This is a genomic window from Faecalibacterium sp. Marseille-Q4896 (assembly GCF_017377615.1).
GTDB lineage: Bacteria > Bacillota > Clostridia > Oscillospirales > Ruminococcaceae > Faecalibacterium > Faecalibacterium taiwanense.
Map to the genome: position 1 here is coordinate 1 of NZ_JAFREG010000001.1, position 115,343 is coordinate 115,343.

Annotated in this window: 92 protein-coding genes, 2 tRNA genes, 1 rRNA gene and 3 pseudogenes; 53 read left to right on the forward strand and 45 right to left on the reverse strand. The window is 56.3% G+C overall.

The features are described from left to right. Positions 1-9: 9 nt before the first annotated feature. The 6 genes from rrf (at position 10) to J3348_RS00030 (ending at position 5,824) form a co-directional block, all read left to right on the forward strand. A 5S ribosomal RNA gene (gene rrf, locus J3348_RS00005) occupies positions 10-126 on the forward strand. A 423-nt stretch (positions 127-549) separates the two neighbouring features. Then, entirely contained in the window at positions 550-1,866 is a 1,317-nt protein-coding gene (locus J3348_RS00010) for an MATE family efflux transporter (RefSeq protein ID WP_347565358.1), read from the forward strand. 170 nt (positions 1,867-2,036) lie between these two features. Beyond that, positions 2,037-2,762 carry a YkgJ family cysteine cluster protein gene (locus J3348_RS00015; protein ID WP_207698004.1) on the forward strand — a complete coding sequence of 242 codons (726 nt, stop codon included), beginning with the start codon at positions 2,037-2,039 and terminating at the stop codon, positions 2,760-2,762. Between the two features lie 189 nt (positions 2,763-2,951). Then, entirely contained in the window at positions 2,952-3,983 is a 1,032-nt protein-coding gene (locus J3348_RS00020) for an ABC transporter substrate-binding protein (RefSeq protein ID WP_207698005.1), read from the forward strand. Between the two features lie 112 nt (positions 3,984-4,095). Beyond that, positions 4,096-5,037: an ABC transporter permease gene (locus J3348_RS00025; RefSeq protein WP_005939016.1), complete on the forward strand. Its 942-nt coding sequence runs from the start codon at positions 4,096-4,098 to the stop codon at positions 5,035-5,037. Continuing rightward, positions 5,030-5,824, forward strand: coding sequence for an ATP-binding cassette domain-containing protein (locus J3348_RS00030; RefSeq protein WP_005939014.1), 795 nt, complete (start codon positions 5,030-5,032; stop codon positions 5,822-5,824). Before J3348_RS00025 ends, J3348_RS00030 begins: the two co-directional genes overlap by 8 nt. Before the next feature lie 70 nt (positions 5,825-5,894). Here J3348_RS00030 and J3348_RS00035 read toward each other — a convergent pair whose 3' ends face one another. The 3 genes from J3348_RS00035 to J3348_RS00045 are packed head-to-tail and all read right to left on the reverse strand — an operon-like array spanning position 5,895 to position 8,287. Then, complete coding sequence (locus J3348_RS00035; RefSeq protein WP_154261047.1) at positions 5,895-6,032, reverse strand: hypothetical protein; 138 nt, start codon at positions 6,030-6,032, stop codon at positions 5,895-5,897. 11 nt (positions 6,033-6,043) lie between these two features. Then, entirely contained in the window at positions 6,044-7,414 is a 1,371-nt protein-coding gene (rlmD, locus tag J3348_RS00040; RefSeq protein WP_207698006.1) for a 23S rRNA (uracil(1939)-C(5))-methyltransferase RlmD, read from the reverse strand. Positions 7,415-7,426: 12 nt separating this feature from the next. Then, a complete protein-coding gene (locus J3348_RS00045; RefSeq protein ID WP_005939008.1) occupies positions 7,427-8,287 on the reverse strand; it encodes an AraC family transcriptional regulator in 861 nt (286 codons plus the stop codon). Between the two features lie 230 nt (positions 8,288-8,517). Between J3348_RS00045 and J3348_RS00050 the strand changes: the two genes are divergently transcribed. After that, entirely contained in the window at positions 8,518-9,810 is a 1,293-nt protein-coding gene (locus J3348_RS00050; RefSeq protein WP_207698007.1) for a galactokinase family protein, read from the forward strand. A gap of 67 nt (positions 9,811-9,877) precedes the next feature. Here the strand turns inward: J3348_RS00050 and J3348_RS00055 are convergent, their stop codons facing one another. The 12 genes from J3348_RS00055 to rpsF form a co-directional block, all read right to left on the reverse strand. Then, the gene (locus J3348_RS00055) at positions 9,878-10,237 is read right to left on the reverse strand and encodes a hypothetical protein (RefSeq protein ID WP_005939003.1); all 360 of its coding nucleotides are present in this window, start codon (positions 10,235-10,237) and stop codon (positions 9,878-9,880) included. Between the two features lie 47 nt (positions 10,238-10,284). Then, on the reverse strand, positions 10,285-10,743 hold the full coding sequence (locus J3348_RS00060; protein ID WP_097777666.1) for a hypothetical protein: 459 nt from the start codon (positions 10,741-10,743) through the stop codon (positions 10,285-10,287). A gap of 281 nt (positions 10,744-11,024) precedes the next feature. Continuing rightward, complete coding sequence (malQ, locus tag J3348_RS00065; protein WP_207698008.1) at positions 11,025-12,488, reverse strand: 4-alpha-glucanotransferase; 1,464 nt, start codon at positions 12,486-12,488, stop codon at positions 11,025-11,027. A gap of 15 nt (positions 12,489-12,503) precedes the next feature. Continuing rightward, complete coding sequence (locus tag J3348_RS00070; protein WP_207698009.1) at positions 12,504-13,346, reverse strand: carbohydrate ABC transporter permease; 843 nt, start codon at positions 13,344-13,346, stop codon at positions 12,504-12,506. After that, entirely contained in the window at positions 13,346-14,197 is an 852-nt protein-coding gene (locus tag J3348_RS00075) for a sugar ABC transporter permease (protein WP_005938991.1), read from the reverse strand. The genes J3348_RS00070 and J3348_RS00075 overlap by 1 nt, the downstream gene beginning before the upstream one ends. Before the next feature lie 103 nt (positions 14,198-14,300). Continuing rightward, a complete protein-coding gene (locus J3348_RS00080) occupies positions 14,301-15,641 on the reverse strand; it encodes an ABC transporter substrate-binding protein (protein WP_207698010.1) in 1,341 nt (446 codons plus the stop codon). Positions 15,642-15,712: 71 nt separating this feature from the next. Beyond that, a complete protein-coding gene (locus tag J3348_RS00085) occupies positions 15,713-16,720 on the reverse strand; it encodes a LacI family DNA-binding transcriptional regulator (RefSeq protein WP_005938985.1) in 1,008 nt (335 codons plus the stop codon). A gap of 63 nt (positions 16,721-16,783) precedes the next feature. Further along, positions 16,784-17,134: a hypothetical protein gene (locus tag J3348_RS00090; RefSeq protein WP_207698011.1), complete on the reverse strand. Its 351-nt coding sequence runs from the start codon at positions 17,132-17,134 to the stop codon at positions 16,784-16,786. Then, the gene (locus J3348_RS00095) at positions 17,076-17,792 is read right to left on the reverse strand and encodes a hypothetical protein (protein ID WP_145945650.1); all 717 of its coding nucleotides are present in this window, start codon (positions 17,790-17,792) and stop codon (positions 17,076-17,078) included. The genes J3348_RS00090 and J3348_RS00095 overlap by 59 nt, the downstream gene beginning before the upstream one ends. Positions 17,793-17,947: 155 nt before the next feature. Continuing rightward, the gene (rpsR, locus tag J3348_RS00100; protein WP_015538096.1) at positions 17,948-18,205 is read right to left on the reverse strand and encodes a 30S ribosomal protein S18; all 258 of its coding nucleotides are present in this window, start codon (positions 18,203-18,205) and stop codon (positions 17,948-17,950) included. Between the two features lie 46 nt (positions 18,206-18,251). Next, a complete protein-coding gene (ssb, locus tag J3348_RS00105; protein WP_005938982.1) occupies positions 18,252-18,734 on the reverse strand; it encodes a single-stranded DNA-binding protein in 483 nt (160 codons plus the stop codon). A gap of 30 nt (positions 18,735-18,764) precedes the next feature. Next, positions 18,765-19,049 carry a 30S ribosomal protein S6 gene (rpsF, locus tag J3348_RS00110; protein WP_005938979.1) on the reverse strand — a complete coding sequence of 95 codons (285 nt, stop codon included), beginning with the start codon at positions 19,047-19,049 and terminating at the stop codon, positions 18,765-18,767. 329 nt (positions 19,050-19,378) lie between these two features. On the opposite strand from rpsF, the gene J3348_RS00115 reads away from it, so the two are divergent. Beyond that, positions 19,379-20,575, forward strand: a complete 1,197-nt coding sequence (locus J3348_RS00115) for a cation:proton antiporter (RefSeq protein WP_005938977.1) — start codon at positions 19,379-19,381, stop codon at positions 20,573-20,575. A gap of 57 nt (positions 20,576-20,632) precedes the next feature. Here J3348_RS00115 and J3348_RS00120 read toward each other — a convergent pair whose 3' ends face one another. Both J3348_RS00120 and J3348_RS00125 read right to left on the reverse strand, forming a co-directional pair. After that, positions 20,633-21,508, reverse strand: coding sequence for a UTP--glucose-1-phosphate uridylyltransferase (locus J3348_RS00120; RefSeq protein ID WP_154256155.1), 876 nt, complete (start codon positions 21,506-21,508; stop codon positions 20,633-20,635). Between the two features lie 68 nt (positions 21,509-21,576). Next, positions 21,577-22,551 (reverse strand): RING finger protein, encoded by a 975-nt coding sequence (locus J3348_RS00125; protein ID WP_082210830.1) that lies wholly within the window; start codon positions 22,549-22,551, stop codon positions 21,577-21,579. A gap of 216 nt (positions 22,552-22,767) precedes the next feature. On the opposite strand from J3348_RS00125, the gene prfB reads away from it, so the two are divergent. After that, on the forward strand, positions 22,768-23,889 hold the full coding sequence (prfB, locus tag J3348_RS00130; protein ID WP_097775423.1) for a peptide chain release factor 2: 1,122 nt from the start codon (positions 22,768-22,770) through the stop codon (positions 23,887-23,889). 64 nt (positions 23,890-23,953) lie between these two features. Here prfB and J3348_RS00135 read toward each other — a convergent pair whose 3' ends face one another. Next, the gene (locus J3348_RS00135) at positions 23,954-24,502 is read right to left on the reverse strand and encodes a DUF1836 domain-containing protein (protein ID WP_005938962.1); all 549 of its coding nucleotides are present in this window, start codon (positions 24,500-24,502) and stop codon (positions 23,954-23,956) included. Positions 24,503-24,769: 267 nt separating this feature from the next. Here J3348_RS00135 and J3348_RS00140 point away from each other — a divergent pair, with 267 nt between their 5' ends. The 18 genes from J3348_RS00140 to J3348_RS00225 all read left to right on the forward strand — a co-directional run bounded on the left by J3348_RS00140 (position 24,770) and on the right by J3348_RS00225 (position 48,247). Next, positions 24,770-25,612 carry a DegV family protein gene (locus J3348_RS00140; RefSeq protein ID WP_154261031.1) on the forward strand — a complete coding sequence of 281 codons (843 nt, stop codon included), beginning with the start codon at positions 24,770-24,772 and terminating at the stop codon, positions 25,610-25,612. Between the two features lie 134 nt (positions 25,613-25,746). Next, positions 25,747-27,288 (forward strand): cardiolipin synthase, encoded by a 1,542-nt coding sequence (gene cls, locus J3348_RS00145; protein ID WP_207698012.1) that lies wholly within the window; start codon positions 25,747-25,749, stop codon positions 27,286-27,288. A 274-nt stretch (positions 27,289-27,562) separates the two neighbouring features. Continuing rightward, positions 27,563-28,597: a hypothetical protein gene (locus J3348_RS00150; protein WP_207698013.1), complete on the forward strand. Its 1,035-nt coding sequence runs from the start codon at positions 27,563-27,565 to the stop codon at positions 28,595-28,597. A gap of 231 nt (positions 28,598-28,828) precedes the next feature. Beyond that, positions 28,829-29,668 (forward strand): transporter substrate-binding domain-containing protein, encoded by an 840-nt coding sequence (locus J3348_RS00155; protein ID WP_207698014.1) that lies wholly within the window; start codon positions 28,829-28,831, stop codon positions 29,666-29,668. A gap of 170 nt (positions 29,669-29,838) precedes the next feature. Then, a complete protein-coding gene (locus J3348_RS00160; protein ID WP_005938622.1) occupies positions 29,839-30,483 on the forward strand; it encodes an amino acid ABC transporter permease in 645 nt (214 codons plus the stop codon). A gap of 21 nt (positions 30,484-30,504) precedes the next feature. Continuing rightward, complete coding sequence (locus tag J3348_RS00165) at positions 30,505-31,287, forward strand: amino acid ABC transporter ATP-binding protein (RefSeq protein ID WP_207698015.1); 783 nt, start codon at positions 30,505-30,507, stop codon at positions 31,285-31,287. 192 nt (positions 31,288-31,479) lie between these two features. Then, on the forward strand, positions 31,480-32,853 hold the full coding sequence (locus tag J3348_RS00170; RefSeq protein WP_005938629.1) for an MATE family efflux transporter: 1,374 nt from the start codon (positions 31,480-31,482) through the stop codon (positions 32,851-32,853). A gap of 493 nt (positions 32,854-33,346) precedes the next feature. Further along, on the forward strand, positions 33,347-35,569 hold the full coding sequence (locus J3348_RS00175) for an ATP-dependent RecD-like DNA helicase (protein ID WP_005941454.1): 2,223 nt from the start codon (positions 33,347-33,349) through the stop codon (positions 35,567-35,569). Between the two features lie 402 nt (positions 35,570-35,971). Next, the gene (locus J3348_RS00180; RefSeq protein WP_005941460.1) at positions 35,972-36,997 is read left to right on the forward strand and encodes a rod shape-determining protein; all 1,026 of its coding nucleotides are present in this window, start codon (positions 35,972-35,974) and stop codon (positions 36,995-36,997) included. A 163-nt stretch (positions 36,998-37,160) separates the two neighbouring features. Further along, the gene (locus J3348_RS00185; protein WP_097782221.1) at positions 37,161-37,520 is read left to right on the forward strand and encodes an OadG family transporter subunit; all 360 of its coding nucleotides are present in this window, start codon (positions 37,161-37,163) and stop codon (positions 37,518-37,520) included. Between the two features lie 15 nt (positions 37,521-37,535). After that, entirely contained in the window at positions 37,536-38,744 is a 1,209-nt protein-coding gene (locus tag J3348_RS00190) for a sodium ion-translocating decarboxylase subunit beta (RefSeq protein ID WP_097775430.1), read from the forward strand. A gap of 403 nt (positions 38,745-39,147) precedes the next feature. Continuing rightward, positions 39,148-41,826, forward strand: coding sequence for a UvrD-helicase domain-containing protein (locus tag J3348_RS00195; protein WP_207698016.1), 2,679 nt, complete (start codon positions 39,148-39,150; stop codon positions 41,824-41,826). Positions 41,827-41,833: 7 nt separating this feature from the next. After that, a complete protein-coding gene (gene thyX / locus J3348_RS00200; protein ID WP_120081495.1) occupies positions 41,834-42,613 on the forward strand; it encodes an FAD-dependent thymidylate synthase in 780 nt (259 codons plus the stop codon). Next, on the forward strand, positions 42,610-43,281 hold the full coding sequence (locus J3348_RS00205; RefSeq protein WP_207698017.1) for a deoxynucleoside kinase: 672 nt from the start codon (positions 42,610-42,612) through the stop codon (positions 43,279-43,281). Before thyX ends, J3348_RS00205 begins: the two co-directional genes overlap by 4 nt. A 28-nt stretch (positions 43,282-43,309) precedes the next feature. Then, positions 43,310-44,125: a hypothetical protein gene (locus J3348_RS00210; protein WP_005941478.1), complete on the forward strand. Its 816-nt coding sequence runs from the start codon at positions 43,310-43,312 to the stop codon at positions 44,123-44,125. A gap of 18 nt (positions 44,126-44,143) precedes the next feature. After that, positions 44,144-45,283 (forward strand): endolytic transglycosylase MltG, encoded by a 1,140-nt coding sequence (gene mltG, locus J3348_RS00215; RefSeq protein ID WP_207698018.1) that lies wholly within the window; start codon positions 44,144-44,146, stop codon positions 45,281-45,283. A gap of 14 nt (positions 45,284-45,297) precedes the next feature. Then, positions 45,298-46,521, forward strand: coding sequence for a U32 family peptidase (locus J3348_RS00220; protein ID WP_005941481.1), 1,224 nt, complete (start codon positions 45,298-45,300; stop codon positions 46,519-46,521). 10 nt (positions 46,522-46,531) lie between these two features. Continuing rightward, positions 46,532-48,247 carry a PASTA domain-containing protein gene (locus J3348_RS00225; protein WP_207698019.1) on the forward strand — a complete coding sequence of 572 codons (1,716 nt, stop codon included), beginning with the start codon at positions 46,532-46,534 and terminating at the stop codon, positions 48,245-48,247. Between the two features lie 76 nt (positions 48,248-48,323). Here the strand turns inward: J3348_RS00225 and J3348_RS00230 are convergent, their stop codons facing one another. The 5 genes from J3348_RS00230 to J3348_RS00250 all read right to left on the reverse strand — a co-directional run bounded on the left by J3348_RS00230 (position 48,324) and on the right by J3348_RS00250 (position 58,910). After that, entirely contained in the window at positions 48,324-49,802 is a 1,479-nt protein-coding gene (locus tag J3348_RS00230) for a glutamate synthase subunit beta (protein WP_120081499.1), read from the reverse strand. 13 nt (positions 49,803-49,815) lie between these two features. After that, positions 49,816-54,351, reverse strand: coding sequence for a glutamate synthase large subunit (gene gltB, locus J3348_RS00235; protein ID WP_242702811.1), 4,536 nt, complete (start codon positions 54,349-54,351; stop codon positions 49,816-49,818). Between the two features lie 251 nt (positions 54,352-54,602). Next, on the reverse strand, positions 54,603-56,183 hold the full coding sequence (gene hcp, locus J3348_RS00240; RefSeq protein ID WP_207698021.1) for a hydroxylamine reductase: 1,581 nt from the start codon (positions 56,181-56,183) through the stop codon (positions 54,603-54,605). Positions 56,184-56,296: 113 nt separating this feature from the next. Beyond that, positions 56,297-57,649, reverse strand: a complete 1,353-nt coding sequence (gene gdhA, locus J3348_RS00245) for an NADP-specific glutamate dehydrogenase (protein WP_097775438.1) — start codon at positions 57,647-57,649, stop codon at positions 56,297-56,299. A 427-nt stretch (positions 57,650-58,076) separates the two neighbouring features. Continuing rightward, positions 58,077-58,910, reverse strand: a complete 834-nt coding sequence (locus J3348_RS00250) for an Mrp/NBP35 family ATP-binding protein (protein WP_179860493.1) — start codon at positions 58,908-58,910, stop codon at positions 58,077-58,079. 195 nt (positions 58,911-59,105) lie between these two features. Here J3348_RS00250 and J3348_RS00255 point away from each other — a divergent pair, with 195 nt between their 5' ends. From J3348_RS00255 to J3348_RS00270, 4 genes are all read left to right on the forward strand, one after another. Beyond that, a complete protein-coding gene (locus J3348_RS00255) occupies positions 59,106-60,677 on the forward strand; it encodes an oligosaccharide flippase family protein (protein WP_207698022.1) in 1,572 nt (523 codons plus the stop codon). Between the two features lie 162 nt (positions 60,678-60,839). Next, on the forward strand, positions 60,840-62,735 hold the full coding sequence (locus J3348_RS00260) for a nucleoside-diphosphate sugar epimerase/dehydratase (protein ID WP_049935271.1): 1,896 nt from the start codon (positions 60,840-60,842) through the stop codon (positions 62,733-62,735). Between the two features lie 272 nt (positions 62,736-63,007). Next, positions 63,008-64,294 (forward strand): diaminopimelate decarboxylase, encoded by a 1,287-nt coding sequence (locus J3348_RS00265; RefSeq protein WP_154256130.1) that lies wholly within the window; start codon positions 63,008-63,010, stop codon positions 64,292-64,294. A gap of 12 nt (positions 64,295-64,306) precedes the next feature. Further along, the gene (locus tag J3348_RS00270) at positions 64,307-64,711 is read left to right on the forward strand and encodes a hypothetical protein (protein ID WP_097782209.1); all 405 of its coding nucleotides are present in this window, start codon (positions 64,307-64,309) and stop codon (positions 64,709-64,711) included. 62 nt (positions 64,712-64,773) lie between these two features. Here J3348_RS00270 and J3348_RS00275 read toward each other — a convergent pair whose 3' ends face one another. Then, positions 64,774-65,781 (reverse strand): RluA family pseudouridine synthase, encoded by a 1,008-nt coding sequence (locus J3348_RS00275; protein ID WP_097777691.1) that lies wholly within the window; start codon positions 65,779-65,781, stop codon positions 64,774-64,776. 162 nt (positions 65,782-65,943) lie between these two features. On the opposite strand from J3348_RS00275, the gene radC reads away from it, so the two are divergent. The 4 genes from radC to J3348_RS00295 all read left to right on the forward strand — a co-directional run bounded on the left by radC (position 65,944) and on the right by J3348_RS00295 (position 71,896). Next, the gene (gene radC, locus J3348_RS00280) at positions 65,944-66,663 is read left to right on the forward strand and encodes a DNA repair protein RadC (RefSeq protein WP_207698023.1); all 720 of its coding nucleotides are present in this window, start codon (positions 65,944-65,946) and stop codon (positions 66,661-66,663) included. 111 nt (positions 66,664-66,774) lie between these two features. Next, a complete protein-coding gene (gene uvrB / locus J3348_RS00285; RefSeq protein ID WP_097782207.1) occupies positions 66,775-68,832 on the forward strand; it encodes an excinuclease ABC subunit UvrB in 2,058 nt (685 codons plus the stop codon). Further along, on the forward strand, positions 68,819-71,683 hold the full coding sequence (gene uvrA / locus J3348_RS00290) for an excinuclease ABC subunit UvrA (protein ID WP_207698024.1): 2,865 nt from the start codon (positions 68,819-68,821) through the stop codon (positions 71,681-71,683). Before uvrB ends, uvrA begins: the two co-directional genes overlap by 14 nt. A gap of 135 nt (positions 71,684-71,818) precedes the next feature. Next, positions 71,819-71,896: transfer RNA gene (locus J3348_RS00295), tRNA-Pro, on the forward strand. Between the two features lie 134 nt (positions 71,897-72,030). Here the strand turns inward: J3348_RS00295 and J3348_RS00300 are convergent. Then, positions 72,031-72,366, reverse strand: coding sequence for a tyrosine-type recombinase/integrase (locus J3348_RS00300; RefSeq protein WP_347565337.1), 336 nt, complete (start codon positions 72,364-72,366; stop codon positions 72,031-72,033). Between the two features lie 214 nt (positions 72,367-72,580). Beyond that, positions 72,581-72,835: pseudogene (locus J3348_RS14435) on the reverse strand (MerR family transcriptional regulator); the annotation flags it as partial. A 117-nt stretch (positions 72,836-72,952) separates the two neighbouring features. On the opposite strand from J3348_RS14435, the gene J3348_RS00310 reads away from it, so the two are divergent. Together J3348_RS00310 and J3348_RS00315 are read left to right on the forward strand one after the other, a co-directional pair. Then, positions 72,953-73,492, forward strand: a complete 540-nt coding sequence (locus J3348_RS00310; protein ID WP_207698025.1) for a flavodoxin family protein — start codon at positions 72,953-72,955, stop codon at positions 73,490-73,492. Next, positions 73,492-74,244 (forward strand): carboxymuconolactone decarboxylase family protein, encoded by a 753-nt coding sequence (locus J3348_RS00315; protein WP_207698026.1) that lies wholly within the window; start codon positions 73,492-73,494, stop codon positions 74,242-74,244. Before J3348_RS00310 ends, J3348_RS00315 begins: the two co-directional genes overlap by 1 nt. Before the next feature lie 180 nt (positions 74,245-74,424). On the opposite strand, the gene J3348_RS00320 is transcribed toward J3348_RS00315, so the two are convergent. The 7 genes from J3348_RS00320 to J3348_RS00345 all read right to left on the reverse strand — a co-directional run bounded on the left by J3348_RS00320 (position 74,425) and on the right by J3348_RS00345 (position 83,383). Continuing rightward, the gene (locus tag J3348_RS00320) at positions 74,425-76,062 is read right to left on the reverse strand and encodes a recombinase family protein (protein ID WP_242702812.1); all 1,638 of its coding nucleotides are present in this window, start codon (positions 76,060-76,062) and stop codon (positions 74,425-74,427) included. A gap of 83 nt (positions 76,063-76,145) precedes the next feature. Next, positions 76,146-76,610 (reverse strand): hypothetical protein, encoded by a 465-nt coding sequence (locus J3348_RS00325; RefSeq protein ID WP_207698028.1) that lies wholly within the window; start codon positions 76,608-76,610, stop codon positions 76,146-76,148. A gap of 181 nt (positions 76,611-76,791) precedes the next feature. Beyond that, the gene (locus J3348_RS00330) at positions 76,792-77,202 is read right to left on the reverse strand and encodes a hypothetical protein (RefSeq protein WP_149794255.1); all 411 of its coding nucleotides are present in this window, start codon (positions 77,200-77,202) and stop codon (positions 76,792-76,794) included. Positions 77,203-77,292: 90 nt separating this feature from the next. Further along, on the reverse strand, positions 77,293-77,679 hold the full coding sequence (locus J3348_RS00335) for a hypothetical protein (RefSeq protein ID WP_242702813.1): 387 nt from the start codon (positions 77,677-77,679) through the stop codon (positions 77,293-77,295). A 979-nt stretch (positions 77,680-78,658) separates the two neighbouring features. Then, complete coding sequence (locus J3348_RS14340; protein WP_275541411.1) at positions 78,659-78,787, reverse strand: hypothetical protein; 129 nt, start codon at positions 78,785-78,787, stop codon at positions 78,659-78,661. 27 nt (positions 78,788-78,814) lie between these two features. Beyond that, complete coding sequence (locus J3348_RS00340; protein WP_207698029.1) at positions 78,815-81,898, reverse strand: glycoside hydrolase family 2 TIM barrel-domain containing protein; 3,084 nt, start codon at positions 81,896-81,898, stop codon at positions 78,815-78,817. 114 nt (positions 81,899-82,012) lie between these two features. Next, positions 82,013-83,383, reverse strand: a complete 1,371-nt coding sequence (locus tag J3348_RS00345; protein ID WP_044953639.1) for a glycoside-pentoside-hexuronide (GPH):cation symporter — start codon at positions 83,381-83,383, stop codon at positions 82,013-82,015. A gap of 249 nt (positions 83,384-83,632) precedes the next feature. Between J3348_RS00345 and J3348_RS00350 the strand changes: the two genes are divergently transcribed. From J3348_RS00350 to J3348_RS00355, 3 genes and pseudogenes are all read left to right on the forward strand, one after another. Then, positions 83,633-84,496, forward strand: a complete 864-nt coding sequence (locus J3348_RS00350) for an AraC family transcriptional regulator (protein WP_207698030.1) — start codon at positions 83,633-83,635, stop codon at positions 84,494-84,496. 7 nt (positions 84,497-84,503) lie between these two features. After that, positions 84,504-84,626, forward strand: a pseudogene (locus J3348_RS14440) (Tat pathway signal sequence); the annotation flags it as partial. A 26-nt stretch (positions 84,627-84,652) separates the two neighbouring features. Further along, positions 84,653-84,901: a hypothetical protein gene (locus J3348_RS00355; protein WP_055192190.1), complete on the forward strand. Its 249-nt coding sequence runs from the start codon at positions 84,653-84,655 to the stop codon at positions 84,899-84,901. Positions 84,902-85,040: 139 nt separating this feature from the next. Here J3348_RS00355 and J3348_RS00360 read toward each other — a convergent pair whose 3' ends face one another. The 7 genes and pseudogenes from J3348_RS00360 to J3348_RS00390 form a co-directional block, all read right to left on the reverse strand. After that, on the reverse strand, positions 85,041-85,949 hold the full coding sequence (locus J3348_RS00360) for a DUF4300 family protein (RefSeq protein WP_242702814.1): 909 nt from the start codon (positions 85,947-85,949) through the stop codon (positions 85,041-85,043). A gap of 347 nt (positions 85,950-86,296) precedes the next feature. Beyond that, positions 86,297-86,572: pseudogene (locus J3348_RS00365) on the reverse strand (relaxase); the annotation flags it as partial. Positions 86,573-86,612: 40 nt separating this feature from the next. Further along, positions 86,613-87,548: a hypothetical protein gene (locus J3348_RS00370; protein ID WP_207698031.1), complete on the reverse strand. Its 936-nt coding sequence runs from the start codon at positions 87,546-87,548 to the stop codon at positions 86,613-86,615. A gap of 21 nt (positions 87,549-87,569) precedes the next feature. After that, entirely contained in the window at positions 87,570-88,292 is a 723-nt protein-coding gene (locus tag J3348_RS00375; protein WP_005921747.1) for an AAA family ATPase, read from the reverse strand. Positions 88,293-88,326: 34 nt separating this feature from the next. Continuing rightward, positions 88,327-88,713, reverse strand: a complete 387-nt coding sequence (locus J3348_RS00380) for a DUF2500 domain-containing protein (RefSeq protein ID WP_005921746.1) — start codon at positions 88,711-88,713, stop codon at positions 88,327-88,329. Between the two features lies 1 nt (position 88,714). Continuing rightward, positions 88,715-89,062 carry a DUF6054 family protein gene (locus J3348_RS00385; protein WP_005921745.1) on the reverse strand — a complete coding sequence of 116 codons (348 nt, stop codon included), beginning with the start codon at positions 89,060-89,062 and terminating at the stop codon, positions 88,715-88,717. Positions 89,063-89,235: 173 nt separating this feature from the next. Continuing rightward, on the reverse strand, positions 89,236-89,406 hold the full coding sequence (locus tag J3348_RS00390; protein WP_207698032.1) for a transposon-transfer assisting family protein: 171 nt from the start codon (positions 89,404-89,406) through the stop codon (positions 89,236-89,238). Between J3348_RS00390 and J3348_RS00395 the strand changes: the two genes are divergently transcribed. The 5 genes from J3348_RS00395 to J3348_RS00415 all read left to right on the forward strand — a co-directional run bounded on the left by J3348_RS00395 (position 89,405) and on the right by J3348_RS00415 (position 97,596). Continuing rightward, complete coding sequence (locus tag J3348_RS00395; RefSeq protein ID WP_173015221.1) at positions 89,405-89,620, forward strand: hypothetical protein; 216 nt, start codon at positions 89,405-89,407, stop codon at positions 89,618-89,620. The two genes, J3348_RS00390 and J3348_RS00395, sit on opposite strands and share 2 nt — an antisense overlap. Positions 89,621-89,872: 252 nt before the next feature. Then, positions 89,873-91,660 carry an extracellular solute-binding protein gene (locus J3348_RS00400; protein WP_207698033.1) on the forward strand — a complete coding sequence of 596 codons (1,788 nt, stop codon included), beginning with the start codon at positions 89,873-89,875 and terminating at the stop codon, positions 91,658-91,660. Positions 91,661-91,685: 25 nt separating this feature from the next. Beyond that, complete coding sequence (locus J3348_RS00405; RefSeq protein WP_207698034.1) at positions 91,686-93,992, forward strand: ATP-binding protein; 2,307 nt, start codon at positions 91,686-91,688, stop codon at positions 93,990-93,992. Between the two features lie 210 nt (positions 93,993-94,202). After that, positions 94,203-95,030: a transporter substrate-binding domain-containing protein gene (locus J3348_RS00410; RefSeq protein ID WP_154255723.1), complete on the forward strand. Its 828-nt coding sequence runs from the start codon at positions 94,203-94,205 to the stop codon at positions 95,028-95,030. Further along, complete coding sequence (locus J3348_RS00415; RefSeq protein ID WP_207698035.1) at positions 95,020-97,596, forward strand: response regulator; 2,577 nt, start codon at positions 95,020-95,022, stop codon at positions 97,594-97,596. Before J3348_RS00410 ends, J3348_RS00415 begins: the two co-directional genes overlap by 11 nt. Before the next feature lie 109 nt (positions 97,597-97,705). Here the strand turns inward: J3348_RS00415 and J3348_RS00420 are convergent, their stop codons facing one another. The 5 genes from J3348_RS00420 to nth all read right to left on the reverse strand — a co-directional run bounded on the left by J3348_RS00420 (position 97,706) and on the right by nth (position 104,283). Further along, the gene (locus tag J3348_RS00420; protein WP_005941596.1) at positions 97,706-100,654 is read right to left on the reverse strand and encodes a PAS domain-containing hybrid sensor histidine kinase/response regulator; all 2,949 of its coding nucleotides are present in this window, start codon (positions 100,652-100,654) and stop codon (positions 97,706-97,708) included. A gap of 5 nt (positions 100,655-100,659) precedes the next feature. After that, on the reverse strand, positions 100,660-102,522 hold the full coding sequence (locus J3348_RS00425) for an ABC transporter substrate-binding protein (RefSeq protein ID WP_207698036.1): 1,863 nt from the start codon (positions 102,520-102,522) through the stop codon (positions 100,660-100,662). A 568-nt stretch (positions 102,523-103,090) separates the two neighbouring features. Continuing rightward, positions 103,091-103,166: transfer RNA gene (locus J3348_RS00430), tRNA-Thr, on the reverse strand. A 167-nt stretch (positions 103,167-103,333) separates the two neighbouring features. Next, positions 103,334-103,573: a GlsB/YeaQ/YmgE family stress response membrane protein gene (locus J3348_RS00435; protein WP_005941717.1), complete on the reverse strand. Its 240-nt coding sequence runs from the start codon at positions 103,571-103,573 to the stop codon at positions 103,334-103,336. Positions 103,574-103,593: 20 nt separating this feature from the next. Then, the gene (gene nth / locus J3348_RS00440) at positions 103,594-104,283 is read right to left on the reverse strand and encodes an endonuclease III (RefSeq protein ID WP_044953658.1); all 690 of its coding nucleotides are present in this window, start codon (positions 104,281-104,283) and stop codon (positions 103,594-103,596) included. 183 nt (positions 104,284-104,466) lie between these two features. On the opposite strand from nth, the gene J3348_RS00445 reads away from it, so the two are divergent. The 8 genes from J3348_RS00445 to J3348_RS00480 all read left to right on the forward strand — a co-directional run bounded on the left by J3348_RS00445 (position 104,467) and on the right by J3348_RS00480 (position 115,316). Then, entirely contained in the window at positions 104,467-105,741 is a 1,275-nt protein-coding gene (locus J3348_RS00445; protein WP_207698037.1) for a replication-associated recombination protein A, read from the forward strand. Positions 105,742-105,789: 48 nt separating this feature from the next. Then, on the forward strand, positions 105,790-106,182 hold the full coding sequence (locus J3348_RS00450) for a transcriptional repressor (protein ID WP_097777727.1): 393 nt from the start codon (positions 105,790-105,792) through the stop codon (positions 106,180-106,182). Between the two features lie 134 nt (positions 106,183-106,316). Then, the gene (miaB, locus tag J3348_RS00455) at positions 106,317-107,696 is read left to right on the forward strand and encodes a tRNA (N6-isopentenyl adenosine(37)-C2)-methylthiotransferase MiaB (RefSeq protein ID WP_097782151.1); all 1,380 of its coding nucleotides are present in this window, start codon (positions 106,317-106,319) and stop codon (positions 107,694-107,696) included. A gap of 52 nt (positions 107,697-107,748) precedes the next feature. Then, complete coding sequence (locus J3348_RS00460) at positions 107,749-108,156, forward strand: YlbF family regulator (protein WP_097775655.1); 408 nt, start codon at positions 107,749-107,751, stop codon at positions 108,154-108,156. 112 nt (positions 108,157-108,268) lie between these two features. Further along, positions 108,269-110,884, forward strand: coding sequence for a DNA mismatch repair protein MutS (gene mutS, locus J3348_RS00465; RefSeq protein ID WP_207698038.1), 2,616 nt, complete (start codon positions 108,269-108,271; stop codon positions 110,882-110,884). A gap of 43 nt (positions 110,885-110,927) precedes the next feature. Continuing rightward, positions 110,928-113,069: a DNA mismatch repair endonuclease MutL gene (mutL, locus tag J3348_RS00470; protein ID WP_005941850.1), complete on the forward strand. Its 2,142-nt coding sequence runs from the start codon at positions 110,928-110,930 to the stop codon at positions 113,067-113,069. Next, on the forward strand, positions 113,053-113,997 hold the full coding sequence (miaA, locus tag J3348_RS00475) for a tRNA (adenosine(37)-N6)-dimethylallyltransferase MiaA (protein WP_242702815.1): 945 nt from the start codon (positions 113,053-113,055) through the stop codon (positions 113,995-113,997). The genes mutL and miaA overlap by 17 nt, the downstream gene beginning before the upstream one ends. Positions 113,998-114,002: 5 nt before the next feature. After that, a complete protein-coding gene (locus J3348_RS00480; RefSeq protein ID WP_242702816.1) occupies positions 114,003-115,316 on the forward strand; it encodes an HlyD family efflux transporter periplasmic adaptor subunit in 1,314 nt (437 codons plus the stop codon). Positions 115,317-115,343 lie beyond the last annotated feature (27 nt).

Here is a 115,343-nt window from a genome sequence, read left to right on the forward strand (position 1 = left end):
GTCAGATCGGTCGGTGTCGATGACGGTGAGGTTCCACCTGTTCCCATTCCGAACACAGAAGTTAAGCTCACTTGTGCCGAAGATAGTTCGCTGGAAACGGCGCGTGAAAATAGGTAGTCGCCGACTTGAACAAAAAAACGCTTCAGAAGAAATTCTGAGGCGTTTTTCTTTTGTCTTGAAACTGTTTTAGGAGAAAACAGAAAGGCAGGTATGCTTTGAAAATGATGTGAGCATTGAAGATGAAACAGACTGGAAGAGAAGGGCACAATTTCATGCAGAGTGAAGCGAAAAATTTTATGATGTGTTTGTGCCTTATCTATTGAACAAACAAAAACCTTAACTAAATTCATGGTGGCTCGGCTGTGCTGACCTTTTGGCACGACCGGGCCGCTTTATTGTAATAAAACCTTGACTCTTCAGTCGTTGTAGGGTTTACTATCTATAATGGAAAGGAGCTGCCCGGTCTGGCAGTGTAAGCTCTGTACATTCGGCAGAGAAGAGGGAAGCCGGGCAGAAAACATTATGGAAAAAAATCTGACCAGAGGCAGTGTGTTGAAAAGCATTTTGTTTTTTTCACTGCCCTATCTGTTTTCGTACTTTTTGCAGACGCTGTACGGCATGGCGGATCTGTTCATCATCGGGCAGTTTGAAGGTGTGGCCAGCACAACGGCGGTGTCCATTGGCAGTCAGGTGATGCATATGATCACTGTGATGATCGTGGGCCTTGCCATGGGAGCAACGGTCACTATTGGCCGGGCCGTGGGCGCAGAGAACAAACCTCGTGCGGCGCGGCTCATTGGCAACACAGTCACGCTGTTTATGGCAGGATCTGTGGTACTGGCAGCTGTGCTGGTAGGGCTTGTGGACCCGATCGTACGCATTGTCTCCACACCGGAGCAGGCCGTGGCGGGCACTCGTACCTACCTGATCATCTGCTTTATCGGCGTTCCATGCATCACGGCGTATAATATCATGGCATCAATCTTCCGCGGGCTGGGCGATTCCAGAAGCCCGATGTACTTTATTGCGGTGGCCTGTGCAAGCAACATTGCGCTGGATTATCTGTTCATGGGCGCGCTGCATCTTGGCCCTGCCGGTGCAGCGTTGGGTACCACTCTTTCTCAGCTGGTCAGCGTGATCATCTCGCTGGTCGTGATCCTGCGCCGTAAGAGCGGCATCCACCTTTCGGGTGCGGACTTCAAGCTGGAACGCAGTGCACTTGGCGAGATCCTTTCCATTGGCATACCGGTGATGATGCAGGACGGCTTTATTCAGGTATCTTTTATGATCATCACCATCATTGCCAACCACCGAGGCCTGACCGATGCCGCCGCCGTGGGCATCGTGGAAAAGATCATCAGCTTTTTGTTCCTGGTGCCCAGCTCCATGCTGTCCACTGTATCGGCACTGGGCGCGCAGAACATCGGCGCCGGCAAGCACGACCGTGTGGATGCCATTCTGCGCTACGCCATCGGCATTGGCCTGACCTTTGGACTGATCGTGGCAGTAGCAGTGCAGTTCATTGCACCGTCGGTGGTGCGGCCCTTCACCTCGGACGAGGCTGTGGTGCTGGCCGGTGCATCTTACATCCGGGGTTATATTTTTGACTGCCTGTTTGCAGGCGTGCAGTTCAGCTTCAGCGGCTATTTCTGCGCCTATGGCAAGTCCGGGCTGTCCTTCCTGCATAACACGCTGTCCATTCTGCTGGTGCGCGTGCCGGGTGCCTACCTCGCATCCAAGTTCTTCCCGCAGACGCTGCTGCCCATGGGTCTTGCTTCGGCCTGCGGTTCGCTGTTTTCCATTCTGGTGTGCGTGATTGCTTACCACTGGCTCAAGCGGCAGCAGAAAGCGGTGCTGTATGGCTGAGCGGGAACCGTTCCAAATCGGTGAGATGGCATAGATGTACCGCCTGAGTGCGGGTGCGTTGCGCCACTATGAGCTGCTGTCAAGCGTACAGCAGTTTTTTTGTTGCACAAAAACCGGCCCTGCGGTACAATAGACCTGTTATTTATTATGCAGGAAAGAAGAGAGAACAGATGCGAGACCACCATATCGACCTGTGCGGCCAGATCGATTTTACCCGTACCGAGGCAATGCCCCTGCTGGCGCGGGATGCACATTTCAGCTTTGCGTGCAATGGCTGCGGCGACTGCTGCCGTGGCAGAGAGGACATTGTACTTTCAGGCTTTGACCTGTGGCGCATTGCAGCCCGGCTGCGCCTGCCGCCGCAGATCGTGGCGCGGGGATATTGCCGGGCCAGCATTGGCACTGTGAGCCATTTGCCGGTGCTGCGTCTGGCCCCGGTGAAGGAGAACCGGAACAACTGCCCCTTCCTTACGGGAGACCGCTGCGCCATCCACGATGCCGAACCGCTGGTGTGTGCTCTGTACCCGCTGGCGCAGGAGATCAGCAGGAAAGGACGGGTGAGCTATTTTCTGCAGCCAACCGACTGCGGCGGGCAGGTGATCGAGGCAAGGGTGGAGGACTATCTTGCTCGTTACGATGTCCCGGCCCGGGAACAGACCGATGTGCGCTGGGCGCAGACCTGCATGACACTGGAAGACACGGTGGAACAGCTGGGTGCGCAGCTCAGCCCGGTGCTGGTGCGCCGGATGCAGGACAAGCTCTGGCAGGCGCTGTATTTTGGCTACGACTATGCCGCACCGTTCTTGCCGCAGCTGGAGAAAAACCTGCACTGGCTGGATGCTGAATTTGCAAAACTGACGGAATATCAGCAAAAACGGAATAATGCATCAAAATAATCGATCGATATATTTGATGCAATCGATAATAAAGACCGTTTTAGGGCAAAAGTGAGTTGTTTTACCGTGAAATGTGTGATATACTTCACGAGTGTAAAGCAAGACTGTACGAGCCTTGCATACAAAACATAGCTTTCCGGTGCGGTACCTGTAGGCCGCACACGCAAAGAGATAGAGGAGATAAACATTATGCGTAAAATCACTCGTCGTTCGTTTCTGGCTGCTGCCGCTACCTGCGGCGCAGCTGCTGCCCTGACTGCCTGCGGCGGTTCTTCTGCATCTTCTGCAGCTGCTTCTTCCGCTGCGGCTGCATCCTCCGCTGCTGCTTCTGCTGCAGCCGATGGCCAGAAGTTCACGATCGGCATCTGCCAGTTGGTGCAGCATGCCGCTCTGGATGCCGCTACGCAGGGCTTTGAGGATGCTCTGACTGCTTCCTTCGGCGAGAACGTCACCTTCGATTTCCAGAATGCACAGGGCGATTCCGCTACCTGCGCTACCATCACCAACGGCTTCGTTTCCTCTGGTGTGGATCTGATCATGGCCAATGCTACGCCCGCTCTGCAGGCTGCACAGTCTGCTACCGACAGCATTCCGGTGCTGGGCACCTCTGTTACTGAGTACGGTGTGGCTCTGGGCCTGACCGATTTCGACGGCACCGTGGGCGGCAACATTTCCGGCACCTCTGATTTGGCCCCGCTGGATCAGCAGGCTGAGATGATCGTGGAGTGGATGCCAGAGGCCAAGAAGGTTGGCCTGCTGTACTGCTCTGCTGAGGCAAACAGCCAGTATCAGGTGGATGAGGTCCAGAAGTATCTGGAGGAAAAGGGTGTCACCGCTACCCAGTACGCTTTCTCTGATTCCAACGACCTGTCCTCTGTCTGCCAGAAGGCTGCCGACGAGAACGACGCACTGTATGTGCCCACCGATAACACTGTTGCTGCAAACACCGGCATTGTGGACGGCATCTGCCGCCCGGCCAAGAAGCCTGTGTTCGCTGGCGAAGAGGGTATCTGCGCCGGCTGCGGCGTGGCTACCCTTTCCATCAGCTACTACGATCTGGGCTACACCACTGGTGAGATGGCAGTGAAGATCCTGAACGGCGAGGCTGATATCTCCACCATGCCCATCGAGTACACCGATGTGACCAAGAAGTACAACAAGACGATCTGCGACGATCTGGGCCTGACCGTTCCCGACGGCTACGAGGAAATCGAGGGCTAAAATACTCCGGGAAACCAAACAGAAAATCAGCGGAGAAGGGTAAAAAGTGCTCTTCTCCGCTTTCCCGTATCAAACGGGAAGAAAAAAAGTGTAACGTTTAGGAGGAATTGTTTTGGAAATCATTGCAAGACTGGCAAACCTGCCGGGCGCTTTGCCGGGTGCCTGTGCACAGGGCCTTATCTGGGGTATCATGGCCATTGGCGTGTACCTGACCTACCGTATTCTGGATGTGGCCGATCTGACCGTGGACGGCTCCTTTGGCACCGGCGGTGCAGTGTGCGTCATGTGCCTGCTGTCCGGCCAGAACGTCTGGGTCTCCCTGCTCATGGCGCTGCTGGCAGGCCTGCTGTCCGGCCTCGTCACCGGTGTCCTGCACACATTTATGGGCATTCCGGCCATCCTTGCCGGCATCCTGACCCAGCTTTCGCTGTATTCCATTAACCTCAAAATCATGGGCAAGGCCAATCAGGCCATCAACGTGGACAAGTACAATCTGCTGATCTCCCTGCGCTGGGTCAAGGAGTTCGCTCTCCACAACCCTATCGTTATGATCATCATTGTCACAGCGGTGCTGATCGGCATTCTGTACTGGTTCTTCGGCACCGAGCTGGGCTGTGCCATCCGTGCCACCGGCTCTAACCCCGCCATGTCCCGTGCGCAGGGCATCAACACCAACTTCAATATCGTGCTGGGTCTGGCTGTGTCCAACGGTCTGGTGGCGCTGTCTGGCGCTCTGCTGAGCCAGTATCAGGGCTTTGCAGATGTCGGCATGGGCCGTGGCGCGATCGTCATTGGTCTGGCTGCTGTCATCATTGGCGAGGCTCTGTTCAGCCGCATCTTCCACAACTTTGCACTCAAGATGGTTTCTGTCTCTCTGGGTGCCATCATCTACTACATTGTCATCCAGCTGGTGCTGACTCTGGGTTTCGATGCCAACCTGCTCAAGCTGCTGAGCGCTTCTGTGGTGGCTGTTTTCCTTGCCGTGCCGTACTGGAAGGGCAAGTACTTCTCGAAGCCGGTGAAGAAGGCAAAGGAGGATGCAAAAAATGCTTGAGATCCAGAATGTTTCCAAGACCTTTAACGCTGGCACGGTCAACCAGAAAACTGCCCTGAACGGCCTGAACCTGAAGCTGAACGAGGGCGATTTCGTTACCGTGATCGGCGGCAACGGTGCAGGCAAATCCACCATGCTGAACGCAGTTGCCGGTGTGTGGCCGGTGGACGAAGGCAAGATCATTATTGACGGTGTGGATGTGACCCGCCTGAGCGAGCATCAGCGTGCCGCTTACATCGGCCGCGTGTTTCAGGACCCCATGACCGGCACTGCTGCCACCATGCAGATCGAAGAGAACCTTGCCCTGGCTGCACGCCGCGGCAAGCCCCGCACCCTGCGCATTGGCATTACCAAGGCAGAGCGCGAGCAGTACCGTGAACTGCTCAAGACGCTGGATCTGGGTCTGGAAGACCGCCTGACGGCCCGTGTGGGCCTGCTTTCCGGCGGCCAGCGTCAGGCACTGACCCTGCTGATGGCTACCATGAACAAGCCCAAGCTCCTGCTGCTGGACGAGCACACCGCTGCGCTGGACCCCAAGACCGCGCTCAAGGTGCTGACCCTCTCGGCCAAAATCGTGGAGGAAAACCATCTCACCACCATGATGATCACCCACAACATGAAGGATGCCATTAAGTATGGCAACCGCCTGATCATGATGTACGAAGGCCATATCATCTATGATGTTTCCGGTGAGGAAAAGAAGAACCTGCACGTCTCCGACCTGCTGGCAAAGTTCCAGATCGCCAGCGGCGGCGAGTTTGCAAATGACCGCATGATTCTGTCCTGATAAATTACAAGGTTAAAATGCAAAGCGCCTGTCCCGGAAAAAAACCGGGACGGGCGCTTTTTATGTATGTTTACCAATTCAAGAGCAAGGCGGTTAACTGGAGTTTTTGAGAGATGATTTTCTTTACATCTTTTGAAGAATGCGGGGCACCGTCCTGAATCGCAAAGAGGAACAGCGAGTAAAGTTCATTATATTTTGGAATAGCCATTTTTTCAAACCTCACACCTTGGAAAGGCTCAGCACACATTCGCAATGCCGTGTTCTTGGAAACAGATCCACCGGCTGCACCTTCTCTGCGTGATATCCATTTTGTTCCAGCCATGCAGCATCTCTTGCGGCGGTGGCGGGGTTGCAGCTGACGTAGACCACCCGGCGGGGAGACATGCGCACGACAGCGGAAAGGGTGGCTTCGTCGCAGCCCTTGCGGGGAGGGTCCAGCATTACGATGTCCGGGTGAAGGCCCTCAGCGGCAAGGCGGGTGGCGGCCTGACCGGCATCTGCGCAGAAAAATCGGCTCTTTGCGGCCACATCTGTACCCATGCGGGCAGCGTTAGCCTTGGCACTTTCAATGGCTTCCGGTACGATCTCCACACCGATCAGCTCACGGCAGTGCGCTGCCATGGAAAGACCAATGGTGCCCATGCCGCAGTAGAGGTCCAGCAGCAGGTCGTCCGGGGTAAGCTGAGCATACTGGGCGGCAATGCCGTAAAGCTGCTCGGCAGCAAGGGTATTGACCTGATAGAAGGAAAGCGGGCCAAGCTGCACCGGAACGCCGCACAGGGTGTCTTCAATATACCCCTGCCCATACAGGGTGTGGGTCTCGGTGCCAAGGATCACGTTGGTGTTTTTAGCATTTACGTTCAGCAGGATCGTGGTGATCTCTGCAAATTGAGCTTTCAGCCGGGTGCAAAGCTCTTCAGCGGAGGGCAGCTTGGCACGGGTGCAGACAAGGCAGACCATGATCTGGCCACTGTGAGCGCCGCGCCGCAGAAAGATATGACGCACAAGGCCCCTGCCGGTCTCCTCGCTGTACGGCTGGATGCCCTTTTCTGCAAAAAAAGCGCACAATGCGTTGCCGATCTCATTCAGCACACCGGGCTGCAGGCGGCAGTCCGGGCAGGGGACGATGCGGTGGGTGCGCCCGGCGTAGAAGCCGATACAGGGCTTACCGCTTTTGTCTACGCCCACCGGGAACTGCACCTTATTGCGGTAGCGGTTCACTTCCGGCGAACCCACAATGGGCAGCACAGGCACATCCAATCCTCCGATGCGGGCAAAGGCATCTGCAACATTCTCCTGCTTGGCGCGCAGTTCGGCAGCATAGTCCAGATGCCGCAGGCTGCAGCCGCCGCAGGGGCCTGCCACGGCACAATCCACCGGGATACGGTCCGGCGAAGGAGTGAGCACCTCGTCCAGAATACCGAAGGCGTAGCGCTTGCAGTCCTTAACGATGCGCACCCGGGCTTCGTCGCCGGGGGCGGCACCGGGAATAAACACGGTCTCACCGTCGGGGCTGTGTGCTACGCCGCTGCCATCGCTGGAAAGACGCTCTACGCGCAGGGTGAGAACTTGATTTTTCTGTAAGGGCATGAAGGGTCTCCTTTACTGGTGGTCAGGGCCGTCGGCGGGAGCATCAGCCTGCGCCGCGAAATACTTGCTGGGCGGCACGCCCTTGGCGCGCTTGAATACCCGCGAAAAATAGAACTGGTCAAAGAAGCCTACCGACACCGCGACCTCGGCAATGGAAAGGTTGCCTGCGCGCAGCAGCTTGCAGGCTTCGTTGATGCGGTATTCGGTAAGATAATCGATGGGGCTTTTGCCTACGTTCAGCATGAACACGCGGTACAGGTGACTGCGGGAGACACCTACGCTTTTTGCCACATCATCAATGGAAATATCGTGTGAATAATTGAACTGGATGTACTTGATGGCGTTGAGCACATACTGGCTGGAAGAGGAAGCCGTGTGCGGTTTGCCAGCGCTGGTCTCCTTCATCAGAGAAGCGATGAAGAGATAAAGGTAGCCCACCATGGCGGCTTCATCCTGCGGCTGCAGCCCGCGGGAGGAATAAATGTTGGCCAGAGCGGCACGCATCCCATCGGGGTCGTGGGTGTGATGCACCGGCGAGTCGTCGGTGAAGGGAAGCTGCGCGGCCAGTTTGTGGGCACACGCACCGTTGAAGCCTACCCAGCTGTACTCCCAAGGCTGCTGCTCATCGGCAGTATACCGGATCAGCTGGCTTGGCCGGGCAAAAAACAGCTGACCCTGGCTCACTTCCCAGGTGCGTCCGCCCACCTCGAATACGCCCTTGCCGGAAAGTACCAGATGGATCAGGTAATGGTCGCGGATACCCGGCCCCCATGTTTGGCCCGGAGCACAGCGTTCGATGCCGCAATTGAAGATGGAAAGCTCAATATTATTGGTATAATTTTGTTTGAAGGATTGCTTATATACATCTGCCATAGCCGCGTTTCCTCCGCTCTGTCACGTTGCGGGCAGCTTTGTGCCCGATCTTTGGTATAGTATACCACACATCTGCCCGCAAATTCAACAAAAGTACATCTTATTCTTTGAACTGGGTGCCAAAATTCGCGTTTTTTCGGCGTTGGAAATTGAAAAAAGCGGTTGGATGCATTACAATAGACGTAACATACCCATCTATCCCAAAGCAGCATATTGAGGGAGGAATCGTTATGGCAAACAGTGCGCAGCTCCGAAATGAGATCGCGGCGGGCAAATGGGACGATAAGCTCCGGGCACTGTATGGCGATGCGGCGCAGGAGATCTGTCGGCAGCGGGCACGCTACTGTGCTGCGCTGGAACAGTTTGAGCTGTACTTTGGGCCGGGCAGGCAGGTGCAGGTTTATTCGGCACCGGGCCGCGCAGAGCTGGGCGGCAACCACACCGACCACCAGCACGGTTATGGCCTTGCGGCGGCTGTCACGCTGGATCTTGTGGCCGTGGCTGCGCACAATACAGACGGCTACGTGCGGGTCAAATCCCGCGGGTTCAACAAGCTGGATGTGATCGACCTGACCGTGGAGGGGCCGCAGGAAGGGGAGAGCACCCACTCGGCCAGCCTGATCCGCGGCATTGCCGAGGGCTTCCGCGCGGCAGGCAAAGCGGTGGGCGGCTTTGATGCATACACGGCCAGTGATGTGCTGCGCGGCAGCGGCCTTTCCAGCTCTGCTGCCTTTGAAATGGGCATGGCTGCCATCTGGAACGGAGAATATGGCTGCGGTCTGGCCCCGGCGGAGCTGGCAAAGATCTGTCAGTATGCGGAGAATACCTATTTTGGCAAGCCCAGCGGCCTGCTGGATCAGCTGACCAGCGCAGTGGGCGGTATTATCTTTGCGGATTTTGCAGATCCCCAGCAGCCGGTTCTGGAAAAGATCCACGTCGACGGCCTGCTGCCGCCGGGCATGAGCCTGTGCGTTACCGATACGCGCGGCAGCCACAGCGAATTGACCGGTGAGTTTGCAGCCATCCGGCAGGAGATGGAGCAGATCGCAGCGTTCCTTGGCAAAAAGGTGCTGGGACAGGTGACGGAGAGCGCATTCTGGGCAGCACTGCCTGCGCTGCGCAAAGCCTGCGGCGACCGCGCGGTGCTGCGCGCCATCCACTATTTTGAAGAGAACGCTCGCACCCTTGCCCAGAGGGACGCGCTGCAGGCCGGGCAGTTTGCTGCCTTTGCAGCGCTGGTGCTGGAAAGTGGACGCGCATCCTTTGCGCTATGCCAGAATGTCTACTGCAGCACCGATGTGCGGCATCAGGGGCTTTCGGTGGCACTGGCGCTGAGCCAGAGTATCCTGCAGGGCAGCACGGGAGCCTGGCGGATGCAGGGCGGCGGCTTTGCAGGCACCATTCAGGCGTATGTTCCCCAGAGCCTGCTGGAACGCTATCACAGCGAGATCGAGCGGATATTCGGCAAGGGCAGCTGCTACATTCTGCGTCTGCGGGAGCAGGGGGCAGTGAAAGTGATCTGAAAACAAAAACGCATCTGCAAGATTTTGCAGATGCGTTTTTTGCTATGCTTTATACTGCTGGGGAAGTTCAGAAAACCGGTTTCGGGCCGGGAGCGGACTGAGCCTGCTCTTTCTCTTCTTCCCGGCGCTGCTGATCCGAGATATACTGCACCATGTCCCGCTCCTCGTGGGAAAAATGGAACAGGTCTGCGATGGTATCGTAGGCGCTCACCACGAAGTTGAAGCCTGTCTTTACCACATTGAACAGCAGCATGGGCACAAAGGTGAAAGAAAGTGAGATCAATCCGCCGCTAAAGAAAAGATCGTCCAGACGCAGATTGCTGAAGAAAAGATCCAGCGCATCGCCCAGCGGCCCGCCGCCGGAAATACTGCGCAGCTCTTCTTCGGAAACAGAAATGTATGAATGCGGCATCTGAAGGTTTTTCATGGAGAAAGCTCCTTTCTGACAAGATCGTTCCGGGAATGGGGTCAAACTCAGGCGGCAGCGGTTCCCTCGGCCTGAGCGGCATCAAAGCTCGGCATGGGGTTCACGATCTGATCGTAGATGCTTGTAACGGTACGAATGACGTTCATGACCTGCGAATAGACATAGACACCGGCCAGACCGGCAACGCCCACAGAAGCGATACGGCTCCAGGTGTTCATCTTATCCCAGGTGTGATAGAAGGTGCCGGACAGGCTCAGACCATTCGACAGACCGGACTGCACACGGCCTGCGATGTACCGGAAGGAATAGTTGGTCATCAGCACGAACAGGTTGATTGCTGCATTCTGGCAGAATGTAGCAAACTGATCGGTGTTGAAATAAATATCGTGATTAAAGGCTGAGCCAAGGTAGATGGACTGACCGCCATCCAGATAGGTCATTTCCTCTTCGGAGATAACGGCATAGGAAGCCGGTAAAAGCATGGTATTCTGATTGGGATGATCCATGGTGGAAGAACTCCTTTCCGTAGTGGAATCTGCACAAAGGCAGACAATAATACTATCTGAATTGTAACATAACTGTGTCCAAATAACAAGAGCAGAGATGCGCAAAATCATGATACATTTGTGAATAAACTGTTACAGAAAGGCGGCAAAATCACGGATATCAGCCCAAAAATGCGCAATATGTCCAGAATCTGGTCCTGAAAAAATGTTCTGTAGAAAAAACAAAAGCGCCTGCACATTCCGGGTGCAGACGCTTTTACGAGGAGAAAATGATCGGGGAATTACTGTGCCCGTTCGTAGAGCACGGTCAGCTGCGCAATGTGCCCGGCCAGTGCTTCTGGCAGGGGACAGGCGAGCCGCCACTGCCAGTTGGAGCCTTGGGTGCTGGGAGTGTTGATGCGGGCCTCACTGCCCAGATGCAGCCAATCCGCCAGAGGGATCACAGCGGTATCCGATACACTGGCAAGGCAGGCACAGATCATGGCCTCGGTCAGCTCTTCCGGCTGGCAGCGCAGGTAGCGGCAGGCATAGGCCACATCCTCGGCACTGGCGTTGGTACGCCAGCCTTCGGTGGTCACATTGTCGTGGGTGCCGGTGTACACCACGCTGTTGCGGTGGTAGGTGTGGGGCAGATAATTGCCGGATTCCCGGCTGTCAAAGGCAAACTGCATGATCTTCATGCCCGGGTAGCCGCTGGCAGAAAGCATGGCCTTGACCTCCGGGGTCAGGTAGCCAAGATCCTCGGCAATGATGCCGCCCTCGCCAAGGTTTTCGTGCATGGCGTTGATAAAATCGCGGTCAGGGCCTTTTTCCCAGTGACCGCCCGCCGCCGTTTTGTTCCCGGCGGGAATGGAGTAATAGCTCTCGAAGCCGCGGAAGTGGTCGATGCGCACCACATCGTAAATGGAGGTGGCGTGCTTCATGCGCTGCTTCCACCACGCAAAGCCGGTGGCCTTGTGAACAGGCCAATCGTACAGCGGATTGCCCCATAGCTGACCATCCGCTGCAAAGGCATCCGGCGGGCATCCGGCAACCTGCGTCAGGTGCATCTGGCCATCGGTCTGGAACAGCTCCGGGTGGGTCCACAGATCGCTGGAATCCGGGCTGACATAGATGGGAATATCGCCCACCAGACGGACGCCCTTGCCGTTGGCGTAAGCCTTCAGGGCGTTCCACTGGGTGTAGAAGAAGAATTGCACAGCCTTGTAGTAATCCACCGCACCGGCGAGACGCTGTTTTGCGGCAGCAATGGCTTCCGGTTTGCGGCAGCGCAGGTCATCCGGCCAGTCGGCAAGGCCGGCCTGCCCCTGTTCGGCCTTGACAGCCATAAACAGGGCGTAATCCTCCAGCCAGAAGCTCTGCGCCTCGCAGAAGGCTTCATAGGAGGGGGAGGGGGCTGCCAGCAGGCGGTCGGCTGCCTTTTTCAGGATCACAGGCCGCTCGTTGTACAGTGCGCCGTAGTCGATGGGGCCTACAGGCCGTGCGGCGGGCACTTCATCGGCCGTCAGCAGACCGACGTCGGCCAGCAGGCGGTAGTCAATGAAGTAGGGGTTACCGGCAAAGGCGGAAAAGCTCTGATAAGGGCTGTCGCCGTAGCCGGTGGGGCCGATGGGCAGGATCTGCCAGTAGGTCTGCTTTGCATCGGCCAGAAAATCCACGAATGCAAAGGCCTCTTTTCCCAGCGTACCGATGCCAAAAGGCCCCGGCAGACTGAAAACGGGCATCAGAATGCCGCTTGCACGCATAGTGTGCGCACCTCCTTAGCCCTTCACGGCACCTGCAACCACGCCCTCGATGATGTACTTCTGGCAGGTGATGTACAGGATGATGATGGGGATGATGGCAATGATGATGCAGGCCATCATGGGAGCCAGCTCCACACGGCCGTAGCCGCCGCGGAAGTACTGGATGGCCATGGGAATGGTGCGGTATTTCTTGATGTCCAGCACCAGAGTGGGCAGCAGGTAGTCATTCCACACCCACATGGTCTCGAGGATGGCGGTGGAGATCATGGTGGGCTTGAGGATGGGGAATACGACCTTGAAGAAGATCTGAATGGGGTTGCAGCCGTCGATCATGGCCGCTTCCTCAATTTCCATGGGCACGCTCTTCATGAAGCCGGTGAACATGAACACGGCCAGACCGGCACCGAAGCCCAGATAGATGATGCAGATGTTCCACGGGGTGTTCAGATTGAGCTGGTCAGCGGTCTTGGACAGGGTGAACATGACCATCTGGAAGGGCACGACCATGGAGAACACGATCAGCAGGTTCATGAACTTGCTCAGCTTATTGTTCACGCGGGTGAGGTACCAACCGGTCATGGAGCAGCACAGCAGGATCAGCACCACACTGGTAACGGTGATGACAAGGCTGTAGCCAAGGCTGGAAAGGAAGCCCATCTTGGTGACACCGTAAACGTAGTTGCTCAGGCCCGCAAAGGTCTCGGCGGTGGGCAGCTTGAACACGGTGGAGGTGGTAAAGCTGCCCTCGATTTTCAAGCTGTTCAGCAGGATCAGCACGATGGGGTAGATCCACAGCAGACTCAGCAGCGTCATGATGACGGTGAGGATGTTATCCCACATTTTTTTCTGTTTAGGCATTACTGCTGCACCTCCTTGGAACGGGTAAAGTGGAGCTGGATCAGAGAAATGACCACGACGATCAGGAAGAACACCACAGCCTTCGCCTGACCAATGCCCTTCCACTGGGCACCGGAACGGCCATAGAAGGTGTTGTAGATGTTCAGGGCCAGCATTTCACTGGCGTTGGCGGGTTCGCCTGCGGTCAGGGCAACGTTCTGGTCGAACAGTTTGAAGCTGTTGGTCAGGGTCAGGAAGGTGCAGATGGTCACGCTGGGCATGACCATGGGAATTTTGATCTTGAACAGGATCTCGCGGTCGTTGGCACCGTCAATCTTGGCGGCTTCGATCAGGTCGCCGGGCACGCTCTGCAGGCCGGCAACGTAAATGATCATCATGTAGCCGATCTGCTGCCAGCACATCAGGATGACCAGACCGACGAAACCGGCCTTGGCATCCAGCGCCAGCAGAGGTTTCTGCAGGTTGGCCAGCACACCGTTGAGCAGGATCTGCCAGATGTAGCCCAGCAGGATGCCGCCGATCAGGTTGGGCATGAAGTAGACGGTACGGAAGATGTTGGTGCCGCGGATGCCGCGGGTGAGCACCAGCGCAATGGCAAAGGCGCAGACGTTGATGAGCACGGTGGATACTACAGTGAACGCTGCGGTAAAGCCGAAGGCGTGCAGGAAGGTGGAATCCTGAAATACGTTGATGTAGTTCTGGATGCCCACAAAGGTGGTCTTGCTAACAGTAGTGAACCGCTGGAACGAAAGGTAAATGCCCCAGATAAAGGGCCAGATAAAGCCGATGATGAACGCGAGCAGCGTGGGCAGCACGAATACCGGCCAATATTTGCTGATGGCTTTTTGCATGATGTACCTCCTATATGCGGAGTGGTTAACAAAAAAGGGGAGGCGGGGCGAACTTCTTCGCCCGCCTCCCTGTTCAGTTCTTTTTTATAGACCGATCAGGAGCTTAGCCGTTTGCCAGCTTGTATTCCTTAGCCCAGCCATCAACGAAGGCGGTCACAACGCCGTCCCAGTCGCCGGTGCCTGCTGCGTAAGCGGTCAGAGCGCTGCCCAAGCCGTTCTTCCACTCTTCAGAAGGCATGGTGGAGAAGCACCAGTCCACACTGGTCTTGCCGTCGGCCACATACTGGTTTGCAATGCCGATCAGGGGGTTGGTGGAGTCCTTAGCCTTCTTGAAGGGGATGACGAAGCCCATCTTGTCAGCCATCGCGCTGGTGCCGGCCTCAGAGGTGACACACCAGTACAGGAAGTCCAGAGTAGCCTGAATGTCGGCATCAGAAGAGTTGTTGTTCACGCACCAGAAGTTCTCGGAACCGGTGCACAGGCCCTGATTCTCCTCGCCATCCACGCCGATGTAGATGGGCAGCATACCCAGGTTGTCGTCGCCCAGATCCTTCACGTCATTGTAAGCCCAAGTGCCGTTCTGGTAGAACACAGCCTTCTTGCCCACAAACTCAGCCACAGCGTCGTCGCCGGTCTTGGAAGCCAGCAGGGTAGGATCGCAGGTGGAATCGGTGATGTACAGATCCCAAATCTGCTTATAGTTGTCCAGATAGGTGCCCTTGATGGCGTCGGTGGAGCCGATGCCGTCTGCCTTGTACTCGTAATAGATGGGCAGGTTTGCCAGATGGGTCTTGAAGCGCCAGTCAGAAGAACCGTCCATGCCAGCGGAGGTGAAAGCACCGTCCACACCCAGCTCAGCCTTGCGTGCCTGAATATCGTCAGCGACCTTCTTCAAATCAGCAAAGCCCTTGATATCGTCCTGCGTGTAGCCGGCGGCGCTCAGCAGTTCCTTGTTATAGATGATGCCGTAGGTCTCGATGACATATGCGATGCTGGTAACAGCGTCGCCATCCTTCAGTGCGAAGGAATCGCTGGTCAGCTCACCGTACAGCTGGCTGCCGGACAGATCGTAGCAGTAATCCTTCCAGTTTGCCAGACCCACAGGGCCGTTCACCTGGAACAGGGTGGGAGCCTCGCTCTTCTCCATCTCGCTCATCAGGGTGGTCTCGTACTGGCCGGAAGCGGCGGTGACAACGGTCACAGGCACGCCGGTCTCCTTGGTGTACTCAGCGGCCAGATCCTGCCAATCCTGATCCTGCTCGGGCTTGAAGTTCAGGTAGTAGACCTTGCCGTCTGCCTTTGCAGCGGTGCTGGAAGCAGCGGTAGAACCGGCAGCAGAGGAAGCGGTGCTGCTGGAGGAGCCGCCGCAGGCAGCCAGACCCAGAGCAGCGGCGGAAACGCCAGCGGCCTTCAGGAAGTTACGACGAGTGATCATTTTCTTCATAATAAGTTCTCCTTCTTATTAAAAATAAACTATTTCAAAATCTCCGTCCCCTGACGGAGGGAAAACAAAATTTAAATCGCCCTTACGCTTTCGCCCTGCTGCAACTCCGGCTGCAAGGTGATGGTCTGGGCCGGTGCACCGTGCTCGATCTGCCGCACCAGCAACTCAATGCTCTGCAGCGAGATCTGTTCACTGGGCTGCACAACGGTAGTCAGAACAGGCACACAGTAACGGGACATCGTGATGCCGTCAAAGCCGATCACCGAAACATCCTCCGGCACCCGCAGCCCGGCGCTCGCCAGCGCGCGGATGGCACCTAAGGCAATCACATCGCTCATGGCGAACAGGGCGGTGAAGTCGGCCCGGCGGGCCAGCAGGCTGTTCACGGCGTGATAGGCAGACTCAAAATCGTAGTTGGACAGGCCGTACAGCTTGTCGCTGAACAGGATGCCCGCATCCTGCATCGCCTGCTGTGCACCCTCGCGGCGCATCACGCTGGGATAACTGGTGACCGGACCACCCAGCACTGCGATCTTACGATGCCCTTGCTGGATGAGGTAGTCCACAGCAGTGTAGGCTGCAGCGCGGTCATCCACGCCCACCATGGAAAGATTGGGAAAGTCCAGCTCGTCGGAGACCAGTGTGGTCAGCACCGAGGGGACTGTGATGTTGGCAAAGCCTTTTTTGAAGTTGGCTACGCTGCCGCCTAGAAAGATCATACCTTTGGGCTTGATCTCCCGCAGGATCTTTTCGGCGGCATCGATCTCGTTGGCGTTTTCATCCAAATAGGAAACGATGCCATTGTAGCCATACAGGGTGGCGGCCCGCTGCAGCTGGACTAAGAAGTCCGAGAAGAAGAGATTGCGGGTGCCTTTGACCACGAACACCAGACTGCGGGACTGCTGGATCTTCAGCTGCCGTGCATTGGTGTTGGGCACGAACCCGGCCTCCCGCATTACCTTGAGTACATGCTCCTTGGTCTCGGGCCGGACATCAGGCCGGTCGTTGATGACACGAGAAATGGTGCTTACCGAGCAGCCGCTGATCCGGGCAATGTCCTTAATGGTCAGATTCGGCATTTTGTCGGAGTACCTCACTTTCGGTAATAGATTCGGGAACGTTGTCGGGAACGTTTTCAGTGGCTATAGTATGGCATAATTTGCATAAAAAATCAATAACCCAAAAGTGTTTTCGTGAAAATTGTATAGCATTCTGAGCTGCTTTTGTGCAGATTGAATTGCGCGCAAATCAAAATGTGCCGACAGTTCCGCAAATTCCCGGTACAAATCAGAAACAACCGGTAAAACCGTACCGATTTGTAACTTTTCAACATAGAGCAGTGGTTTTATAAAAGGAGAAAGAAAAAAAGCAATGCCCGGCAGATAACACAGCCTGCCGGGCATTGCATAGTTTTGAAATGGTTTATCCGCTTTTTCAAAAATACGGGTGCTGATAGGGTTCGGGTTCCGGGCCGCAGTACAGGCCAAACGCATCGCAGATCCAGTAGCTGCCGTCCTCCATGGGCACGCGGCACCACTGGTGGCTGTACTGGTTCTCGTTCACATGCTCATATGGGATGCCCAGAATGTCCAGACACAGAGCGGTGGCCCGGGCACACCCGGCACAGGATGCTGTGCGCAGTACAAAATAACCGTAGGGGTCGTTGTAATGGTTGGCTTCCATAGAGTAAGCCATGGAGCCATCATCCACCACCGCACGCAGGGCAGAGGCAATGCCGTAAAGCTGGTCTTCCCGGCTCATGAGCGCCAGCGGTGTGACCACCTTCAGCGCTTCCTGATATGCCTGCGCAAACTCCTCATCGGTGCATTTGCGCTTGAGAGACTTGTAGTGGGCCAGCTTGTTGATGGCCACCGGCGACCAGACGGAAGAAAACTGCGCTTCGGTCAAAGAAAGCTCGTCATCACCGGCAATGCCGTCCGCAGAAGGCTTGCGGCCTTCGTCAATGCCGTGATCCAGATAATGACGCAGCAGTGCACCCTCGTCATTGCCGCATACGGCCGCAACATCCGGATACTGTGCAGCGTAGTATGCTGCATCAAAGGTAGAAAGCGCAGCAGCGGAAAGACCGGTCTGTGCGGCCAGCAGCACACCGGCTGTCAGCGCCGCAAGTCTAAGATACCGTTTTTTCATGACAAAAACCTCCTCAAAAAAGAATAAAACGCCTCCTGAGCTCAGTATAGCACATCCGGGCCGGAAGAAAAAGACAAAAAAGCGCTCCCACCTTGTCATCGGTGAGAGCGCTTTGCTGATTGCTGATTATTTTGATTGAGTTGATTCTTTAAAGATTAGTCACTGACGTAGGGCATCAGAGCAACGTGACGAGCACGCTTGATGGCGATGGTCAGTGCGCGCTGATGATAAGCGCAGGTGCCGGTCACACGGCGGGGAATGATCTTTGCACGCTCAGAGACGTACTTACGCAGACGGGGCACGTCCTTGTAATCGATGGTGTCGATACGATCGACACAGAAGCTGCAAACCTTCTTGCGGCCGCGACGCATGGGGCGTGCGGGGCGAGAGCCTTCGGTTCTTTCAAAAGCCATTGCTTATTACCTCCTATTGGATTTTTAACGGATTGACCGTTTCGTGTCAGAACGGCAGGTCGTCGCTGTCGTCGATGACGGCGAAGTCGTCTGCATTGCCGGCAGAGTAGCTGGGAGCTGCCTCCACAGCGGCCGGGCGGGCAGGCGCTGCGTTCTGGTAGGCGGGAGCAGAATGATTCTGATAATTTGCTCCGCCGCCTGCATTGCTGTTTTTGGAGCCTGCAAAGTTGATATTGTTGGCTACCACTTCCACAGCGGTGCGGTTGTTGCCGTTCTTATCCTGATACTGGCGGGTCTGAAGACTGCCTTCAATGGCGATCAGACTGCCCTTTTGGAAATACTTGCAAACAAACTCGGCCTGCTGACGCCATGCAACGATATCGATGAAATCGGCCTGACGCTGCTCGCCCTGACGCGCAAAATTGCGGTCACAGGCAATGCGGAAGCTGCACACATTGGTACCCTGCGGGGTGGTGCGCAGTTCGGGATCCGCCACAAGACGGCCCATGATGGCAACAACATTCAACATTTTACGGTCTCCCTTTCTGTCACAGAAGAATTACTCCTCGTGAGCAATGATCAGGCTGCGCATAACACCTTCAGTGATCTTGTACACACGGTCCAGCTCAGCAGGGAAGCTGGGCTCGCTGGTGAAGTCGATCACGGTGTAAACGCCTTCCTCCTCGTCGTTGATGGGGTAGGCCAGACGGCGCTTGCCCCACTCGTCGATGGAATCGATCGTACCGTTAGCCTCGATCAGGGACTTGAACTTACCAACCAGAGCGGCGGTAGCCTCCTCGTCGAGAGCGGCGCTGGTAATCAGCATGGTTTCGTACTTTGCCATTTTGTAGCACCTCCTTTTGGACTTAAGGGTCCTGCAATCACAGGACCAAGGGTACACACAAAACGCGGCATCGCGCCTTGTGTGCGGCGTGTCTGTTCAGACAGCAATTTATTATAGCAAGCTGTGTGGATTCTGTCAAGCTTTTTCCGAAAAAAGATATAATAAAAAATATTTTGATTTTTTTGTGAAAGAGGAATATAATATAGTGGCTTTCAGAGGATGAACGGCAGGGCAGCCGGGGATCGGCCGTCTCTCTGCTCTCTGTTATCCATCTTCGGAAGGAATGTATATATGGTTCTGGGAATTTTATAGTAAAGGAAGGATTCTTTGTGTATTCGGTTTTCCGTAACCTGGCAATCATCATCCTCAGCGCAAAGTTCTTTGGTCTGGTGGCCCGCAAGTGCAAGGCCCCGCAGGTGGTGGGTGAGATCCTTGCCGGTTTGATCATCGGCCCCTGTGTGCTGAATCTGGTGCAGACCAGTGATGCCATCTCCACCTTTGCAGAGATCGGCGTGGTCATGCTGATGTTCACCACCGGCCTTGGCACCAATCTGAAGGAACTGATCAAAGCCGGCCCCATCGCCACCCTGGTCGCCTGCGTGGGCGTAGCCGTTCCGCTGGTGGGCGGCACCCTGCTGTACAGTGCGTTCTACGGCTTCTCTGCCGTGGGCAGCCCTGAGTTCTACCGTGCCCTGTTCATCGGCACCATCATGACGGCCACCAGCGTGTCCATTACGGTGGCAACCCTGCAGGAGCTGGGCCACCTGAAGAGCTTTCTCGGCACCACCATCGTCAGTGCCGCCGTCATTGATGATGTCATCGGCATCGTAGTCCTCACCTGCGTACTGGGCGCAAGCTCCGGCACCGGCACGGGTCTGGGCAAGGTGCTCATTAATACGGTGCTGTTCTTTGCCACTGCCGTGGGCGTGGGCGTTGTGGCTCACTTTGCTATGACATGGCTGGACAAGCGCAATCCCCACACCCAGCGCATCACCATCGTGAGCATGGCGTTCTGCTTTGCCATGGCCTACATCGCCGAGGAATACTTCGGCATTGCAGATATCACCGGTGCCTATATCGCCGGTATCGTTCTGTGCACCATGGACGATGCCCCCTATGTGGAGCGCCGCGTGGATATCAGCAATTATATCATTTTTGCACCCATCTTCTTTGCATCCATCGGCTTGAAGACCGACATCAGCGGCCTGACGCCGGAAATCTTCCTGTTCTGTGTCTGCTTCGTCATTGTAGCACTTATCACCAAGATCATCGGCTGCGGCCTTGCGGCCAAGATCTGCCGCTTCAACTGGGGCGACTCCCTCAAGATCGGCGTTGGCATGATGACCCGCGGCGAGGTGGCGCTGATCGTGGCCCAGAAGGGCCTGGATGTCGGCGTGGTGGACTCGGTCTACTTTACCGCTGTGATCCTGCTGATCGTGGTGTCCAGTGTGGCAACTCCGCTGGTGCTGAAGGCACTCTTTACCAAGATGCCGCCGCAGAAGCACCCCAGTCAGGTAAATGGGTAAACAATAAAAAAGATCCTCCGACAGGTCTGCCGGAGGATCTTTTATTTTCAGGATAAGTTACAGTGTCTTGCAGAACTCCTTCAGGTAAGCGCGGAATTCTTCGCCGATCTCCGGATGCTGCAGGGCCAGCTCCACCTGAGCTTCCACCACCTTGAGCTTGTTGCCCATGTCGTAGTGCTTGCCGGTGAACTCTACGGCCGTCATGCCGCCGCGGGTGCGGGCATACTCGGCCATGGCATCGGTCAGCTGGATCTCGCCGCCTGCGCCGGGCTTGGTGTGGGCAAGAATATCGTAGATCTCCGGGGTCAGCAGTACGCGTCCCAGAATGGAGTAGTTGCTGAACTCCTGTCCCTTCTTGGGCTTCTCGATCATGTCGTCCACAAAGAAATAGTTGTCGTGGATGGGGGTGGTCTTCAGGCTGCAGTACCGGCTCACATCTTCCCATGGCACTGCGGAAACGCCTGCCACCGGGCGGCCGAACTCCTCATAGGCGCGGATCAGCTGAGCACAGACCGGATCCTCACCCCAGATCACGTCATCGCCGTAGATGACAACAAAGGGATCATCGCCGGTGAAGGCCTTGGCGGTGTTCACAGCATGGCCCAGACCCAGCGTTTGCTTCTGGCGCACAAAGAGGATATTTGCCATGTTGGCGATGCCAAGGCACTCTTCCAGAGCCTTTTCCTTGCCGGGCTTTGCCAGCTTTTCTTCCAGCTCAGGGCTGCGGTCAAAGTGATCCTCAATGATGCTCTGGTTGCGGCCCAGAATGATGAGGATATCGGTGATGCCGGAACGCACAGCTTCTTCCACCAGATACTGGATGGCAGGCTTGTCCACAATGGGCAGCATACCCTTGGGCATGGCCTTGGTAGCGGGCAGCACGCGGGTGCCAAGACCGGCGGCAGGGATGACGGCTTTGGTGACTTTCTTCATCATGATCCATATTCTCCTATTACTATTTTGAAATCCGCAATGCCAGCCTTTGCAGGCGGCATTGCAGATCAGAGCATCCCGGCCAAAGCGTCCAGATTCGGACCCATCAGCACGGTAGCGCAGGCACCCAGCACCATCAGCAGTACAAAGGCACCAATCACACCGGCGATGCTCACGCCGCCCTGCGCAGACAGGACCGCACGGCGCTGGGCAGCGTCCGGGAACTCGGCACGGATGCGCCGGATGCGCTCGGCTGCGCTTTTGCGGTACAGCCACTTGGCGTACAGGGTGCGCAGCATCACCAGTGCAAAGCTGAACACTGTCATAATGCGGGAAAGCACGACGATGGCAGTGCTGCTGATGCCCGCAGTGAGCGGACTGCCGGTGGCCTGCATCATGCTCAGCAGGGTGGGCAGGGCCACCACCAGCTCTGCGGCCAGAAAACCAAAGGCCGGCTTCCACGCCTTGCGGTAGAAGAAATAGAACGGGCCGAACACCAGCGCCGAGAAGCACATGGAAATTTTGGTGTGCTGCAGCTGCATCCGGCTGTAATCGTTCAGGTAGACGGGCGCGGCCTTGCCAATATAATCGTTCCAGTCGCTGTAAGGGATGCCGTCGATCAGCTCTTCCTTGCCAAAGGCCGCCTGCACGTTGCGGCGGGTGGGCTCCTCCACCGTCTGCTGATACTGGCGGTAAAGGTCGTTGTAATCAAAGCGTCCGTCTGCGTCGGTGCCGGGCTGGCTTTGGGTGGGCGGCTCCGGGCACTGGCTCTCCGGCGGAAGAACGGCACCGCAGCAGCGGCAGCGCTCTTCGGTGCGCAGGGTGCGCTCACCGCAGCTGGGGCAGGTGCGCAGAGCATCGTCTTTGTACGGGAACGTCCATTCATAGCCCGCGCCATGGGCGGGGGTGTGGATGCAGCGGCCAAGCTTTTCGTAGCACTCGCGGTGATAGGGTGCGCCGCAGTCCGGGCAGACCACGATATCATCGGTCAGCGCCAGCGGTCTGCCGCAGCCTTCACAGGGACAGCCATAATATTTCGGCATGATTTCCTCCTGTTGTATGGTTCATACTGGTATTATACTCCCCTGAAAGAGAAAAGAAAAGGTGAAAATCTTCAAAATTCCAGCAGGATAATCCATTTACCCCTTTACTTTAGCATAGATTCTCGGTATACTAATGAAGTATCTGTGTATAAACTGTGTCTTTTGGCAAGTACAAAGGACTTTACCTTATTTATCATTTCGAGAGGGATTTAGAGAATGATCACGATTGACGAACTGAAGGTGCAGCTTGCCGATTACGGCAAGGCGGTCAAGGACTTGGAAGAAGCCCTTGCCATTGATGCCTCCCGCAAGCGCGTGCAGGAGCTGGAGCACACCATGAGCCGCCCCGGCTTTTATGATGATGCAGACCTGAGCAAGAAGGTCTTTGACGAGGTGGGCGACCTGAAGGGCAAGCTGAGCCGTTTTGAAAAGCTGCAGGGCCTGTACGATGATGCCGAGACCATGCTGGAAATGCTGGATGAAGAATACGACCCCGCCATGATCCCCGAAGCAGAGGAGTCTGTGAACGCTGTGGGCAAGGCAGTGGATGAGCTGCAGCTGATGACCATGCTGAACGGTGAGTACGACCACAGCAACGCCATCCTGACCTTCCATGCCGGCACCGGCGGCACCGAGGCACAGGACTGGGCCGAAATGCTGTACCGCATGTACAACAAGTGGGCTTCCAACCACGGCATGACCGTGGAGGTTCTGGATTATCAGGACGGTGATGAAGCCGGCATGAAGAGCGCCTCCATGATGGTGAAGGGTGCCAACGCCTACGGCCTGCTCAAGAGCGAGAACGGTGTGCACCGTCTGGTGCGCGTGTCGCCCTTTGACGCCAACGCCCGCCGCCAGACCAGCTTTGCTTCGCTGGAAGTGATGCCCGAGCTGGATAACACCATTCAGGTGGATATCCGCCCCGAGGACATTGAGATGCAGGTGTACCGTTCCTCCGGTGCAGGCGGCCAGCACATCAACAAGACTTCTTCCGCTGTGCGTCTGATCCACAAGCCCACCGGCGTCGTGGTCAGCTGCCAGACTCAGCGCAGCCAGTTCCAGAACCGTGACTACGCCATGGAAATGCTGAAGGCAAAGCTGTATCAGATCGCAAAGCAGCAGCACATGGATAAGATCGACGACATCAAGGGCGTGCAGAACGAGATCGCATGGGGTCACCAGATCCGCAGCTATGTGTTCATGCCCTACACCATGGTCAAGGATCACCGCACCAACTACGAGACCGGCAATGTGGATGCCGTGATGGACGGCGATCTGGACGGTTTCATCTTCGCATACCTCAAGGCTGCAAGCCGCGGGGAACTGCAGGATACCTGATCTTGAACGTATAAAATGCAAAGGCCGTGCTTCCTTTTATGGAGGCACGGCCTTTTTTGTGTTCTTACGCCAGATCAGGCAGAATGGTATCCCAGAGATTTTCCTCCTGCCGCAGGGCGTTGAAGCAGCAGTCCAAGTACATTTTGTTTGCCGCTGCAAGGATCGTGCTGCGCAGAAGCAGCTTTTCATCTGCGGCATCCACGGCAAGGTCGCGGATCTCCCTGGTGCAGCCGAATACGAATGGCAGGCAGTTTTCCATCTCGTCGCAGAAGTAGTCGTAAGCTGCCCCGGCGGAACAGTGCGCCCGCTGCATTTTAAACAGGGCATCGATGTTTTCCATTGAGAGCACCGTTTTGGAGACTGCAATGTACATCAGGGATGCGATCTGATCGCGGGCGTACTTCTTGCGCACCGGGTGGGACAAAATGCCCTTTTTAACGTAGTTGCTGACCATGGAAGAGGTGAGCTCCACGCCGCAGAAGGTGCGAAAATAGCTGTTGACGTACTGCACGGTCTGGTCAAGATAAAGCCCCATCTGCGGGAGATCGGCGTACCGGGGCAGGGCAAACCCGGCGGCGCAGGCCGCAACGCGGCATTTGGTTTCAGTTTTCATATCGTAAGCAGTTTTCTAAGGTTGGTGCAGCAGGGCTGCGCGGGATACAGAAAATGGTTTTCTGGCGGTATTATAGCGCAAATCGGTTCTCTGGTCAACGGATTTTTAAAACTTTTGAAAGAATGCATAAAATCCCTTGACAGGTTTTTGAAAAACTGCTATGATGTCTGCAGTGAACCGAAAAACCATGCAGGCGGAAGTGCGTGTAAGGCACGGAAAATAAAAAAATGACCTGCTATCACAAAATAGATTTGGAGCGTGCATTTTATGAAAACCAAGATCGTTGTGGATTCTTCGTCCAACCTGTATGCCCTGCCGGGCGTGGATTTTGCCTGTGTGCCGTTGAAGATCGTCACGGATGAACAGGAATATCTGGATGACGGTACTCTGGATGCTGTGGGCATGGCCCGGTCTCTGCGTACTTACAAGGGCAAGACCAGCACCTCCTGCCCCAATGTGGCAGACTGGCTGGCTGCTTATGAGGGTGCGGAGCAGATCTTTGTTGCCACCATCACGGGCACACTGTCCGGCAGCTACAATGCTGCACTGCTGGCAGCGGAAGAATACAAGGAAACGCACCCGGAGGCCCGTGTTTTTGTTCTGGACAGCCTGTCCGCCGGGCCGGAGCTGCGTCTGCTGGCAGAGCGTCTGCGGGATCTCGTCCGGATCGGGATGGAGTTTGACGAGATCTGCGAGGCGATCCTGGCTTACCACAAGCACACACATCTGCTGTTTTCGTTGGAATCGCTGGCCAATCTGGCCCGCAATGGCCGTGTGAAGCCTGCTGTTGCCGCTGTGGCACGGATGCTGGGCATCCGGGTCATCGGTCAGGCCAGTGAGAGCGGCGAGCTGGAGGTGCTGTGCAAGACCCGCGGCGAGCACGGTGCACTGGAGCGCATCGTGCTGGAATTGAAGGATCACGGCTTTACCGATGGCAAAGTGCACATTGCCCACTGTGATAACCCGGAAGCGGCCAAGCGCCTGAAGCTGATGATCCACGCGGTGTTTGCAGGGGCGCAGGTGGATGTGACCGAGTGCGGCGGCCTGTGCAGCTACTACGCTGAGCAGGGCGGCCTGATGGTGGGCTATGAGGACGGAAAAACAGAGTAAAAGAGTTTTTGATATTGCAAGCAAGCCGGGCCTGCGGGTCTGGCTTGCTTTTTTTGAACAACGCAAAACTTGAAAAAGTTGTAAAACCGCGCTATACTTACACATAATTATAAATGGGAAAGGAGGGCAGGCCCATGCTTTTTCGTTCACCGATCGTGCGCTTTTTCAGCCGCATTCTGAACCGCATCACCATCACGGTGGTGTTGGTGGCATTGCAGCTGCTGTGGCTGTGCTGGGTGGCGTTTGCCATCACCACCGGCACGGGCCGCGTGTGGGTGAACGGCCTGCTCAACGCACTGAGCCTGCTCATCGTCCTGTACCTTGTGCGCAAGGATGAGAACAGCGCCTACAAGGTGGGCTGGATCGCGCTGATCGGCATTCTGCCGCTGCTGGGCGGTGCGCTGTATCTGGCCTTTGGCAACAAACGCCCGGCCAAGCGTCTGCGCCTGAAAATGCAGGCGGTGGAGGATGCCCACAAAAAAGACCTTGTACAGGAGCCGGGTGTGCTGGAAGGTCTGGATGCCCGCGAGCAGGGGCAGAGCCGATATGTGGCAAAGTACGGCCCCTATCCGGCGTGGCAGAACACTCGCACGCAGTATTTTGCCTGCGGCGAAGCCATGTATCCGCAGCTGCTGGCCGATCTGGAAAAGGCTGAAAAGAGCATCTTTCTGGAATTTTTCATCGTGAGCCACGGCTGCATGTGGAACGGCATTGAAAAGATCCTGCGCCGCAAGGCTGCGCAGGGCGTGGATGTGCGCCTGATCTACGATGATTTTGGCAGTCTGCTGGGTCTGCCCGCCGATTTCATCGTGCGCATGGAGCGGGCGCACATCCGCTGCATCCCGTTCAACCCGGTGGTGCCGCTGCTCTCGCTGGTGATGAACCACCGCGACCACCGCAAGATCGTAGTCATTGACGGTACGGTGGCCTACACCGGCGGCGTGAATCTGGCAGATGAGTATATCAATGCGGAGCAGCGCTTTGGCTACTGGAAGGATGCAGCCCTGCGTGTGGAAGGCGATGCCGCGTGGAACTTTACGGCGATGTTCCTCAACTTCTGGAACGCCTTCCGCCCCAGCGAGACGGATTATGATGCATTTCGTCCCATGCCGCTGGTGACGCCGGTATCGGACGGCATCGTGCAGCCCTACGCGGACAGCCCGCTGGACGAGGAACCGATGGCCGAGACGGTGTACCTGAACATCCTTGCGCAGGCACAGCGGTATGTTTATATCTACACGCCCTATCTTGCCGTGGGCGAGGAAATGCTGGACGCACTGAAAAACGCGGCCAAGCGCGGGGTGGACATCCGGCTGGTGCTGCCGGGCATCCCGGACAAAAAGCTGGTGTTCCGGCTGAGCCGGTCGTACTATCTGCCGCTTGTGAGGGCAGGTGTACGCATTTACGAATATACGCCCGGCTTTCTGCATGCCAAGTGCTGGGTAAGCGACGATGTAACTGCCGTAGTGGGCAGCATCAACATGGACTACCGCAGCCTGTTCCTACACTTTGAGTGCGGTGTACTGCTGCAAAAGAACAGTCAGGTGGCAGTTCTGCGGGACGATGTACGGGCCACGCTGCCGCAGTGCCGCGAGATACAGGTGACGGAATGCCGCACCAGCCTGCCCGGCACGGTGCTGGACAGTGTGCTGCGGCTGCTGAGCCCCTTGATGTAAAGAAACTCCCTCAGTCACCTCCGGTGACAGCTCCCTCGGAGAGGGAGCCTCTGGCGAAGAAGAAAAGCTTTCTGCACTGCCAAAGCCTCCCTCCGGGAGACAGACTTCCCCCGGCCGGGGGAAGATGTCACGTAAGTGACAAAAAGGGGAACAGGTGGATGCGAACGAAGTGAGCAGACGGAAGGAGTTCCGTTTTATAAAACGTTCCTTTTCCGGGTAAACTAGCCCAAAAGCCTCTTTACGATGGGGGCAGGAAAGGGAGCGTTTTATTATAATGAAAAAGATACCTCGCATGATCCTGGGCTGCACGCTGGCGGCAGCTCTGGCCCTGACCGCCTGCAGCCGAAGCGATCCCGGTTCCTCCGGCAGCATGAGCACGAACATGGGCGGCAGTTCATCGCAGACGGGGCAGGCGGGCCAGAACGCCGCATACCGCACCGGCCTTGGCATCCTGACCGAAGCGTCTGATCAGGAACGCACGGGCAAGATCGATACCATCGCAGCTGCCGTTCTGCTGGATGCCGAGGGCAGGGTGGCAGATGTGATGCTGGACGAGGTGGAGATCTCGGTCACGGGGGACAGCACCGGCAAGGTGACGATGCCCACCGACAATCGCACCAAGCGCCAGAAGGGCGATGATTACCCGCTGGCGGCGGTGTCCTCGCTGAAAAAGGGCTGGGCAGAGCAGGCGGATGCCTTTGGCAATTATCTTACCGGCAAAACCCCGGATGAGGTGAAGAAGCTTGCCACCGACGATGACGGCAAGCCGAAGGATGCTGACCTGCTCTCCACCTGCACCATTGCGGTGGACGGCTATCGGGATGCTGTGGTGCGCGCCTGCGAGAATGCAAAGGCAGTCGGCTCGGCCCGCGGCGACCGCGCTGTGCTGGGCGTGTCAGTGCGCAATGACACCAAGGAACTGACCGCCGACGATGACCACGATGTGACCGCGCAGGTGGACATCACAGTGACAGCCCTGACGCTGGATGCTGACGGCCGTGTGACCGGTGCAGTGGCGGATGTGGCAGAGCCTGCCCTTACCGTGGGCGCGGATGGTACGGTGTCGGCACCGGAGCTGGTGAAAACCAAGGTGGAACTGGGCGACAGCTACGGGATGCGCGGGGCATCCAGTCTGGACAAGGAATGGTACGAGCACAGCGAGGGCTGGTGCGATTACCTGAAGGGCAAGACCCGTACTGAGATCGCAGGCATCCCGGACGATGGTTCGGATGCCGACCTTGCGGCACTGTGCACCATCTCGGTGACGGAGCTGCAGAAGGCTGCGCTGGCGGCGTTTGCGGAAGAGTAAAGCAGAGAAAAGAGGGAAGGCGCAAAGCTTTTCCTCTTTTCTTTGTGCAATCAGACCAAAGAATTGGCGCAGAAAAGCCTTGAAAAAGACGAACTGCACTAACTTTTGCATTTCCTCTTGCCAAATGGCTGCAAACGCGCTATTCTATAGTCACAGTTTAACACTTTAGCATGATAAAATGCTAAACCGAGAGGGAGCACATTTGGGAAACAAAAAGGGGAGGAACCTTTTATGAAACGTCTTGTCTCTGCTTTTCTGGCTGGTGCCATGGCACTGAGCCTTGCCGCCTGCGGCGGTGCCGCATCCACTTCCACCGTGGCATCTTCTGCCTCTGCATCCGGGAGCGCAGCCGCCTCCGAGACCGCAGCCAGCGATCTGGACTACATCAAGGAAAAGGGCAAGATGGTCATTGGCTACACCGTCTATGAGCCGATGAACTACACCGATGCCGACGGCAACTTTACCGGTTTTGATACCGAGCTGGCAACTGCCGTGTGCGAAAAGCTGGGAGTCGAGCCGGAGTTCGTGGAGATCAACTGGGATACCAAGGTGGTGGAGCTGGATGCCAAGAGCATCGACTGCATCTGGAACGGTATGACCCTGACCGATGACATCATGGCAAACACCGCCACCACCAAGGCCTACGCCAAGAACGCACAGGTCGTGGTCGTGAAGGACGGCACCGACTACAGCTCCACTGCGGATCTGGTGGGCAAGACCGTGGTTGCCGAGGCTGGTTCTGCCGGTGAAGCCGCCATTGAGGGCGACGAGAACCTTGCACAGGCCGATTACGTCTCCAAGAGCGTGCAGACCGACTGCCTGATGGAAGTTGCCGCAGGCACTGCTGATGCCGCTGTGCTGGATCTGACTCTGGCCAACGCCATGATCGGTGAGGGCACCGACTATGCAAGCCTGAAGATCGTGGACGAGCTGAACGCTGAAGAGTACGGCGTGGCCTTCCGCAAGGACAGCGATGCCGCCGCAGCTGTGGATGCCGCCTTTGACGAGCTGAAGGCTGACGGCACCATGCAGGCTCTGGCCGACAAGTACGATCTGGCTCTGGCCGACTGAGTTCTATAAGAATGTAATTACTCCTTCCGACATCGCTGCGCGATGCCACCTCCCTCGGTGAGGGAGGCTTTTTGTTGCCGATATGCGTGAGGCTCCCTCATTGAGGGAGCTGTCACCGAAGGTGACGGGAGGAGTTCAAAAAACGGATTGATGGGTGTGTTCTTGTGTCTGTGATTCTGAGTCGCCTTTCCGGCGCGTTTCTGCTCAACTGTGAGCTGTTCGCTCTGACCCTGCTGTTTGCGCTGCCGCTGGGTCTGGTGGTGGCTTTCGGCTCCATGAGCCGGTGCAAGCCGCTTTCCGGCGCGGTAAAGACCTTTGTGTGGGTCATCCGCGGCACGCCGCTGATGCTGCAGATCATCGTGATCTACCTTGGCCCCGGCCTGCTGGGCATGAATAACCCGTGGCCCTCCGGCTCCGGCGGACGCATGGTGGCGGCGGTGGTGGCTTTTGCCATCAATTACGCCTGCTACTTCTCCGAGATCTACCGCGGCGGCATCGAAGCCGTTCCCAAGGGCCAGACCGAGGCCGGTCAGGTGCTGGGCATGACCAAGACCCAGATCTTCTTCAAGGTGACGCTGCTGCAGGTGGTCAAGCGCATTCTGGCCCCCATGGGCAATGAGGTGATCACCCTCGTCAAGGATACCTCGCTGGCAAACACCATTGCCAACAAGGAGATCATCATGATGGCCAAGGAGTACAGTGCAAAGGGCTTGATCTGGCCGCTGTTCTCCACTGCCATCTTCTTCCTGGTGTTCGTGGGCGCACTTACCCTGCTGTTTGGCTGGGCCGAAAAGAAACTGGATTATTTCCGCTGATGAAAGGGAGGAAATTAGATCATGGCACTGCTTGAAGCCTCCGGCATCGGCAAAAACTTTGGCGATACCAAGGTGCTCAAAGATATTTCGCTGAACCTTGAGCAGGGCGAAGCGCTGGCGATCATCGGCTCGTCCGGCTCCGGTAAGACCACCCTGCTGCGCTGCCTGAACTTTCTGGAACGGCCGGACACCGGCATCATCAAGGTGAACGGCGAGACCATGTGGGACGCTGCCGACCCCGCCACCCAGCGCGAGAGCGAGATCCGCAAAAAGCGGCTGCACTTTGGCCTGGTATTCCAGAACTTCAACCTCTTCCCGCAGTACACCGCCCTGCAGAACGTAATGCTGGCGGGTGAACTGCTGGCGAAGGAGCGCCCGGACTACAAGGCGAACAAAAAGGCCATCCATGCCGAGCTGGAACAGCAGGCACAGGAACTTCTGGCCCAGATGGGCCTTTCTGCCCGGGCAGGCCACTACCCGCACCAGCTTTCCGGCGGTCAGCAGCAGCGCGTGGCCATTGCCCGCGCACTGGCCCTGCACCCGGACATTCTCTGCTTCGACGAGCCGACCTCGGCCCTCGACCCGGAGCTGACCGGCGAGGTGCTGCGCGTCCTGCGCGACCTTGCCGACCGCAAGACCACCATGATCATCGTCACCCACGAGATGCACTTTGCCCGTGACGTGGCCGACCGCATCATGTTCATGGATGGCGGCGTGGTGGTGGAGGAAGGCCCCGCCAAGCGGCTCATTGAGCACCCGCAGGAGGAACGCACCAAACAGTTCCTTGCGCATTACTCGGAATAAGCAAAATCACCAATTCTTGCGGCAAAAATTCGTAAATGTTGATGCAATGCAAATCTTGTAAATCCTGCGTCACTCCACTATAATATCATTCATGAATGTACACGACGTCCTGCCCCTTTCCGGCAGGGCGTTTTTCACGGCAAAAATCACGACATCAAGCCGGTTCCCAGTGTGGCAGGAGGATTTTATACTATGACAAAGGATATGACCCAAGGCAGTCCGCTCAAGCTGATCCTTGCGTTTGCGGTGCCGCTGATGCTGGGCAGCCTGTTCCAGCAGTTCTACAATCTGGCCGATACCATCATCGTGGGCCGCTTTGTGGGCGTGGAAGCGCTGGCCGCTGTGGGCAGCGTGGGCGGTTTGAACTATCTGGTGCTGGGCTTTGTGAACGGCATCGCCTGCGGTTTTTCCATCCCCATCTCGTGGACTTTCGGCGCAAAGGACTACAAGGAGATGCGCCGCTACACTGCCAACACCGTGTGGCTGTCCATCTTCTTTGCGGTGGTGCTGACCATTGTCACTGTGGCGCTGACCCGCTCGGTGCTGGTGTGGACGAACACCCCGGAAAACATCATCGACCTTGCGGATATCTATATCCGCACCATTTTTGCAGGCATCCCCTTCACTCTGCTTTATAATGTGACCAGCGCGCTGATGCGTGCACTGGGCGACAGCAAGCGCCCGCTGTATTTCCTGCTGGTGGCAAGCTTTTTGAACATCGGGCTGGATCTGGTGTGCATCATCATGTTCCATATGGGGGCATTCGGTGCGGCATTTGCCACTGTGGTCAGTCAGGCTGTGGCGGGTCTGGGCAGTCTTTTGTACATCCTGCGCCACTACCCGGAGCTGCGCTGGAGCAGGGAAGAGGGCTGTTTCAGCCTGACCCACTGCGCAAAGCTGTGCAGCATGGGCATTCCCATGGGCCTGCAGTGCAGCATTACGGCCATTGGCAGCGTGGTGCTGCAGGGTGCGGTGAACGGTCTGGGCAGCGACATCGTGGCCGCGCAGACCGCCGGCGGCAAGGCGGCGCAGTTCCTGTGCGTGCCGCTGGAGAGTATCGGCACAGCGATGACCACCTATGCCAGCCAGAATATGGGCGCAAAGGACCTGGACCGTGTGGACCGGGGTGTGTACACCGCCCTCGGCATCGGCTGCGTATACAGCATTGCGTCCTTCCTCATCCTGCGCGTGACGGATAAGCTGCTCATCGGCCTGTTCCTGGATGCCAGCGAGACCGCCATTATGGCCAATGCCCAGAGCTTCATCTTCTGGAACAGCGTATTCTACATCCCGCTGGCGGTGCTCATTATCTACCGCTACACCATTCAGGGTCTGGGCTTCTCCGGCCTTGCCATGTTTGCCGGTGTGGCCGAGATGATCGCCCGCGCCATGGTGGGCTTCTGGTTCGTGCCGCTGTGGGGCTACTTTGCGGCCTGCATCGCAAGCCCGGTGGCATGGTTCTTTGCCTGCTTCTTCCTCATTCCGGCCTACTTTGTGGTGCGCAAACGTCTGCAGAAGGAAAAGGACGTCGAGAAGGAACACGATGCCCGCACCGCAAACGCTTAAAGAATGTTCGCAAGCTCTCCTGCAAAGGGGAGCTTTTTTGCTGTTCGGGCTGTAGAGTAGGCCGCGTGCTGGGAGCTTTCTCCGCGAACAGCCCGGAACCCACGGTTCCGCCCCTGTGCTTACGCACGGGGCCCCACTTCCCGGACATTCGCTGGAGAAACTCCCAGCCCTTGGTTTCAGGGAACTTTATCAGGTGCTACTGTGGGAGCGTTATCTGAGAAAGTTACTGATTTTGAACGATATGACGATTAAAAAGCAACTTTGTCAATGTGACAAGGTTGCTTTGTTCTGAGAAAGTTCCAACTTTGCCAAATGTCCGAACTTTGTCAAGTTGACAAACATCGAATTTATGACGTAGATGGGTTGTTAAATTGGAAGTTTGTCGGATATTTCTCCACGGTAGGGCTGCACTGCAGTCTGCCCGGATGATTTACAAATCCCGCCAAAAGCGTTATACTACTTATGATTGTGTAATTTGGCAGGAGGTGAGCGCATGGCAGAGCAGCAGCTGGAACAGATCGAGGGCACCGTGGAGGACATCATCTACGAGAACACCGACAACGGCTATATGGTGTTCGAGGTGTCCGGCGGCGGTGTGGTCACGGTGGTGTGCGGCATTGTAGGTGAACTGCACGCGGGCGAAAGCGTGGTCTGCCGCGGCCGCTACGAGAACCACGCCACCTATGGCCGCCAGTTCCACGCACAGGAGTGCGAGACCGACATGCCCAAGGATCTGGAAGCGGTGTACGCCTTCCTTGCCAGCCGGTCACTGCCGTACATCGGGGCCAAGACGGCGGATAAGATCATCGACCTGTTCGGTGCCGAGGCGCTGGAGGTGATCGCCAACGACCCGGCCCGGCTCACGCAGGTGCCCGGCATCTCGGCGGACAAGGCCGACCGCATCCAGCAGGAGTTCAAGCGGATGTTCGGCATGCGGGAGCTGATCGCCTATCTGGCGCAGTTCGAGATCAGCCCGCGCCGCGCGATGGAAGTGTTCCGCACCTTCGGCCCCGGGGCCATGCAGGCCATTGCGGCAAATCCCTATCTGCTCTGCGGCGAACCGCTGCAGCTGGATTTCCGCCACGCGGACAGCATTGCCCAGTATTACCACATGGAAGGCGACTGCGCCCAGCGGCTGGAAGCGGCCCTGCTGCGCACCCTGCGCCACAACGCGGGCAACGGCCACACCTGCCTGCCGCGCACCCAGCTGCTGGAAACGGCATCCAATTTTATCCATCAGCCGCCGGAAAAGCTGGCTGCTGCGCTGGACGAGTGCATCCGCACCGAAGAACTGCGGGTGAAGCTGTTTGACGGCACACCGTATATTTATCTGCCCGACCTGCTGGAAGCCGAGGAGGACATTGCCGCCCGGCTTGCCATGCTGACAAAACGGGGCAAGAATACCGCCCACGGGCTGGATAAAAACATTCAAATTCTGGAACTGACGCAGGGCTTTGCCTATGCGCCCCTGCAGAAGGAAGCCATCCGCAAAGCCATGACCGAGAACTGCCTTGTGCTCACCGGCGGCCCCGGCACCGGCAAGACCACCACCGTCAACGCCATTCTGCAGCTGCTGGAAGATCAGGCGGAACGGGTGGCCCTGTGTGCGCCCACCGGCCGCGCGGCTAAACGGCTGAGTGAGCTGACCGGCCGCAAGGCCAGCACCATCCACCGTCTTTTGGAGGTGGACTACACCGGCGGCGTGGTCAGCTTTATCCACAACGACAAGAACCTGCTCAAGTGCGATGTGGTCATTCTGGACGAAATGAGCATGGTGGATGTGAAGCTGTTTCAGGCCCTGATCGCAGCGCTGCGCTACAGCTGCCGCATTATCATGGTAGGTGATGCCGACCAGCTGCCCAGCGTCGGCCCCGGCAATATTCTGGGCGAGATCATCCGCTCCGGGCTGGTGCCCACCGTGTGCCTGAACGAGATCTTCCGGCAGGCAAAGCGCAGCCTGATCGTGGAGAACGCCCACCACATCATCTCAGGTGAACCGCTGCAGAAGGGTGGTAAGACCGACGACTTCTTCTTTTTGGAATCGGATGGCGATGCGGCCCAGCGGTTGGTGTGTGATCTGGTCACCACCCGCCTGCCGCGCAGCTACGGCTTCGATCCGATCCGGGACATTCAGGTGCTGTGCCCCACCAAGCTTGGCCCTACCGGCACACAGGCACTGAATGTGGAACTGCAGAACCTGCTGAACCCGGAACAGACGGGCAAGCCCCAGCTGCAAAGCGCCGCCCGGGTGTTCCGCGTGGGCGATAAGGTGATGCAGGTGCGCAATAATTACGAGATCATCTGGAACCGCATTGGCGGGGAGCAGGGCGTGGGTGCCTACAATGGCGACATCGGCATTGTGGAGAGCATCAACACGCGGGATCGCTCCATGGTGGTGCGCATGGATGACAAGCGGCTGGTCTACCCGGCAGAAAACCTCAACGAGCTGGAGATCGCCTATGCCATTACGGTACACAAAAGTCAGGGCAGCGAGTTCCCGGCGGTGATCCTGCCGGTGGCGCAGGTTCCGCCGCGGCTGTGCTACCGCAACCTGTTCTACACCGGCGTTACCCGTGCACGGAAGCTGTGCATCGTGGCGGGCCGCAGGGACGTTGTGAACCGCATGATGGGCAACATCCGCCAGAACCTGCGCTACAGCGGCCTTGCCTATCTTTTGCAGGCAGAGCTGCCGCCGGAACAGACGGAAGCAGAATAGGGCAGGCCAGCAGATAGCTTTCTCCGCGAACAGCCCGGAACCCACGGTTCCGCCCCAATACTTCGTATCGGGGCCCCACTTCCCGGTCATTCGCTGGAGAAACTATCTGCCGTCCTGATGGCATCGGCACCGTTCGCTCCGGCAAGATGCGCGAAGCCATGTCTAAAGTGTAGGCTGCGACTAAAATCGACAGAAAAGCCCGACGGGAAGTGCGAGGACTTCTCACGCTGGTGGTCTGGCGAGCGCAGGCGGGACGGAGTGAACGGTGACAATACTGCATTGCGTCAAAACCGGTATACTTTTTACGGCAACTATGCTATACTGTAAGCTGGTATGATTTCCGGCCTGCATCAACAGGCCGTTGTTTCGATAGAGGAACCAGAGAAAGGAAAAAGAAAACTTATGGCACAGAACGATATCGGTATCGATCTTGGTACCACTACCATTATCATTGCGCAGGAGGGCAAGGGCGTTGTGCTCAACCAGCCCAGCGTTGTGGCAATGGATACCCGCAAGAAGACCGTGCTGGAAGCAGGCGATAAGGCCCTTGCTATGGTGGGCCGCACCCCGAACTATATTTCTGCCATCTTCCCGCTGAAGGACGGTGTGATCAGTGACCATACCATGACCCGTGAGCTGATCTGCCGTTTTGTCAAGCAGGTGTACAGCTCCCACATGGTCAAGCCCCGCGTGGCCGTCTGTGTGCCCGCCGCCATTACCGGCATTGAAAGCGATGCCGTGGTGGAGGCTGTGGTGGCCGCTGGTGCCCGTCAGGTGTACCTGATCGACGAACCCATTGCCGCTGCCCTTGGTTCCGGCATCGACATCACCCAGCCGGAGGGCCGCATGATCATTGATATCGGCGGCGGCACCACCGATATTGCAGTGCTTTCTCTGGGCGGCAAGGTCAAGGCCACCAGCGTGCGCGTGGCCGGCAACCACTACGACGAAGAGATCCTCAAGTTCGTGCGCAACAAGTACAGCGTTGCCATTGGCCAGCGCACCGCCGAAGAGCTGAAAAAGAACGTGGCCTGCTGCCCCCAGAAGACTGATTTCCACGAGACCATGGAGATCAAGGGCCGCAGCCTGCTCACCGGCCTGCCGGTGCGTGTGAATGTTTCCACTGACGACCTGTACGACCCGGTCATGATGCTCAGCGAGCAGATCGGCACCGCAGCCCATCAGGTGCTGGAAAAGACCCCTCCGGAACTGGCAGGCGATATCTTCCGCAATGGTGTCATGCTGACCGGCGGCGGTGCACAGCTGCACGGCCTTACCGAATACCTGAGCGAAGAGCTGAAGGTGGAGGTGACGGTTTCGCCCGATCCCGTCAACTGTGTGGCACTGGGCACTGCCATGAGCCTTGGCCTGAACGACAAGCTGGAAACCGGCTTTTTGGATGCAACGCCCCGCATTGGCCGCAGATAATCAAAGCTGCACCATTTATCCATGAATCTGAACAAAAGCGCCAAAAAGAAAAAATATCTATTTTTGTTGAAATAAATTGGAAAATAAGGTATAATGTACCCAAATTGATTTTCTGCTGACGATCTTGTATCGGACGCAGTATACAAGAAACAGGAGGAAAACCATGGATTTAGGTTTTGACGTGGTCGTTACCATTACCGGCATCGTACTGGTGTTCTTGATCCTTATCCTGCTGATGGCGATTATCACGCTGGAAGGCAAGATCTTCGATTCGATGAACGCAAAGAAGAAGGCTGCCAAGGAAGCCGCCAAGGCTCCCGCTGTACAGCCCGCTGCACCCGTGCAGCAGGCCGCAGCTGCTCCCGCTCCTCAGGTGGAAGAGGGCATTCCCGGTGATGTGATCGCCGCCATTATGGCAGCAATCCATGCAATGGGCAACGGCAAGTACACCCTCAAGGCTGTGCGCCGCAGCAAGAACGGCTGGGGCAATGCGGGTGTAAACGACACCACCGCACCGTTTTAACAGAGGAGGAAGAGCATGACACAGTTTATTGATACTCTGGTCGGTATTTTCCAAAGCTCCGGCTTTGCGAAGTTTGGCGAGCCGGGCGGCTACCTGTACGCAGTTATGATCTGCGTGGGCTGCTTTTTGCTGTACCTGGCCATCGTCAAAGAGTTTGAGCCGCTGATCCTGCTGCCCATGGCATTCGGCATGATCCTGGCAAACCTGCCCGGCAGCGGCGTTATCCACATGCAATATTTCGTCGGTGACGGTCTGGAACACCCCATGTGGGTGGAGATCCTGAACAACGGTGGTCTGGCCGATATGCTCTACATGGGCGTTAAGCTGGGCATCTACCCGCCGCTGATCTTCCTGGGCATCGGCACCATGACCGACTTCGCACCCCTGATCTCCAACCCCAAGAGCCTGCTGCTGGGCGCTGCCGCTCAGTTCGGCATCTTCGGTACTTACATGGGCGCTCGTCTGCTGACCGCTACCGGTCTGGTGGACTTCACCCAGAAGCAGTCCGCTGCCATCTCCATCATCGGCGGTGCAGACGGTCCTACCGCTATCTTCGTTACCTCCCGTCTGGCACCTGAGCTGCTTGGCTCCATCGCCGTTGCAGCATACAGCTACATGGCGCTGGTGCCTGTTATCCAGCCGCCCATCATGAAGGCACTGACCACCAAGAAGGAACGTACCGTCGTGATGAAGCAGCTGCGCACCGTCTCCAAGACCGAGAGGGTCATCTTCCCCATCATGGTCACCATCATCGTTTCCCTGATCGTTCCGGATGCCGCCGTTCTGGTGGGTATGCTGATGCTGGGCAACCTGATGAAGGAGTGCGGCGTGGTGGATCGCATCCAGAAGACTGCCGGCAATGAGCTGATGAACATTATCACCATCTTCCTGGCACTGTCCGTTGGCTGCACCACCTCTGCAAACACCTTCCTGAACACCCGCACCCTGTTCATCATCGTGCTGGGCCTGATCGCATTCTCCTTCGGCACTGCCGCAGGTGTGCTGTTCGGCAAGCTGATGTATGTGCTGACCGGCGGTCAGGTGAACCCGCTGATCGGTTCCGCAGGCGTTTCCGCTGTGCCTATGGCCGCTCGCGTTTCCCAGAAGGTTGGCCAGAGCGAGAACCCCTCCAACTTCCTGCTGATGCACGCAATGGGCCCCAATGTGGCCGGTGTTATCGGCTCTGCCGTTGCTGCTGGTATCCTGATCAACATTTTCAGCTAAGCGCTTTCTGAAAAGCATTTTTTCCGCCCGTCGGTTCGCAAGAGCTGCCGGGCGGTTTTTGTTTTACGATTTGAAATGCCCGCCGCGTTTGCTTTGGGCATAAAATAAGGAAATTATATTATTTATTTCGTGTTTGTCGCAGCCTGCGGGCTGCTCCAAACACATTTTCACAAAAAGGCCGTAACGAAAAACGGCTGCTGTTTCATCAGACGCAATTTTTCTCTACGACCTCTTTCGTGAAAAAGTAACTCCGAAAAGCCCGCAGGCTTTTCGGAGTTATAAATTATAAAAATATTTTTTCCGCTGAAAATAGCCAGAGCGAACGCGGCGGCTATTCTCAATCGTTTTGAAATGTGGTATACTGTATTTTGATAGTATAAACATAAAAGGAACAGGGGAAACCATGGCAACAGATCTCACACAGGAATTCTGCGCTCTGCGCGATACCTATATCGAAAAACAGTTTGGCCGCCTGAATGATATGCAGCGGCAGGCAGTGTTTACCACCGATGGCCCGCTGCTCATCCTTGCTGGTGCAGGCAGCGGCAAGACCACCGTGCTGGTAAACCGCATTGCAAACCTCATCCGGTTCGGCTCGGCCCACGGCTCCAAACAGACACCGCGCCCAGCCACGGAGGACGATATCAAGGCTCTGCGCAACGCCATCATGACCGGCACTGCCGCCCCCAGCTGGCTGGACGGGATGCTGCGCCAGAACGCTGTGCGCAGCTGGAACGTGATGGCCATCACCTTTACCAACAAGGCAGCAGGGGAGCTGAAGGAACGTCTGCGCCGGATGCTGGGCGGCGAGGAGGGCGACGAAGTGTTCGCTTCCACCTTTCACTCGGCCTGTGTACGCATCCTGCGCCGCTGGGCGGAGGAGATCGGCTACCCGCGCAGCTTTACTATCTACGATACCGATGATTCCCAGCGTGTGATGAAGGCTGTCTACAAAGACCTGAATGTGGACGATAAGTTCCTGCCCATCAAGGCTGCGATCAGCCAGATGAGCCGATGGAAGGATCAGCTTGTCAGCCCGGAACAGGCCCTTGCCAGCCCCGCAAAAGATACCAAAGGTGCGCTGACGGCCCGCATCTACGCGGCCTACGAAAAGCGCCTGAAGGAAGCCGGAGCATTCGACTTTGACGACCTGATCTACCAGACTGTGCAGCTGCTGGCCGAGCACAAGGATGTGCGGGATTTCTACCAGAACAAATACCGCTATCTGCTGGTGGACGAGTATCAGGACACCAGTGTGGCGCAGTTCCGTCTGGTGAGCCTCCTCACCGGCCCGGAAAAGAACATCTGCGTGGTGGGCGATGATGACCAGAGCATCTACCGCTTCCGCGGCGCTACCATTGAGAACATCCTTAATTTCGAGCGCATTTACCCGGGCACCAAGACCATCCGTCTGGAACAAAACTACCGCTCTACGTCCAATATCCTGAACGCGGCGAACTGTGTCATTCAGCACAACACCGAGCGCAAGGGCAAGACCCTGTGGACCAGCAATGGCGAGGGCGATAAGGTGCAGGTGTACACCGCCGAGAACGAGCAGGACGAGGCCAGCCACATCGCGGATGTGATCGGCCAGCACCTGAGAGAGGGCGGACATCTGGCCGACCACGCTATCCTCTACCGCATGAACGCCCAATCGGCCCCCATCGAAAGCTACTTTACCCGTGCAGGCATCCCCCACAAGATCGTGGGCGGCCAGCGCTTCAACGACCGCAAAGAGGTCAAGGATATCCATTCCTACATGTCCATCGTGGCGAACCCCCGCGATGATGTGCGCCTGCGCCGCATCATCAACGAGCCTGCCCGCAAGATCGGTGCCACCACCGTGGAGGTCATTGCCGATCTGGCCGCGCAGGAGGGCGTGAGCATGCTGGACATCATCGGCCATGCCGACCAATATGCAAAGCTCAGCCGCGCCGTAATGCCGTTGCTCAAGTTCTGGCAGATCTATCAGCGCCTGCAGGATTCTTTGGAGACCCGCACGCTGGACGAGTTTGCAGCCGATGTGATCGAGCTGACCGGCTATAAGGCCATGCTGGAAGCCGATGCAGCCAAGGGCCACGAGGATGCGGCTGACCGCCTGCAGAACCTTGGTCAGCTGGTCAACAACGTCAAGAACTACTGCGACCAGCACGGTGAGGAAGCCACGCTGGAAGGCTATCTGGAAGATATCGCCCTCATCAGCGATATCGACAGCTATAACGAGAGCGCCGATCAGGTGGTGCTCATGACCATCCACTCCGCCAAGGGTCTGGAATTTCCGTATGTGTTCCTGATTGGCATGGAGGAGGGCGTGTTCCCCAGCGAGATGAGCAAGTATTCCGAAGCTGATCTGGAAGAGGAGCGCCGCCTTGCCTACGTGGGCATCACCCGCGCCAAGAAGGAGCTGTACATCTCCAACAGCGTTTCCCGGATGCTGTATGGCCGCACCCAGCGCAACGAGCCGAGCCGCTTTTTGCGGGAGATCGAGCCGGAGTATATCGAGGAGACCCGCAGCCCGGTACTGGAACAGCGCTCCCGCTTTGGCGGCTGGGGCGACAGCTATCGTGATACGGTGCCCGGTGGTGCGTCCGGTTACTCCGGGCCGTCCGGATGGGGCCGCAGCGCCAGTGGGTACGGTTCGGGCGGTTACGGAAGCGGCTATAGCAATCGCAGCGGCTACCTGAACCGCGAATACAACGCGGGCGAGGGCCGCGGCTTTGGCTCGGCCTATGCAAACCGGGGCCAGAGCCAGAGCGGATACGGTTCCGGCTATGGCCGCAGCGGCGCAGGTACGGGATATGGCTCTGGTTACAGTTCTGCATATTCTGACGGAACAGCGCAGAAAAAGCCTGCAAAGCAAATCTCCTTTACAGGCACACCGGCAGCAAAAACCGCTGCAAAAGGCGCAAAACACTATGAGCCGGGCGATCTTGTGGAGCACAGGGTGTTCGGACGCGGTCAGGTAGTGGCTGTGAAGCCCGCCGCCGGAGATCAGATCGTGGAGATCAACTTTGAAAAGGTGGGCATCAAAAAGACCATGGCCAATTTTGCGCCCCTGACCAAAATCACTGCGGAGGAATAACACACTTATGATGACTGTTCGTTTGATCGCACATACCCCGGAACCGGAAAAGGTGGTGGCTGCAGCGGCAAAGCTCTGCTATTCTGATGCGCACATCACCGACCTGCTGGACGGTCTGACCGAGGAAAAGACCGCGAAGTTCCTGACCATGCTCAGCGATCTGGGCCATGCCAGCCCCATTGAACATGCCAGCTTCACCTTTGGCATCGAGGGGGTCAGCCGCACTTTACTGGCGCAGATCACCCGCCACCGCATTGCATCCTTCAGTGTGCAGAGCCAGCGCTATGTGCGGCTGGATGATTTCCGCTATGTGGTACCGCCCGAGATCGAAGCCATCCCGGAAGCAAAGGAAGCTTTCCTTGCCAGCATGGAAGAGGACGCAAAGCGCTACCTCGACCTTGCCCACAAGCTGGAAGAAGGCCACACCGCCCGCCTGATGGCTGAAGGAATGCCGGAAAAGCAGGCCCGCGCCAAGGCCAGCAAGCAGGCCAACGAGGATGCCCGCTTTGTACTGCCCAACGCCTGCGAGACCAAGATGGTGGTCACCATGAATGCCCGCAGCCTGCAGAACTTTTTCCACCTGCGCTGCTGCAGCCGCGCCCAGTGGGAGATCCGGGAGCTGGCCGAAAAGATGTTTGAGCTGGTGTATCCGGTGGCACCGCATATCTTTGCAAAGTCCGGCCCGGCCTGTGTATCCGGCCCCTGCCCGGAGGGAAAAATGTGCTGCGGCAAAACCGCTGAGGTGCGCGCAAAATATGCATCCATCAAGGAGGCTGCAGGCGTATGAGCAAGGGAAAACTGATCGCCATTGAAGGACTGGACGGCAGCGGCAAGGCCACGCAGGCAAAGCTGCTGGCCGGGTATCTGGCTGCACAGGGCCTTGCGGTGCGCGAGGTGAGCTTCCCGGACTACGGCAGCGACTCCAGCGCCCTTGTAAAAATGTATCTGGCAGGGCAGTTCGGCCAGCACCCGGACGATGTAAACGCCTATGCAGCCTCCAGCTTTTATGCGGTGGACCGCTATGCCAGCTACAAAAAGGACTGGGGCAGTTTTTACGAGAATGGCGGCATCATCATTGCCGACCGCTACACCACCTCCAACGCGGTGCACCAGTGCTCCAAGCTTCCGCCGGAGCAGTGGGAGAGTTTTCTCGGCTGGCTGTTTGATTTTGAGTTCCATCTGCTGGGCCTGCCTGCGCCGGATGAGGTGATCTACTTACAGGTAGACCCCGCCGTGAGCCAGAAACTTATGACCCAGCGTTACCACGGCGACGAGAGCAGGAAGGATGTGCACGAGAAGGATACCGAGTATCTTGCCCGCAGCCGCTGCGCCGCCGAGTATTGTGCCGCGCACCTTGGCTGGGCCGTCGTGCATTGCACCAGCGGGGACAACATACGCAGCATCGAAGACATTCAGGCCGAAGTGCAGGAGATCGTGTTGAAGCAGCTGACATAATTTTCGATAAGAGGGGGCATCCTGACAGATGTATCGTTTGATGCAGCCGGAAGATAAACCGGCAGTGCTGGCTTTATGGCAGAGCCAGCGCAATGAATCAGAAGAATTTGCCAAAAAGGCCATTGAGCAGTTTGCAGGCGAGCAGAACGTCTATGTGGCCGAGGAAAATGACGAGATCGCTGCGGTGGTGCTGGCTGTGCCGGTCACGCTGCAGGGCCGCAGCGGCACCTACCTGTACGGTCTGTGCGGCGAGGGCAGCCTGATCCTGGCGGGCCTTGTGGACTATCTGTGTGCCCAGCAGAAGCTGCGCGGCGCGGGCTTTACGGTGGCGGTGCCCACCAGCCCGGAGCAGGCCGCACTGCTGCAGGATAAGGGCTTTGCATGGGCCTTCGCCCTGCGCTGCCTGCCGCGCGAGGTGGAGCGCAACCTGTGGAGCCAGGCGGAGTTTGATTCCGTCACCGCCAAAAAGCTGTGTGAGCTGCGGGAGCGCTTCTGGCCCGATACCGTGCAGCTGACCCCGGAGCGCATGGCCGTGGTGCTGGGAGATCTGTACTCCTCCGGTGCCACCATCGTTTCCAGCGCCCACGGCTATGGTATTTATTTCCGCAAGGAGGATACGCTTTACTTTGTGGAGCTGCAGGCCGACAATGACCGCGCCGCCGAAGTACTGATGGAAGCCGCCCGCGAAAAGGAAGTCATCGTGGAAAAGGCGGTCATTACCGTGGGCGCATCCCAGCCGCTGTTCCTCGGCGAGGGCACCCGGCAGGACTACGGCATGATCCGCTTTGATGCCGAACCCTTTGATGTAGCCGAAAGCTACATGCGCCTGATGCTGGAAAACTAAGATAAAAGGAAGGTGCTTATGGCACACGAAAAAAACACCCGCAAAAAAGGCGGTGTAGGGAAGATCCTGCTGGTGCTGGTGGTACTGCTGGCGCTGGCCGTTGGCGGGGCGCTGCTGTTTGCGCACAACGAGATCAGCGGCAATGGCAGACCCGGCACGGAGGTAACGGTGAGCATCCCGCAGGGCAGCGGCGTTTCCGTCATTGCGCAAAAGCTCAAGGATGCGGGTGTGATCCGCTCGGCCTATCTGTTCCGCTGGTATGTGGGGCAAAAGGGCGCGGCATCAAAGCTGCAGTATGGCGATTTTACCCTGCAGAAGAGCGCCTGCTCTTACGATGCCATTATTGCGGTCCTGTCCACCTACGCCAAGGCCGAAACGGTGCGCGTGACCATCCCAGAGGGAACCACGGCCATTGCCATTGCCCAGAAGATGGAAGCCGCCGGGCTGTGCAGCGCCGAGGATTTCCTGAAGGAAGCCAACGAGGGCGATTTCAGCGAATACACCTTCTGGCAGTACGTGCCGGACGATGCCGACGCGCCGGATCGCTTTATGAAGTGCGAGGGCTATCTCTTCCCGGAGACCTACGAATTCTTAAAGGACGACACCGTGCACAATTATGTAGCCACCTTCTATGCCCAGTTCGATGCACAGATCACCGATGAGATGTATGCAGAACTTAAAAAGCAGGATATGACCCTGCCCCAGCTGATCACACTGGCATCCTTTGTGCAGGAGGAAGCGGGCAACAGTCAGGACTCGAACGTGGCACAGGTGTTCCGCAACCGTCTGGCTGCGGATTCACCCTACCCGCGCCTGCAGAGCAACACCTCCAGCTATATCCAGAGCGACAGTGACAACAATTACCTCTGGAACTGGGTGGCACCCTACTATGGCGGCTGGGATAATATCCCGGAAAATATCGTGGCTGCGTATGATACCTACAGCTGCAAGGGCCTGCCTGCCGGGCCGATCTCGAACCCCGGCATTGCGGCCATCAGGGCAGCGCTGGCCCCCCAGCCCAATGAGGAAGCCAAGGATGCCTATTTCTTTGTGACCGACCTCAAGGGCAGCTATTATTATGCCCGCACCCTGAGCGAACACAACGCAAACTGCCAGAAGGCAGCACAAGTGAACAAAACTGTGAATACGGAAAAATGAGAGGAATTTGAACTATGCTGCAAATCCCGGAACTGCTGGCCCCGGCAGGCGATCTGGAACGCCTGCGCTATGCCATCAACTACGGTGCCGATGCCGTTTACTGCGGCCTGCCTGAATTTGGAATGCGGTCTGCTCCGGCCAACTTTACGCCGGAACAGCTGGCCGAGGGTGTCATCTACGCTCACGCCCGCGGCCGCAAGGTCTACCTGACCATGAACACCCTGCCCACCAACGAGGAAGCCGACCGTCTGCCCGAGGCCATCAAGGAAGCAGCCAAGGCCGGTGTGGATGCCTTTATCGTGGCAGACCTTGGTGTGCTGGATGCCTGCAAGACCTTTGCACCGGACATCGATGTGCACATGTCCACCCAGACAGGCATCACCAACTGGGCTGCGGCCCGCGCCGCCTACAACATGGGCGCAAAGCGCGTGGTGCTGGCCCGTGAGATGACCCTGCAGGATATTGCGATCCTGCGCGATAAAACACCGCCGGAGCTGGAGATCGAAGCCTTTGTGCACGGTGCTATGTGCATGAGCGTTTCGGGCCGATGCCTGCTTTCCAACTACATGGCGGGCCGCGACGCGAACCGCGGCCAGTGTGCCCAGCCCTGCCGCTGGAAATACTATCTCAGCGAGGAGACCCGTCCGGGCCAGCTGTACGAGATCGGCGAGAACGAGAACGGCAGCTACATCCTCAACGCCAATGATATGTGCACCGCGCCTTTCCTTGATCTGATCTGCAAGGCCGGTGTGGACAGCCTGAAGATCGAGGGCCGTGCCAAGACCTTCTACTATGTGGCAAGCGTTACCGCCGCCTACCGCAGGGCGCTGGACGCTTATCTGGCCGACCCGCTCAACGACAACTTTGAGCTGCCTGCTGAAGTGTACGAGGAGCTTACCCGTACCAGCCACCGCCACTACTCGCCGGGCTTCTACTTTGGCCGCGAGCAGGCCAGACAGGCCACCGACAGCGCTACTTACATCCGCGAGTGGGAGTTTGTGGGCACGGTGGACGGCTGGGAGAACGGCGTTGCCTCCTGCCAGCAGCGCGGCAAGTGGAGCCTAGGCGACACTCTGGAAGCCCTCTGCCCGGATGGCCGCAGCATTCCGCTGAACCCTGAGTGGATCGAAAACGAAGCCGGTGAGCGGGTGGAGAGCACCCCGCATGCCATGGAAAAATACACCATTCCCACGCCGGAGCTGCCGCCCATGAGCCTGCTGCGGCGCAAAACGGTATAAGGAGACCACAATGGAAGCAACACGCCTGTGTCCATACTGCCTGCAGCCGCTGCCCGGAGCAGCACAAAGCTGCCCGCACTGCGGCAAAAGCTTTGCCGGGCGCAACCCCGGCGGCACCCTGCCGGTGGGCACCGTGCTGGCCGGGCGCTACACCGTAGGGGAAATGCTGAGCATCGACGGCGAGGGCATCCTCTACCGCGGCGCAGAGAATCTGGGCCGTTTCCGGGTGACCATCAAGGAATATCTGCCCATTACCCTCACGGCGGAGCGCACGGCAGAAAGCACCCTGCGGCCCAAGACCGGCAGTGAGGTGCTGTTCAAAACCACCCGCATGGATTTTGCGGACCTGTACCGCTCCATCCAGCGCATCACTCCGGCCAATGGTCTGGAAGCCGTGCTGGATGTGGTGGAAGCCAATAACAGCGTTTACGCCATTCTGGAAAATCTGGGCGGCACCCCGCTGGATCAGTGGCTGGAAAACCACCCCGGCACCATCCGCCCGGACGATGCCTGCACCATGCTGCAGCCGGTGTTTGAAGGCGTAGCCGCCATGCACAAGATCGGTCTGGTGCACCGCGGTATCTGCCCGGAGAACATCCGCGTGATGGAAAACGACCGCTGCCGTCTGGCAGGCTATGCCACGGTGGGCCTGCGCACGGCGGGCAGCGGCCTGCACGAACAGCTGTACGAAGGCTATTCCGCCCCGGAGCAGTATTCCACCGCAGAGTTCGAGGGCCGCTATACCGATGAATACAGCCTTGCGGCCGTGTTCTACCGCATGGTGTGCGGGCAGGCCCCGGTGCCTGCAGCGCAGCGCATAGTGGCAGACTCCAACCCACGCGCAAAATCGGTGAACGGCAGCCTGCCGCTGTACGTCTCGCAGGTGCTGCAGCTGGGCCTGCGCCTGCGGCCCATGGAGCGCATCCAGACCGTGCCGCAGCTGTATCAGGCCCTTTCTTCCAAGGAATACACCGCCGAGCTGACCCGCACCATGAAGCCGGAGACTCCGGTGCGCACAGCCCCGCCGGAGCCGGAACGCAAGGAGCATCTGCTCAGCTTAAAAGCGCTGCTGGCGGGCATCGTGATCCTGCTGTCCATCCTCATTCTGCTCACGCTGTGGAGCGTGCTGAGCCAGCACATCCACCGGCCTGCCGCGTCGGCTGCGGAGTCGGAACCGGCCAGCAGCGAGGTGATGGTGCCGCAGAACCTTGTGCCGAACTTTATTGGCATGGACTACACGCAGGTGCAGAACAACCGGGAATATACTAGCATGTATCTGTTCTACGTCACCGAGGAATACAGCGATACCGCCCCGGCGGGCCAGATCATCCAGCAGGAGCCGAGCGCGGACACTGTGCTCAAGGCAGGGGAGACCATACGGCTGGTGGTGAGCAAAGGCCCGCAGATGGCCGAGATGCCCAATATCATCGGCTTTACGCAGGATGGCGCGGTAAAGGAACTGGAAGCCCGGGGCCTTGTGGCCAGCTGCTTTATGGTGGTGAACGATGGCTCCTATGCATCCGGCTGCGTGGTGCGTACCAGCGAGGAGCCGGGCACCAAGGTGGAAGTGGGCACGGTGATCACCGTGTATATTGCGGCAGACCCCAGTGTGCAGATCACGGCAACACCGGAGGAACCCGCCGCTACCGAACCCACCACGACAGAGCCGGCCCCTCCGGAAACAACAGATCCTACCCCCACGGAACCGGAATACAATACAGACTAAAAAACAAAAGCAGAAGCGGGAGCCTTGCAAAGGCCCCCGCTTCTGCTTGTTTAGGATAGGAAAGAGAATGGCTTAGTTAGAGGTTGGTGTAGCCCATCAGGTAGCGGTCTACCTCGGCGGCGCAGTCGCGGCCTTCGCGCAGGCCCCACACCACAAGGCTCTGGCCGCGGCGCATATCGCCGCAAACGAACACCTTTTCCACGTTGGTCTTGAAGCTGTGGTCTGCCACGTTGCCGCGGGCGGTCAGCTCCACACCAAATGCATCGGCCACGTAGCTTTCGCAGCCGGTAAAGCCTGCGGCGATGAACGCCAGCTGGCAGTTGTAGGTAAATTCTTCACCGGTAGGTACCATGCTGGTACGGCCGGTCTCGGGGTTCCGCTCCGGCTTCAGGTAGGAGATGATAGCACCGGTCAGATTGCCTGCATCATCCTTCAAAAATTCCTTCACGGTGGTCTGGTACACGCGCGGGTCCTTGCCGAACTTTGCAAGACACTCAGTCTGACCGTAGTCCACCTTCAGCACACGGGGCCACTCCGGCCACGGGTTGGAGGCTGCACGCTCCTTGGGCGGCTGCGGCATCATTTCCAGTGCCACCAGATCGGTGCAGCCCTGCCGCAGGGCCGTGCCCTGACAGTCGTTGCCGGTATCACCGCCGCCGATCACCAGAACATTCTTGCCCTTGGCATCGATGGCCTTGCCGTCCGCGAACTGGCTGTCCAGCAGACTCTTGGTCACGCTGGTCAGGTAGTCCACGGCAAAGTGCACGCCGTTTGCATCGCGGCCGGGCACATTCAGGTCGCGGGCCTTCTTGGCACCGCAGCACAGCACCACGGCATCGTAGCCGTTCAGCAGCTCTTCGGCGGCAACAGCCCCGCCCACATCCATGTTGGTGCGGAACTCCACGCCCTCGGCCTGCATGATCTTGATGCGGCGCTCGATGACGGATTTGTCCAGCTTCATGTTGGGGATGCCGTACATCAGCAGGCCGCCCACGCGGTCTGCACGCTCGAACACAGTCACGGCGTGGCCGCGCTTGTTCAGGTATTCGGCCACCGAAAGGCCGGAGGGGCCGCTGCCCACCACGGCTACGCTCTTGCCGGTGCGGGAGGGCGGCGGTGCGGCGTGCAGCCAGCCCTTGGCGTAAGCCGTTTCGATAATGGCGTGCTCGTTCTCGCGCACGGTCACGCTGCTGCCGGTCACATCGCCGCAGGTGCAGGCCGCTTCACACAGGGCAGGGCACACCCGGCTGGTGAACTCCGGAAAACGGTTGGTGGCCATCAGCCGATGCATGGCCAGCTCCCACTTGCCATGATAAACAAGGTCGTTCCACTCCGGGATGAGGTTGTTCAGCGGGCAGCCGGAGGCCATGCCGCCGATCATCATGCCGGCCTGACAGAAGGGAACACCGCAGTCCATGCAGCGTGCTGCCTGCGTCTGCTGCTCCTCGCGGGAGAGCCAGACGTGAAATTCGTTAAAGTTTTCAATGCGTTCCAGCGGCGGAACATCCGTGCTGGTTTTGCGCGTATAGTCGATAAATCCAGTTGTCTTACCCATAACGCTGCCCTCCTTACTTCTTCTTCTGCACCGTGTAGAATGCTTCGATCTGTGCCTGCTCGCCGTCCAGACCGCGCTCCTCAACGGATGCGATCACACGCAGCATACGGTCATAATCGTAGGGCAGAACTTTCTTGAACTTGGGCAGGAATTCGCTGAAGTTGTCAAGGATTTCTTTGCCGCGGGGAGAGCCGGTGGCCTCCACATGTTCGCGGATCAGCTCTTTCAGGGTGGCAACATCGTACTTGTGCTCCACAGGCTCCAGGCTGACGGTCTCCTTGTTCACGCGCTGGTAGAAGTCCCAGTTCTCGTCCAGCACGTAGGCGATGCCGCCGGTCATACCGGCTGCAAAGTTCTTGCCGGTCTGGCCCAGAACCACCACCGTGCCGCCGGTCATGTACTCGCAGCCGTGGTCGCCAACGCCCTCCACAACGGCGGTGGCACCGCTGTTGCGCACGGCGAAGCGCTCACCGGCCACGCCGGAAATGAACGCCTTGCCGCTGGTAGCACCGTACAGGGCCACATTGCCGGTGATAATGTTCTCCTCGGGCTTGAACGTGATGCCCTTGGGCGGGCGCACGACGATCTTGCCGCCGGACAGGCCCTTGCCCATGTAGTCGTTGCAGTCGCCCACAAGGTCCAGCGTCAGGCCGTTGGGGATGAAGGCACCAAAGCTCTGGCCGCCTGCACCCACACAGTGGGCGGTGTAAATATCATCCGGCAGGCTGTTGCCGTATTTGCGGGTGATCTCGCTGCCAAAGATGGCACCAAAGGCGCGGTCGGTGTTGGAGACATCCAGCGTCACGCTCTGGGCATTTTTGCTGCTGAGCTTGAACTTCTTCATCAGCACCTTCATATCGAGGGTGTTTTCCAGATGAAAGTCGTAGGTGTCCTCCTTCACGAAGTGAACATTGCTGTTCTCGATGGCAGGGTTGTGCAGGATGCAGTCGAGATCCATCTTGGAAGCGCGGCTGCCGGGTGCGGCAGGCTTGACCTTGAGCAGGTCGGTGCGGCCCACCAGTTCATCGATGGTGCGCACGCCCAACTTTGCCATGTACTCGCGCAGCTCCTCGGCCACAAAGGTGAGGTAGTTGATGATGTATTCCGGCTTGCCCTTGAAGTTCTTGCGCAGCTCCGGGTTCTGGGTGCAGATGCCCATGGGGCAGGTATCCAGATTGCACACACGCATCATCACGCAGCCCTCGGCCATCAGCAGGGTAGTGCCGAAGCCGAACTCCTCTGCGCCCAGCATACAGCTGATGGCAACATCGCGGCCGGAGAGCAGCTTGGAGTCGCTCTCGATGCGCACGCGGGTGCGCAGGCCGTTCAGGATCAGGGTCTGATGGGTCTCGGCGATGCCCAGCTCCCACGGCAGGCCAGCGTGCTTGATGGAAGTACGCGGTGCTGCACCGGTGCCGCCGTCGTAGCCGGACACCAGAATGACCTGTGCGCCGCCCTTGGCAACACCGGCCGCAATGGTGCCAACGCCGGCCTCACTGACCAGCTTGACATTGATGTTGGCGCTGCGGTTGGCGTTCTTCAGGTCGTAGATCAGCTCTGCAAGGTCCTCGATGGAGTAGATATCGTGGTGCGGCGGGGGAGAGATCAGGCCCACACCGGTGGTGCTGTGGCGGGTCTTTGCGATCCACGGATATACTTTGGCACCGGGCAGATTGCCGCCCTCACCGGGCTTTGCGCCCTGTGCCAGCTTGATCTGGATCTCTTCCGCAGAAACGAGGTATTTGCTCGTTACACCAAAGCGTGCGGAAGCCACCTGCTTGATCTTGGAATTGCTCTCGCTGTGGTAGCGCTCTTCGGGTTCGCCGCCCTCGCCGGTGTTGCTGCGGCCGCCCAGACGGTTCAGGGCGATGGCAATGGTCTCATGGGCTTCACTGCTCAGGGCACCGTAGCTCATGGCTGCGCCCTTGAACCGCTTGACAATGGAGCTTACCGGCTCCACCTCTTCCAGCGGGATGCCGCCGTCAGGAGCATAGTTAAAGTCCAGCAGGCTACGCAGATGCACGCCGTCAGCACCCATATTGTCCACGGTGCTGGTGAACTGCTTGAAAGCCGAGTAGTCGTTCGTCCAGCAGGCTTTTTGGAACAGGTGGATGGTCTGGGGGTTGAACAGGTGTTCTTCCTTGCCGCTGCGGAACTTGTGTGCGCCGCTGTCGGCCAGCTCCATGTTGATGTCCAGACCCAGCGGGTCGAAGGCTGCGTTGTGCTGGGCTTCCACATCGGCCTGAATATCCGAAAGGGTAATGCCGCCCACACGGCTCACCGTGCCGGTGAAGTATTTGTCGATGACATCCTTGGAGATGCCCACAGCCTCAAAGATCTGGCTGCTCTGGTAGCTCTGGATGGTGGAAATGCCCATCTTGGAGGCAATCTTCACAATGCCGCTGAGGATGGCGTTGTCGTAGTCCTCCACGGCTGCATAGTAATCTTTGTCCAGCAGGCCTTCGTCGATGAGCTGGCCGATGGTCTCATGTGCCAGATAGGGGTTGATGGCGCAGGCACCGTAGCCCAGCAGAGCGGCAAAGTGGTGCACCTCGCGCGGCTCTGCACTTTCCAGGATCAGGGCCAGTGCGGTGCTCTTCTTGGTGCGGATCAGGTACTGCGAAACCGCGGAAACTGCCAGCAGGCTGGGAATGGTCACGTGGTATTCATCCACATCGCGGTCAGAAAGGATGATGATATTTGCACCATCCTTGTAGGCGCGGTCGACCTCCAGAAATACACGGTCGATGGCCTTTTCCAGACTGGTATTCTTATAGTAGTTGATGGACACCGTGGCTACCTTGAAGCCGGGCACGTTCATGTATTTGATCTTGAGCAGGTCGGTGCTGGTCAGGATGGGGTTGTGCACCTTGAGCACCTTGCAGTTCTCGGGCTTGTCCTCCAGCAGGTTGCCGTGTGCGCCAATATACACGCTGGTGGAAGTGACCACCTTTTCGCGGATGGCATCGATGGGCGGGTTGGTGACCTGCGCAAAGCGCTGCTTGAAGTAATTGAACAGCGGCGGATGCTGGTTGCTCAGCACAGCAAGCGGGGTGTCGGTGCCCATAGCGCCGGAAGGCTCTGCGCCTGCCCGTGCCATGGAGAGGATCATGGTGTTCACATCCTCATACTTGTAGCCGAACACCTTCTGCAGGCGGGTGAGCTGATCGCCGGTGTAGCTTTCCACCTTCACGTTGGGAATTTTCAGCCTGGCCAGCTCCACAAGGTTGCGGTCGATCCACTCGCCGTAAGGCTCACGGCTGGCGTAGAACTCCTTGAGCTTTTCGTCGTCCACCACTTCGCCCTTCACGGTGTCCACCAGCAGCATTTTGCCGGGGCGCAGACGATCCTTGACCAAAATATTATCCGGCTCGCATTCCAGCACACCCACCTCGGAGGACAGGATCATGCGGCCGTCCTTGGTGATGTAATAGCGGCTGGGGCGCAGACCGTTGCGGTCCAGCACAGCGCCCATCACGTCGCCGTCCGAGAAGAGGATGGCAGCGGGGCCATCCCAAGGCTCCAGCATGGTGGCATAATACTGGTAGAAATCGCGCTTTTTCTGGCTGATGTTCTTGTTGTTCTCCCACGGCTCGGGAATGGTGATCATCACGGCCAGCGGCAGATCCATGCCGTTCATCACCATGAATTCCAGCGCGTTATCCAGCATGGCGGAGTCGGAGCCGGAAGTGTTGATGATGGGCAGGATCTTGTTCATGTCGTCCTGCATGATGGAGCTGGAGATGCTCTCTTCACGGGCCAGCATGGCATCCGTGTTGCCCTTGATGGTGTTGATCTCGCCGTTGTGCAGGATGAAGCGGTTGGGGTGTGCGCGCATCCAGCTGGGGTTGGTGTTGGTGGAGAAGCGGCTGTGCACCATGCCGATGGCAGACTCGTAATCGGGGTCCTGCAGGTCGGTATAGAACAGGCGCAGGTCGTGCACAAGGAACATGCCCTTGTACACGATGGTGCGGCTGGACAGGCTGGGCACATAAGTGCCGTTGCTGGCCTGCTCGAACACGCGGCGCACAATGTACAGCTTGCGGTCAAAATCGATGCCCTTGCTCACCTTGGCGGGCTTTTTGATGAAGCACTGCCAGATAGCAGGCATACAGTCGCGGGCTTTCTGGCCCACGGCATCCGGATTCACGGGAACCTTGCGCCATGCCAGAAATTCGAGGCCTTCCTTGCGGGTGACCACCTCGAACAGCTTCATGGCCTGCGCACGCAGGTGTTCACTCTGGGGGAAGAAGAACATGCCCACACCGTACTCGCGCTCGTTGCCAAGGTTGATGTTCAGTTCTTCGGCCACCTTGGAGAAGAACTTGTGGCTGATCTGCAGCAAAATGCCCACACCGTCGCCGGTCTTGCCCTCGGCATCCTTGCCGGCACGGTGTTCCAGCCGTTCCACAATAGCCAGTGCATCGTCCACGGTCTGGTGGCTTTTGCGGCCCTTGATATCCACCACAGCGCCAATGCCGCAGGCATCGTGCTCAAACTGTGGATCGTACAGACCAAGGGTGTTTTTCTGCTCTGTAAAGTTTTCCATAGACTTTCCCATCCTTATCTAAAATCCTCACCGGTGCGGCACCCTCCGCATTTTGACAAAAAAGAAAAGCGCCCCGCAAGGGCATACTTTACCCTTGCAGAACGCCTTTGTTCCGGTAACTATTATTATACTGAACGCTGAAAAATCTTCAAGTGACAGCTGCACCAAATATGACAACTGCTTTACACCACTTCTTGTGCGAAACGCCGCGTATGGCGGTCAGTTGTAGCTATAGTGAGAACAGTGCAGGCTCAATGTCTGCCCAGAATGGCCTGCAGGTCATTTTCCGGCGTTGTTACGGCTTTTAAATCGTACTTTTGCTGCAGGGCAGCCACAACGACCGGCGAGAGGAACGGGGGCAGGGTAGGCCCCAGCCGGATGTTCCGGATGCCCAGCGCCAGCAGCGCGATGAGGATGCACACGGCCTTCTGCTCAAACCAGCACAGCACCAGCGAGAGGGGCAGGCCGTTGACGCCGCAGCCAAAGGCGTCGGCCAGCGCCAATGCGATGCGGATGGCGCTGTAGGCGTCGTTGCACTGGCCCACGTCTAGGATGCGGGGCAGGCCGGTGCCCGGCACGGTGCCAAGGGGCAGGTCGTTCAGGCGGAACTTGCCGCAGGCCAGGGTCAGCAGGATGGTGTCGGGCGGGGTAAGGCGGGCAAACTCGGTGTAGTAGCGGCGGCTGGGCCGGGTGCCGTCGCAGCCGCCCACCAGAAAGAAGTGCCGCAGCTTACCGTCCCGCACCGCCTGCACGATCTCGTCCGCGTGCTGCAGCACGGCGGTGCGGGCAAAACCGGTGGTCACCGTGGAGCCGCCGTTCAGGCCGGGCAGCAGGGTGTCCTGCGCGTAGCCGCCCAGCTCCAGCGCCTTTTCGATCACCGGGGAAAAGTCGCGCCCTTCGTCGATGTGGGGCACGCCGGGGTAAGCCACCACCGAGGTGGTGAACACCCGGTCGGCGTAGCTGGCGCGCAGGGGCATGATGCAGTTGGTGGTGAACAGGATGGGCGCGGGGATGTCCTCGAACTCCCGCTGCTGGTTCTGCCATGCGGTGCCAAAGTTGCCCTTGAGGTGGGGGTAGCGGCGCTTCAGCTCCGGGTAGCCGTGGGCGGGCAGCATCTCCGAGTGGGTGTAGACGTTGACGCCCCGGCCTGCGGTCTGTTCCAGCAGCTGCTGTGCGTCGTAGAGGTCGTGGCCGGAAATCACGATGAACGGCCCCTTTTCAATGGTCAGGGGCACCTGCACCGGTTCCGGATCGCCAAACGCGCCGGTGTTGGCCGCGTCCAGCAGCTCCATGCAGCGGTAGCTGGCTTCTCCTGTGGCCTGCACCAGCTGCCACAGGGCGTCGGTGGTCTGGCCGGGGTCGCCCACGGCCTGCAGGGCGGTACAGAAGAACCGGTCCAGCTCCGGGTCGATGCGGCCCAGCACCCGGGCGTGGTAGTTGTAGGCGGCCATGCCCCGCAGGCTGAACAGCACAAAGCATTTCAGGCTGCGCCGGTCGGCGTCCGGTTCCCGCCAGAGGGCCTGCATGTCGTAGTCCGGGCCGGTGCCGGGGCTGGCGTCGTGCACCCGGCGGGTCAGCGCGTCCACGGCGGCGGGGTCAAAGTTCACGTTGGTAATGGTGGTGAACAGCCCCTGCATCAGCAGCCGGGCCTGTTCCGGGGTCGGGCCGCGCCCCGCCGCGATGAGTTGTCCGGCAAACGCGATGAGCGCCCCGGTGAGCCGGTCCTGTGCGGCGGCTGTCTCGGCCGACTTGCCGCACACCCCCGCTGCGCCGGTGCAGGCGGTGCAGCCCGCCGCCTGCTCACACTGAAAACAAAACATCTGCTCGTCCATACAAAACTCCCTTTCTGCCATAAGATACTGCCAGTGTGGGCAGAGCGGGGCGGGGTTATACCAAAAAAGAGCCGCACCCCTGCGGGCGCGGCTCTTAGACGACGCGGTATGACTTAGTAGGTGATGCCCTGTGCCATCATGGCGGTAGCAACCTTCAGGAAGCCGGCGCAGTTTGCACCGACCATCAGGTTGCCCTCGGAACCGGCAGCCACAGATGCATCGTAGGAAGCGTGGAAGATGCCCTCCATGATGCCCTTCAGCTTGGCATCGACCTCTTCAAAGGTCCAGCTCAGGCGCTCGGAGTTCTGGCTCATCTCCAGACCGGAGGTGGCCACGCCGCCTGCGTTGGAAGCCTTTGCAGGTCCGTACAGGATGCCGTTGGACAGGTAGACCTCGATGGCCTCCGGGGTGCTGGGCATGTTGGCACCCTCGCACACGACGGTGCAGCCGCCCTTCACCAGAGCCTCAGCGGACTCCTTGTTGATCTCGTTCTGGGTTGCGCAGGGCAGGGCGATGTCGCAGGGGACAGTCCAGACCTTGGTGCAATCTGCAACATAGGTTACACCCTCGTGGGTCTCGGCGTACTCCTTGATACGGCCGCGGCGGACTTCCTTCAGATCCTTGACGTAGGCCAGATCAATGCCGTTGGGATCGTAGACGTAGCCGTTGGAGTCGGACATGGTCACGACCTTGGCACCCAGCTGGGTAGCTTTCTCGCAGGCGTAGATCGCCACGTTGCCGGAACCGGAGATGACCACGGTCTTGCCCTCAAAGCTGTCGTTGCGCATGCACTTCAGTGCCTCAGCAGTGAAGTAGCACAGGCCGTAGCCGGTAGCCTCGGTGCGGGCCAGAGAGCCGCCGAAGGTCAGGCCCTTGCCGGTGAGCATGCCGCCCTGGAAGCTGTTGGTCAGGCGCTTGTACTGGCCGAACAGATAGCCGACCTCACGGCCGCCGACACCGATATCACCGGCGGGGCAGTCCACGAACTGGCCGATGTGGCGGTACAGCTCGGTCATGAAGCTCTGGCAGAAGCGCATCACTTCCATGTCGCTCTTGCCGTGGGGGTCGAAGTCAGAGCCGCCCTTGCCGCCGCCCATGGGCAGGGTGGTCAGGCTGTTCTTGAAGGTCTGCTCAAAGCCGAGGAACTTCAGGATGCCCTGATTGACAGAGGGATGGAAGCGCAGGCCGCCCTTGTAGGGGCCGATGGCGCTGTTGAACTGCACACGGTAGCCGCGGTTCACCTGAACCTTGCCCTGATCGTCAACCCAAGGCACACGGAAGGTGATGATGCGCTCCGGCTCGACCAGACGCTCGATCAGAGCGGCCTTCTCGTACTCAGGGTGCTTCTCCACAACGGGCTGGATGCTCTCCAGAACCTCGCGCACAGCCTGCAGGAACTCAGGTTCGTTGGCATTGCGCTTTTCCAGACCTTCGTAAACGCGCTTCAGGTATTCATTTGTCAGCATAGTAGAATACTCCTTTTCCCAATTACTCTATAAAATTTGAAAAAGACGAAACCGCCCGGCCCGCCGCACAGCGGACGCGCTGCTAAAACGCTTTGGGACGATCCCGGATTTCCGTTCTTACACACCGGCCTGCTTATGGCTGCAGACCGCTTTATTATTATAAAGCATTTCTGTGGGTTTGACAATAGCGAGAAAGCAGAAAATGCTTCAAAAAAACAGATGAAAAGTTGAGACCGCTTCACAAAACGAAAAATAAAAGAAAAAAACGGCACAGAACCTTGTTTTTTAAAGCGCTGGCAGAACAAAAGAAATACGGAAAAGAACGTCTTTTCTCCATTTTGCTGCATTCTGCAGGCGCAGAAAGCTATATTTTCTGCAACCAAAAAGCCCTGCACCACGCAAACGGCACAGGGCAGAGAAACGATTTTTACTTCTTCAGCAGCTTTTCGCAGGCGTCTGCGGCACCTTCCAGATACTCGCCGCCGTAGGTCTCGATCATGCCGGCATCGGAAAGCGCAGCCAGCTGGGGATCGATGGGGCACTTGGCCAGCACGGGCAGGCCGTGCTTTGCAGCCACCTCATCCACATGGCTCTCGCCGAACACATTGATGTGCTTGCCGCAGTCGGGGCAGACGATGTAGCTCATGTTCTCCACAATGCCCAGCATGGGCACCTTCATCATCTCAGCCATGTTCACGGCCTTGGCCACGATCATGCTCACCAGTTCCTGCGGGCTTGCCACCACAACAATGCCGTCCACCGGCAGGCTCTGGAACACGGTCAGGGGCACATCACCGGTTCCCGGAGGCATGTCCACGAACAGGAAGTCCACGTCCTTCCAGACCACATCGGTCCAGAACTGCTTGACGGCACCGGCGATCACCGGGCCGCGCCACACAACGGGATCCTCCTCGTTTTCCACCAGCAGATTGATGCTCATAACATCAATGCCCATGCGGCTCTGCAGGGGCCAGCAGCCCTTGTCGTCGGCCATGGCACGGCCATGGATGCCGAACAGCTTGGGAATGGACGGGCCGGTGATGTCGGCATCCAGAATGCCGCAGTGGTAGCCGCGGCGTGCCATGGCGCAGGCCAGCAGAGCGCTGGTCATGCTCTTGCCAACACCGCCCTTGCCGGACACAACGCCAATGACTTTTTTGACGCTGCTGTTGGGGTTGGGGGCATCGTGCTTGGGCGCTGCATCGCGGGAAGAACATGCTGCTCCACAGCTGGAGCAGTCATGGGTACATTCTTCGCTCATTCTCTTTTTGCGCACGGCTGGCTCAGAGGCATTGGCCGTGTGCTTCCTCCTTGATCAGAATACGGCTGCAAAGGCCGCCCCTTTACTATACCATAAAAGCGCTCAGGAAACAACCCGCCGCGCCGCTCTGCTTTTGCATATCCTGTTCCGCCGCTTCATATGCTGGAACCGGAACATTCCGGCAGGAGGTGCGCCATGCGGCAGAGCTATTTGAAAAATGCGGCGCTGCTCACCGGTTCAGACGTGGTGCTGCGGCTGGCCGGCATGGGCCTGCGCATCTGGCTGGCAAACGAGCTGGGCGGCGAGGGGATGGGCCTTTACCAGCTGGTGCTGGCGGTGTATTCACTGTTCGTCACGCTGGCAACGGCGGGCGTTTCGGTGGCGGCTACCCGGCTCATGGCCGAGGAACTCAGCGGCCCGGCTTCCGCCCATGGTGCAGCCCGCGGCATGCTGCGCCGTCTGCTGGCGGCAGGACTTGTGCTGGGGCTGTTTGCCGCCGCGCTGCAGCTGGCGACAGCGGATCTTGCGGCCCGGTTGTGGCTTGGCGATGTCCGCGCCGTCGGTGCTTTGCGCGTTTCAGCGCTGGGAATGCCATGGATGGCGGTCTCGTCGGTGCTGCGCGGTTTTTTCATCGCCCGACGGCATGTAGCTCCCAATGTGTTCAGCCAGCTTACGGAGCAGACGGTGCGCATCGCGCTGGTGGCACTGGCGCTTACCCGTACCGAGGGCCTTGCGGTGGGCGTGCGCTGTATGCTGGTGTTGGGAGCTACCGCCGTCAGCGAAGCGGTGTCGGCGCTGTGCATGCTGGCCTTTTACCGGCGGGATGCCCGCAGTGCCTTTGCGGGGCAAAAAGCCGTCCGCCCGGCAGACCCGGCCCGCCGTCTGTGGGAGATCCTGTGGCCGGTGGAGGGCGGGCGGGTATTGGCAAGCGCCCTGCACACGGCGGAGAATATGCTGGTGCCCGCCTGCCTTGCGGTCTATCTGATCAACGCGGGCGGGCGCACCGCCGCGCTGGAGCAGTACGGAGAACTGAAAGGCATGGCTCTGCCGCTGCTTACGTTCCCATTTGGCCTGCTGGGCAGTCTTTCGGTGCTGCTGATGCCGGAGATCACGCAGGCTCATATTCTGGGCCAGACCGAACGGCTCAAAACACTTCTGGACCGGATGTTGCGGCTCACCGGCTATTTTTCCGCGCTGGCAGGGGTGATGTTTTGGGTGTGGGGACGGCCGCTGGCACAGCTTTTGTACCAAAGTGCGGATGCCGGGTTCTATCTGGAAACGCTGGCTCCTGCCATGCCGCTGATGTATCTGGAAAGCATGGTGGACGGTGCCATGAAAGGGGTAGGAGAGCAGAAGGCGGCCTTCCGCTACAGCGTGTGGGATTCCATCCTGCGCATTGGCGGGGTGGTGGCGCTGCTGCCGCGCTTTGGCATGAAGGGCTTTTTGACAGTGATCCTGCTTTCCAGCCTGTACACCTGTGCGGCCAACACCGGGCATCTGCTGTTTTCCAGCGGCACGCAGCATGCATTCCGCCGCTGGCTGGGTGCACCGGCACTGGCAGCTGTGCTGGCCGCGGCGGCTGGCATGGCGCTGCGGAAGCTGCTTGCGGATGGGTTTGCGGCTCGGCTGCCTTTGCAGCTGGCCGCGTTGGGCATAGGCGGCTGCGCTACCACAGGAGTGTTCCTACTGGCGGCATGGCCGCTGGGCCTTGGAGAGGAAGCAGCCGCGCTCTGGGCTGCGCACCGGCCCGGCAGGCCGAAAAAATAGAGGGAGTTTGGCAGCGGATTCAAATTTTCTGGACATTCTGCAGTGTTCTGAGTATAATATAAAGATAGGGCTGTCCGGTGCGCCGGGCAGGACGGAACGCCGGAAGCTCCTTCCGGCAAAAACAGCGGCGTTTTACGCCGTGTGCAAAAAGAGGACTTTTTTGTGAAAGATAAAAAGAACACACCGCAGGTGCTTGCGCGCCGGGCGCTGCTTGTGCTGCTGGATGCAGCCATTGTTGCATTCAGCTTTTATTTTGCGCTTCTGCTGCGGGCAGACGGAGCAGTGGAAGCTGCTTGGTGGCCGCATAACCGTGAGCTTCTGTACGAAAATCTGCCATGGATCGTGGCGGTGTACATTGCCAGCTTTCTGTTCAGCGGGCTGTACTCCGTACTGTGGAAGTATGCCGGTGAACGCGACCTGATGCGTCTGGCGGGAACGGTGGCTGTGCCTACCGTTGTCGTCTACTGTGTTAACCGTCTGTGCATCCACGGCGTGCTGTTCAACTCCGCCAACTGTATGGCGGCGGTGCTCATCTTCCTGCTGGTGGGCGGCAGCCGTCTGGCATGGCGGCTGTTCCTGAACCACCCGCTGGGCGAAAAGCTACGCGGCGCTGCCAGCAAGGACCCCAACCGCCCGGTGATGATCGTAGGTGCAGGCGAAGCCGGTGCATGGGCCATCAACGTGTGCAAATCCAATAAGGAATATGGTCACGCGGTGGTGGCGGTGGACGATGACCCCACAAAACTCAACCAGACCATCCACGGGGTGCCGGTGAAGGGCACGCTGGAGGATATCCCGGACCTGTGCAAGCGCTACGGCATCCACAGCATCATCATCGCCATTCCTACCCTGAAGGGCAGCAAGCTGAACCATGTCATCGATCTGTGCGTCAGCACCCATTGTGCGGTGCAGCTGCTCAGTGACCCGCAGCTGGTGGGCAGCGGTACACCGCAGCAGGGAGCCTTCCGCGAGTTGAACCCGGCGGACTTCCTTTCCCGCGATGAGGTGACGCTGGATACCGATCAGATCTCCGGCTACCTCACCGGCAAGACCGTTCTGGTCACGGGCGGCGGCGGCTCCATCGGCAGCGAACTGTGCCGTCAGGTGATGCGCTTCAAGCCCGGCAAGCTGCTTATTTTTGATATCTACGAGAACTGCGCCTATGAGCTTTTGATGGAGCTGCAGCAGAAGTACGGCCGGGATATCCCGGTAACGGTGCTCATTGGCTCCATCCGCGATAAAAAGCGTCTGGATGAGGTTTTTGAAACCTATCATCCCACTGTGGTGTTCCATGCGGCAGCACACAAGCATGTGCCGCTGATGGAGGTCAGCCCTGCAGAAGCGGTCAAGAACAATGTTCTGGGCACCAAAAACCTGCTGGTGAGCGCCAGCGAACACGACGTGGAGCGGTTCGTGCAGCTTTCCACCGATAAGGCTGTGAACCCCACCAGTGTGATGGGCTGTACCAAGCGCATCTGCGAAATGCTCATCCAGACCTTTGCGGGCAACACGGATATGAAGTGTGTGGCTGTGCGTTTTGGCAATGTGCTGGGCAGCCACGGCAGCGTCATTCCGCTGTTTGAGGCTCAGATCAAAAAAGGCGGGCCTGTCACCCTGACAGACCCCAACATTGAGCGCTACTTTATGACCATTCCGGAAGCGGCCCAGCTGGTGCTGCAGGCTGGTGCGCTGGCTGAAAGCGGCAATATCTATGTGCTGGACATGGGCGAGCCGGTCAAGATCATGGATCTTGCCAAGCAGCTCATCCGCTTTTACGGCTATGAGCCGGGCGTGAATATGGAGATCAAGATCGTGGGTCTGCGCCCGGGCGAAAAGCTCTACGAAGAGCTGATGATGGACGAGGAGCAGGATAAGATGCGCCGCACCCAGCACAATAAAATTTTTGTGGCTTCGCCGCGCAGCATCGATCTGGCCGAGTTCTACGGGCAGCTGCAGGAGCTTGCCGCTGCGGCAGAGCACAACGATGAGGGTGTGGTGCAGCAGCTGGCAAAGATGATCCCGACCTTCACCCCCACCCGCCAGAATCTGAAGCTGTAAACTCCCCCAGTCTGCTGCGCAGACAGCCCCCTCAAAGAGGGAGCTTGTCCGTGCGGCAAAGCCTCCCTCATTGAGAAAGACTTCCCCCGGCCGGGACAGATTCTCCCCGCGCCGGGGAGAAATGTCACCACAGGTGACAAAGAGAGGAACAGATGTCGCGCCAGCGACAAAAAGGGGAATGGGTGGCATCGCATCAGCGATGACGAAAGGAGTTTCTACTGATGCCACTGCGGCGATCGGCCGCGTGCATATAAAATGAGAGGGATGTTACTATGGAAAAGAAACCGTTTCTGACCGAGGCGATGGCACAGGAGATCATTCAGGATGTGCCCACGCCGTTCCATGTCTACGATGAGAAGGGCATCCGTGAAAATGCCCGCCGCATCAACAAGGCATTCAGCTGGAACAAAGGCTTCAAGGAGTATTTTGCCGTCAAGGCTCTGCCGAACCCTGTCATCCTGCAGATCCTCAAGGAGGAGGGCTGCGGCGTGGACTGCTCGTCCCTGACTGAGCTGATGCTCAGCGAGGTGTGCGGTTTCTCCGGCAGTGAAATCATGTTCTCCTCCAACCAGACTCCCGTGGAGGATATGAAGAAGGCCTACGAGCTGGGCTCCTACATCAATCTGGACGATGCCACCATGGTGGAATTTCTGGAGCGTGTCGCCGGCGTGCCGGAGAACATCTTCTGCCGCTATAACCCGGGCGGCACCTTCAGTCTGGGCGAGAGCGAAGAGGGCTTTCAGGTCATGGACAAGCCCGGCGATGCCAAGTACGGCATGACCGAGGAACAGATGATCGAAAGCTACAAGAAGCTGGCCGCCAAGGGTGCCAAGAACTTCGGCATCCACGCTTTCCTTGCTTCCAATACCATTTCCGATGAGTATTACCCGGAGCTGGCAGGTATCCTGTTCCAGCTGGCTGTCCGGGTGCAGAAGGCCACCGGTGTGCACATCGGTTATATCAACCTGTCCGGCGGTGTGGGCATCCCGTACCGCCCGGAGCAGACCGAGAACGATATCATGGCCATCGGCGAGGGTGTGCGCAAGAAGTTTGAGGAAATTCTGGTGCCCGCAGGCATGGGCGATGTGGCCATCTTTACTGAGATGGGCCGCTTTACCACCGGCCCCTACGGTGCTCTGGTGGCAACGGCCATCCACGAAAAGCACATCTATAAGGAGTACATCGGTCTGGATGCCTGCGCTGCCAACCTGATGCGTCCCGCCATGTATGGCGCATACCATCACATCACTGTGCTGGGCAAGGAAAACGAGCCTTGCGACCATATGTACGATGTGGTGGGCGGTCTGTGCGAGAACAACGACAAGTTTGCCATTGACCGGATGCTGCCCAAGATCGACATTGGCGACATCGTTTATATCCACGACACCGGTGCACACGGCTCTGCCATGGGCTACAACTACAACGGCAAGCTGCGCAGCGCCGAAGTGCTGCTGTGCGAGGATGGCACCCACCGTTTGATCCGCCGTGCCGAGACGCCGCGCGATTACTTTGCAACGCTGGATTTCCTGCCCCTGATGAAGCCGCTGTTTGAAGATTAAGAGGTATCATAAATGTTTTTTGGCTTTCAGCTCACCCTTGGTCTGATGATGGTATTCTACGGCTATTCGGTCATGAAAAATCCCCGTGTCTGGGGAGATCAGGGCCGCCGTGCCGTCAAGGCGGAGCACTTTGAGGAATACTGCCGCCAGAACGGCCTGTTCTTTTTGAAGGCAGGCTGTGTGGTGGCGGTGATCGGTGCACTGGATGCACTCATCACGCTGGATGCCCTGCTGTACGCTCTGCTGTACCTCTTCGGTCTGGCTTTTGCCTTCTATCCGCTGGTCAAATGGTGCCGTGAGAACGAGGGCTTCAGCTGGCCATGGCCCCATGTCCAGAGCGAGAGAAAGCGCATCAAAGAGCTGCGCCGTGAACAGGAATCGCAGGAAAAGACGGAGCAGGACTCCGACAAAAAGTAAAAAACAAAGAGAAAAACGGCTGCTGTACGGTAAAGTACAGCGGCCGCTTTTTTGTTTCCACTTTATGCAGGGTGGTTTTCCTCGCTGTTCTTGCTCTTATCCAGCGCATCGAACTGCTTTATGATCTGCGGGTCCTTCAGCTTGACGACCTTGCCGGAGAGATAATGCAGGGTGTTTTCCTCGGGAATATCAAGGAAAGTGACCCGCACAGCGCACAGGGCCTGCGTTTTGGTGCCGGTGCGCTCGTTCATCTTGCGGTTGCCGTACTTGATGTCGCCCAGAACCGGACGGCCCAGATAGGCCAGATGTGCACGGATCTGGTGGGTACGGCCGGTGACAAGGCCGATCTTGCACAGGGCGAACGGCCCGGCGGTGCGCAGTACGTCCACGTCCGTAATGATCTGCTTGCGGCGCTCGTCCTGCGACTGATGTGCATGGATGCTTACCTTGTTGTTCTTCTCGTCGTGCTCCCACCATGCGGTGAACCGCCCGGACTGCGGGATACCCACCGTGATGGTGTAGTACTCCTTTTTGAGTAGGTCAGTGCGGATGATCTCGTTCATGTCCCGCAGGGCGGTGTAGCTCTTGGCGGCGATCACAAGGCCCTCGGTGCCGCGGTCCAGCCGGTTGCAAATGCCGGGCTTGAACCGGTTCTCGCCGTGGGGGTCGTACTCGCCTTTTTCGGCCAGATACTGGGTAAAAGCGTCCACAAGGTTTGCATCGCCGGTGCGGTCGCTATGGCACAAAAGGTGGGTGGGTTTGTACAGCACAGCAATGTTTTCGTCCTCATAAATGACATTGACCTTGGGCTGATTCTGCTTTTTTTTCGGCGCGGCTTTCTGCACGGTTTTTGCGCCTTCCGGCGGGAAAAACTCGTCGTTGATGTACAGCTCGATCAGGTCGCCTGCCTGAATGCGGTACTCCGGCACGGCCTTTTTTCCGTTTACCTTCACGCGCTTATTGCGGAAGCTCTTGTACAAAAGGCTGGTGGGAAAATCGCGGGTCACGCTCTGCACAAAGCGGGAAAGACGAACGCCGTCGTCGTTGGCGGTTGCGGTATATTGTTTCATAAATGTTCCTCAATTTTCAAGAGATACCTTTATAGTAATACAGCCTTGGCTGCAAGTCAACGCGGAAACGCCCCGGATCAAAACTATTTTACCGCAAAGCCTTGAGTTCCGGGCGCAAAATGGGTACTATTATAAGGAATGAATCAGAAGGAGAGTACCGCAATGGCAGAACACAAACGGCATCAGGGACACCGCCAGCGGATGCGCGAACGGGTGCAGAACTACGGTCTGGACAGTCTGGCCGAGCACGAAGCGCTGGAATATGTGCTGTACCTCACCAACGCCCAGAAGGACACCAACGGCATCGCTCACGACCTGATCGACCGCTTTGGCGATTTTGCCGCTGTGCTGGAAGCCAGCGAGGAAGAGCTGTGCACTGTGGAGGGCGTAGGCCCGGCCACAGCCCGGATGCTGCATCTGCTGCCGGAGATCAGCCGCTACTATGGCCGCAGCCGTACCAGCACCACCCGCTGCATCAGAACTACCGAGCAGATGGGCAGCTATCTGATGGCGAAGTTTGCGTGGTCGGATTACGAGCGTGCAATGCTGGTCAGTCTGGACAGCCGTAAGCTGGTGCGCGCGGCGGTCTGGCTGCGGGAAGGCACCACCGACCGGGTAAGTCTGGACATCAAGGATGTGGTGTCTGCGGCCATCAAGGGCGGCACCGACACGGTGGTGCTCAGCCACAACCACCCCAACGGTGCGGCCTTGCCCTCCATGGAGGATCTGGAGGCCACTGGCAATATTGCCCGGGCATTGGGCCTTGTGAACATCCATCTGCTGGATCACTTCATCCTGACCGATACGGAGTATTTCTCCATGCGGGACGCAAACCGCCTGCCGATCTATGACTTTAAAACAGGTACGCTTTTCTGGCCTTGATCTGTGAAACAACAAAAAAGTGTTTACATTATAAAACTGGTGTGCTATAATCAAACCGTAAAATACAACTGATTGTGGTTCTTTGCGCGAGGGCCGGAGAGGAGAGGGAAGATGGCAGACGAAAAATTTGAACTGGTATCCTCTTACCAGCCCACCGGCGACCAGCCGCAGGCCATTGAAACACTGGTGAAAGGCGTGGAGCGGGGCGACCGCTGCCAGACCCTGCTGGGTGTTACCGGCAGCGGAAAGACCTTTACCATGGCAAATGTTATTGCAAAATGCAACCGGCCCACGCTGGTTCTGGCCCACAACAAAACGCTGGCGGCCCAGCTGTGCACCGAGTTCCGGTCGTTTTTCCCCAACAACGCGGTGGAGTATTTCGTCTCCTACTACGATTACTACCAGCCGGAAGCCTATATCCCCAGCACGGATACCTATATTGAAAAGGACAGCGCCATCAACGACGAGATCGACCGCCTGCGCCATTCGGCCACGGCGGCGCTTTCGGAGCGGCGGGATGTGATCATTGTAGCATCGGTTTCCTGCATCTACTCGCTGGGCGACCCCATCGACTACCGCAGCATGGTCATCAGCCTGCGCCCCGGCATGCAGATGGAGCGGGACGAGCTGTGCCAGAAGCTGGTCACTCTGCAATATGAGCGCAACGACGTGAATTTTGTGCGCAACAAGTTCCGTGTGCACGGCGATATCGTGGACATCTACCTTGCCTATATGAGCGAGCTTGCCATCCGTGTGGAATTTTTTGGGGACGAGATCGACCGCATCACGGAGTTCAACCCTCTCACCGGGGCCAAACAGAATGTAGTCAAGCATGTAGCCATCTTCCCGGCCAGCCACTATATCGTCAGCGCCGAGAAGAAGGCCGCAGCACTGGAAAAGATCCGCGCCGAGTGCGACGCACAGGTGAAGCAGTTCACCGCCGAGGGCAAGCTGATCGAGGCGCAGCGCATTGCCCAGCGCACCAATTACGACATTGAGATGCTTAACGAGGTTGGCATGTGCAAAGGCATCGAGAACTATTCGGCGGTGCTCTCCGGCCGTGCGCCGGGCAGTATGCCCACCACTCTGCTGGATTATTTCCCGGATGATTTTCTGCTGTTTGTGGACGAGAGCCATGTTACCCTGCCGCAGGTGCGCGCCATGTATGGCGGCGACTATGCCCGCAAAAAAACGCTGGTGGAGTACGGCTTCCGCCTGCCGTCCGCCTTCGATAACCGCCCGCTCAAGTTCGAGGAAGTGGAGTCCAAGCTGAACCAGATGATCTTCGTTTCGGCTACGCCCGGCGACTACGAGCGGCAGAACAGCACGCAGGTGGCGCAGCAGGTCATCCGCCCCACCGGCCTTTTGGACCCGCTCATTTCGGTGCGCCCGGTGGAAGGGCAGGTGGTGGATCTGTTGGGCGAGATCAATACCCGCATCCAGCGGCACGAGCGCGTTCTCGTGACCACCCTGACCAAGAAAATGGCCGAAGACCTGACCGACTACCTTACCGAACAGGGCATCAAAGTCAAGTATATGCACCACGAGGTGGACACCTTTGAGCGCATGGAGATCATCAAGGACCTGCGCCTTGGCTCCATTGATGTTGTGGTGGGCATCAACCTGCTGCGCGAGGGTCTTGACCTGCCCGAGGTGAGCCTTGTGGCCATTCTGGATGCCGACAAGGAGGGCTTTCTGCGCAGCGAGACCAGCCTGATCCAGACCATTGGCCGCGCGGCCCGCAATGCCGAGGGCCTTGTCATCATGTACGCGGATGTCGTCACCGACAGCATGGACCGCGCCATCACCGAGACCGAGCGCCGCCGCGCCATCCAGATGGCCTACAATAAAGAACATGGCATCGTGCCAAAAACCATCGTCAAGGCCATTGCAGACAGCATCGAGATCAGCGATAAAGCGGAGAACGCTAAGCTGAACACCCGCCGCATGGGCAGGATGGAGCGGGAGGCCGCCATCGAGCGCCTGACCCGTGAGATGAAGGAAGCGGCGAAGCTGCTGGAGTTTGAGCACGCGGCCTTCCTGCGTGACCAAATCGACCGACTGCGCCGGGGCGAGAACCCGACGGTGGACTCTGCGGCAGAAACGGAGCGCAAACAGAATCATTCACAGACACAACGAAAAGGGAGAAAATACCTTGGCAAACGATAAAATCGTCATCAAAGGTGCCCGCGAGCACAACCTGAAAAATGTTAACCTGACCCTCCCGAGGGAAAAGCTGATCGTCATGACCGGCCTTTCCGGTTCGGGCAAGTCGAGCCTTGCGTTCGACACCATCTATGCCGACGGCCAGCGCCGCTATGTGGAAAGCCTTTCCAGCTACGCACGCATGTTTTTGGGCCGCATGGACAAGCCCGATGTGGACGAAATTACCGGCCTATCACCGGCAATTTCCATCGACCAGAAAACCACCAGCCACAACCCGCGTTCCACCGTGGGAACCGTGACGGAGATCTACGATTATCTGCGACTTCTGTACGCCCGCGTGGGCGTGCCCCACTGCCCGGTGTGCGGGCGGGTGATCAGCCAGCAGACCGTGGACGAAATGGTGGACGCGGTGCTCAAACTGGACGAAGGTACGAAGTTTCAGGTGCTGGCTCCTGTGGTGCGCCAGCGCAAAGGCACCCAGCAGAAAGAGCTGGATGCTGCCCGCCGCGGTGGCTATGCTCGTGTGAAGATCGACGGCAACCTGTATGATCTTGACGAAGAGATCAAGCTGGAAAAGAACATCAAGCATACGGTGGAGATCGTGGTGGACCGCCTTGCCATGCGCAAGGGCATCCGGGGCCGTCTGGCAGATTCGCTGGAAACCGCGCTGGCGCTTACCGGCGGCATCGCCGAAGTGGACGTGATCGGCGGCGATTATATGACCTTCAGCCAGAACTTTGCCTGCCCGGAGCATGGCATTTCCATCAGCGACCTGTCGCCGCGGCTCTTCTCCTTCAATAACCCGCTGGGAGCCTGCGAAAAGTGTACCGGCCTTGGCACTTTTATGCGGGTGGACGAGGAACGCATCCTGCCCAACCGGAACCTTTCCATCCGTGAGGGTGCCATCAAGGCCAGCGGCTGGTACTATGCCGAGGGGTCTGTATCCGAAATGTATTACCTTGGCCTTGGCAAAAAGTACGGTTTTACGCTGGATACGCCCATCAAAGAGATGAGCACCGAAGCTGTCAATGCGTTGCTGTACGGAACCAATGGCGAAAAAATTGAGATGCACCGCACGAATGAGTTCGGCAGCGGTGTGTACTATAATACCTTTGAGGGCATCGTGGAGAACCTTGAGCGCCGCTTCCGCGAGACCAACAGCGAGTGGATGAAGGAAGAAATCGGCAGCTTCATGTCCGGCGTGGAGTGCCCGGACTGCCACGGCAAGCGCCTGAAACCCGTGGTGCTGGCTGTGACCATCGGGGATAAGAACATCAGCGATTTCTGCGAGATGTCCATCCGGGACGAGCTGAAATTCATTGCCGAGAACGAACCGAACCTGACCGAAAAACAGAAGCAGATTGGCGGGCAGATCATAAAGGAAATCCGGAATCGCCTGCAGTTTTTGCAGAGCGTGGGTCTGGATTATCTCACGCTGGCCCGCTCAGCAGGCACTCTTTCCGGCGGCGAGAGCCAGCGCATCCGCCTGACCACTCAAATCGGCAGTGCGCTTTCCGGCGTGCTCTATGTGCTGGACGAGCCGTCCATCGGCTTGCATCAGCGCGATAACGACAAGCTTATTGCCACCCTGAAAAATCTCCGCGACCTCGGCAACACAGTCATTGTGGTGGAGCATGATGAAGATACCATGCGCAGCGCGGATTATATCGTGGATGTAGGCCCGGGCGCAGGCGTGCATGGCGGTGAGATCGTAGCCGCTGGCAGCGTGAAGGACATCTGCAAGGCAAAGCGCAGTATCACCGGCGATTATCTCTCCGGCCGCAAACGCATTGCCGTACCGCAGACCCGCCGCACCGGCAACGGCAATTACCTTACTGTACGGGGTGCACGGGAAAATAACCTGCGCAATATCGACGTGAAATTCCCGCTGGGAGAGTTTATTTGCGTTACCGGCATTTCCGGCTCCGGCAAGTCCAGCCTCATCAACGAAATTCTGTATAAGACGCTTGCCTGCGAGCTGAACGGTGCGCGTTCCCGCGCAGGCAAATGCGATGGGGTAGAAGGGCTGGAATTTGTGGATAAGGTCATCGGTATCGACCAGCAGCCCATTGGCCGTACGCCGCGCTCCAATCCGGCCACTTATACCGGTGTGTTCAATGATATCCGCACGGTATTCTCCCAGACACAGGATGCCAAAATGCGCGGTTACGGCCCGGGGCGTTTCAGTTTTAATGTCAAGGGCGGCCGCTGCGAAGCCTGTGAGGGCAACGGTATTCTGCAGATCGAGATGCACTTCCTGCCGGATGTGTACGTGCCCTGCGAGGTATGCAAGGGGGCGCGTTACAACCGCGAAACGCTGGAAGTGAAGTATAAGGAAAAGACCATCTCCGATGTGCTGAACATGACCGTGGAGGAAGCAGTGGTATTCTTTTCCAACCAGCCCAAGATCGCCCGCAAACTGCAGACCCTGTTGGACGTGGGTCTTGGTTATGTAACACTGGGCCAGAGCGCCACCACCCTTTCCGGCGGCGAAGCACAGCGCGTGAAGCTGGCCAATGAGTTGGCCCGCCGCAGCACTGGCAAGACCGTGTATATTCTGGACGAGCCTACTACCGGCCTGCATATTGCAGATGTGCACCGCCTGATCGAGGTGCTGCAGAAGCTGGTAGATGCGGGCAACACGGTTATTGTCATCGAGCACAATCTGGATCTTATCAAGTGCGCCGACCATATCATTGACCTTGGCCCTGAAGGCGGCAGCGCAGGCGGCGAGATCGTGGCCGAAGGCACGCCCGAACAGGTGGCAGAGGTGCCAGGCAGCTTTACCGGTCAATATCTGAAACCGCTTTTGGAAAAAGACAAGCTCCTGCAAGAAAAAGAGCAAAATAAATAAAGCGCGTACTTTCGCAAAAATCAGACTTTTTACGAAAAAAGCAAAGAAAATTGTAAAAATCTGTTGACAAAACTGCTGTATCTGAGTATAATATTTCATGTCGCCACGCTTCGGTAGGGAAGCGGCGGTCGATATCCGGGTGTAGCGCAGTTTTGGTAGCGCGCTTGAATGGGGTTCAAGAGGCCGTGAGTTCGATTCTCGCCACTCGGACCATAAATCCAACGATTTCACGTTAGAAATCGTTGGATTTTTTTGTTTATAGGCTGGCCTCATTTGGTTTTGACCACAATTTTGACCACAATGCCAACGATTTTATCTGGTCTAATTAGTGACGTTCCGTCCAATTTTCAGGCCGAAAACGCCTCACTGAACAACTGGATCGCACTCTGCCGAATGGATTCCTGAACATGGAGATAATGCTCAGTCATCTCGGTGTCGGCATGGCCTACGATGCTCTGGATGGTCTGGATGTCCACGCCCAACGCCTGCATCTGCGACACATAGGTGTGGCGGCAGCTGTGCGGTGTGAGCAAGCGGACATCGCCCGCTTCTTCCAGAGATTTGCGGAACACATCTCGGAAATGGGTGGGGTTGCAGGGCAAGCCGGTCTTGGGGCTTTCCCAGATGAACTGGTCGGTGGTATCCCGCAGCTTGATGGCACACGGGCGAACATTCAGCGGCACCGGAATATCCCGGATTCGGCATCTTCTGTCCCCGCAGCTCCTGTCGGATGGCACGGAACTGCTCCGGCACGTCCGCATCGGTCATCGCACCGGGGACATCCACTGTCCCAGCGGCTTTGGCGGCTTCATAGAACCAGCACTTGTATTCCACAGTTTCTAGTGTGTGCTGTAACTGCTGGATTTGCTGGGTGAGCACCTCGCGCTGATGCCGGAACATTTCCAGCCGGGTGTCAATGGTGTCGTCTCCCTGCATGGAAAGCTCAATATACTGCCGGATATCCTTGATGGACATTCCGGCTTTTTTCATGCAGCGGATGACCTGCAGCCACTCGAAGTCGTTTTCCCGGAACATCCGAATGCCGCCGGAGGAACGCTCCACAAAGGGAAGTAACCCTTCTTTGTCGTAGTAGCGCAGGGTGGAGGCAGGTACGTCCAGCTTTTGTGCCATTTCACCTACGGTATAGATCATCTGAAACCTCCGTTTTTTCAAAAAGCCCTTGACTTAAAGTGCGCTTTAAGTTGTATGATAAAATCAAACTTTATCAACATCATAATGCGGATGCACTCCGCTGTCAAGGAGGTTCCTATGAGCAAGAAGGTATTGATTTTGTCTGGCAGTCCCCGGAAGGGCGGTAACTCTGATATTCTATGCGATGAATTTCTGCGTGGAGCGCAGGATGCCGGGCACAAAGCAGAAAAGATCCGGGTCGCTGAGAAAAAGGTAGCTCCCTGTTCCGGCTGCTACTACTGCAGCACCCACGGCGGAGCCTGCGTCCACAAGGATGATATGGCAGACATCCTGCAAAAGATGATCGATGCCGATGTCATTGTGCTGGCAAGCCCGGTATACTTCTACTCCATCAGTGCCCAGTTGAAGGCAGTAATCGACCGTACCGTGGCACGGTGGCTTGAGGTCAAAGACAAGGAATTTTACTACATCACCACCATGGCAGACGAGGAAAAAGCCTCTGCGGACACTACGCTGGCCTGCTTCCGGGGCTATGCAGACTGCGTGGAAGGAGCCGTGGAAAAGGGAGTCCTTGTAGCGGGCGGTGTCTATGAGCCGGGTGCGGTGCGAAACACCTCTGCAATGGCACAGGCTTACGAGATGGGGAGGAACGTATAATGGCAGTGAAACAGACAGCAGGGCGGGATGCTCTGGGCGAATTTGCGCCCAAATTTGCGGAACTTAACGATGAAGTACTATTCGGGCAGGTGTGGAGCCGAGAGGATAAACTCTCCCTCCGGGACCGCAGCCTTGTGACGGTGATAGCACTGATGGCGCAGGGACTGACGGACTCCTCATTTCAGTATCACCTGACGGCAGCAAAAAACAATGGTATTACCCGGACTGAGATTGCAGAGATCCTGACCCATGCGGCGTTTTATGTAGGTTGGCCCAAAGCGTGGGCGGCTTTCCGCATGGCCAAGGAAGTCTGGGCAGAGGACGCTGCAGAGGATGCCAAGGCAAAGCACCAGAGTGAAATGGTGTTCCCCATCGGTGCATCCAACGACGGTTTTGCACAATATTTCAGCGGAAAAAGCTATCTGGCACCCTTGTCCACCGCACAGGTTGGCATTTACAACGTCACCTTTGAGCCGAGCTGCCGGAACAACTGGCACATCCACCATGCCGCAAAGGGTGGCGGGCAGATCCTTATCTGCGTGGCAGGCCGGGGCTACTATCAGGAATGGGGCAAGGCGCCGCTGGAGCTGCATCCGGGCGATGTGGTGAACATTCCCCCGGAGGTCAAGCACTGGCACGGTGCTGCACCCGATTGCTGGTTCTCTCATCTGGCAGTGGAAGTACCCGGCGAAGGCACCTCTAACGAGTGGTGCGAGCCGGTGCCGGAAGAAACCTATAAGGAGTTGCGGTGATGCGGTTTGATGTACACCCAACCACGATGAAACAAAAACAGGGTGCGTCCACCCGGACGCACCCTGCCAAAAGCTACAGACGATAGCGATATGTACAACAGGGAGTTCCCCAGAGCAGAGTTCCCATAAAACAGTATTTGCAAAAGTTCCCTAAATGGGGAAGATTTGGCGTGACTTCGGTCACGCCTTTTCTTTTGCTTCCAGTTCATCCAGAGGGATGTACCCCAGCCCGTCGTACTTGATATGGATGTGCTGCACCCGCTTTCCGCTGGACTTATCCGGGGCATCTACATAGATAGCCGACACCAGTTCACGGAGAGCATAGGGGGTGAGCTCTTCAATATGAACGTACTTGTGTGCTTTCTGGACGAATTTTTCAATATTTTCGATTTGCTGTTCCTGTACTTCGATTTCCTGTTGGATAGAGAGAGCTTCCTCTTCTAGATGCTTCTGTTCGGCATCGTAGCTCTGGCTCATCATGTCAAAACGTTCATCGCTCAGCTTTCCGCTGGCGTTGTCCTCGTAGATTTTCATGAACAGCCGTTTGAGGTCTGCAATCCGCTTCTCATTCCGGGCAAGCTGCTTCTTCAGGACGGTCAGCTTTTCGGTGCTTTCCACCCGAAGCTGCTCCTCCATGACCTTGCGGAAGTAGTCCTCATGACGGAGAATGTAGTCCGTCACCCGCTGAACATGGCTCAGCACACGTCCTTCCAGAACCTTTACCCGGATGAAGTGTCCCTTGCACTTGCTCCCGTTCTTCTTGTGCAGAGAGCAATCAAAGAAGTCTTGACTGAAGTCCCTGTTATTGGACGAACCATATTGCATCTTGGAACCGCAGTCAGCGCAGTAGACCATACCGGAGAAAATGCTGCTCTTGCCTGTCCGGGTCATGCGGTGACGCTGGTTACGAATCTCTTGAACCTTTTCAAACACATCATCGTCAATAATGCGCTCATGTGTATCTGGGAAGATAGCCTGATTTTCCACAGGATTCAGATGTCTCTTTTTATCCCAGATAGAGTTAGTATAGGTCTTGAAGTTGACTGTGCAGCCAGTGTACTCCCGGCGTTCCAGAATCAAACTTACTGCTCTTTTATCCCAGCGGTAAGGGTCTTCCGGGGCAGGTGCGTTTGTACTCCGGCCATGGCTCAGCTTGTAGGCGGTGGGAGTCAGAACTTTGTCCACCCACAGTTGGTTTGCAATTTGGGTCGGGCCACGTCCCTCCATGCACATGGAGAAGATGCGCTTCACAATCGCAGCCGCTTCCGGGTCAACAAGCCAATGCTTCGGGTTTTCCGGGTCTTTTACATAGCCGTACGGAACATTGACCGTCAGCGGCACTCCACGCTCTCCCTTGGCCTTCTGGACAGCCCGAATCTTGCGGCTGGTATCGCGGGCGTAAAACTCGTTGAACCAGTTCTTAATACCCGCAAAATCGTTGTTCACGCTGTTCGGGTCAATGGTGTCGTAATTGTCGTTAATGGCAATGTAGCGAACGCCATACTGGGGAAAGGTAAAGTTTGTGTACAGACCCGTCAAGGCAGAGTTACGCCCCAGTCGGGACAGGTCTTTCGTGATAACGATTCCTACACGCCCTGCTTCGATCTCGACCAGCATACTCTGAAAGCCGGGGCGGTCATAGTTCGTGCCGGAGTAGCCATCATCCACAAAGAACACTGGGTTCGGGAAGTGGTTCTTTTTGGCGTATTCCAGAAGGATAGCCTTCTGGTTCTCAATGGACAGGCTTTCGCCGAGCCGTGCGTCCTCTTGCGACAGTCGGCAGTAAAGTGCGGTGATCTTATTCGTTGCTCCAGACATTGTTGTGTCCTCCTTACTCTGTGGAGCAACTGTCAGTACAGGATTGGTTAACGGGTCAAGTATAGCAGAATTAGGCGCAGTTGTCATTCGTCTGCACCCTCATCTTCAAATTTTTGCTGGGCGTTCTTGGCAACAATGCGCTCCAGCTTCTTCAAAAAGGATTCCTTGCCCTCATAGCTGCCGGTCACGGTGTAGGTGGTGTGACCGACTTTCTCCGTGGTGGTCAGTTCTGGAATCCAGAAAGCGGACAGGTTCTTGACATGGAGGTTGCCGTTCTCGTCCACATAAGAGCTGTGTTTCTTCTGCTCTTCGGTCAAGGGCTTCCGCTTGAAATAGATTTCATTTTCGGAGATGCTCACGGTTTCGCTGGCCTGCTCCTTCGGGGTATCGTCATACAGCTGGGCGAAAAATGCCAGTGCATCTTCGGGTGAGTCTTCCTCCATGAGCTGCTCGAAAATCTGCTGTTCCTCTGCCGAGAGGTTATTCCATGCGGCTTCCAACTCCTGCTCGTTGGCTGCGTTGACAAAGGCTTCGATCTCTTTTTTCATGGTGCATCCTCCTTTGGCTGCGAAAAGCGTTTTTTCAAAAAGTATGGGTTTTCGTGAGAGCAAGAATCGTCCCGTGGCCACAAATTTTCAATTCCTGAAAATTTCCTGCCCCTTTGGACAGCTTCTTGTTGGGGCGTGCCTGCCCCAAACCCTGCTAGAAACAAGTACGGCAAACTGGAATTTATCTGCTACCACTTTCTTCTCGTTTTCCAATTCCTTTTCTGTAATTTTCCATAAGCCTAACACAATGGTCTGCTATATTCTTCATTCCAAGTTTCTCGAAAAAAGCAACCTGCATTCCCATCATTTCTTCACAAACAACCATTTTCTGCTCATCTGCATTACTAATAGCGAGCCATGGGAATGCCTTATATCTTTTAGTGTCACCAATGAGAAAATTGTACCCTATCAACTTTTCTTCGCGAAAAACAAAATAGAATTGAGGTCCTGAACCCGGAACCGATTTTTCCATAATTCGCTGCATTGTTTTCACTCCGCCGTATGCTGGAATAAAACCTATTTGCGCAAGAGCGTTTAGAATATCAGTTCTTTTATCTGTAGGTATGTCTCTATAATTGATGATCTGCTCCATTTGCTTTGCCCTTGTTGGATTCCGATTTTTTGCTCTATTTGTTCTCCGCTAAATAGGAAATTAGCTTTCTGTTTAAAAGGCTGGAAGCTGTCACTTTATTTTTTGTTGAATCTTAGCCAAAATACTTTCTATTACAAGTGTTACCGTTATAAAGGCTCCTACAAAGGTGTAGTAGTTTAAACCATACATCAACGGCAAAAGAGAAACAACTACTGTAATAATTGAAAGGACAAACAATGCTTTGAGAACACTGTTCTTCTTCAATGAAAACAATGAAAGCAAGAAGATGGCAACGGTAAGTATGGCTGTAATAAGTGGGGCAAAATTTGCATAGCCAAACGGTGTAAGGCTAAAGTATGAGAATGTTTCTTTTACTCTTTCTGTTGGAGATGTTGCAAAAATGCAAACTGCTCCCAAAGGCAGCGATTCTAACACTATTGTTAAAGCCGGCAAAACCACTAAGCAAACTTTCTTCATGTTGTACATCTCCTTTACAAATTCCGATTTACTGGGCCAAACCAAGTATACCATATTCTCCAATGAAAGAATACCCCTATATAGGAGAATTTGGCCGATTTACTGCGTACATACGTACCAGAACCCTGTACGCACGTACGTAGCGATTTGCCCGAAACGCACTCTATACAGCCGTTCCCCCTCGGAGAGCCCACTACACTTTGCAGACCGCAGGGATGAAAGCGTCATAGTGGGTTATTACACTTCCGCAGAAGTGCCTTTTCCTCGCCGCAGACAGCCCGGTGCACCTTTGTGAGAGCTTTCTGTGCGGCGAATCCACATCGCCCACAGGCGATGTGAGCAGGGATTCCAAGGGGTGCAGCACACCCTTGGCACACGACTTTGGTACAAAGTCTAGTGTGTTACACCTTGCCAGAGGCGTACACATTCCTGAAATGCAAAAGCCCCATGCCCAACACCTTGACGGTGCGGACATGGGACTTGGTGCTTCCTCGGCCTAGCCGGGTACTCGTAACCAATCCTGACAGGCAGTTGCCGTGTCATTTCTCGAAAACTGTTTTACGAATACCCAGCAAGCGGGAACTTCCTGTTTTTCGTTGTTTGCATGATGAGCCTGCTCTGCCTGCCATAGGCAAGCTCGCGTTTTCGCAGCGCAGCGGAGCAATGAAAGCCCCAGTGGGGCTTTTAAGCGACCGAACGGTCTTGCGTTAGCAAGATGGAGGGGCCTCCGCCCCGACAAGTGACCGCTGGCCTTCCGCGCTGTTCCAGCAGACAAGGATGGCCGGGTAGAATGCCCGCGCCAGACGGTCAATGACTTCATCGGGATAAGGGGAAGTATTTATGGACTTTTTCTTTTTGTTCAAACGCACGCTCCTTTGATCGTCCCACCGTGGCAAAGTCGGGCGAGAAAATCAAAGTTCCAATTTTTATCAGGCGCAAGGGCGCGGAAGTTTTCCACCCTGCACTTGCGGCTGGTGGCTCATTGATGGCTTAAAGCAAAAAGCTCTAGGCTTAACCCCTCTTCTTTGCGGATCTTTCTGATTCGTTCTCCAACAAGGGATGCTAGTTCGGCTGGTTCAGATTCAGGCTGATCTTTCGCTTTTTTCACAGAGAACACCTCATTTGCGGGCAATCATCAGATGCCACGGAACGTAAAGGTGAACTCCACAGGCTTGGTCACATCAGGAATATACTCCGGGTGGACATTGGCGCCCCAGCTGTCATCGCCGCCAACGCCCATCTGCTCGCCCATAGCACGGATGACCGTGTAATGGACCGGGGGCAGCTCGTAGGGATGCTTGGCACTCTCCATTTCATGGGGAGTGTAGGGCAGCGCAGAGAAGAACATGGGCTTTGCGGCATCTGCGGTAAACAGCAGCCCGCGACCCTTGCGGTCCACTACCTTTGCCCAGCGCACAGCGGTCTTTGCACCGCACTCCTGCGGCACAAGGTACTGTGCCATGTTGTCTGCGACCTTGTTCTGGTAAATGCCCAGCTTTGCACCATGCTGACGATCCCAGTAGGTCTCCGCAGGGCCGTTTCCGTACCACTCCACCGTGTCGTAGTCAGCGTCGATCTTGAACAGTACGCCGAACTCCGGCATTGCTGCAAGTCCTTCCACCGGGTCATAGTGCAGGGTGGTCTGGATGCGGCCATCACCGAACACACGGTACTGTAAGCTGCACTCTGCTGCGGGGCTGGTCTGGAGGTTATAGAGATAGGTCACGACCACGCTGTCGGTTTCCACCTCGCAGGTGGGGTTCTGGAGGATGGTGCCGCCATGAACAGACGGAATCTCCTTGCCGACACCCTTGGCGGTAGCGTACAGGCTTGCCAGCTTCCACTGACCGCGAACGCCGCCCATGTTGTTGCCGCAGTCGTTGTCGGTGGGAGCGCGCCAGAAGTTGGGACGGGGAATCTCCTGAATCATCTCCTTGCCGGCATAGCGGTAGGAAGTCAGGCCGCCGTTCAGATCGGAGAACAAAACATCGAAATTTTCACCCCGGACACCGATGTTGTGGGTGCCGTGCATGACGGTAAACGGCGTGACCTTCTTGCTGGGAATGGAACGAACCACAGCGATCACACCCTGTCCAAAGGCGACTTCGTGGCCTTTCTTTGCCCAGCTGGTGTCCTCCTTCAAACGGAAGCTGATGGTCACTGCATATTCACCGGGGAGCGCAGGAACCACAAACGGCAGCGGGAAGCTGGAACGCTCTTCGGGAGCAACATCAATATTGGTCAGTTTCTGCTGCTGATACAGCTTTCCATCACGATGCAGCAGAGCAACGCAGTCGAAAGCATCCGTAGAGGTGAACAGGTTCTTATTCCAGACTTCGAAGCCAGAGTTGTCGATGGAAATGGCGATGTTCTGATAGCAGAACTTGACCTCCTGCATCTTGGGAGAAGGAGCACGGTCACCACCGTAGGCAATGCCGTTTCCGCTGAAATTATAGTCGGTAGGACGCTCACCGAAGTCGCCGCCGTAGGCTTGGAACCACTTGCCGTAGCGGTCTTTTTTCCAGATGGACTGGTCGATATAATCCCAGATAAAGCCGCCCTGATAGCCGCAGTTCTTCTGGTCGGCAAGTTCCGTGTACTTGTGCAAAGCACCGTTGGAGTTGCCCATAGCATGAGAATATTCGCACTCGATATAAGGCCGCTTATCGCCCTGTGCCAGATACTCTTTAATGTCCTTCACAGTGCTGTACATATGGCTCTCGATATCGGTGGTTTCGAGGAAGCGGGGATCATTGACCACACCTTCGTAATGCACCAGACGGGTGTCATCAAAGCGGCGGACCATCTCTGCCATCTGGAGCAGGGTCTCACCACCAAACGATTCGTTGCCCAGAGACCAGATCAGAACAGCAGGATGGTTTTTGTCACGCTGGTAAGTGGAATTCATACGGTCAAACAAGACAGCTTTCCACTCCGGCTTATCATTGGGCAAAACGCCCTCGATGCCGCGAATGCCAGCCTGATGAATATCCCATGTGCCATGGGATTCCAGATTGTTCTCTGCAATCAGATACAGACCATACTCGTCGCACAGGTCGTACAGTGCATCCTGATTCTGGTAATGGCTGGTACGGATGGCATTGATGTTGTTCTGCTTCATGGTGATGATATCCCGAAGCAGTTCCTCATGGGTGTGTACGCCCGCAGCACGACCCGTAATGGAGCTGAACTCATGACGGTTGGCACCCTTGAACACGATGCGCTTGCCGTTGAGCAGCATCCGATTGTTCTTCAACTCGAACTTGCGGAAACCGATTTTCTGCCCGGTCACCTCTACCAGATGGCCTGCATCGTCCAGCAGCTCGATTTCCAGTTCATACAGAGCCGGGTCCTCTGCACTCCACAGGTGGGGGTTCTCCACCGCATGGCTGAACAGAGCAGAACCGCCGTTCAGTGCGATTTCTTCGGAGAACACTTCCAGCTCACTGCGGCGCAGGGTCAGACGGGCCGCGCCCTTTCCCTCCACCTGCAATGCAACTTCCAGCGTGGAATGAGTAAAATCATCCCCGGCAAACAGCGCTTTGACGGATACATCTTCCAGATGCACGGTGGGGATGGCGTACAGCCACACGCTGCGGAAGATGCCGGAGAAGCGGAAGAAGTCCTGATCTTCGCACCAGCTGGAGGAAGTCCACTTGAACACCTGCACAGCAAGTTTGTTCACGCCCGGCTGGAGATAGGGAGTCAGATCGAATGCGTGTGCGGAGAAGCTGTCCTCGGTGTAACCCACATAAGACCCGTTCAGCCAAAGAGCCATGCCGCTTTCCACACCCTCGAACTCGATGTGGACGGGCTTGCCCTGCATGGATTCCGGCAGCTCGAAGTATTTTACATAGCTTGCCACCGGATTGAACCGCTGCGGGATCTCACCCGGCTGTACTTCTTCACGGCCATCCCACGGATACTGAATATTCGCGTACTGGGGAATGTCGTAGCCCTCCATCTGGATGTGTGCCGGAACATGAATGTCATCCCAGCCGCTGCAATCGTAATCCGTCTTTTCAAAGCCGGGGATGGCACTGGTGTAGTTCTTTGCGTAGGCGAATTTCCAGATACCGTCCAGCTTCAGCGCCAAAGAAGAGGAGCCTGTCCGATATTCTTCGCGGGAAGCGTAAGTACGGAAACTTGCATGAGCATTCAGCACGTTTTCCTTGAAAAAGGTGGGGTCTTTTACTTTTGCAAAATCAAATGCAGCCATAGTATTTCCTCATTTACCTTTTATAATTTTATAATATTTCTCCAGCCTCCCCGGAGGAATCGCTGGATTCCTCCGGGGAACAGCAGATGAAGGAGAAATGATAATGGCTTGTTATCAGACTGCTTCACGCAGTTTTTCATTTGCTTCTTCAACTTTCAGATGAGACAGAATGAAGGTGATGATGGCATCCAGAGCAAACGGGATCACCAGATACATGATCTTCAGCATATTGATGCAGGAATCAGGCTGAACGGTCAGAGCGCTGTCAAAATGGCTTGCTGCCAGCAGCCAGCCGGTGATAGCGGTGCCAAGGCCGCCGCCAAGTTTTACGCCCAGAGAAGTGCAGGAGTACATCGTTCCGTCCACACGCTTGTGCTTCGTCAGCCAAGTGTACTCAGAGCAGGCTGCGATCACGGCGTTCATGTCGCCCTGCCAAGGACCCTGACCCAGAGCTGCGATTGCAGTAAAGAGCAGCATCAAAGTCACATTGCCGCTGCCCATGTAACCAGCTACAGCAACCAGTGCACGAGAAATCGTTGCCAGAGTATAGCTCATTACATTCAGCTTATACATTCCATTCCACTTTGCAACCAAGGTCGGGGTGAACACCAGTGCGATGATCAGAGGAATGTTGATTGCCCAAGAGAATACACCGAACAGATTCTGGTTGCCAAGGATGTAGGTTGCATAGTAGGTGCCCATGCTGATCATGGCACCGTAGATCTGCTGCAAAATGTAGGTGACGCAAATCATCATATAATATTTGTTACCAGCAAGCAGCTTTGCAGCCTGAACCAGATTGTACTTTTCGTCCTGCTCGATTTCCTTTTTGTTGGTGGTATCCACCAATTCGCCTTCCGGCAGTTCCTTCACGGAGAAAACGGAGAGGGTGTTGACAAGCAGACCGATGATGGCGTAGATGATTGCAACAGTGCGCCAACCGGCAGCACCACCGCCCAATGCCGTAACAGCACCCAGCGTGATGGACTGGATGAGCAGGCTGGTGGCAAAGGCGAACATGAAACGCCAAGAACCCATCTCGACCTGTTCGGCACTGTTCTTCGTGACGAGAGCAGTCAGTGCAGAGTAAGCAATGTTGTTGGCAGTGTAGAATACAGCGTTCAGCAGAGTATATGCGATCAGGAACCATGCGTACTGTGCAAACTGTCCCAGATTGGTCGGGATGGCGAAAATTGCCACCAGCGTAATGGCACAGCCAATGTAGCCGTACAGCATCCAAGGACGGGCTTTGCCCATCTTAGAATGCGTTTTGTCAATCAAAGAACCAAAGAAAATGTCCGTCACACCGTCCAGCAGTTTGGAAACTGCAATCAGAGTGCCGACAATACCGGGGTTCAGGCCAACGGTGTTGGTCAGATAGATCATGACGAAGGAGGACAGGAATGCATACACCACGTTGCCTGCAATATCGCCTGAACCATAGCCGACTTTATTATACCACTTTAGATAACGTTTTTCAGTCATTGTGCTTTCTCCCATCTTGCTTGTTTTGTGTGGGCGCGACCAATCTGCTGCGCACTTCAGACTGGAATTCTCATTACGCAAGTTGCCCAAATCTCTTGCGTTCCGTCTGAAAATATTATAGAATCTAATGGAACGAAAAGATATAGACAAGATGGAACAGAATATGCACAAAATCAAAGAGTTTGTAATTTTTTGATAGAACATTTACCAAATCGCTGTAAAATCTCTGAAGATGAGGAGGACGCAGGGATGTATTTCAACTCAGGATATTTGAACAACTCCCGTTTGGATTTCAAAGACTACTCAAAGCCGCTGGTCGTAGGCAGCTGCGGCACTTATCGCTTGAAAAAACGCCCTAAGCTACCTACTTTTTGGGCAAAGGGTCGCAGAGACTATCAAATCCTCTATGTGGCATCTGGTAAAGCACACTTCTGGTTCGATGGTGTCGAGGAAGTGGTGACTTCTGGACACATGGTGCTTTATCAGCCGAAAGAAATCCAGAAGTATGTCTACTATGTAGAAGATCATCCAGAGGTGTTCTGGATTCACTTTACAGGATACGATGTCAAAAACATCCTGAACTATCACGGAATACCCTTGGACAAGCACGTTTTTTACAGCGGCACACTGCCGGATTACAAAATGCTGTTCCGAAAGATCATCCGGGAACTGCAACAATGTGAATATGGCTATGAAGACTATATTGCTTCTCTCTTCAACATCATTCTGCTTTTAGTAAGCAGGCAACAGCAGGAAAGCGAGAAAACAACTACAAGCATCCCGGAAGAAATCGAAACCGCCGTTGCCTACTTTAACGAGAACTATAACACAAAGGTCAGTGTGGACGATTACGCAGAATCGCTGCATATCAGTACGAACTGGTTTATCCGTAATTTTAAGCTGTACATGAAAATAAGCCCTGCACAATACATCCTGTCCCTTCGGATGGTAAATGCACAAAGCTTATTGGAGAACACCGAATACAATATTGGAGAAATTGCAGAGATCGTAGGGTATGATAACCCACTCTATTTTAGCCGGGTATTCAAGAAAGAGTATGGTGTCAGTCCGGCACAGTACCGAAAGAATCTGGAAGAATCTACTGAAAAATGAGAAAGATTCCTTGATTCAGAAGTTCCTGCCTGTTGAGATGTACCTGACATATCAAGTTGACGGCGAACCGTTGGAACAGCTCCCGAATGGATACAGCGACCATTATGTGCCGGATGGCTTTGTACGAGATTAGAGTGTATACAAGGAGGTCTCTTTATGTTGGAGCATTTTTTCAAATCGCTAGTTGCAACAGTTTCTGACCCTTACCAATGCAATCGCATCACGGATGCGTTGGCGGCAGCTGGAATTAAATTCTATTGCAAATCCAAAGATGTCAATCGGCATAACACATTTGACCAAGCGAGAATTGGAACTCTCGGCATAAAACCGAGGTATGTCACAGAGGTGTTTGTGGACAAAGAAAATGCTGATATGGCTCTGCACATTATACATACTCTGTCATAAGCCCGGAGTTCCCCTGCGAACAAAATATTCCGATATAAAAAGGACGCTGCCGCCTCTGGGTAAGAGGTTGCAGCGTCTTTTTGGTATCAGAGGGCGAATGATCTGTCAGATTGGACGGCTCCCAACGAATGCGATGCTTTTAGCTTGCGTCTTTCTGTTCGTCAAGAATGCGCCAGCCGTCCATCAGGTCTGAATTTTCCATAATAAAGGTGTGGGCGGTATCCTGTCCCCACGAGTTGTCGTATTTCAGCATCAGATAATCGCTCAACTCGGTCCGATTTTTGAACTTCAACAAGCGATACGGCTCCTGAAAAGCGACCTTTTCGACAAAATATACCGCATCCGATGTGGGAAGCATAACACCGACATGACCGATCATAAGAGAATTGTCCGTTTCAGAGAACTGATCGTGTAGGACTACGGAGACAAGACGAATCTTATCATCTTCTACGAAGGAGAGACCGCGTTTCTTCCATTCCTGCTGAATCGTTTTCAAATGGGTAGGAATATCGGTCGTATTGGTGGTTTTAACCGGGGCGAACAGCGCATCAAACTTTTGCCGTTCGTCGCCGCAAAGGGATTCCGGGTCAGAATCCAGTGTTTCATAGTCCATAAACAGGGTGTCCTCGGCTGAGTCAAGGTCTGCCTTGCCCGTGACAGTGATAAAATCACCAAACAGCCCACAAGCGGTAATCCGACAGTTCCAGCCGGGGAAGGTGTCATATTTTTCCGTCCATGCGTCCTGCATGGAGTAAGGATCGTATTTCAGATCCGAAGGCTTGGCATTTTCAAACCCTGTGGTGAGCCATGCCGGGTCCACAGCATTGTTGAACTTTTGCACATGATCAAAGAAGGTCTGTATCCGTAGGTCGGATACGCCGGCATCCTGCAAAAGTTTGGAAAGAAGAGCTTGTGTATCCGAATCTGCCAAATTGGAGTATTCAATTTGCTGAAGGACGGGCTGAGAGGTTTTTTGAGTGCAGCCCACTGCCAGAAACGCACTGCAAAAAAGTGCAGCGGTGCAAACAAGAAAAGTTCGACGTTTCAAAAATGGTCACCTCGTTGTGTTTTTCGGAAAGTTTCTTTGAGTGCCGGAGTCTCCACCATAAGCGAAGAGAGCAACGCCGTTGGTCTCGTAACGAATGGTATCACAGATAAACAAAGAAAATCAATGACTTCTGTCGTATTTGACCATATATAATGTTGCAGTATCCATATCCCATACGGCTAACGCCCATTTGGGAAAAGACAATGCGGCAGTTTTCTGAACGATTTTCTTCATGTCGGACACAACAGGAGTATACCCAAGTTGAAATAAGAATTTTCCGTTTTTTCCGAATGGAAGGTTCAAATCGCTTTCCAGATAGACGGAGGATACCAACTTGCGAAGCGCGGCACGGCGATTTCGGCCAACCTCGTTTCCGCCGCCTTGATGGAATCGCCCATGGCATGATAGCGTTCCGTCGCCGCCGTTGCTCGTTCCCGCAGTTCGTCGGCACTGCTGATCTTCTGCTCCTTGCCCTTCGCCGCCGTGTGCTTGCCACGCTTCACCTCGTAGCCCTGCTGTATCAGCTTTTGAAGAAAAACTTCAAAGTCCTTCGGCTGCTCTGCAAGGATGGTGTCGATGATTCCGCACAGGCGGTCACGGTTGCTTTCTCTCGGCGGGTAAACGATCGAGTTGCGCCGAGCACACAAAGTAATCTCTCCAACCCTACAGCTCAGTTTCCACCGCAAGCTGCTCCTGCTTTTCTTTTTCGTCAGCGATTTGGACATCAACATCTTCGCGCATCTTTTTCAGAAGTGCAAGGACTCGCTTGATTTGATCCTTGGTGTTTTCCACCCTGCTCTGTGCCTGATTGATGTGATCCAGAACCGCCCAGTCTGCAAAGAGACCGTCAAAGAAGAAATCTGCAAATTTCAGAAAGCTGTCCACCGTAACCTGAAGGTCTGCGGTGATCTCAACGTCGGCAAGCTCAGTTTTGAACCGCCGCAGTTCCACTTGAAGCTGTTCCACCTGCTCCTGTGCATTGTCCAGTTCCTCATACTTGGCAAGATCAGCCATCAAACCGCCGCCCATTACGTCCCATGTACTCCAGCCCTCGGCATTATCCAGCGTTTCCAGAACTTCATTGACCGTGTGCAAGGCGGTCTTTCCGGCGTTGATGGCTTCCAGCAGCTCCCGCTTTTGGACTTTCAGTGCGGCAATGCGGCTTTCGCTTTCCACAATCTGCTGTGCGGCAGGGTGGGCAGAGACTTTGATGCTTTTGATTTTTTCGGAAAGAGCAGCTTGATACTGCCTTTCGCAATCGGACAGCCGTGCCAGTCTATTTTGAATCTGCTTCAAGTCGGCATCAACGGAAGAAAGATCATGGAGAGCCGCATCGTACTTGACGCGGGCTGCATAGGCTTCCTGCCGTTCTTTGTCCAGCTTTTCATCCATTTTTCCAATCACTTGATAGAAAAATGCGGCAAGGCTGTGTCCCTCCAGACGGTCCACATCAGCCTGCTCTGCCAGCTTGGATTTTTCCAGCTTTTTCAGGCAATCAGCAAGCGTATCTCTCTGGGCGGTCAGTTCTTTCTGTTTTGCTTCGCAGCTTTTCTTTTCAGCGACCTGCTGCCAAAGCTCTTTCAACGTAGAATCACTCATATGGAATGTCCTTTCCCGGCATTACGTTTCTTCGTTCAGAAGCTGGTTCAAAAAATGCTGCCGATTATTTACAAATGTTTTGGTGATAACGTAGCTGTCCGTATCTTCATACTGACAAGGATGAATCGTGCCATTGTCGAAGCTAAAAATCTCAGCATCAGGCATTCCGAGGAGAATGGGTGAATGTGATACGATAATGAATTGCGCCCCTTCTTGGGCACACCGATAAATGTTGATCAGTAACGTGAGCTGCCGCTGCGGGGATAAAGCGGCTTCCGGCTCGTCAAAAATATAGACTCCATCTGCACCCATGTAGTCCTGCGCAATGGCGAGGAAACTTTCACCGTGTGATTTTTGGTGATAGCCTTTGGAGGGATGATCGTCATCGGAATAGTCGATTTCCTTGGTGGCTACATTATAGAAACTCTCTGCTCGGAGAAAATACCCGAACTTTGGTCTGCGATACCCCTTGGAAATCGTCATAGCCTCACATAGTTCCGAATGGGAGTTGTATGTGGAAAATGAATAGTTCTTCGTTCCACCCTCTGCGTTGAAGCCGTAAGCAACAGCGATTGCTTCCAGAAGCGTAGATTTTCCACTTCCATTTTCGCCAACAAAGAACGTAATGGGCTTATGGAATGTAAAAGTGTCGATTCCACTGATGGCAGGAATCTGACGAACATAATTGTATGGGCGAACTCTGTTCCAGTCGATGGTCAGCCCTTGGATAAACAAATCGTTCATACAGCACTCCTTACTATATAGTGTAGGAGAACACTTAGTTCCGCTCAAACCCAAGATAGCGGGTGCCCTGAAAACTCAGCTTTCCGATGTCGCCCTGCACGAGCAGACCATAATCGCTTCCGTCCACTTCAAATTCCATCCGGTCGCCGCTCTCCACCTGAAAAGTCACATAGTACGATGTAAATGTGCTAGTGTCGTATCCGTGCGCACCGGACATATCTCCGGCATTGGCACTGCTGGAATGCGAAACATCGGTGCGCTTTGCTACCACTGTTGCCGGAACGGTAAGCCGCGGCGAGTGGTTGTTTTTGTTCCATGTGCGGAGATTTGAAATTAGAGCAAAGAAAAACATTCCAATAAAAAGCAGGAACAGGATTGGGAAAATGAAGCTGAATATAGCGTCAAACCATCCAAAAAACATTTTACTCCTCCAAAATTTCTTCCAGCAGGTCCTTTACATCGTCCAGAAAAGATTCTTCTCCGAGGGTGTTCACCTTGAAGAACACCGCTTGACTGCCGCCCGCTGTAATTGCAGACAGCCGAATCGGGCTATCTCCATTCTGGAACATGGTCAGTGTCAGACTCAAGCGGTTGCCGCCCATCATGCTGTACCGTTCAAACACACGGACACTGCACCGGGCATCGCCCTCTTTGAAATCACTGCCTGCCTCTAAATCTGCCGACCAACTGCTGTCCGGGATTTCATTTTCCAGCTTCCGAAGCAGTTTGTCAAAATTCTTGTTTCGGATGGTCTTTTCAAAGATTGCCATAATGGTTCCTCCGTTCTGACAATTAAAAATCGGTCCCTTATTTTTGATACGAGCAGAGCCACAGGAAAATTGCGGAGAAATCGCTTGAAGAGAGGAATTTTGTCTGATTTGATTATAGCATATCTTTTGGAAGAACAAAATACTTTATGTACGCCGCCCGCAGGCGGCAAAAGTCAGTCCAGTGGAAATTCCAGCTCGGCAAACTCTGCATCGGTCAGCAGTTTCAGCTTTTCGATAACCACCACCGATAGTTCCCGCAGAGCGGTCTCGTCCGGCATCAGGTAGCACTGCATGAGCCGCAGTTCGTGAATGAGCCCCAGCCGGGTGCCGGTGTTGTAGAACATGGAGATAATGCTCAGTCATCTCGGTGTCGGCATGGCCTACATTGCCTCCATGGGCTGGATCTTGTTTATGCAGAAAAAGGGCCTTTGGCAGCAGCTGATCCACGCAGCCGCCGGATGTGAAAAGCTCTTCTTCACACTGGGTGGTTTAGTGTTGATGATGAGCCTGCACATTTTTTCCATTCATGCTAACCATCTACGATTATTTCCTCAATAGGATGTTTTGCATTTTATGCCATGCAAAAGGCAGAATCAGATATAAAAAGTACTTTCGTATGTAAAAGCCTTCAAAAACAACTTGAAACACTTTTGTTGCAATGGTACAATAATAATGTTATTTTATGGAAGCTCGGCGCAAAGCCCATGCGGACAGGCTGCGGGTGTGTGGATTCCTATGGGATGTGTAAGAATAGCTAGGGCAGCACTGCGCTACTGCACTTTCCGATAATGTGAGGGAGGTATAATTTATATGATGAAAAAGATCTCCCGCCGCTCTTTTTTGCAGGTCTGCGGCATTACGGCAGCCACGGCGGCGTTGACTGCCTGCGGCGGCGGTAAGACCGAAACGGCTAAAAAAGACGATGTGCACGAAGCCATCACCTTTATGGCACCTTATAAGGAGATAGAAGCCTTTATTGAGCAGGTACACAGCGTTTACCCGGAAGTGAACATCGAGGTCGTGCCCTACAGCGGCGATAACACCACCACCTGTTTGCAGAATATGTTTGCGGCGGGCGACCTGCCGGACGTCTGCACCTTGACCTACTACGACCCCCGGATCGATCTGGTCTCCGACAAACTGCTGGACCTTTCCGGCTACGATTTTACGGATAACTATGTGGAGTCCCGTCTGCAGGACGTGTTCGACAACGGTGCCATCTACCTGCTGCCCTCGACCTACAACTGCTACGGCATCACCTACAACAAGACCCTGCTGAAAAAATACGGCTGGGAGCTGCCCAATTCTTTCGCTGAGCTGGAAGAACTGGCTGCAAAGGCCAAGAAAGCAGAGGTCGATCTCTGTCTGCCGCAGATCCAGTATCCGGGCTATGGTTTCCAGTATCTGTGCAACATTGCGGACGCCGATTTCCTCGGCACACTGGACGGCAGGCTGTGGCAGCGGGATTATCTGTCCGGTAAGGCGAATGTCAGCAATACCCCCGGCATGATGCGGGCGATGGCCTATGTCCAGAAGTGGAAGGACATCGGGATGCTGAACGACACCGGCGATGCTCTTGACGACAATGTGACCCGGCAGAGGATGACCGAGGGCAACACCCTGTTTCTGATGGGCGGCACCAACGGCATCGTGGAGGCAGACGGCAACGCCGATAAATACGGGCTGATGCCGTTTCTCTCGGAGGACGGCACCCAGAACGTTTTTGTGCTGAATGTGAACCGCTTCTACGGTCTGAATAAAAAGCTGGAGCAGGACCCCCAGAAGCTGGAAGATGCGCTCAAGGTGATGCGTGTGCTTTCCACCGTTGCAGGCACCAGCGCTCTGCAGCCCGCAACGGCGCTGAAAAGCAGTCTGCTGCCCTTCAAGGACGCAAAAGCGGACGGCACCTACTATGCCGACATCGCCGATGCCCTGAATGCAGGCAACACCGCGCCCTTTATCTATTCCGGCTGGGAAAACACCATCGTGACCACTGGCCTTAAAATGCTGGACTTCATGAAGGGCAATGCCACCATGGAAGATGTGATCCGTCAGCTGGACGAGGATCAGGATAGTGTGGTGAACAACACCCCGGATACCATCACTACCGTTACGGAGGAGCTTTCGCAGGAGGACTGCGCCATGCTGGTGGGCCGCTGCTTTGCACAGGCTACCGGCAGCGACCTTGCGCTGGTGTCGCTGAGCACATGGATCCCCGGCAACCCCACCGATCAGAACCATCACGGCGTAGCGGCCAAGCTGTATGCCAAGGGCATTACGGATTACGACCTTTCGGTGATCCTGCCCACCGGCTGGAACCGCACCATCCAGACCGTTACTCTGACCGGGCAGCAGATCAACGACCTGCTGGCCACGGGCTACGATGCCTACGGCAACGGCAAGGGCTACCCCTATGTGCTGGTGAGCCCGGTGCAGCCGGATGCGGGCAAGACCTATCAGGTTGCCATCTGCGGTGTGAGCGACCAGTTGGCTGCGGAGACCACGGTCACAGACAGCGGCGTGGTGGGCATGGATGCCGCAAAAGCCTTCTTTGGTGCATACACCACCATCAGCCGGGCAGACACTGCATGGAGCTGAACAGAACGGACAGGAGATACCGGATGTGAACAACAACCTATATAAAAAGCTGCTTTGGGGCACCGGCTTTGTCATTGTTGCGGTCATCCTGACCCTTTTTATCATGAGCCAGACCTACATCCAGAACCTTGTCTACCATGAGCGGCTGAACCAGATGGAAGAGGTCACCCACCAGATGTTCCGCAGTCTGGAGGATGTCATCGACACCCATTGGGACGATGTGAATGTACAATGCAATTATTTGTACTGCACTCCGTTAAAGACCGATACCGAGTTCTATCGCTATCTGCAAAAGCTGTCGGAGCTTTCCAATTACCATGAAAGACAGATCGAACTGATTGCCGTGGACTCTGCCGGACATTACTATACTGAGAATGGCCGCATGGGGCTGCTGCGGGAAATGAACTATCTGGAAGACTCTCCGCAGCGGATTAGCTATGTTTCCAACTCCCTGACTGTGGACGACTCCCGGATGGTGTTTCTGGAACAGCTCTCCACCCCCATCACACTGCAAAGCGGAGAGAAAGAGATCACCCTGCGCTACTTTGGCATTTCGCAGAGCATGACCCAGCTGAACGATTATTTCCGCTGTGATGCCTATGAAAATAACAACAGTGTCTATGTGCTGGACGACAACGGTTTCAAGCTGTTCAACGCCAATGATACCGAGCTGTTGAAGGGGCATAACGTATACACCGTGCTCTCCCGGATGTCCTATTTGCACGGTTCTTCCTTTGCGGTGGCAAAGGAGCGGCTTGACCGTACAGGCTCCTGCTATTCCAACGCCGTGCTGGACGGGACCGAGTATTTCTACGCCCTGAAGCAGATGGAAAACGCCCAGTGGACGCTGGCGTTCCTTGTTCCGGCAAAATATGTGGCCGTGAATACGCAGAAGCTGGTCAGCATCGTCATGATCATCATCATCGTCATTGCAATGGTGTTCTCGGTCATAACAGTTTTTGTCGGTTGGTCTCTCCTGCGGCAAAAGCAGCAGCAGGAGCTGCAGGCAGAAAAAGAAGCGAACCTCCGTCTGGAGCAATACAACATCCATCTGACGCAGGTAAACGATGAGCTGCGTCAAGCACAGGACATTGCCGCAGAGGCGTTACAGTCCGCCGAGCGCGCCAGCAAGGCCAAGACGGACTTCCTTGCCAACATGAGCCACGATATCCGCACCCCCATGAACGCCATCATCGGCATTACCACTCTGATGAAAAACGAGCTGCACCAGCCGGAAAAGCTGGCCGAACATCTGGACAAGCTGGAAAATTCCGGCCAGTTGCTGCTGGGCATCATAAACGATATTCTGGACATGAGCCGCATCGAGAGCGGCAAGACCACCCTGAATGTGGAAAAAATGAATCTGCCCCAGCAGATCAGCCAGCTGGACAGCATCATCCGCCAGCAGGCAGGCCAGCGCCGCCAGACCTTTACGGTAAACACCCACCTGCAGCACGAAAACGTGCTGGCAGACCCCAACCGTCTGAATCGGGTGCTGATGAACATCCTCTCCAACGCAGTCAAGTATACGCCCACCGGCGGGCATATCCGGTTTGAGGTGGACGAGCTGCCCCGAAACGAGCACTACGCCCGATACCGCTTTGTGGTGCAGGATGACGGCATTGGCATGAGCGAGGCCTACCAGAAGACCCTTTTTGACCCCTTTACCCGCGAGGAGCGCTCCGGCACCAACAAGGTGCAGGGCACCGGCCTTGGTATGGCCATCACCAAGAACATTGTTGACCTGATGGGCGGCTCTATCAATGTGGAGAGTACCACCGGCAAGGGCACTCGCTTTGAGGTGGTGCTGGAATTTCCCGTTGATGCTGAAGCAGATACGGTGCCAGAGGCACAGGTGCTCCCGGAGGAAGAGGAAGAAACTTCTCCTCTGTCCGGCATGAAGTTCCTCTGCGCCGAGGATAACGCCATCAACGCCGAAATTCTGGAAATGCTGCTGGAAGCCAATGGTGCAAGCTGCACCATCTGCTCCAACGGTCAGGAAATCGTGGATGCCTTTGCCAGCGTAAAGCCCGGCGAGTACGACATGATCCTGATGGATGTGCAGATGCCGGTGATGGACGGCTTGGAAGCCACCCGCCGCATCCGCAGCGGCGAAAACCCGCTGGGCAGGATCATTCCCATCCTTGCCATGACCGCCAATGCCTTCCTTGAGGATATGCAGAAGAGCAGGGAAGCCGGCATGGACGAGCACCTGTCCAAACCTGTGGATATTGCTGCGCTGGAGCAGACGGTAAAACGCTTCCGTGTTATTCCCCCGAAAATAAATAGCGGACAAGCGCGTTTCCGCAGAGGAAGCACACAAACGATGTGAATGATGCAGGAGAAGATTAGAACGTGAATACACTTTCCGAGATCGAGGAGTATTACAAAGCGCGTGAGCAGCAGCTGTTGGAAAAACTTCATCAACAGGAAGCCGCTCTTGCCGCAATGCCTGACGGATATCCAAGCTGCCCTGAAAGAAGAATTACAGCAGCACAACTGAGCTGCGGATGCAATCAAAACAGGAGTATAAAAAGCCCGAATGAAACACAGAATCTCACGCCGTGCATTCCTGAATGGATGCACGCTGCTGGCGGCAGCTGCTGCCGTAAGCAGTCTGACTTCCTGCGGAGAAAAGGAAGCGAAAGACAGCGGTCTTGCACAAATCGTTGTGGGAAGCGACAGCTATCCACCTTATATCTATCTGAATAATGACGGTGTTCCCACCGGGATCGATGTGGAGATCGCCACCGAGGCGTTCCGCCGCATGGGGTATGCTGCCCGGTTTGAAACGATCAACTGGGAGCAGAAAACAAATCTTGTGGAAAGCGGCGCCATCGACTGTATCTGGGGCTGCTTTTCCATGGATGGACGCGAAGAGGTATACCGCTGGGCGGGGCCTTACATGGTGAGCCGTCAGGTGGTTGCGGTGGATGCCCACAGCAGCATCCGATCCCTCAGCGACCTTGCCGGCAAGACCGTCGCCGTGCAGAGCACCGGCAAGCCGGAGGAGATCTTTCTCAGCGGCTCCGACCCGCGCATCCCGCAGACGGTGGAGGTGCTCAGCATCGAAAACCGCAGTGTGCAGTACGCAATGCTGGCCTGCGGCTATGTGGACGGCATCGCCGCCCACGAGACAGGCATCCTGCAATATATGAAGGACAATGCCATAGACTTCCGCATTTTGGAGGAACCGCTGCTGGTCACCGGGCTGGGCATCGCCTTTGCCAAGAACGACACCCGCGGGCTGGACAGCCAGCTGACCGATACCCTTGCGCAGATGCGCGCGGATGGCACGCTGGAGCGGATCATTGGCCGATACCTTGAAAATGCTTCGCAGTATCTGGAGGTGGACATAATTGGCGCGTAAAAACAGAACCACCCCGGATAAAAGGATATGGACAGCCTATCTGATCATCGGCGTGCTCTTGATGGCCGGTGTTGCTTTTTTCTCCAGCTGGCGGGCAATGCGCACAGCAGAGGAACGCTTTTGCCAGACCCTTGAGTTTGTCAAATCCCAGTCCACCAGCTTTGAAAAGCACAACGATACCATCACGGCAAAGGCACTCCGCCGCACGGCGGTCGCAGTCCATCAGCTGGCAGAGAATCCTGCGCTTGACCTCTCCGACCCGCAGTGCCTGAACAGGCAGACAGAAAAGCTCTGGCTCACCGGCATTTCGGTTCTGGGACCGGATGGCACGCTCCGGTGCGAGTCCACGACCAACGGCATCGGCTATGACCGGTTTGGCGACCAGCTGAAAAATGACGCTGTTCTGGACGTTTTATCTTACCCGCGAAAGACCTATGTGAAGCGCGTCCTGCTGGAAGATGGCTCTGCTGTGGATGTTGCGGCACACCGGGCAGAAAGCACAGAGCTGCTCCTGCTTGCCTACCGGTACACCCCGGCGGAATTTGTGGAGGAAACGGCGCTGTCCATCCAGAGCATACTGGATGGCTACCCGGCAGAAACCAGCGGCACGCTGTTCATCGTGCAGAACAATCAGGTCGTTGCCGCAAACCGCCCGGAGCTGATTGGGCAGGATGTTGCAGGCAGTCCGCTGGCGCAGGGAATCCGCAAAGCCGGGGCCGCAGAGAAGCTGACCCATACCCGGGACTGGAACGGCTCCGGCTGCTATTTCGGGATGTTCTGCCATGGCAGATCCTTCGATCTCTATGCGTACACGGATGAAAAAATAATCTTTCGGGAGTCGCTTTTGCTGATCCTGACGGTACTGGTCAGCTACATCCTGCTTGTAATGATCCTTCAGCTGCTGCGCCGCCGCTCCGTGCAGGAGATGGAGCTGCAGAAAAAAGAGCAGGAGAGGAAGTACCAGACCCAGCTGGAGGAACAGAACCGCAAGCTGGAGATTGCGCTTCAGCACGAAGGGGCGGCAAACCGCGCCAAGCGGGAGTTCCTGTTCAATATGAGCCACGATATCCGCACCCCCATGAACGCCATCATCGGCTTCACCTCGCTGGCTGTGACCCATATCGACAATAGGGAACAGGTGCTGGACTACCTCAAAAAGATCTCCACCTCCAGCCAGCATCTGCTTTCCCTCATCAATGATGTGCTGGATATGAGCCGCATCGAGAGCGGAAAGGTGAAGATCGAGGAAAAAGCGGTGCATCTGCCAGACCTCGTCCACGATGTGCGCTCCATCATTCAGCCCAATGTTTCGGCAAAGCGGCTGTCGCTTTTTATTGATACCATGGATGTGGAAAACGAGGATATCATCACCGACCCGCTGCGGCTGAACCAGATCCTGCTGAACATTTTGTCCAATGCCATCAAGTTCACTCCCACAGGCGGCATGATCAGCATTCGCATTGCTGAGAAAAACGGTGCGCCTGCGGGCCGGGCCTGCTATGAGTTCCGCATCAAGGACAACGGCATCGGCATGAGCGAGGAATTCCAGAAGCACATCTTTGAGGAGTTCGCCCGTGAGGAAAACTCCACCGTCAGCGGCATTCAGGGGACCGGCCTCGGCATGTCCATCACCAAGAACATTGTGGACCTGATGGGCGGCACCATCGCCATTGAGAGCGAGCCGGGCAAGGGCAGCGAGTTTATCGTGAATCTCTGCTTTGCGCTCAGCGGACAAAAGGTGGAGCTCAGGCAGCTCCCGCAGCTGGAAGGGCTGCGGGCACTGGTGGCGGACGACGATACCGACACCTGCCTGAGCGTCAGCACCATGCTGTCCAAGATCGGGATGCGGCCGGAGTGGACGATCTCCGGCAGGGAAGCGGTGATCCGCACCCGGTATGCCATGGAGCAGGGGGATGAATTCAGCGTTTACATCATCGACTGGCTGATCCCCGATATGAACGGCATCGAGATCGTGCGGCAGATCCGCAAGGTGATTGGAAAAAGCCGCCCCATCATCATCCTGACCGCCTACGACTGGGCCGATATTGAAGAGGAAGCCCGCGCTGCCGGTGTTACCGCCTTCTGCGAAAAGCCGCTGTTCCTCTCGGAGCTGCGCAGAGTGCTGGCAGAGCCGTTCGGTGCAGAGCCTGCCTGCAGGCCGGTGCAGCTGAATGCGGAGGCCTTCAAAGGGAAAAAGATCCTGCTGGTGGAGGACAACGAGCTGAACCGTGAGATCGCAGTGGAGATCCTGAAGGAAGCGGGCTTTGAGGTGGAATCTGCCGAGGATGGCGAGATCGCCGTCCGGAAGATGAAGCAGGCGGCAGACGGACAGTATGACCTGATCCTCATGGACATCCAGATGCCCAACATGGACGGCTACGAGGCAACGCGGCAGATTCGTGCGCTGCCGGATGCCGCAAAGGCTGGCATCCCCATCTTTGCAATGACGGCAAATGCCTTTGAGGAAGACCGTCAGAACGCACTGAAGGCCGGTATGAACGGCCATATTGCAAAGCCGCTGGATATTCCACACCTGCTGCAGGTCCTTGCAGATGTACTGAAATAAACAGCGCCCAAAAGCAAAAGCACCCACAGCAAGCGCCACAGAGGTTTTGAATCTCCGGTGAGCAAATTGCTGCGGGTGCTTTATTTTTTTATGCCTGACAGGCGGCTTGTTACAAAATTTTGCGCAGCTCCTGCACAAGGTCGCCGATCACGATGGGTTTGGACAAAAAGCCGGTCATGCCGCTTTCCAAGGCATTGCGGCGGTCGTCATCGAATGCGTTGGCAGTCATGGCAAGGATCGGGATCTTTGCCAGTGCAGGGTCGCCCAGTGCGCGGATCTGCCGGGTGGCGGTATAGCCGTCCATCACCGGCATCTGCACATCCATCAGCACCAGATCATAGCTGCCCGGTGCGGCAGTGCTTACCTTTTCCACCGCCACGGCACCGTTTTCCGCCGTATCGACCCGGAAGCCGTACTCGCACAGGATCTCCTGCGCGATCTCGCGGTTCAGCTCGTTGTCCTCTACCAGCAGGATGTGCCTGCCCTTGAAGTTGGTGTTCTTTTTCGGCAGAAGCTCCTGCGCCGCATCCGTCTGTGTCTGGCCGATGGCGCTCATCAGGGTCTCGCGCAGGTCGGACATGAACATGGGCTTGGAGCAGAAGGCGGTCACACCGGCAGCCTTTGCCTCCACCTCAATGTCGGACCAGTCGTAGGCAGTCAGGATGATGATGGGCGTATCATTGTTCAGGCTGCGGATCTGGCGGGTGACTTCGATGCCGTTCATATCCGGCAAGCGCCAGTCGATGATATAGGCATGGTAAGCATCGCTCATCTCGATGGACTGCCGTGCACGCAGCACCGCTTCCTTGCCGGAAAGGGTCCACTCGGCACGCATGCCCACCTTGACCAGCATCTTTGTCACGCTGTCGCAGGTGTTGAAATCGTCATCCACCACCAGTGCCTTCAGGCCTTCCAGTTCGGTGATCTTTTCCACCGGACGGTGCTCTGCCTGCGCACGCATGGGCACACGAATGATAAACTCGCTGCCCTTGCCCTGCGCCGTCTGCACCTCGATGGTGCCGCCCATCATATCCACGATGTTTTTGGTAATAGCCATGCCAAGGCCGGTGCCCTGGATCCGGCTTACCGTGGAGGTGCGCTCCCGCTCAAACGGCTCAAAAATCTTTTTGGCGAACTCTTGGCTCATGCCGATGCCGTTGTCCTTGACGCGGAACTCGTACTGCCCGCAGCCGCGCACCGCTCCGGCAAGCTGCCGCACCCGCACCGAGACCGTGCCGCCCGCCGGGGTGAACTTGATGGCGTTGGACAGCAGGTTCAGCAGTACCTGATTCAGCCGGGTCTTATCGCAGTAGACGTCCTCATCGGTCACATCCATGGCATCCATATAAAGCTCCAGCTGCTTTGCGTAGATCTGCCCACTGACGATGGTTTTCAGGTCGTGCAGCACATCCGAAAGGTTGACTTCCACTTCTTCCAGATGGATCTTTCCGCTTTCGATGCGGCTCATATCCAGCACATCGTTGATGAGGGAAAGTAGATGATTGCTGGAAGCGAGGGTCTTGGCAAGATAATCCTTCACCCGGTTTTTATCGTCAATGTTGCTGAGTGCCAGCGTGGTAAAGCCGATGATGGCGTTCATGGGGGTGCGGATGTCGTGGGACATATTGGAAAGGAAGGTGCTTTTGGCGCGGTTGGCAGTCTCGGCCGCTGCAACGGCATCCGAAAGTGCCTGATTCACCTGCCTGTCGGCGGTGCGGTCGGACAAGACAAGGATATACTTGGTCCTGCCCTCTACCTCGCTGCCCATGGCGATGTTATGGAACCAGCGCCGCTCTTTGGTCTCCCGATGCTCAAACTCGAAATCCCATTCGCGTTGCTGCCCGCTGAGCAGTCCTTCCAGAAAGTTCTTGTCGCGATCCGGGTCATCTTTCGGGTGCAGCGCTGCCAGAGCACGGGCATCCTGCCGCACTTCTTTCCACGGGATGCCCAGCAGCCGTTCGACGTTGGGGCTGACATAATCCACCTTGGAGGTCTTTGCGTCCAGCATCAGGAAAACGTCGTCCACGTTCAGCGAAAGCTTTTGGAACAGCTCGTCCCGGTACAGAATCTCAGTGTCCTTCCGGCGCAGGGTCGTATGGCTTCTGCGCAGGATCAGCAGGATGATCAGCACAGCAAGGCCAAAGGCGATGCCCGCCACGATCTGCACCGTGTGGAACCACAGCTTATCCAGACTGGCATTGACGATGCTGACCGGCACAAGCCCCACCATCGTCCAGTTCTGGACCGCGGTATCCTCGTAGACCAGATAATAACTGGTGTCGCCCAGTTTGACCCGCAGGTTTCCGCTGCGGCCCTGCGCAAAATCATCCGAAAGGGCAAGAATCTGTTCCTCGGAAAGGTCGGAATGGTCGCGCAGCATCGCAATGAAGTTGTAAATGATTTCCTTGCGGTTTACGGAATTGTCAATCACCACCCGCCCATCCGGGTAGATCACATAGTTGCTGGCATTGCCCTGAAAAGCAGAGCTGTCCAGCAATCTCAGCACAGCATCATTATAATAGGTGATGGCAACGGCATCGTAGGCAAAGCCCCGGTAGCTGCCCTGCGTTTCGGGGCAGATGAACGCAAGCATTGGGGCTTTGCCGGGCAGCGCCGTATTTACGACGATATCCTCGCCATCGGAGAGCTTTTCGTCCAGATTGGTCTGCAGGCCAAGGTAGCCGGTTTCCCCGGTCACGGTCGTGTAGTTGCCGTCATAGGAAAGAAAGTAGAAGTTAACAAATCCGGTTACCTGCTGTGCTTCCTCGATATAGGCCTGAATTTCATCCTCATTCGAGGTGTTTTTCAGAAAGCCGTTGCACAGATGCAGATAGGTCAGGTTTTTGCGCACCATCTCTTTCAGCATACTATTGGATTTATACAGTACCTCTTCCAGATGCGAGGTGCTTTCCTGATAGATGGTCTGCGACATAAACGAGATGTACCGGAAGCTGAAACCGGCTGCCAGAAAGACCAAAAGAAGGATGGCAGCGGCGGCAGGCAGCCACTTGTGCCGGAAATAGCAGCTGCGTTTGGATTCGTGCTTTTCGTCTGCCATTCCGCTCACCTCAGTGTCATGTAGTTTTCCGGCTCTGCAAGCGCTGCGCCGCCGGAGATATAATCGCGCCATGTGTTTCTTACCCACGTATCTTCGCCCGCAGACGTGCCGCTGTCGCTCGCAAGCAGCGCTTCCATCTGCTTTTCCGTTGCAAGGCAGGTCACGGTAACGGTGTCGTTATCTCCCAGCGGCTGCCCGTTCCGGGTGATGCCGGTCAGGGTATAGCTGCCGTTATTCTCTTTTACCTCCACAGCAATGCCGCTGACCACTGGCAGAGAACCACGGTTGAAGGGCACAAAACCTCCCTCGCAGCCTTCCACAAAGGCGTGGACGGTCTCTTTCAGCTCCGCACCGGTCATGGTGCGCTGGCGGGACATCAGACCGTTCGGCATGATCATGGAAGCTGCCATTTTCTGGTTATAATCCGCCTGCAGCACACTGCCGGTAAAGCTGTTTGCGGTGGCAAGCAGCACATCGGTGCCATACACGCCGCGCAGCGTGTTTGCCATCACGGAGAAGGCAGCGCTGCCGCCGTTTGCGTGGAATACGTTGGAATAGGCCTTCCCGGAGGTCAGCACGGTCTCGTTGTCGGCAGGCTCCTCATCGGCAAGGAGCTGGGCATTGAAGGCCTGATACGCCTGCTCAGCGGTAAGCTCGCCTGCGATCATTTTGGAGACCACATCCTTGGAAACGGCAAAGAAATCGTTGGAGGCGATGCGGATATACATGTGGTTTTCTTCCACCACGCTGCGGACGTCCTTCAGATACTCGGTCAGGCGCAGGGGAACGTTCTGGCTGTAGCTCAGTATGTCCTGCCCCTCCGAGACGATGCGGTTCTGCGCCTGTTCGGAGAGCATGACGTTCAGCACCTTCATGGCTTTTTCGCGGCGCGCGGTGTCCTGCTCCAGATCCCGGTTCAGGGCAACTTGGAAATAGGGGGTGGTCATGATCCACGGTTCGCCGTTCTGGCTGAAGAAGGGCAGAAAGATCGTGTCGATGCCCTCATCCTGAAACATCTTCACGCCGGCAGAGCTGCCAAAGTACATGGCAACTTCTCCGTTCCGGAACATCCCGGTCACATCGTCGTAATTCAACGCAAGATCATCTGCTGTAAGGTGGGTATCCTGAATGAACTGTTCCATCCGCTCAAACGCCCCCGGCCATACGGTGTCGTCCAGACCCACCCGCGCGGTGCTGGCGGGGTCGCTGTAGGTAGTGCGCCACTTGCGCCCCGCGGTGGTGGTAAGCTCGGCAGCGGAAAGCCCCTGCAGGGTTTCCATGCAGGTGTAGTCGTAGGTATAATCGGAGGTAAAGCCGCGGATGCCTACCTTTTCAAAAGCCTGACAGGCCGCTACAAAGCTTGCGTAATCGGTGGGCAGGGGAATATCGTACTGCTCAAAAAGGCTGCGGTTGACCACAAAGCCGTGGGCATCCGCGCACACCGGCAGCCAGTTCACACTGCCATCCTCGTTTTTGAAGCTGTTGAGGTAGGTGTTGTACACAGCGCCCGCCTCATTGGTCATGGCAAGGTTCATCAGGCTGTCCTTCAACGGTGCCGCATCGTGCAACGAGAAGCGGCAGCAGGTGATGATATCCGGCAGACCGCCGTTTTGCTGCAAAAACTTGTAAAAATCCAGATCGTTGTTGCCTACGATGAATTCAATGTTCACGTCCGGCAGCTGGGACTGGACATAGGGGGCATAGTTTTCGTACAGGCTGGTGCTCCACAGATACACCTGAATAGTCTGAGCGTCTTCCTGCTCCTGTGTTCGTTCCGCATTTTTTTCGCTGCATCCGGTGAGCAGGGATAGCCCCATCACCAGTGCCGCAAGCATGGAAAATAGGCGGCGCAATGTTTTTGTTTTCATCCGATCCTTCTCCTCACACTTCTTGGGCAGCCATCGTTTTGCGGTTGGCTGCTTTGGCTTACTGATCATACATCACCGCCCGCAAGAGTGTGCGCTGTAAAACCCACCCACGGAAAGGATGCCGCAATTTTTGCGTCTTTTCTGTTTTGCGCTCTCCCTCTACCGCGAAGGGGCACAGAATGACAGAGACATAAAAATATTTTACCACTACCATGAAAAATTTTCAATAAAATTTCATATATTGAACAATAAAAGCTGTGTAGGATTACAATAGATGTGTCACAAAGTGAAAAAAGACGAATGAGCCGTTCTGTGATACAGTTAAATTGCTACACCAAACATCACAGAAACACATCATTGACAAACCTACATTGTGAACTCAAGGAGCCTGTCCAAAAGAAAGCATAAAAATGCGTATAACGCCCTATGAAATGGTGTCACGGGGCGTTTTATTTTGTCTTGTTTTGTGGGCGATGTTGCGGTTTATGTTGCGGTTTTGCGAAAACTTGCGAGACTAAATAAAAAATCCTACGAAATTACGATTCTAAACGTAAATTCGTAGGATTTTTGGAGCTACTGACCTGATTCGAACAGGCGACCTGCTCATTACGAGTGAGCTGCTCTACCAGCTGAGCCACAGTAGCAGATAAAATTTTCTTGCATGTTCTGCAACGAGAAATATTTTATCATACTTCCTGTGCGCTGTCAAGATTTGATTTTGCGGCAGAACAGGTGCAAATAGTCTGTGACGCAAAAATATAACTGCTCTCCGAGAAAAAAACTCGAAGAGCAGCCTTGCACACAAGAAAAATCAGTTGAACAGCTTACGGCCGATCCAGATGCAGATGCAGGCACCCACAACGGAAACGAGGATCTCACCCACGATGCCGGTAGCGCTCAGACCGATCAGGCCGAACACGATGCTGCCTACAAAACCGCCCAGAATGCCCAGCACGATATTGCGCACGGTGGAAGTTTCGCTGCCCATAATGCGGCCGGCGATGTAACCAGCCAGAGCGCCGATCAGCAGACTGAAAATAAAACCAAACATAATATTCTACCTCCTGAGTTTTAAAGCTCTGCGCTCTGCCCGGCGGTTTCCCGGGCAAAGCGGCAAATATCCTTCAAACAACATTTTTCGCATTCTGGTTTGCGCGCATTGCACACTGCCCGACCATGCATCACAAAGCGGTGGCACAGGTCGCTGCCTTCTTCCGGAGGAACGATCTTCCACAGGGCCATTTCCACCTTCTGCGGTTCCTTGATGCCGTCCACAAGGCCGATCTTGTTGCACAGCCGGATGCAGTGGGTGTCTGTTACGATAGCAGGCTTGCCAAACACATCGCCCATGATAAGGTTTGCGCTCTTGCGGCCTACGCCGGGCAGGGCGAGCAGCTCTTCAAAGGTGGTGGGCACCTGACAACCGTATTTATCGCGCAGCACCCGCATACAGGCGGAGATATCCCGCGCTTTGGAGTGTCCCAACCCGCAGGGCTTGACGATGGCTTCAATGTCTTCGGGTTCCGCAGCAGCCAGCGCAGCAACATTGGGATATTTGGCAAACAGGTCTTCCACCACAATGTTCACGCGGGCATCGGTGCACTGGGCTGCCAGACGCACGCTGACCAGAAGCTGCCAGGCGTGGTCATAATCCAATGTACAGCCGGCATCTGGGTATTCTTTTTTTAACCGGTCGATCACTTCCAGCGCCAGCGCCTTTTTTGCAGTAAGGTCTTCTGGTGCTTTTTTGCGAACAGGCATTTCATCCACTCCTATCGACAAAAGCTGATACGATAATACCATGTTTTGCGTTTTTTGTAAACTGCGGGTAAAAATTATCTGAGAATGATTTTCAGATAAAACCTTGCTCTTACTGCCAAAATGCGATATACTATAGAAAAATGCTGGGGGAATCGCGCCTCGGTACGGGAGGAGGAAAACACGATGAACGAACCACTGGCACAGCGTCTGCGGCCCAAAACACTGGCAGATGTCTGCGGTCAGCAGCATCTGTTGGCACCGGGCAGGGTGTTCCGCCGTACCATCGAGAGCGGACGCATCCCGAACATGATCTTCTACGGCCCGTCCGGTACCGGAAAAACGACGGTGGCACGCATCATTGCAGAAAACAGCGGTATGACGCTGCATAAGCTCAATGGCACTTCCTGCGGCACCGGGGACATCAAGGCGGTGCTCAAGGATATCGGCACGCTGGCAGGTGCGGGAGGCATCCTGCTGTATCTGGACGAGATCCAGTACCTGAACAAAAAACAGCAGCAGAGCCTGCTGGAATGCATTGAGGACGGCTCGGTGACGCTCATTGCATCCACCACCGAAAATCCATACTTCTACATTTATAATGCGCTGCTGTCCCGCTGCACGGTGTTTGAGTTCAAATCACTTTCGGCAGCGGATGTGGAGCGTGGGGTGCACAATGCACTGAAAAAGCTTTCGGAAGGGGAGAGCACAAAGGTCTGCATGGATGAGGATGCCTGTGCCTACCTTGCCGAGAGCGCAGGCGGCGACCTGCGCAAGGCGCTGGGCTGTCTTGATTTTGCGGTGACGGCAGCTCCCATTGAGGAGGGGGAAAAGCACATTACGCTGGAAATGATCCAGCAGGTCACCCGCCGCACTGCCATGCGGTATGACCGGGAGGGCGATGACCACTACGACATCGTGTCAGCCTACCAGAAGTCCATGCGCGGCTCCGACCCGGATGCGGCGCTGCATTATCTGGCCCGTCTGCTGGAAGCAGGAGATCTGCCCTCGGCCTGCCGTCGCCTGATGGTATGTGCCTGCGAGGATGTGGGCCTTGCCTATCCACAGATCATCCCCATTGTGAAGGCGGCAATTGATGCCGCCAACATGGTGGGCCTGCCGGAAGCACGGCTCCCGCTGGCAGATGCCGTCATTCTGGTGGCCACCAGTCCCAAGTCCAACAGTGCCCATGATGCCATCAACGCGGCCATTGCGGATGTGCAGGCGGGCCGTACCGGGCCGATCCCGCGCCAACTGCAGAACAAGCACTACGACGGTGAGGATGCTCTGGTGAAGGGCCAGAACTACAAATACGCCCATGACTACGACCATCACTGGGTGGAACAGCAATACCTGCCAGATGCCATCAAGGACGTGAAATATTACACCTTTGGCGATAACAAAAATGAGCAGGCGGCCCGTGCCTACTGGGCAAAGATCAAGGGCGAAGAGAACGTCTGAGCCACGCCTTACACCCAAAACCCAAAAACAAAGAAAAAGGAGAACGATATGCGATATTCCAAACAGCGCGAGCTGGTCATGCAGACGGTGCAGAACCTGTGCGACCACCCCACCGCCGAGGAAATTTATGATGCTGCGGTCAAGGAATGCCCGGGCCTGAGCCTTGGCACCGTATACCGTAACCTGAATAGTCTGGTGGATGCGGGCCGGGTGCGCCGGGTGTCCATTCCAGGCAAGGCTGACCGCTTTGACCACACGCTGCCCTGGCACAGCCATCTGTACTGCACCGTGTGCGGCAGCGTGACCGATGCCGAGGTGGACGAAAAGCAGGTAATGAAGCTGGTGAAAAACCAGAAGGGCCATGTGCAGGACTGCGCTGTTGTGCTGATCGGCGTATGCGAGGCCTGCTGCGAGAAGCAGGCGCAGGAAAACGCCCACTGAACCATAAAATTTGCACGGAACCTCTTGCCCGGAGCGTATAAACAGGGTATACTATAGAGAAGGCTCTTTTCAGAAAGTGCAAGTAGATTTTCGCCGCACAGGGCGCTTCGGCCCGGCGGAGAAGGATGGTTTGATTGGAATACATTAGTTTTGAACATAATAACATTGCCGCTGAGCTGGTAAAGCAGTTCTATGATACGCCGCCGCTGGCCTTTGTGCACAGCTATGGCTGTCAGCAGAACGTGAACGACGGCGAGCGGATCAAGGGTGTGCTGATGGACATCGGCTATGGCCTGTGCGATAAGCCCGAGGATGCAGACCTGATCCTCTTCAACACCTGCGCCGTGCGTGAGCATGCCGAGCAGCGTGTGTTCGGCAACGTAGGTGCCCTGAAGGGACTCAAGGAAAAAAAGCATGATCTCATCATCGGCCTGTGCGGATGCATGGCCAACCAGAAGCACGTGGTAGAAAAGCTGCGCCAGAGCTATCCTTACGTTGACCTTGTGTTTGGCGTGGACGGAATCGATACCCTGCCGCAGCTCATTGCCCAGAAGCTGCAGAAGCATAAGCGTGTGCTGATGGAGCCCGCCCAGCGCCCGGTCATCGTGGAGAATATCCCCATCCGGCGTGAGAGCGAGTTCCGCGCATGGCTGCCCATCATGTACGGCTGCGACAACTTCTGCACCTACTGCATCGTGCCTTATGTGCGCGGCCGCGAGAAGAGCCGCAAGCCCGGCGATATCCTTGCCGAGTTCCGCGGTCTTGTGGAAGCAGGCTATAAGGAGATCACATTACTGGGACAGAACGTCAACAGCTACGGCAAGGGTCTGGAAGAAAAGGTGGACTTTTCTGATCTGCTCAACCTGCTGTGCACGGTGCCCGGCGATTATCACATCCGCTTTATGACCAGCCACCCCAAGGATGCCAGTCACAAGCTGATCGACACCATTGCCGCCCAGCCGAAGCTGTGCAAGCACCTGCACCTGCCGGTGCAGTGCGGCTCCGATGAACTGCTGAAGAAGATGAACCGCCACTACACGGTGGAGCAGTATCTTGAGCTCATCGAATACGCCCGCAAAACGGTGCCCGGCATCACTTTTTCCAGTGACATCATCGTTGGCTTCCCCGGCGAGACCGAAGCGGACTTTGTAAAGACGCTGGAACTGGTGCAGAAGGTGGGCTATATGCAGCTGTTCACCTTTATCTATTCCAAGCGCACCGGCACCAAGGCTGCCGAAATGCCGGACCCCACCCCCCGTAAGGAAAAGACCGACCGCATGACCCGCCTGCTCAAGGTTCAGGACGAGATCGCCATGGCACTGGTCAAGGCGCAGGTTGGTCAGACTGTGAAGGTACTGGTAGAGGGCTTTGGCCGCAATGAGGGCACCCTCTCCGGCCGTCTGGACAACAACCTGACGGTGGAGTTCACGGCAGACGCTTCCCTGATGGGCAGCTATGCCAACGTACATCTCACGGGCGCACGGGCGACTGTGCTGCTGGGTGAGCTTGCCTGAGTGATTCCGGGGCAGTGCCCCTGAACGTATAAATAAGAAGGAGACCATTCAAATGGATTGCATTGATCTTTTCAAGCGCGCAGCCGTTGCGCTGCAGACCGATAGCCGCTACCTCGTTCTGGATCAGACCCGCAAGGCAAACGATAAGGACGAAGAGCTGCAGAACCTGATCGGCGAGTTCAACCTCGCCCGCATGGATCTGAACAATGAGATCGGCAAGAGCGAGCGCAACGATGCCCGCATCGCCGAACTGAACGAAAAGGTGAACAGCCTGTACGGTCAGATCATGGGCAACGAGGGCATGGTGGCTTACAACGAGGCCAAGCGTGACTGCGAGAACCTCGTGAACTATATCGATGCCATCATCAACACTGCCATGAATGGCGGCGACCCCATGACGGTACAGGAGCCTTCTGCTTCCTGCACCGGCAGCTGCTCCACCTGCGGCGGCTGCCACTAAAACCGGCAAAAACAAAACGCGGCTGTGCAAAACAGACCGCGTTTTGTTTGCAAAAGCGGTTACAAGCCGCAAACTTGTGCACAGAACCATAGAACGGGAGAGAGGGTAAACCATGGCAGAGCTGTCGCCCATGATGCAGCAATATCTTGAGATCAAAAAACAACATAAGGACGAAATTCTGTTTTACCGCATCGGCGATTTTTATGAGATGTTCTTTGACGATGCCCTGACGGCATCCAAGGAACTGGATCTGACCCTGACCGGCAAGCAGTGCGGCATGGAAGAGCGAGCACCCATGTGCGGCGTGCCCTTCCACAGCTACGAGGGATATGTGGCGCGGCTGATCGCCAAGGGCTACAAAGTAGCCATCTGTGAGCAGGTGGAAGACCCGGCCAAGGCCAAGGGCCTTGTCAAGCGGGACATCATCCGCGTGGTCACACCCGGCACGGTCATTGAGAGCAGTATGCTGCAGGATGACCGCAATAACTACATTGCCAGTATCTTCCTCAAAGGAAAGAAAGCAGGTTTGTGCTTTGCGGATGTCTCTACCGGCACGGCCCATATCACAGAGCTGAATGCAGACAAGATCGCCCCGGCGGTCATTACGGAGCTGTGCCGCTACCATCCCAGCGAAGTGCTGATGAATCCGGGTCTGCTGGACTGCCGCGAGGTGACGGCGTACATCAAAAAGAATATGACTTGTTCGGTGGAGCTGATCGAAGAGGAGCGCTATGCACCGGGCCTTGTGGCGGCATCGCTGGAAAACCAGTTTGGCCGCGACTGGGCGCAGACCACCGGCATTGCAGCGGACGGCCTTGTGCGCTTTGCCATGGCGGCACTGCTGGAATATCTGCACGATACCCAGATCAAGGGCGTGGAACGTCTGAAAACGGTCATAACCTATAATAAGGCCCAGTTCATGCGTCTTTCGCCCGTAACCCGCGCCAATCTGGAGCTGACCGAGACGCTGCGCGGCCGCGAAAAGCGGGGCACGCTGCTCTGGGTGCTGGATAAGACCAGTACATCTATGGGCAAGCGTATGCTGCGCAGCTGGATCGAGCAGCCGCTTATTTCCAGTGCACTCATCAACCACCGCCTGAACGCTGTGGAGAGCCTTGTCAAGCAGACCATGGCCCGCGGCGACCTGACCGAAGAGCTGGGTTACATTGCGGATATGGAACGCCTGATGACCCGCACGGTTTACGGCTCTGCCACACCCAAGGAGATCTATACGCTGGCCCAGACCTGCGACCGGCTGCCCGGCCTGCGCAGGCTGGCTGAGGCCTGCGGCTGCCCGGAGCTTGCTGAACTGGCAGTACAGATCGATCCGTTGGAGGACATCAAGGCCCGTATTTATGCGGCGGTGGACCCGGAAGCGCCCTCTACCCTCAAGGATGGCGGTGTCATTGCCAAAGGCTACCATGCCGAGGTGGACGAGCTGCGCTCCATTCGCGACAATACCAAAGGCGTTCTGGCGCAGCTGGAAGCCCGCCTGCGACAGGAAACCGGCATCCCCAAGCTGAAGATCGGCTATAACCATGTGTTTGGCTACTTCATCGAGGTAAGCAACTCCTATAAGAACATGGTGCCGGAGACCTACATCCGCAAGCAGACCCTGACTTCCGGCGAACGCTACATCACGCAGGAACTGAAAGAGCTGGAAAGCAAGATCTTAGGTGCCCACGAACGGCTCATCACGCTGGAGCACCGCCTGTTCAGCGAACTGCTGGAAAGCATCAGCGCTCAGCTGGACCGCATCCAGCGCACGGCCAATGCGGTGGCCCAGCTGGATGTGCTCACGGCGCTGGCGCAGGTGGCAGCGGAAAACAACTACTGCCGTCCCATCGTGGACGACAGTGATGAGCTGACCATCACCGAGGGCCGTCACCCTGTGGTGGAGCAGATGCTGAAAGGCAGCCTGTTTGTACCCAATGATACCACCCTGAACTGTGGTGCAGACCGCTGTCTGATCATCACCGGCCCCAACATGGCAGGTAAATCCACGTACATGCGCCAGAATGCACTGATCGCGCTGATGGCGCAGATCGGCTCCTTTGTACCGGCTTCCAGCTGCCATGTGGGTGTGGTGGATGCCATTTTCACTCGCATCGGTGCGTCGGACGACCTGTCTGCCGGTCAGTCCACCTTTATGGTGGAGATGACCGAGGTAGCGGAGATCCTGAAAAATGCCACCGCCAAAAGCCTTGTGGTGCTGGACGAGATCGGCCGCGGCACTTCCACCTTTGACGGTATGAGCATTGCCCGCGCCGTAGTGGAGCACATTGCAGACCCCGCCAAGGGCCTTGGCTGCAAGACTCTGTTTGCCACCCACTACCACGAGCTGACCGAGCTGGAAGGCGGCGTGGACGGCGTAAAAAACTACAATATTGCAGTAAAAAAACGCGGCGAGGACATCACCTTCCTGCGCCGCATCGTGCGCGGCCCGGCGGATGACAGCTACGGCATCGAGGTGGCAAAGCTGGCAGGTCTGCCCGGCAGCGTGACCCGCCGCGCCCACGAGGTGCTGCGCACGCTGGAAGCAACTGCACCTAAAAATAAAGTAGAGCAGATGGATTTTGATGCCCTGCAGGAGTATAACTCTCCGGCTGTGCCCAGCGAGATGATGGACAAGCTGGAAGCTCTGGATGTGGAAACACTCACCCCCATTGAGGCTTTGAACTTCCTCTACGAGCTGAAAAAGACCCTGAAGGGCAGCCTGAACAGATGAAACTGCTCTACCTGACCCAGACCATACAAGGAGGGAAAACACCATGGCAGTGATCCATGTTCTGGATAAGCACACAGCCGAGCTGATCGCAGCCGGTGAGGTGGTCGAGCGTCCGGCATCCGTTGTTAAGGAGCTGCTGGAAAACTCCATTGATGCCGGTGCCACGCAGGTGACCGTCAGCATTGAATCCGGCGGCGTCAAGCTGATCGAGATCAGCGATAACGGCACCGGCATCGAGGCAGAATATATCTCCACGGCGTTTATCCGCCACGCCACCAGCAAAATTGAAACACCGGACGATCTGACCAACATCCATACGCTTGGCTTCCGCGGTGAAGCACTGGCATCCATTGCCAGCGTGGCCCGTGTAGAGCTGACCACCCGAACAGAGGTGGACGAGTTTGCCACGGTCTACCGCATTGAGGGCGGGGAAGAGGTCTCCCGTGAGCCGGGTGCCAGAGCTGTGGGCACCACCATCCGGGTAAAGGATCTGTTTTACAACACGCCTGCCCGCATGAAGTTCCTCAAAAAGGACTCCTCCGAGGGCACCTTTGTGTCGGATACAGTTACCCATGTAGCGCTCAGCCACCCGGAAGTCAGCGTCAAGTTCATCCGTGAGGGCAAGCTGCAGTATGTCACGCCCGGCGACGGCCAGCTGCGCGGTGCAGCCTATGCGGTGCTGGGCCGGGAGTTCAGCCGGGACCTCATTGAGCTGAAAAATCAGGAGGGCGTGTACCGCATCACCGGTCTGGTCACCCCGCCCAAAAGCTGCCGCGCCAGCCGAAGTATGCAGCATTTTTACATCAATGGCCGCTATGTGCGCAACCGCACCATGATGGCCGGTATGGAGATGGCGTTCAAGGGTACCATGATGCAGGGCAAGTTCCCGGGCGGCATTCTGCTGCTGGAAATGCCGGCCGACCTTGTGGATGTCAATGTGCATCCGGCCAAAATCGAAGCCCGCTTTGCCCGCGAAAATGATGTTTTTGATGTGGTGTATCATGCCGTCAAGCTGGCATTAGCTCAGCCCGGCACCGGTGAACGGCTTTTTACCTTTGAAGCAGACAAAGAAGAAGAAAAAGCTGAAAATTCAAAAAAAGACGCTGATATAATCAAAAATGATGTAAAGAACAATAACTTTACAGGCCTTTCTGCGATCATTCGGGGACAGGCAGACCCGGGCGTTCTGCCACAGCAGCACTGGGAACCGGCAAAACCCGCCGCAGCACCGCAGCAGCCTGCCCCGTCTGCTGCAATGCAAATATCGACAGCACCCAGTGTGCCGCGCTGGAAAGGCAGTGCTCAGAACGAGGATATGCTGGATCCGTTCGTGACCCTTCACAGCCCGAAGCTGGAAACGACAAAGGCACCAGAGCCGTTCCGTGCGGCAGCAAATGAAGCGCAGCTGGATGTGGAACCGGAATTTGGTGAGACAAAACTGCATTCGCCTCAGGACCATATGGCAGCGTGGAACCCTGCGCAGGAAGCACCAAAGGAAGAACCTGAGAGTGCACCCTGTGTAGAAACAGAACCGGATGCGCCGGAAGCGGCAGAACAGGAAACTGTACTGGCCGAGCCGGAGCAGATGAACTTTGATCCGACGGCGGATCAGCCGGAGCCGCTGCGCTATGTGGGCGAGGTGTTCAGAACATATATCCTTGCAGAACGCGGCGACGAGCTGTGCCTGATCGATAAACACGCTGCCCACGAGCGCCAGCTGTACGAAAAACTAGCCGCGAACTACGGCAATGTGCCCAGCCAGATGCTGCTGGAGCCTGCTGCCATCGACCTTGCTGCGGAGGAAAAGCAGGCCCTGCTGGATAACATTCCTCTGCTGGAAAATGCGGGCCTTGAGATCGCGGACTTTGGCGGCAACACCGTGGTGCTGCGCGCGGTGCCCGCAGATGTGGAGCCGCAGAATGCCGAAAGCCTGCTGGTGGAGATCGCAAATAAGCTGCTCAAGGGCGGCCATGATGCGCTGAACGAGCACACCGAGTGGGTGCTGCATTCTATCTCCTGCCGTGCAGCCATCAAGGCGGGGGACAAGTCCTCGCCGCAGGAACTGCTGGCGCTGGCCGAAAAGATCCTTTCCGGCGAGGTGCCGCCGTTCTGCCCGCATGGCCGCCCCTGCGTACTCAAATTGACCCGGAAGGAGCTGGAAAAGCAGTTTGGACGCATCGTATAAACATCCCATGGTGGCCGTCGTCGGCCCTACCGCAACCGGAAAGACAGCGCTGGGCGTAGAACTTGCAAAACATTTTTCCGGCGAGGTCATCAGCTGTGATTCCATGCAGATCTATAAAGGTCTGGACATAGGCACGGCAAAGGTGACACCGGAGGAGACCTGCGGTATCCCGCATCATGGCGTGGATATCCTTACGCCGGACAAGGCTTTCAGCGTGGCAGACTTTACCGCCATGGCCGGAAAGCTGGAAGAAGAGATCTCTGCCCGGAAGAAGCTGCCCATCCTTGTGGGCGGCACAGGGCTGTATGTTCAGAGTTTTCTGTATGGGGTGCGCTTTACAGAGGAAAAAGCACCTGCCGGTCTGCGGGAGCAGCTGGCGGCGGAACTGGCTGCAAAAGGCGGTGCTGCCATGTACGAAGAACTGAAGCAGGCCGACCCGGAAGCTGCTGCGGCTATCCACCCGAACAATCAGGTGCGGGTGCTGCGCGCACTCGAACATTATCGTGCCACCGGCAAAAAGCTGAGCGAACAGAAGGCGGAGTCTCTCCCACCGGAGCGGCCCTACCGCAGCCTGATCCTCGGTCTGGATTTCCCAGAGCGCGCGGTACTTTACCGCCGCATTGACCTGCGTGTGGACAAAATGCTGGAAGCGGGCCTTATAAAGGAAGCGGAGCATGTCTGGCAGAACCGGGAAAGCTTCCGCACGGCAGCGCAGGCCATCGGATACAAGGAGTTCTTTCCGTATTTTGAGCAGACGGCTCCACTGGAAGCCTGCACGGAAAAACTCAAGCAGGCGTCCCGCAACTATGCCAAGCGCCAGTTGACCTGGTTCCGCCATATGGACGGTGTGGTCTGGCTGGATGCCGGTGCACCGGATGCAGTGCAGACTGCCATCCGCAAAACTAGCGAATTTTTAGCGAAAGGATGATCGATATGCCGGATGAGACCCAGAAGGAACGCCATGCGCCGCATGTGCTTACCACTCTGGCAGGCGTGCTGATCGCGTTTCTGCTGCTGGCAGCAATTTATGTGGTGTATCAGGCCGCACATATCCTGTTTCCGCAGAATGTTTATGAGACTGCGCTGCCTGCGGTCATTTCGGATACGGTGGAAGCCGACGGAGTTCTGCTGTTCGACGAAAGCTATGTGGCAGGCAGCGGAAACCTTGGATATCTTGCTGCCGACGGCGAGCGTGTTTCAGCGGGCACTGCAGTGGCAGAGGTGTACAGCAACGCTTCGCAGGCTTCGCTGCGCCTGCAGCTGAACCAGCTGAATGATCAGATCGACCTGCTGCAGAAATCGCAGAACACTTCTGCGCTGCAGCTGGATACCCTTTTAAAAGAACGTTCTTCTGCGCTGTATGACCTGCTGGATACGCTGGACGACAGCGATTATGAAGCGGTGGATGATGATGCCAATGCCTACCTGCTGGCCCAGAACAAGCTCTGGGTGGTAACGGGCGAAGCTGCAAACTTTACCGATCAGATCACCGCGCTGGTCCAGCAGTCCCAGAGCGTGCAGGCGCAGCTGGGCAGCCCGGCGCAGATCACTGCACCGCAGACCGGCTATTTTGTGCGCTCTTCCAGCAGCGGACGGCTCAATGCCAGTGCCGATGATATCCTTGCACTGAACGCACAGGAGCTGCAGGGCTATCTGCAGTCCGACCCGGTGCTGGCACTGGACGGCTGCGCCGGTAAGATCGTGGCAGGGTTCACATGGCGCTATGTGGGCGTGTGCACTGCAAAGCAGGGCGAAAAGCTGCTGGGTCAGAACGGCAAGCCGCTGAGCACAGCGGTGGAGATCAGCTTCCCGGGTCAGGTGGAGAACAGCCTCAAGGCCACCGTCACCGAGGTGGAGATCGATCAGGACAGCGGCCTTGCCCGCTTTGTGCTTGCCTGCAACTCCATCAACGGCGATGTGCTTTGCCTGAACCGGGCTGCAGCACGCATCTCGGTAGGAGAGCGCAGCGGCCTGCGGGTGCCTGCTGCGGCTGTGCACTATTTAAAAGAGGATGGCACCGAGGCACAAACGCAGGGCGAAAACTACATTCCCGGTGTGTACGTGAAACTTGGCAACATTGCCCGCTTCTGCCCGATCGACCCGGTGGACGCAGACCATCCCATCATCACGGACGGCGATTACATCCTTGTTCTGCCCGAAGGGACCGAGGGCTCGGTCAGCAAGGTGAGGCTTTATGACGAAATAATCGTTTCCGGACAAAATTTGTATGATGGAAAGCTTTTGTAGTTATTGACATCTGAGGCAAAAAATCCG

What these genes read in the sequence shown, in the direction of transcription:
- J3348_RS00015 (WP_207698004.1), top strand. Translation starts at nt 2,037, where the DNA reads ATGCGAGACCACCATATCGACCTGTGCGGCCAGATCGATTTTACCCGT.
- J3348_RS00020 (WP_207698005.1), top strand. Translation starts at nt 2,952, where the DNA reads ATGCGTAAAATCACTCGTCGTTCGTTTCTGGCTGCTGCCGCTACCTGC.
- J3348_RS00030 (WP_005939014.1), top strand. Translation starts at nt 5,030, where the DNA reads ATGCTTGAGATCCAGAATGTTTCCAAGACCTTTAACGCTGGCACGGTC.
- J3348_RS00035 (WP_154261047.1), bottom strand. Translation starts at nt 6,032, where the DNA reads ATGGCTATTCCAAAATATAATGAACTTTACTCGCTGTTCCTCTTTGCG.
- rlmD (WP_207698006.1), bottom strand. Translation starts at nt 7,414, where the DNA reads ATGCCCTTACAGAAAAATCAAGTTCTCACCCTGCGCGTAGAGCGTCTT.
- J3348_RS00045 (WP_005939008.1), bottom strand. Translation starts at nt 8,287, where the DNA reads ATGGCAGATGTATATAAGCAATCCTTCAAACAAAATTATACCAATAAT.
- J3348_RS00050 (WP_207698007.1), top strand. Translation starts at nt 8,518, where the DNA reads ATGGCAAACAGTGCGCAGCTCCGAAATGAGATCGCGGCGGGCAAATGG.
- J3348_RS00055 (WP_005939003.1), bottom strand. Translation starts at nt 10,237, where the DNA reads ATGAAAAACCTTCAGATGCCGCATTCATACATTTCTGTTTCCGAAGAA.
- J3348_RS00060 (WP_097777666.1), bottom strand. Translation starts at nt 10,743, where the DNA reads ATGGATCATCCCAATCAGAATACCATGCTTTTACCGGCTTCCTATGCC.
- malQ (WP_207698008.1), bottom strand. Translation starts at nt 12,488, where the DNA reads ATGCGTGCAAGCGGCATTCTGATGCCCGTTTTCAGTCTGCCGGGGCCT.
- J3348_RS00070 (WP_207698009.1), bottom strand. Translation starts at nt 13,346, where the DNA reads ATGCCTAAACAGAAAAAAATGTGGGATAACATCCTCACCGTCATCATG.
- J3348_RS00075 (WP_005938991.1), bottom strand. Translation starts at nt 14,197, where the DNA reads ATGCAAAAAGCCATCAGCAAATATTGGCCGGTATTCGTGCTGCCCACG.
- J3348_RS00080 (WP_207698010.1), bottom strand. Translation starts at nt 15,641, where the DNA reads ATGAAGAAAATGATCACTCGTCGTAACTTCCTGAAGGCCGCTGGCGTT.
- J3348_RS00085 (WP_005938985.1), bottom strand. Translation starts at nt 16,720, where the DNA reads ATGCCGAATCTGACCATTAAGGACATTGCCCGGATCAGCGGCTGCTCG.
- J3348_RS00090 (WP_207698011.1), bottom strand. Translation starts at nt 17,134, where the DNA reads ATGCGTTTGGCCTGTACTGCGGCCCGGAACCCGAACCCTATCAGCACC.
- J3348_RS00095 (WP_145945650.1), bottom strand. Translation starts at nt 17,792, where the DNA reads ATGAAAAAACGGTATCTTAGACTTGCGGCGCTGACAGCCGGTGTGCTG.
- rpsR (WP_015538096.1), bottom strand. Translation starts at nt 18,205, where the DNA reads ATGGCTTTTGAAAGAACCGAAGGCTCTCGCCCCGCACGCCCCATGCGT.
- ssb (WP_005938982.1), bottom strand. Translation starts at nt 18,734, where the DNA reads ATGTTGAATGTTGTTGCCATCATGGGCCGTCTTGTGGCGGATCCCGAA.
- rpsF (WP_005938979.1), bottom strand. Translation starts at nt 19,049, where the DNA reads ATGGCAAAGTACGAAACCATGCTGATTACCAGCGCCGCTCTCGACGAG.
- J3348_RS00120 (WP_154256155.1), bottom strand. Translation starts at nt 21,508, where the DNA reads ATGAAGAAAGTCACCAAAGCCGTCATCCCTGCCGCCGGTCTTGGCACC.
- J3348_RS00125 (WP_082210830.1), bottom strand. Translation starts at nt 22,551, where the DNA reads ATGCCGAAATATTATGGCTGTCCCTGTGAAGGCTGCGGCAGACCGCTG.
- prfB (WP_097775423.1), top strand. Translation starts at nt 22,768, where the DNA reads ATGATCACGATTGACGAACTGAAGGTGCAGCTTGCCGATTACGGCAAG.
- J3348_RS00135 (WP_005938962.1), bottom strand. Translation starts at nt 24,502, where the DNA reads ATGAAAACTGAAACCAAATGCCGCGTTGCGGCCTGCGCCGCCGGGTTT.
- J3348_RS00140 (WP_154261031.1), top strand. Translation starts at nt 24,770, where the DNA reads ATGAAAACCAAGATCGTTGTGGATTCTTCGTCCAACCTGTATGCCCTG.
- cls (WP_207698012.1), top strand. Translation starts at nt 25,747, where the DNA reads ATGCTTTTTCGTTCACCGATCGTGCGCTTTTTCAGCCGCATTCTGAAC.
- J3348_RS00150 (WP_207698013.1), top strand. Translation starts at nt 27,563, where the DNA reads ATGAAAAAGATACCTCGCATGATCCTGGGCTGCACGCTGGCGGCAGCT.
- J3348_RS00155 (WP_207698014.1), top strand. Translation starts at nt 28,829, where the DNA reads ATGAAACGTCTTGTCTCTGCTTTTCTGGCTGGTGCCATGGCACTGAGC.
- J3348_RS00165 (WP_207698015.1), top strand. Translation starts at nt 30,505, where the DNA reads ATGGCACTGCTTGAAGCCTCCGGCATCGGCAAAAACTTTGGCGATACC.
- J3348_RS00170 (WP_005938629.1), top strand. Translation starts at nt 31,480, where the DNA reads ATGACAAAGGATATGACCCAAGGCAGTCCGCTCAAGCTGATCCTTGCG.
- J3348_RS00175 (WP_005941454.1), top strand. Translation starts at nt 33,347, where the DNA reads ATGGCAGAGCAGCAGCTGGAACAGATCGAGGGCACCGTGGAGGACATC.
- J3348_RS00180 (WP_005941460.1), top strand. Translation starts at nt 35,972, where the DNA reads ATGGCACAGAACGATATCGGTATCGATCTTGGTACCACTACCATTATC.
- J3348_RS00185 (WP_097782221.1), top strand. Translation starts at nt 37,161, where the DNA reads ATGGATTTAGGTTTTGACGTGGTCGTTACCATTACCGGCATCGTACTG.
- J3348_RS00190 (WP_097775430.1), top strand. Translation starts at nt 37,536, where the DNA reads ATGACACAGTTTATTGATACTCTGGTCGGTATTTTCCAAAGCTCCGGC.
- J3348_RS00195 (WP_207698016.1), top strand. Translation starts at nt 39,148, where the DNA reads ATGGCAACAGATCTCACACAGGAATTCTGCGCTCTGCGCGATACCTAT.
- thyX (WP_120081495.1), top strand. Translation starts at nt 41,834, where the DNA reads ATGATGACTGTTCGTTTGATCGCACATACCCCGGAACCGGAAAAGGTG.
- J3348_RS00205 (WP_207698017.1), top strand. Translation starts at nt 42,610, where the DNA reads ATGAGCAAGGGAAAACTGATCGCCATTGAAGGACTGGACGGCAGCGGC.
- J3348_RS00210 (WP_005941478.1), top strand. Translation starts at nt 43,310, where the DNA reads ATGTATCGTTTGATGCAGCCGGAAGATAAACCGGCAGTGCTGGCTTTA.
- mltG (WP_207698018.1), top strand. Translation starts at nt 44,144, where the DNA reads ATGGCACACGAAAAAAACACCCGCAAAAAAGGCGGTGTAGGGAAGATC.
- J3348_RS00220 (WP_005941481.1), top strand. Translation starts at nt 45,298, where the DNA reads ATGCTGCAAATCCCGGAACTGCTGGCCCCGGCAGGCGATCTGGAACGC.
- J3348_RS00225 (WP_207698019.1), top strand. Translation starts at nt 46,532, where the DNA reads ATGGAAGCAACACGCCTGTGTCCATACTGCCTGCAGCCGCTGCCCGGA.
- J3348_RS00230 (WP_120081499.1), bottom strand. Translation starts at nt 49,802, where the DNA reads ATGGGTAAGACAACTGGATTTATCGACTATACGCGCAAAACCAGCACG.
- gltB (WP_242702811.1), bottom strand. Translation starts at nt 54,351, where the DNA reads ATGGAAAACTTTACAGAGCAGAAAAACACCCTTGGTCTGTACGATCCA.
- hcp (WP_207698021.1), bottom strand. Translation starts at nt 56,183, where the DNA reads ATGGACGAGCAGATGTTTTGTTTTCAGTGTGAGCAGGCGGCGGGCTGC.
- gdhA (WP_097775438.1), bottom strand. Translation starts at nt 57,649, where the DNA reads ATGCTGACAAATGAATACCTGAAGCGCGTTTACGAAGGTCTGGAAAAG.
- J3348_RS00250 (WP_179860493.1), bottom strand. Translation starts at nt 58,910, where the DNA reads ATGAGCGAAGAATGTACCCATGACTGCTCCAGCTGTGGAGCAGCATGT.
- J3348_RS00255 (WP_207698022.1), top strand. Translation starts at nt 59,106, where the DNA reads ATGCGGCAGAGCTATTTGAAAAATGCGGCGCTGCTCACCGGTTCAGAC.
- J3348_RS00265 (WP_154256130.1), top strand. Translation starts at nt 63,008, where the DNA reads ATGGAAAAGAAACCGTTTCTGACCGAGGCGATGGCACAGGAGATCATT.
- J3348_RS00270 (WP_097782209.1), top strand. Translation starts at nt 64,307, where the DNA reads ATGTTTTTTGGCTTTCAGCTCACCCTTGGTCTGATGATGGTATTCTAC.
- J3348_RS00275 (WP_097777691.1), bottom strand. Translation starts at nt 65,781, where the DNA reads ATGAAACAATATACCGCAACCGCCAACGACGACGGCGTTCGTCTTTCC.
- radC (WP_207698023.1), top strand. Translation starts at nt 65,944, where the DNA reads ATGGCAGAACACAAACGGCATCAGGGACACCGCCAGCGGATGCGCGAA.
- uvrB (WP_097782207.1), top strand. Translation starts at nt 66,775, where the DNA reads ATGGCAGACGAAAAATTTGAACTGGTATCCTCTTACCAGCCCACCGGC.
- J3348_RS00310 (WP_207698025.1), top strand. Translation starts at nt 72,953, where the DNA reads ATGAGCAAGAAGGTATTGATTTTGTCTGGCAGTCCCCGGAAGGGCGGT.
- J3348_RS00315 (WP_207698026.1), top strand. Translation starts at nt 73,492, where the DNA reads ATGGCAGTGAAACAGACAGCAGGGCGGGATGCTCTGGGCGAATTTGCG.
- J3348_RS00320 (WP_242702812.1), bottom strand. Translation starts at nt 76,062, where the DNA reads ATGTCTGGAGCAACGAATAAGATCACCGCACTTTACTGCCGACTGTCG.
- J3348_RS00325 (WP_207698028.1), bottom strand. Translation starts at nt 76,610, where the DNA reads ATGAAAAAAGAGATCGAAGCCTTTGTCAACGCAGCCAACGAGCAGGAG.
- J3348_RS00330 (WP_149794255.1), bottom strand. Translation starts at nt 77,202, where the DNA reads ATGGAGCAGATCATCAATTATAGAGACATACCTACAGATAAAAGAACT.
- J3348_RS00335 (WP_242702813.1), bottom strand. Translation starts at nt 77,679, where the DNA reads ATGAAGAAAGTTTGCTTAGTGGTTTTGCCGGCTTTAACAATAGTGTTA.
- J3348_RS00340 (WP_207698029.1), bottom strand. Translation starts at nt 81,898, where the DNA reads ATGGCTGCATTTGATTTTGCAAAAGTAAAAGACCCCACCTTTTTCAAG.
- J3348_RS00345 (WP_044953639.1), bottom strand. Translation starts at nt 83,383, where the DNA reads ATGACTGAAAAACGTTATCTAAAGTGGTATAATAAAGTCGGCTATGGT.
- J3348_RS00350 (WP_207698030.1), top strand. Translation starts at nt 83,633, where the DNA reads ATGTATTTCAACTCAGGATATTTGAACAACTCCCGTTTGGATTTCAAA.
- J3348_RS00355 (WP_055192190.1), top strand. Translation starts at nt 84,653, where the DNA reads ATGTTGGAGCATTTTTTCAAATCGCTAGTTGCAACAGTTTCTGACCCT.
- J3348_RS00370 (WP_207698031.1), bottom strand. Translation starts at nt 87,548, where the DNA reads ATGAGTGATTCTACGTTGAAAGAGCTTTGGCAGCAGGTCGCTGAAAAG.
- J3348_RS00375 (WP_005921747.1), bottom strand. Translation starts at nt 88,292, where the DNA reads ATGAACGATTTGTTTATCCAAGGGCTGACCATCGACTGGAACAGAGTT.
- J3348_RS00380 (WP_005921746.1), bottom strand. Translation starts at nt 88,713, where the DNA reads ATGTTTTTTGGATGGTTTGACGCTATATTCAGCTTCATTTTCCCAATC.
- J3348_RS00385 (WP_005921745.1), bottom strand. Translation starts at nt 89,062, where the DNA reads ATGGCAATCTTTGAAAAGACCATCCGAAACAAGAATTTTGACAAACTG.
- J3348_RS00395 (WP_173015221.1), top strand. Translation starts at nt 89,405, where the DNA reads ATGGAGATAATGCTCAGTCATCTCGGTGTCGGCATGGCCTACATTGCC.
- J3348_RS00390 (WP_207698032.1), bottom strand. Translation starts at nt 89,406, where the DNA reads ATGTTCTACAACACCGGCACCCGGCTGGGGCTCATTCACGAACTGCGG.
- J3348_RS00400 (WP_207698033.1), top strand. Translation starts at nt 89,873, where the DNA reads ATGATGAAAAAGATCTCCCGCCGCTCTTTTTTGCAGGTCTGCGGCATT.
- J3348_RS00410 (WP_154255723.1), top strand. Translation starts at nt 94,203, where the DNA reads ATGAAACACAGAATCTCACGCCGTGCATTCCTGAATGGATGCACGCTG.
- J3348_RS00420 (WP_005941596.1), bottom strand. Translation starts at nt 100,654, where the DNA reads ATGGCAGACGAAAAGCACGAATCCAAACGCAGCTGCTATTTCCGGCAC.
- J3348_RS00425 (WP_207698036.1), bottom strand. Translation starts at nt 102,522, where the DNA reads ATGAAAACAAAAACATTGCGCCGCCTATTTTCCATGCTTGCGGCACTG.
- J3348_RS00435 (WP_005941717.1), bottom strand. Translation starts at nt 103,573, where the DNA reads ATGTTTGGTTTTATTTTCAGTCTGCTGATCGGCGCTCTGGCTGGTTAC.
- nth (WP_044953658.1), bottom strand. Translation starts at nt 104,283, where the DNA reads ATGCCTGTTCGCAAAAAAGCACCAGAAGACCTTACTGCAAAAAAGGCG.
- J3348_RS00445 (WP_207698037.1), top strand. Translation starts at nt 104,467, where the DNA reads ATGAACGAACCACTGGCACAGCGTCTGCGGCCCAAAACACTGGCAGAT.
- J3348_RS00450 (WP_097777727.1), top strand. Translation starts at nt 105,790, where the DNA reads ATGCGATATTCCAAACAGCGCGAGCTGGTCATGCAGACGGTGCAGAAC.
- J3348_RS00460 (WP_097775655.1), top strand. Translation starts at nt 107,749, where the DNA reads ATGGATTGCATTGATCTTTTCAAGCGCGCAGCCGTTGCGCTGCAGACC.
- mutS (WP_207698038.1), top strand. Translation starts at nt 108,269, where the DNA reads ATGGCAGAGCTGTCGCCCATGATGCAGCAATATCTTGAGATCAAAAAA.
- mutL (WP_005941850.1), top strand. Translation starts at nt 110,928, where the DNA reads ATGGCAGTGATCCATGTTCTGGATAAGCACACAGCCGAGCTGATCGCA.
- J3348_RS00480 (WP_242702816.1), top strand. Translation starts at nt 114,003, where the DNA reads ATGCCGGATGAGACCCAGAAGGAACGCCATGCGCCGCATGTGCTTACC.